This is a genomic window from Streptomyces shinuiensis (genome assembly GCF_043660855.1).
Taxonomy (GTDB): domain Bacteria; phylum Actinomycetota; class Actinomycetes; order Streptomycetales; family Streptomycetaceae; genus Streptomyces.
Window position 1 is genome coordinate 3,229,998 of sequence record NZ_JBIHML010000001.1, and the last position, 111,880, is coordinate 3,341,877.

Below are 111,880 nucleotides of genomic sequence, written 5' to 3' on the forward strand. Positions count from 1 at the left end.
GATCGGAACGTCCCTGTTCGCTCTTCGTTGACCTCGCGGTTCGTCCTTCTTCACACCCTGGCGCACGTGCTGATCAATGAGTGGAGTCTGGACTGCGGCTATCCCGCCTCCGCGATCCGAGAGCGTCTCTACGTCAACGAGGAGATGGCCGGGGTGCTCCTCTACACTGCCACCAGCGATTCGGCGGGAAGCCTCGGAGGTATCGTCTCTCAAGGAGAACCGGAGAAGCTGGCGAACTCGCTGAAGTCGGCGCTCGAGCGGATTTCATGGTGCTCGTCGGACCCCCTTTGCATGGAGTCCGACGCGAGTGGCGTGAACAGTCTCAATCTCGCCGCCTGCCATGCCTGCGTTCTGTTGCCGGAGACGAGTTGCGAGATGAACAACATCTTTCTCGACCGTGCTCTCCTGGTCGGCACACCTGACGAGAAAACGCCCGGCTTCTTTTCCTGAGTAGGCGTGCAGCCGCGCTCAGTACCGACCTCGGTCTCCCGGCTCCTGGGACCGGGGGAGCGAGGTCGGGGCGGCGGACTCCGGTGGCGGGGAAGCGGCCGGGCCCGCCGGCCGGTCAGGGGAGGCGGCGGAAGAGGAGGTCGCGGACGACGTGGCCCTTGTCCAGGCCCTGCCGCTCGAAGCGGGTGAGCGGCCGGAAGTCCGGGCGCGGCGCGAAGCCGCCGCCCGGCTGCGTGTTCTCCAGGGCCGGGCAGCCGGTGAGGACCTGGAGCATCTGCTCGGCGTACGGCTCCCAGTCGGTGGCGCAGTGCAGCAGCCCTCCCGGCCGCAGCCGGGAGGCGGCCAGCTCCACGAACTCCGGCTGGACGATGCGGCGCTTGTGGTGGCGCTTCTTGGGCCACGGGTCCGGGAAGAAGACGCGGATCCCGGCGAGGGTGCCGGGGTCGAGCATCTCGCGCAGCAGGATGATCGCGTCGCCGTTGGCGACCCGGACGTTGGACAGCCCCTGCCGTTCGGCCTGCCCCAGCAGGTTGCCCTGGCCGGGGGTGTGGACGTCGGCGGCGAGGACGCCGGTGTCCGGGTCGTCGGCGGCCATGCGCACGGTGGCCTCGCCCATGCCGAAACCGATCTCCAGCACCACGGGCGAGCCGGGCGGGAGGGTGTCGAAGAGTTCGTCGAGGTCGAGGCGGCGGTCGCCGTCGATCTCCACGCCCCACTTCGGCCACAGCCGCAGCAGCGCGTCCCGCTGGGCGGCGGTCACGCGGCTGCGGCGCGGCTGGAAGCTGCGGATGCGGCGCTCGTGGCGGTCCCCGACGGGGTTGGCGGATGGGCCGGCGCCGTCGGGGAACATGACGCCCTGCGTGCCCTGCGTGCTCCGGCCGGGGGCCGCGAGCGCTCCGCGCGCTCCGGGGTGCGTTTCGGGTGCTTCCGCCGCTTCGGCGGGCTGGGGAATCTTCTCGGACACAGTGCGTACGAGTCTACGGCCGCCCGGCACGGACCCGGTCGGCCGGGGAGAGCGGGAGAGCGGGAGGGCGGCGGCCCGGGCGCCGGGCCGGACGTCGTGTTCGGTCATGAGGGCGGTCGTTCCGCGGAGGCCGGGAATCCGGACTGCGGGCATCCCCCGGACCGGGGGAGGACCCCGCCGCGACCAGGCCCGGGGGTGGGTGGGGGCTGACGCCGTGTGGGATCGTGTGCCTCTCACGGTCGGCACAAGGAGGCGGACAGGATGGCGGACGGAACGGCTGACGGGACCGCGGGCGGTGCCGTGCGGCCGGGCGGCGGGAGCGGGATCGACAGCTCCCGGCCCCACTCGGCCCGGATATGGAACTACCTGGCGGGCGGCAAGGACTACTACGAGGTCGACGCGGAGGCCGCCGAGAAGATCCTGGCGGCCTTCCCCGGCATGCGCGACATCACCCGCACCTCGCGCGCCTTCATCGGACGCGTGGTGGCGCACCTGGCCGGGAAGGAGGGGGTCCGGCAGTTCCTGGACATCGGCACCGGCCTGCCCACCAGGGACAACACCCACGAGGTCGCCCAGCGGACCGCCCCCGGGTCGCGGATCGTCTACGTCGACAACGACCCCCTGGTACTGGTGCACGCCCGCGCCCTGCTCACCAGCTCCACCGAGGGCGCGTGCGACTACATCGACGCCGACGTCCGCGACTCCGAGAAGATCCTGGCCGAGGCCGCGCGGACGCTGGACTTCTCGCGCCCGGTCGGGCTGATGCTCATGGGCATCCTGGGCCTGGTCCCCGACTACGACGAGGCCCGCGCGGTGGTGCGGCGGCTGGTCGATGCCCTGCCGCCGGGCAGCTTCCTCGGCCTGAACGACGGCTCCACCGCCGACCCGGTCTACGTCCGGGCCATCGAGAACCACAACGCCCGGGGCACCGCCACCCCGTACACCCCGCGCGGCCCGGAGGAGATCGCGGGCTTCTTCGAGGGGCTGGAACTGCAGGAGCCCGGTGTCGTCTCGTGCTCGTGGTGGCGGCCGGAGGGCGAGCTGGGCCCGGAGACGGCCGTGTACGGCGGGCTCGCGCGCAAGCCGTAGGGCCGCCGGCGGCCCCGGCCCGGCCCCGCGGCCGCGGCACGGCGGGCGGGCCTCAGCGGGTGGCGTCCAGCGCCGCCAGCGCCCGCCGCGCCACCTCGCGGCCGATCGGCAGGGACGCCGTCGCAGCCGGGGAGGGCGCGTTGAGGACGTGGACGGTGTGCGGGGCCTCGGTGATCAGGAAGTCGTCGACCAGCGCGCCGTCCCGCCCGACCGCCTGGGCCCGCACCCCGGCCGGGGCGGGGCGCAGATCGGCGGCCTCCACCTCCGGCAGCAGCCGGCGCACCGCCTCGGTGAAGGCCGCCTTCGACAGCGAGCGTCGCATCTCCCCGGCCCCGTAGCGCCAGTGGCGGCGGGCGAGGTGCCAGAAGCCGGGCCAGCCCAGCGTCCCGGCCAGATCGCGGGCGCGGGCGGTGTGCCACCGGTAGCCCTCGCGGGCCAGGGCGGGTACGGCGTTGGGGCCGACGTGGACCGAGCCGTCGATGCCGCGCGTGAGGTGGACGCCCAGGAAGGGGAACGCCGGATCCGGCACCGGGTAGACCAGGCCCCGCACCAGGGCGCCGCGCTCCGGGGCCAGTTCGTGGTACTCCCCGCGGAACGGCACGATCCGCACCGGCGGTGCGTCGCCCGCCAGCCGGGCCACCCGGTCGCAGTGCAGCCCCGCGCAGTTGACCATGGCGCGGGCCCGCACCACCGGACCCGCCGCCGTACGGACGGCCACGCCCACACCCGGGCGGCGGTCCACGGCGACGACCTCCGAGCCGTGGCGCACCTCGGCGCCGGCCGCCTCCACCAGGCGGGCCAGTTCGGCGGCGACCGCGCCGTAGTCGCAGACGCCGGTGGTGGCGACGTGGATGGCCGCCAGGCCGTTCACATGCGGTTCGTACTCGGCGATCTGGGCCGGTCCCAGCTCGCGCACCGGGATGCCGTTCTCCCGGCCGCGCTGCACCAGCGCGTGCAGCCGGGGCAGCTCCGCGCGCTCGGTGGCGACGATCAGCTTCCCCGTCACCCGGTGCGCGATGCCGTACTCCGCGCAGAACTTGACCATCTCCGTCGCACCCCGCGCCGCGAAGCGGGCCTTGAGCGAACCGGGACGGTAGTAGACGCCGCTGTGGATCACCCCGCTGTTGCGGCCGGTCTGGTGCCGGGCCGGGCCGGACTCCTTCTCCAGCACCACCACCCGCGTACCGGGCCGGGCGCGCGTGAGCGCGTACGCCGTCGACAGGCCGACGATTCCGCCGCCGACCACCAGCACGTCGCAGTCGTACGCAGCGCGCCGCACGGTGGGCGCGCAGTCGGAAGGGGGCGGGGAGGAGGCGGCCGAGGAGACAGAGGACACGTCCTCCATCATGGCCCGGACCACTGACGGACAACCGTCCGGTCGCGCACGGATACGTGAACGGCTCCCGGAGGCGGCCCGTACGGCCCGCGCCCGGGCACACCGGGCACACGGCGTCCGCCGGGCCCCCCTGGCGCCGCGGGCGGGTGCGGCGGGGCGGGCGGCCGTGTCACGCCGGGGCGGCGAGCAGTGGGCGCGCCCGCTCCCGCAGCTCCGCCACACGCGGCTCGTCGCCGTACGGCTCAAGCCGGTGCAGCAGGTCCCGCACGTACTCCGTCGTCCGCGCCGAGGAGATCCGCCCGGCGACCTCCACGGCCCGCGTGCCCGCCGCGCAGGCCGCATCCAGATTGCCCGACTCCAGCTCGGCGACCGCCGAGACCACCAGCCGCAGACCGTGCGAGCGGACGAACTCCTCCGTCGGCCGTGACAGCGCCTGCTCGGTGAAGCGGCGCACCTGGCGCGGGGCCTTCAGATCGCGGTAGCACTCGGCGGCGTCGGCGGCGAGGCGGTCGTAGGAGTGGAAATCGAGCCAGGACGGGTCCGGGTCGCCGTCGCGGGAGCGCTCCAGCCAGCCCTCGGCCGCCGCGAGCGAGGTACCGCAGGCCGCCGACTCGCCGGCCTTGGCCAGGGCGCGGGCCTCGACCAGATGGAAGAAGCTCATCGTGCGGGCCGTGGCCAGGCCGCGGTTGCGCTCCAGCGCCGCCTGCGCCAGGTCCACGCCCTCGTCGGCGAAGCCGCGGTACGTGGCCTGCAGCGACATCGACGCCAGCACGTACCCGCCCAGCGGCACGTCCGCCGCCGCCCGGGCCAGCCGCAGTGCCTGGATGTAGTAGCGCTGCGCGGCCTCCTGCTGACCGGTGTCGAAGGCCATCCACCCGGCCAGGCGCGTCAGTTCGGCGGTGGCGCCGAACAGTGAGCGCCCCACCTCGTCGCTGTAGGAGCCCAGCAGCAGCGGGGTGGCGTCCACCCGCAGGCACTCGGGCACCATCGACGAACGCCAGTCGCCGCCGCCGTACTTGGAGTCCCAGCGCCGGGCCTCCTGCGCGGCCTCCCGCAGCTTGGCCACATCGCTGTGGCCCACGCGCGGGGACGTGGGGGCGGGCAGGGGCGGGCGCTGCTCGTCGGCGGGACCGGGCGCCATGCCCGCCGCGGCGGCCCCGGCCCCGAACCCGGCAGTCCCGGTCAGGGCAGTCCCGGCCAGGGCCGGCGCGTCCCGCGCCACCGAACTGTCGGCGGGCTTGATGAGCCAGCGCGAGGTGGGCACGGCGTAGGCGCTCACCGAGAACGATCCCGCCAGCGACTGCCACACGCCCCCGCCGCGCCGCCCGGCCGGATCCAGCCGGTACAGCTCGGTGGCCGACCGCACGGCCGCCCCGACGTCGCGGGGGAAGGACAGGCCGACCTCCGGGGCCGGATCGGCGTCCGCCAGGCCGATCTCGTGCAGCGGGACGGGACGCCCCAGCTTGCTGCCGATCGCGGCGGCGATCAGATGGGGGGCCACACCCTGCGGCACCATGCCCTTGGACACCCACCGGGCGACCGATGTCTTGTCGTAGCGGAGGGTCAGACCTCTCTGTGCACCGAGGTCGTTGACCCGGCGGGCGAGCCCGGCGTTGCTGATCCCGGCGAGGGCGAGGACGGCACCGAGTTTCTCGTTCGGCCCGCGTGGCTCCCTGGACATGCGCACCCCTGACACACACCGACGGCCACCCCGTGCCGCGCACACGGGGCATTCGTCAACCCAGCGTAGTTCGCCGCATCCCTACCGTTAAGGGCCGTCTTCCGGGATGGCGGGATTCGTGCAGGCTCCGCCGAGCGCGGGCCGGCGACGCGCGAACGGCGCGCAGGATGCCGGCGGGCGCTCCGGGCCGCACCGCGCATGCTCCCCTGGCGCGTGCTCCGGGTGTGTGCCGGTGCGCCCGTCCGTGCGCTCTGTGCGGCCCGCGAGGGAGGCGTTTCCATGGGTGCTGCGTGGGTCGGCCCACTGCACTGGAACCAGTGGGCTGGGGGAATGCCGTCGTCCCATTCCCCGCGGACGGCGGTCCGGTCCGGGAGGTGACGAAGCCTCCCGGGCTGCCGACGGAGTGCCGACGAGACGCCGGCGATGATTCGTTAGGCATATCTCACGGCAAATATTTGGCCGAATGACGCCGCTCCCGGCGGAGTCGTCCGGCGGGCCGTCACGGCGCCGGGGCCCGGCGCCGGCTTCCGCGCGTCCGCGTCCCCGGACACCTCCCGCACGCACATCCCGTGGCAGCATGGTCCGCAGCGACGGCGGTTGACGACTGCCGACGGTGATCTGCCACCGATCGGAAGCCGCCGACGGCGAGTTACCGATCCACGGGGCCATGCGGAGGCGGCGATGCGGTGGTTGGTGGGATGGGCCGCAGACCACGCCTCCGGCGTGGGCGGCGCGGCCAGACCCGGGCATACGATCCAGCCGGTGGGGGCACGGCAGTTGTGGGACGGCCCCGACCCGCTGTGGGCGGTCGGTGACTGGCGGCCCGACGAGGTGCGCCTGGTCGAGGCCGACGGCGGCAGCAGACTCGCGGTGCTGGGCTCCTGCGGCGCCTCCGACGAGCAGCTGCGCACCGGACTGTTCGCCGCCCGCGGCGGCGCCCTGCGCCATCTGACCGCCTGGCCCGGCAGCTACACCGCCGTCGTACGCGTCGGCCGCCGCGTCACCATCACCACCGACCTCGCCGGAGCCCGGCCCGTCTTCCACACCCCGTGGGCGGGCGGCACCGCCTACGCCACCGCCGCGCTGCCGCTGGCCGACCTGATCGAGGCGCAGCTCGACGTCGGGCACCTCGCCGCCCTGCTCGCCTGCCCCGACGCGACCGAGGCCCTGGGCGACGGCACGCCCTACGCGGGGGTGCGCCGCGTGGCGCCCGGGCACGCGCTGATCATGCGCGACGGCCGCAGCCGCGAGACCGTCGGCTACGAACCCGCCGTGCCCACCGTCGTCGCCGCGCCCCCCGTGGGCGCGGAGGCGGCGGTCGCCGGGGTGCGCGAGGCCCTGGTGGAGGCCGTACGGGTGCGGCTGGCCGCCCCGCGCCACGCGCCCGTGCCCGACCTCGGCGGCCTCGACCCCGGACCGGTCCCCGGCATGGGACCGGCCCAGCGGCTCGCGGACCGTCCGGGCGGGCGGGCCAGGGGCCCCGCGCCCGGCATCGGCGCCGACCTGTCGGGCGGCAGCGCGTCGGCGACACTCGCGCTGCTGGCCGCCGGACTGCCCGGCGTCCCGGGCACGGTGTACGGCACGCCGGGGACGTCGGCGGGCGAGCGGCTGCTCGCCGTCACCTTCAACGACCTGACGCTGGACCCGCTCTCGGGACGCGAGGCCGAACTGGAACGCGCCCGCAGCATCGCGGAGAGCCCCCGGCTGCACCACGTCGTCGTCGCCGCGGGCGAGGAGGCCCTGCCGTACACCGGGCCCGGCGGCGGCCCGCTCGCCGACGGGCCGCTGACCGACGAGCCGGGTCCCTCCCTTGTCGTCGCCGAGCGGCACCGGCTGCGTCTGGCGGCGGGCAGCGCGGACCACCTGTCCGGATACGGCGCCCGCGAGGTGCTCGACGCGCACCCGGCCCGGCTGGCGGACCTGCTGCTGGACCGGCGCCGCCGCCATCTGCTGCGGCCGGTCACGGCGCTGGCTAGGGCGGAGGGCGCGACCGGGCGCTCGGTGCTCGTGCCGCTCACCGTCTACCGCGCGGCACGGAGGCTGGCCCGTACTCCGTACCGGGACGGGGTGCTGGAGACGGCGCGGCGGCTGCGGGAGCGGGACGTCACCGGGGGCGGGACGGGATCCGGGGCCTGGAGCGCGGGCGGGGCCGTCCACGAGGCCGGGCCCGGAGTGCTCGACGCCTCGCTGTCCGCCCTCGCCTGGTGCCGCCCGGGGCCGGCCGCGCGCTGGCTGACGGGGGAGGTGCTGGCCGAAGTATCGATTCGGCTGGAGCAGACGGCCCTCCGCCCGGTGCCCGGGGGGACCGGAACGCGCCCGGGGGAGCGGCGGGCGCGGGCGGCGCTCGCCCGGCTGGCGGCCGACCACCGGATACTCGAACAGGCCGCGGAGGTCCGCAGCCAGCGGCTGCACGCGCCCTTCCTGGACAACCAGGTCGTCCGCGCCTGCCGAGCCCTGCCCGAGGCGCTGCGCGTACAGCCGGGGGCGCGGGCGGCGGTGCTGCGCGCCGTCCTGGTGGGGGCGGGCGTCCACGAACTGCCGCCCGGCTGGGGCGCCCCCTCCCGTGCCACCCACACGGCGGCGGCACGGACCGGACTGCGGTCCCGAGTCGGCGACCTCATCGACCTCTTCGACGCGCCCCTGCTGGCCGACGCGGGACTGGTGGAGGCCCGGGTCGTCCGCAAGGCGCTGCGGGCCGCGGCCGGGGGCGAGGCGCTGCCGCTGGACGGGCTGGCGGAGCTGGTCTCCACCGAGATCTGGCTGCGCAGGCTGCTGGCCCGCCGGGGCAGCTGCTGGACGGGTACGGGCGCGGCCACCGCGCGCCGGCGCGCGGTGGCCGGAGGAGTGCCGCAGCGCCCCAGCCTGTGAAGCGGGCTCGAACCGGGTTCGGACCCGGCACGGATTCCGTCCGCGAGCCCGCCCCCGTATGCCGGTCCGCCTCGCCGACCGGCCGCCTCGCGGGTCGGTCCGCCGCGCGGGCACCGGCCGCGGGACGGGTCAGCGGCAGCCGATCCGCGCCTGGGCCCAGTCCGCCATGACCACCGAGTCCAGTACGCCGTTCGGCTCGGCCACCAGCCGGAGCGTCCGCACCCCGGCCAGGGAGAGACGGACCGGCACCGGCTCCTCGCCCCGCCGGACGACACCTGACTCCCACAGCCGCACCCCGTCGCCGTACACGGAGAACCGGACCGCACCCCGTAGCGGCGTCAGGTCGTCCACTCCGGCGAGCGCCTCGAACGAGGTGCAGGCGCCGTCCAGACCGACCGCCACGGAGGAGCGGGCGGACACCGTCACCCCGTAGCCCCGGTCCCGGCCGCCGATGCGCAGCTTTGAGCGCTGCCACAGCCGGCTGCTCCCCTCCCGCACGGAGGGGCCGTCCGAACCGCCTCCACGGGGCAGCCGGTCGAGCCGGTGGACGGTGGCCGCGGCCTGCGGGGAGGCCTGCGGGGAGGTCGGTCCGGACGTGGGGCCGGCCGTCCCACCGGGCACCGGTACGGAACCGGGCGTGGGCGTCCCGGATCCCGGCCCTGCCCCCGGTCCGGCCCCGGGCACCGGCCCGGACGGGGAACCGGACCCCGGTTCCGGTTCCGGGAGGCTCCCCGGCGGGGCCGCCTTACGGCCCGGGGCGCCCTCACCTCCGTCCGCCGCCTCCCGCGGCGAAAGGGTCTGCGCCCTCGAACCCCCCGACTCCGCTCCCGCTCCCGGCCCCGTCTCCGCCCCGCCGGACGCACCGGCCGCCGACGGCCTTGCTCCCGGCCCCTGGTACGGGTCCCGCGAACGCTGGCCGTCGGTCACCAGCGCCAGCGTCAGCGCGGTGGCCACGGCGGCGGCCATCACCCCCGCCGTGACACCCGCCTTCGCGGTCGATCCCAGCCCGTCGAACACCGTGGCCCCGCTGCCGGCCGTGCCGTCCACACCTCCGGCCGCGGTGGCCGGGCCCATCGCCCCGGCCACCGGACAAGACGCCCACGCGGAACGCGCTCCCGCCGGGTACGCCTCCGCGTCGCCTCCTTCCTCCGCGCAGGCCTGCGCCGCGTACGCCTGCGCCGAACCCACCGCCGGGTACGGCGAGTACACGTCCGCACCCCAGCCCACGACCGCCAGTGGCAGCATCACCCGGAGCCGTTCGCAGGCGTCCCCGGCGCCCAGCGCCGCCGACCGGCAGTCGGCGCACCGCTCCAGATGACGGCGCAGCCCCCGGTCAGCCCGTGCCCGCAACCCTCCGCGCACATACGTCCCCAGCCGGTCGGCACGGCGTGCGCAGTCGCCGCCCACCGCCCGCGTCCCGGCGGTGTGCACCGTGAGGTAGGACTGCTGTAACCCTTCCCTCGCCCGCTGTGCCAGCGCCGCCACCGCTTCCTCCGCCATGCCCAGCAGCGGTGCGACCTCCCGCGGCGACTCCTCCTCGATCACGGTGTGCCACAGCACCACCTGCCACCGCTCGGGCAGATCGCGGAAGGCGCGCACAGTGGTGGACCGCTCGGCCCTCCGCATGGCCCGCACGTTCGTGTCCGTCCCGAAGGCCTCCGAGCCGCCCGGCGACTCGGCCGCCGCCGCGAAGACCGCGAAGTCCTCGACGAGCAGATCCCAGCCACTCGTCCCCGTCCAGGCCGCCGCCACGTCCCGGACCGCCGCCAGCAGATGGGTGCGCACCGCCGTGTCCGGCCCCGCACCACCACGCACGGCCAGCAGTGTTCGCGCGAAGACCTCATCCGTCAGGTCGTTCGCGGTCGCCGCGCCCCGGCAGCAGTGGCGTACGTAGCGGCGCACCGCGTCGGCGTGCCGCCGGTACAGCTCCTCGTACGCCCTGGTGTCCCCGGCGCGCATCCGCGACACCAGTTCCGCGTCGCCGGGCACGGCGTCCACCGGACCGTCCGCTCCGTATCCGTCCCGTGAACCGCGCGGCTCTCCCCGCCCGTCAGCACCCAAAGCGAGAACCCCCGTACACACAGTTGCCACCGAACACCGGCAAAGCGTGTCACGGCGAGGGCCGCGCACTCCCGGCCGTGCGCCTCAATCACCCGTCCGGGGCGGGAAACCGCAAAACGCTGCGCACGCCGCGCTCGTACGAGGTATGGGAGCCGAACGGCGGCGACACGAACTTGGCCGAAAAGCGCCACTCCGTCACCGCTCCAACGGTGCCCGGATCCCGCCTCAGGCCCCCACGGGCTTCGCGTACCGCGGCCTGAGCCCTTCCAACAGGATGTCGAGCAGCCGCGCCGAGGCCGCGGCCTGCTGCACAGCGTTCGGCAGGGACGGCGCCGCCGTGGCTATCACCAGCAGCACATCCGCGACCGTCACATCGGACCGCAGCTCACCGGCCGCCTGAGCCCGCTCCACCAATCGCCCGACGACATCGAGCAGTTCGGAGACGCCCGCGTCCTCCCCGGCGTTCCCGGCGTTCTCCCGCTCCCGGTCGGCCCCCTCCGGCCCGTCCTCCCGGCCCGCCCGGCCGTCCACCAGCCGCAGCCCGGGCTGTCCGTGCCCACCGCCCTGCGGCGTACGCGCTCCCCCCGGGCCGGCGCCCATGTCCTCGGCCGCCCCGTCCGGCCCGCCGGCGAACGACCCGACCCGCAGTATTCGAGGCGGCAGCAGCCGCCCGGCACCCGAATCCACCGATGTGCGCAGGAACCGGGAGAGCGCCGACCACGGCTCCTCCTCCTGCCCCAGCGCCGTCCGGGCCTGCTCGGCCAGCCGCGCCGTCTCCTCCTGCGCTATACGCCGCACCAGTACGTCCTTGCTGGGAAACCGCCGGTAGACCGTGCCGACCCCGACCCGCGCCCGGCGTGCGACATCCTCCATCGGAGCGCCGTAGCCCAGCTCGCCGAAGACCTCGCGGGCGGCGCGCAGCACATGCTCCAGATTGCGCTGGGCGTCGACCCGCAACGGAGGCGTACGGCTGCTCTCCCCGACACTCCCCCCGTCGGTCGCACGCGCGGCACTGTGGCCTCCGCCCGCCCCTTTCACCGGGCCCGCCCCGCCGCCCGCGGAAGAGTCGGCGATGACGGTGGTCGACCAGCGAGAGCCCTGAATGTCCTGAATATGCATATTTTATTCCCCCGGTTGTATGGCAGCCTCCCCCCGGAGGCCCCCCACCCTTTGCCGCCGGGACACGGTCATGGCTCCGCCCGGCGTGCTACGAACATAGTTGAGCCCCGGTCACGAGAGAAGAGGGATGTTCCGCCACCTCCGCCCCTGATCGGAGTATGCCCTCCATTCCCCCTTCCGACCTCCTCCCGGACACCCTCCACACCCTTGCTGAGCTGCTCTTTCTCCCGCCCACAGTGAACCCGCGAGCCTCGGTCCGGGACCCTCCGCCAGTCATACGTTTCCCAGGACCTGTGGACAAACGTCTGCCCGCGGGTGCGTCATGGACAGGTGACGAAGGAACCCGCGCGCATTCTCGTGGTCGGCGGCGGCTACGTCGGCATGTACACCGCCCTGCGCCTCCAGCGACGCCTGAAGCACGAACTGAGACGCGCGCGGGAGGGCGGCGGGGGCGTACAGGTCACCGTGCTCGCCCCCGATCCCTACATGACCTACCAGCCCTTCCTGCCCGAGGCGGCCGCCGGCTCCATCTCCCCGCGCCATGTCGTCGTCCCCCTGCGCCGGGTGCTGCCCCACTGCCGGATCGTCATCGGCGAGGCGAAGTCCATCGACCACGCCCGGCGCACCGCCACCGTCGCGACCCTCGCCACCGAGCACGCCGGCACCGCCCCCGTCGAGGTGTCCTACGACGAACTCGTCCTCGCCCCCGGCTCGGTCTCCCGCGCCCTCCCGGTCCCCGGCCTCGCCGAGAACGGCATCGGCTTCAAGACCGTCGAGGAGGCCATCGGCCTGCGCAACCACGTCCTCGAACAGCTCGACATCGCCTCCTCCACCCGCGACCCCGCAGTCCGCGACGCCGCCCTCACCTTCGTCTTCGTCGGCGGCGGCTACGCGGGCGTCGAGGCGCTGGCCGAACTGGAGGACATGGCCCGCTACGCCTGCCGCTACTACCACAACATCCGCCCCCGGGACATGAAGTGGATCCTCGTCGAGGCCACCGACCGCATCCTCCCCGAGGTCGGAGAGGCCATGGGCCGCTACGCCGTGCGCGAACTGCGCGGCCGCAACGTCGACGTACGCCTGGAGACCCGACTCGACTCCTGCGAGAACCGCGTCGCCCAGCTCAGCGACGGATCCCGCCACCCCTGCCGCACCCTCGTGTGGACCGCGGGCGTCAAGCCCCACCCCCTGCTGAAGAGGACAGACCTTCCCCGCGACGGGCGCGGCCGGCTGCGCTGCACCGCGACCCTGCGCGTCGAGGGCACCGAGCACGCCTGGTCAGCGGGCGACGCCGCCGCCGTCCCGGACCTGGCGGCAGGAGCGTCACGGGCCCGGGGCCCCGGGGAAGGACCGGCCCCGGAGTGCGCGCCCAACGCCCAGCACGCCGTACGCCAGGCACGCCTCCTGGCCGACAACCTGGTGGCGTCGCTGCGCGGCCGGGAGCCGGCGGAGTACGAGCACTCCTACGCGGGCTCCGTCGCCTCGCTCGGCCTGCACAAGGGAGTCGCCCATGTGTACGGCCGCAGGCTCAAGGGCTACCCTGCCTGGTTCCTGCACCGCGTCTACCACCTGAGCCGGGTGCCGACGGTCAACCGCAAGGCGCGCATTCTCGCGGAGTGGACGCTCGCCGGCCTGTTCAAGCGTGAGATCGTCTCGCTCGGCTCGCTGGAGCACCCGCGCGCGGAGTTCGAACTCGCCGCGGGCACCGGCCGCCACCCCGAGGGGCCCTGACACCTGTCGGTACCGTCGGTCACACTGGACGTGTGACCATGGGTGGGCCCGCGTCAGCGAAGAGTCACCGGCGGGCGCGGCCGGCCCGACGGGCCCGCGGGCACGGGCGTCCGCACGCACCCGCACACACCAGACACGAGAACATCGGAATCGGATCGGACCGCACGCAGTGAACTTCACGCGCTGGAGCGCCCGGCTGCCCGGCACGCAGCGGCAACGACGCCTCGCCGCCAGGGCCGTACGGCGCCCGCCCGAGGCACCGGCCCCCGCCGGGGCCGTCCCGGCCGCCCGGGACGAGCACGGCGAGCCGTCCGCTCCGGACACCGGGGGAGCTGGGCAGGGAGCGAGACACGGCCTCGACGACCTGCCCGCGCAGGACCTGCTCGGGCAGGTTCCCGCCCTGGTCGCCCTCGTCCACGGCCCCGACCACCGCATCGCGTTCGTCAACGACGCCTATGCCGCGGCCTTCGGCCCCCGCGAGCCCGGCGCCCCCGCCCGCGAGGCCCTGCCGGAGCTGGCGGAACTGGGTCTCCTCCCGCTGATGGACCAGGTCCTGCGCAGCGGCAGGCCCCGCACGGTCAAGTCCCGCCGGGTGGAAGGCCGGGCGGAAGGGCGGGAAGAGGGGAGCCCCGGAGCCGCCGCCGACGGCGGCACGCGCCCGGGCTACTACACCTTCACCTGCACCCCCGTCGAGCTGAAGGGCCCGGGAGCGCGGCGCGGCGTCCTCGTCTTCGCCGCCGAGGTGACCGACCAGGTCGAGGTGGCCGAACGGCTGCGCGTCAGCGAGCGCCGGCAGCGCGAGGCGGCCGTGACCCTCCAGCGCAGCCTGCTCCCCCAGCAACTGGAGCAGCCCGACGACCTGCGGGTGGCCGCCACGTACCGCCCGGGCGGCACCGACGCGGCGGTCGGCGGCGACTGGTACGACGTCATCACCCTGGGCGCGGGCCGAACCGCCCTGGTCATCGGCGACGTGATGGGCCGCGGGGTACGGGCGGCCGCCGTGATGGGGCAGCTCCGCACGGCCGTGCGCGCGTACGCCCGGCTGGACCTGCCACCCCACGAGGTGCTCCAGCTCCTCGACGGGCTCGCGGCCGAGATCGACCCGAACCAGATCGCCACCTGCCTCTACGCCATCCACGATCCCAACGAGGGCCGCCTGGTGTACGCCTCCGCCGGCCACCTGCCGATCCTCGTCCGGGATCCGGACGGCACGGTCCACCGCACCGACGAGTCCACCGGCCCGCCCCTGGGCACCGGCGGCTGGCTGCACACCTCCGCCTCCGTCCCCTTCGGCGAGGGCTCGGCCGCCGTGCTCTACACCGACGGCCTGGTCGAGCGGCGCGACGCCGACATCGACCAGGGCATCGAGGTGCTGGAGGAGGCCTTCGCCGGAGCGACCGGCAGCCCCCAGGTCGTCTGCGACCGGCTCCTGCGGGCCATGGGCATCACCGCCGAGCACGACGACGACGTCGCGCTCCTGGCCCTCCAGCACCCGGTCCGCACCGGCCTCGACGCGGAGCTGTTCCACAACGCCGCGCTCGACCTCCTGGGAGGGGTCGAGGCCGCCCCGCGCGCCCGCGCCTTCGCCTCCGGAGTCCTGACGAGCTGGCGGTTCCCCCGGGAGCTGCACGATCTGGGGGTGCTGGCCGCCAGCGAACTGGTCGCCAACTCCCTCCAGCACGGCACCCCGCCGATGTGCCTGCGCCTGCGACGCACCGACCGCCGCCTGATCGTCGAGGTGACCGACGGCGACGACCACCTCCCGCGCCGCCGCCGCGCCGAACCGGTGGACGAGAGCGGCCGGGGCATCTCCATCGTCGCCACCGTCGCCTCCGCCTGGGGATCGCGCCGCACCCCGGGCGGAGGAAAGGCGGTGTGGTGCGAGTTCGCGCTTCCGGGGACCGTCTCGCGCTAACCGGCCCGCACGGGTTCGGCGGACCGGGCCGGCATCGAGGCGGCGACCACCAGGGACGCCCTCAGCGGATTGTCCTGCTCGGCGGTCAGCCTGCGGCCCAGCAGCAGGGCCAGCACGGTGACACCGAGCGAGCACAGCACCAGCATCACGATGTACGGCCCGTGCAGCGTGGCGCCCATCGGCCCGCCCACCGCCGGCCCGATCGCCAGCGCCAGCTGCTTCACCAGGGCGAAGGCGGAGTTGTACCGCCCGACCATCCGGGCCGGAGCCAGGTCCGCCACCAGCGGTGCCACGGTCGGCGACAGCATCGCCTCGCCCAGCCCGAACAGCGCGTACGTGGAGATGATCGCCGCGACGGCCAGCGCGTGGCGGTCGGCCACCAGCCCGGATGCCCCGGCCGCCAGCCACGCCACCGTCCAGATCAGTCCGACCAGCGCGATCACCCGGCTGCGCCGCCGCCGTTCCACCACCCTGAGCACGACGAACTGCGCAAGCACGATCACGGCGGTGTTCGCGGCGAGCGCGATCCCCAGCGTCGCCGGGGAGATCCGCGAGGCCTCGACCGCGTACGCCGACAGCCCGGATTCGAACTGCCCGTAGCAGGCGAAGAACATCACGAAGCCGAGCGCGGACAGCGTCACCATCGCCCGGTCGGACAGCAGCGCCCGCCAGCCGCCCCGGGCCGCGGTGCCGTGGGGGGAGCACTCGACGCGCGGCCCGTCCGGCAGCCGTACGGTCGCCACGGTCACGCCCAGGACCAGGTACATCGCCGACTCGATCCCGAACAGCAGCAGGAACGACGACGGCCGTTCGGTGTCCACGACCAGGCCGCCCAGCAGTCCGCCGACGCCGAGTCCGAGGTTGTTGAGGAAGAACTGCGTGGCGAAGGCGCGCGAGCGCGTCGCGGTGGTGGAGGAACACACGATCATCGTGGCGAGCGCGGGCTGGATCACGGACAGGCCCGCACCGAAGACGGCGGCGGACACGTACATCGCCGCCACGCCCTCCGAGAGGGCGATGCCGAGTGAGCCGGCGGATGCCAGGGCCGTTCCCGCGACGGCGACGGGCAGTGGACCGCGACGGTCGATCACCCGCCCGGTGAAGGGCAGCACCACCAGCGCGGCCACGGCGAAGAGCGCGAGCACCGTCCCGGCGGTGCCCGCGCCCAGATTCCGCACCTGGGCCACGTAGATGAACATGAACGGGACGGTGAAGCCGTTGCCGAACGCGCTCAGCGCGTTCCCCGTCTGGATCCGGCGCAGCGCCGCGCCCGTCGCGGTGGTCACACTCACCTGCCTCTGAGTCCGGTGCCGTTCGGGCACGCATGGGATGGGGGGAGAAGTCCGAGGAGAGACTTCGAAGCTAAAGTTCAATGCTAAAGAGTACACAGGCGAAGGCTTCAAGGCGAACGAGCTCATGCCATACTCCGGTCCCATGCCCGACCAGCCCTCCCCGGACCAGGACCGCGGCCTCACGCTCGACGAGCAGATCGCCATCTACCAGCGCGAGTACGGTGAGCTGGACCCCCAGGTGGAGAAGATCGTCAATGCGCTCAGCCGCCTCGACCGGCGGATGAGTGTCGCCTACGGGCGCCAGCTCGCCACCCTCGGCCTCAACCACGCCGAGTGGGAGGTACTGAAGGAACTGGTGATGGCCGGCAGGCCCTACCGCCTGGGCCCGGGAGCCCTCGCCAAGCGGCTGGGACTCACACCCGCCGCCATGACCCACCGCATCGACCGCATGGCGGCCGCCTGTCTGGTCACCCGGGAGCGGGACGAGAACAACCGCGTACGTGTGATCGTCGAGCTGACCGACGACGGTCGCGAGAAGTGGCTCCAGGTGATGCGAATGGCCTCGGTCTTCGAGGAGGACCTGCTCCAGGACCTGTCCGGCGAGGAGCGTGTCACCCTGGGAGAGCTGCTGACACGCCTGCTGCGCCGGGTGGAGGACACCCAGCCGGACGCCGGCGGCCGTCTCAGCGACCTGGACTGACCGGCTGGACGGAGCCCCGCGCCGACCGGCTGAAGGAGGCCATGGGCGCGACTTGACAGCTGGTGGAGCGATCCGTAAGGTTCTCCGGGTTGCCAGGGAGCCGGAACGGTTCTCCGGGCAGCTCTTCTGTCGCCTTCGGCGGCGACCACTCACTCGGTGTGAATCCCTTCCGGGGGTGAATTGCGGCGTGCCGTAATTCCGCTCCGGGCGGCTCGATTAGGAGCCGGACGGGGAATCCGCTACGGTGGTGGAGGCGCCGGAAACGGCGCAGAGGGAAAGCAGGACCCCGCCGGCCGGGGATTCGGAGACCGAAAAGGGATCTGATAGAGTCGGAGACACCGAAGGGAAGCGCCCGGAGGGGCCCCGGAAGGGGTGCCGAAGGAAGCGTCCGTTCCTTGAGAACTCAACAGCGTGCCAAAAGTCAACGCCAGATATGTTGATGCCCCGTTCCCGGGACCGCAGGGTCGTCCGGGGGCGAGGTTCCTTTGAAACACACAGCGAGGACGCTGCGCACCCACCGGAATCATTCCTTCCGGTGGTGCCGCTCTGCGCGGATGTGTGACCGGGAGTACCCGGAAGCATTCACGGAGAGTTTGATCCTGGCTCAGGACGAACGCTGGCGGCGTGCTTAACACATGCAAGTCGAACGATGAACCTCCTCCGGGAGGGGAAGAGTGGCGAACGGGTGAGTAACACGTGGGCAATCTGCCCTGCACTCTGGGACAACTCCGGGAAACCGGAGCTAATACCGGATACGACTCTCCAGGGCATCCTGGGGGGTGGAAAGCTCCGGCGGTGCAGGATGAGCCCGCGGCCTATCAGCTGGTTGGTGGGGTGATGGCCTACCAAGGCGACGACGGGTAGCCGGCCTGAGAGGGCGACCGGCCACACTGGGACTGAGACACGGCCCAGACTCCTACGGGAGGCAGCAGTGGGGAATATTGCACAATGGGCGCAAGCCTGATGCAGCGACGCCGCGTGAGGGATGACGGCCTTCGGGTTGTAAACCTCTTTCAGCAGGGAAGAAGCGGAAGTGACGGTACCTGCAGAAGAAGCACCGGCTAACTACGTGCCAGCAGCCGCGGTAATACGTAGGGTGCGAGCGTTGTCCGGAATTATTGGGCGTAAAGAGCTCGTAGGCGGCCTGTCGCGTCGGATGTGAAAGCCCGGGGCTTAACCCCGGGTCGGCATTCGATACGGGCAGGCTAGAGTTCGGTAGGGGAGATCGGAATTCCTGGTGTAGCGGTGAAATGCGCAGATATCAGGAGGAACACCGGTGGCGAAGGCGGATCTCTGGGCCGATACTGACGCTGAGGAGCGAAAGCGTGGGGAGCGAACAGGATTAGATACCCTGGTAGTCCACGCCGTAAACGTTGGGCACTAGGTGTGGGCGGCATTCCACGTCGTCCGTGCCGCAGCTAACGCATTAAGTGCCCCGCCTGGGGAGTACGGCCGCAAGGCTAAAACTCAAAGGAATTGACGGGGGCCCGCACAAGCGGCGGAGCATGTGGCTTAATTCGACGCAACGCGAAGAACCTTACCAAGGCTTGACATACACCGGAAACGGCCAGAGATGGTCGCCCCCTTGTGGTCGGTGTACAGGTGGTGCATGGCTGTCGTCAGCTCGTGTCGTGAGATGTTGGGTTAAGTCCCGCAACGAGCGCAACCCTTGTTCTGTGTTGCCAGCGTGCCCTTCGGGGTGACGGGGACTCACAGGAGACTGCCGGGGTCAACTCGGAGGAAGGTGGGGACGACGTCAAGTCATCATGCCCCTTATGTCTTGGGCTGCACACGTGCTACAATGGCCGGTACAATGAGCTGCGATGCCGTGAGGTGGAGCGAATCTCAAAAAGCCGGTCTCAGTTCGGATTGGGGTCTGCAACTCGACCCCATGAAGTCGGAGTCGCTAGTAATCGCAGATCAGCATTGCTGCGGTGAATACGTTCCCGGGCCTTGTACACACCGCCCGTCACGTCACGAAAGTCGGTAACACCCGAAGCCGGTGGCCCAACCCCTTGTGGGAGGGAATCGTCGAAGGTGGGACTGGCGATTGGGACGAAGTCGTAACAAGGTAGCCGTACCGGAAGGTGCGGCTGGATCACCTCCTTTCTAAGGAGCACTTCTTGCCGGTGTCCCCGCTTGGGGGGCCGGCCAGGGGCCAGAACACCGGCGCACGTCCGGTGCTGGTTGCTCATGGGTGGAACGTTGACTAGTCGGCCGGGATGGTCCGGCGGAGGACACCAGTACTGCCTCCCCTCTCTGAGGGTGGGGCGTGGACCGTGGTGCTCCGTGGATGGTCCGGGCCGGGCGCGCTGTTGGGTGTCTGAGGGCACGGCCGCATCGCGGTCGAGGTCTTCGGTGCCGGCCCCGGTGTACTCCACCGTGATGGTGGGGGTGGCGGGTGGCTGGTCGTTGTTTGAGAACTGCACAGTGGACGCGAGCATCTATAGGCCAAGTTTTTAAGGGCGCACGGTGGATGCCTTGGCACCAGGAACCGATGAAGGACGTGGGAGGCCGCGATAGGCCCCGGGGAGCTGTCAACCGAGCTGTGATCCGGGGGTGTCCGAATGGGGAAACCCGGCAGTCGTCATGGGCTGTCACCCGCTGCTGAACACATAGGCAGTGTGGAGGGAACGCGGGGAAGTGAAACATCTCAGTACCCGCAGGAAGAGAAAACAACCGTGATTCCGGGAGTAGTGGCGAGCGAAACCGGATGAGGCCAAACCGTACACGTGTGAGACCCGGCAGGGGTTGCGTGGGCGGGGTTGTGGGAGTTCTCTGCAGTCGTCTGCCGGCGGCTGGGCGAGTCAGAAACCGTAGGGATAGGCGAAGGGCATGCGAAAGGCCCGGCGTAGAGGGTAAGACCCCCGTAGCCGAAATCTCTGCGGCTCGTTTGAGGACCACCCAAGTAGCACGGGGCCCGAGAAATCCCGTGTGAATCTGGCGGGACCACCCGTTAAGCCTAAATATTCCCTGGTGACCGATAGCGGAGAGTACCGTGAGGGAATGGTGAAAAGTACCGCGGGAGCGGAGTGAAATAGTACCTGAAACCGTGTGCCTACAAGCCGTGGGAGCGTCGCACGCCGGTTTGCCGGCGTGTCGTGACTGCGTGCCTTTTGAAGAATGAGCCTGCGAGTTTGCGGTGCGTTGCGAGGTTAACCCGTGTGGGGAAGCCGTAGCGAAAGCGAGTCCGAACAGGGCGACCGTAGTAGCGTGCCCAAGACCCGAAGCGGAGTGATCTAGCCATGGGCAGGGTGAAGCGGCTGTAAGAGGTCGTGGAGGCCCGAACCCACCAGGGTTGAAAACCTGGGGGATGACCTGTGGTTAGGGGTGAAAGGCCAATCAAACTCCGTGATAGCTGGTTCTCCCCGAAATGCATTTAGGTGCAGCGTCGCGTGTTGCTTGCCGGAGGTAGAGCACTGGATAGGCGATGGGCCCTACCGGGTTACTGACCTTAGCCAAACTCCGAATGCCGGCAAGTCAGAGCGCGGCAGTGAGACTGTGGGGGATAAGCTCCATGGTCGAGAGGGAAACAGCCCAGAGCATCGACTAAGGCCCCCAAGCGTGTGCTAAGTGGGAAAGGATGTGGAGTCGCAGAGACAACCAGGAGGTTGGCTTAGAAGCAGCCATCCTTGAAAGAGTGCGTAATAGCTCACTGGTCAAGTGATTCTGCGCCGACAATGTAGCGGGGCTCAAGCACACCGCCGACGTCGTGTCATCGGCACATCAACCTCCAACGGGGGTGTCGATGGGTAGGGGAGCGTCGTGTGCCGGGTGAAGCCGCGCCGGAAGGCAGTGGTGGACGGTTCACGAGTGAGAATGCAGGCATGAGTAGCGATACAGGAGTGGGAAACTCCTGCGCCGATTGACCAAGGGTTCCTGGGTCAAGCTGATCTGCCCAGGGTAAGTCGGGGCCTAAGGCGAGGCCGACAGGCGTAGTCGATGGATAACCGGTTGATATTCCGGTACCCGCTGTGGAGCGCAAGGGCCGAGCCCGGTGATGCTAAGTCCGTGAAGCCGCCCGTGCCCTTCGGGGTGCGGTGCCGGTGGAGCCGACGGCCCGATCCGGTAGTAGGTGAGTGATGGGGTGACGCAGGAAGGTAGTCCAGCCCGGGCGGTGGTTGTCCCGGGGTAAGGGTGTAGGGCGCCAGGCAGGTAAATCCGTCTGGCACGAGGCCTGAGACCTGATGCCGAGCCGATGGTGGCGAAGTGGATGATCCTATGCTGTCGAGAAAAGCCTCTAGCGAGTTGCACGGCGGCCCGTACCCCAAACCGACTCAGGTGGTCTGGTAGAGAATACCGAGGCGTTCGGGTGAACTATGGTTAAGGAACTCGGCAAAATGCCCCCGTAACTTCGGGAGAAGGGGGGCCACATCCGGTGATCGCCCGTGCGGTGTGAGCCGGGGGTGGCCGCAGAGACCAGCGAGAAGCGACTGTTTACTAAAAACACAGGTCCGTGCGAAGCCGTAAGGCGAGGTATACGGACTGACGCCTGCCCGGTGCTGGAACGTTAAGGGGACCGGTCAGTCATCCTTCGGGGTGGCGAAGCTGAGAACTTAAGCGCCAGTAAACGGCGGTGGTAACTATAACCATCCTAAGGTAGCGAAATTCCTTGTCGGGTAAGTTCCGACCTGCACGAATGGCGTAACGACTTCTCGACTGTCTCAACCATAGGCCCGGTGAAATTGCACTACGAGTAAAGATGCTCGTTTCGCGCAGCAGGACGGAAAGACCCCGGGACCTTTACTACAGCTTGATATTGGTGTTCGGTTCGGCTTGTGTAGGATAGGTGGGAGCCGGTGAAGCATGCACGCCAGTGTGTGTGGAGGCGTTGTTGAAATACCACTCTGGTCGTGCTGGATGTCTAACCCGGGTCCGTGATCCGGATCGGGGACAGTGTCTGGTGGGTAGTTTAACTGGGGCGGTTGCCTCCCAAAGGGTAACGGAGGCGCCCAAAGGTTCCCTCAGCCTGGTTGGTCATCAGGTGGTGAGTGTAAGTGCACAAGGGAGCTTGACTGTGAGACTGACGGGTCGAGCAGGGACGAAAGTCGGGACTAGTGATCCGGCGGTGGCTGGTGGAAGCGCCGTCGCTCAACGGATAAAAGGTACCCCGGGGATAACAGGCTGATCTTCCCCAAGAGTCCATATCGACGGGATGGTTTGGCACCTCGATGTCGGCTCGTCGCATCCTGGGGCTGGAGTCGGTCCCAAGGGTTGGGCTGTTCGCCCATTAAAGCGGTACGCGAGCTGGGTTTAGAACGTCGTGAGACAGTTCGGTCCCTATCCGCTGCGCGCGCAGGAGTCTTGAGAAGGGCTGTCCCTAGTACGAGAGGACCGGGACGGACGAACCTCTGGTGTGCCAGTTGTTCTGCCAAGGGCATGGCTGGTTGGCTACGTTCGGGAGGGATAACCGCTGAAAGCATCTAAGCGGGAAGCCTGCTTCGAGATGAGGGCTCCCACCCCCTGGAGGGGGTAAGGCTCCCGGGAGACGACCGGGTTGATAGGCCGGAGATGGAAGCTCCGCAAGGGGTGGAGTTGACCGGTACTAATAGGCCGAGGGCTTGTCCGTAGATGTTCGCGTCCACTGTGTGGGTTCTGAGACCACGACCCGTCTGGCCGGCGGTTGCGTGTGTGTCATGGTGTTTCGGTGGTCAGAGCGAGAGGGAAACGCCCGGTTACATTCCGAACCCGGAAGCTAAGCCTTTCAGCGCCGATGGTACTGCACGGGGGACCGTGTGGGAGAGTAGGACGCCGCCGAACAAGTGTTGTGAGAATGCCCTGCCGGGTTCCCGGCAGGGCATTCTCGCGTTTACGGGATCTCTCGTGCCGGAGTCGGCTGATCTCGGTGAGCACTTTCTCCGTGTGCGGGCGTACCTGCGCGCGTAGTTCGTCGCTCCAGATCTCCTCGGAGTAGCGGCGGTTGAGGTAAAGGTTCCCGCGAGAAGTCGCCGGTCGGCGGGAATCGCCATGGGCGGATCTCGGACTGGACGACGACGGTGGGTTCGACCGGGCGGAGGGAGTCGTCCGCTGGATCCTCTGAAGCGGAGATCCCGAGCAGCCGATGGAAGTAGGCGCTGATGGCAGTGGGGCCGGATACGCCGTCGACCACTCCACGGCCTCCTGGAGCTGACTCGTCCCCGTGGTGTCCTCACTCGGGCGGGCAGTCAGGGAACGGACCGTCAGGGCATGGGGCGCGCCGGCGGTTCGGCTTCGCCGAGCCGAGGCCACCAGGAGTGTGCCTGGGCCTCCGAGCGCAGCAGCGCCAGGGTCGGCATCCCCACCGACTCGCCGTTCGCCAGGAGGTCGGGGAGCTGGGGGACGGGAGCGACCGCCGCGACATTGTGGAGGATCAGGGAGAGTGGTGGGTCGAGCCGACCGGCGGATGACCCTGCGGCCATGCGGCGGCCGTGCTCGACCACGCTCGCGGTGAGAGCCGTGAGGAGTGGCATCGTGCCGGGGGCGCGGCGCGGGTCCTCGACGGTTTCGCCCACGACATAGAGCGTTCCCCATTCGGCCGCAAAGGATTCCAGGGCGGCCGAATCCGCGCGCGGTGCCGTACACGTGTTGCGGACGTGGAGTTGGGAGAGGCAGGAGAGGGCGCTTCGGACGGTGCGGACGGCGGCCTCCCGGCGCTCGGGGTGGGCGATCAGGGTCGCCTCCAGCTCGCCCGCCGCGCCGGACGCCGCCTTGGGGTGTGTGCGCAGGATCCGGACGGCCTCCGAGGAGGAGCCCGCCGAGGCGTTGGCCCAGCGGTGGACCTGGCGGAACGGCTCGCCGGCAACGGCGGCCGCGTGGAGCCAGCAGCCCAGGAGCGTCTCGGCGGCATCGTGGGCGGCCGCGTCCACCCTTGCCGGGCTGCGCACGGGGGCGAGCAGGGCCGAGGCCCGTGCGGCGGCGCTGCGGCGGTCGTCGCAGCCGTGGTGGGGCGACCAGCGCAGCCGTACGGGCGCGTCGGTGAGCTGTCCCGGGTCGTAGACGTGTACGGGGCCGAGCTTGGCGCGGGCTCCTGCGGTCTCCGCCCACAGGGCGGGGTCTGCGGTCACGACGAGTGCGGCTCCGGGGGCGGCGCGCAGGGCGTCGGCGGCCCGGACGGTGTGGACAGCGCCGTACTCGACGCCCACGGGCGGGCCGGAGAACGCCTCGGGGACGGGACGGGCCCGTACGGCGGCGGGGTCCTGTACGGGCTCCCGCGGGGATGCGGGGGCCGCCGCCTCGGAGAGGCCGGTTTCATGGGCCCCGGGCCCCGCGGGGGCGGGGAGGGGCGCCGCGGCCGTCTCGTGGGGCGCGGGCGGGGCGCCCTTGTGCGGAGCCGCCTCCCGGGCGGCCCGTCGGGCCGCGCGCAGGGCGCGACGGCGGGCCACGGCGCCGATGGCGAAGAACCCCAGGACCGTCAGGACCATCGCCTGGCCGATGAGGATCCCCCAGAACAGACCCGGCCCCGGCAGGGCATCGGCCTGTGCGCCGGGCCAGGCGGCGGCCAGATCACCCGGTTCGGAGACGAGCGCGCGCATGGCCGCCGGGGTGTGGACGAAGGCGACGCCCTGCGGCCAGGCCCCGTGGGCGAGGAGGCCGGCCAGCCCGGCGGCCGTCCAGCACAGGAGGGTGACGCCCAGCAGGAAGCCCATGAGGCCGAGCAGGAGGCCGTCGGGGACGCCTCTCTCCGGTGGGGTGCCCGTACCGCCGCCCTGCCTTCCCGGTGCTCCGGCGTGGCCCCGCGCCACCGTCAGGCCACCGTCTCGTCGGCGCGTGCGAGCCGCTCCATCGCGGCGGCCCGGGACTCGGTCTCGGCGTCGAGTTCGTCGGCCAGGGTGTCCTTCACCGGTGAGCGCGGGGAGGAGTCGGTGGGAGAGCCGGACGGGGAGTCCGGCGCGGAGGATTCGGTCATGGCGCGGTCGGTGAAGACCAGCGGGCGCTCGGTCTCCGTGACCAGGTGTTTGACGACCTGGACGTTGCCGTTGACGTCCCAGACGGCGATGCCGGGGGTGAGTGTGGGGATGATCTCCACGGCCCAGCGCGGCAGGCCCAGCACCTTTCCGGTGGCCCGCGCCTCGTCGGCCTTCTGGGCATAGATAGTGCGGGTGGACGCCATCTTGAGGATGGCGGCCGCCTCCCGGGCCGCCGCTCCGTCGACGACGTCCGACAGGTGGTGGACGACCGCGACGAACGACAGGCCCAGGCGCCGGCCGAACTTCAGCAGGCGCTGGAAGAGCTGGGCGACGAACGGGCTGTTGATGATGTGCCACGCCTCCTCGACCAGGAAGATGCGCTTCTTGCGGTCGGGGCGGATCCAGGTGTGCTCCAGCCAGACGCCGACGATGGCCATCAGGATCGGCATGGCGATGGAGTTGCGGTCGATGTGGGAGAGGTCGAAGACGATCAGGGGCGCGTCGAGATCGATGCCCACCGTCGTCGGGCCGTCGAACATGCCGCGCAGGTCGCCGTCGACCAGGCGGTCCAGGACGAGGGCCACGTCCAGGCCCCAGGCACGGACGTCCTCGAGGGCGACGTTCATCGCCTCGGCCGACTCCGGCTCCGGGTGGCGCAGTTGCTCGACTATGTCGGTGAGGACGGGCTGGCGTCCGGTGACGGTCTCGTTGACGTAGGAGTGCGCGACCTTCAGCGCGAAGCCGGCGCGCTCGTCGAGACCGTGGCCCATGGCGACCTCGATGATGGTGCGCAGCAGGGCGAGCTGGCCGGTGGTGGTGATGGACGGGTCCAGCGGGTTGAGGCGGATGCCCTGGTCGAGGGCGGCCATCGGGTCCAGGCGGATGGGGGTGACGCCCATCTGCTCGGCGATCAGGTTCCACTCGCCGACGCCGTCCTCCCCCTGGGCGTCCAGGACGACGACCTGGCGGTCGCGGAAGCGCAACTGGCGCAGGATGTAGGTCTTCTCCAGTGCCGACTTGCCGTTGCCGGACTCGCCGAGCACCAGCCAGTGGGGGGCCGGGAGCTGCTGGCCGTAGAGCTGGAAGGGGTCGTAGATGTAGCCCTTGCCGCTGTAGACCTCGCGGCCGATGATCACCCCGGAGTCGCCCAGTCCGGGTGCGGCGGTGGGCAGGTAGACGGCCTGGGCCTGGCCCGTGGAGGTGCGCACGGGCAGGCGGGTGGTCTCGGTCTTGCCGAGGACGAAGCTGGTGAAGGCGTCGGTGACGGCGGTCAGCGGATCGAACGCGGCCATGGTGTTGCGCCTCCTCAGCGGCGGATGCCGGTCGCGAACGGCAGGGTGTTCACGAACGCACGGTGATGCTCCCGGTCGCACCACTCCAGCTTCAAGTAGCTCTTTCCGGCCGATGCCCGGATCGTGCGCTTGTCACGTGCCAGGGCGTCGGGGTTGCGGGAGGAGACGGTGATGTAGCCGACGAGGTTGACGCCCGCGGCGCCGGAGGCGAGGTCCTCGCCGCGCTGGTCGACGCGGCTGTGGGCGGCCACGTCGCGCGGGTCGACGGTTCGGTTCATCTTGGCGGCGCGGCTGGCGTCGGCGGCGTCGTTGGTCTTCTCGGTGAGCATGCGCTCGATGGCGATCTCGGTCGGCTCCAGGTCCATGCAGACGGCGACGGTGCGGATCACGTCGGGGGTGTGGACCAGAAGCGGGGCGAGGAAGTTGACGCCCACGGGGGTCATCGGCCATTCCTTGACCCAGGCGGTGGCGTGACACCAGGGGGCGCGGGTGGCGGACTCGCGGGTCTTGGCCTGGAGGTGGGTGGGCTCGGCCGCGTCCAGCTCGGCGGGCCATGCGTTGCGGCGGCTCATGGCCTGGATGTGGTCGATGGGATGGTCCGGGTCGTACATGGAGTGGATCAGGGACGCCATGCGGGACTGGCCCAGCGGCTGCCGTACCCGGATGTCGGCCTCGGCGAGGCGGGCGCAGATGTCGGTGAGCTCGCGGGCCATGACGACGGCCAGGCCCTCGTCGCGGGTGAGGCGGCGGCCGGTGGAGGCGCGGGTGGCCTTGGCGATCGCGGCGGCCTCGGCGGCCAGGTCGCGGGTGTAGTGCATACAGGCGACCAGGTAGGCGCGGTGCTGCTCGCTGGAGGTGGAGACCATCGACAGCAACTGCTCGTAGGAGTCGCGCAGCCAGGGTGCGGACCGCTCGTCGCCGCGCTGCGCGACGTCCTTGGCGTGGGCGTCGGGGTCGGCGGGGAGGGTGCGGGCGAGCATCTGGAGCCGGGTGACGAAGCCGTCGCCGTTGGCCACGTGCTTGAGGAGGGTCCCGAAGCGGTCGACGAGGGCCTCCTGGTCCTCGCTGTCGCGCAGGCCCACGCCCGGTCCCTCGATCTCGATGGCGGCGGTGACGGTGCGGCGGTCGGCGTGGAGCAGTACGGCGATCTCGTCGGGCCCGAAGGGCGCGGACAGCCAGTTGACCCGGCCGACGCCGGGGGGCGCGGGGATGTCCACCTCGGTGCCGTCCAGCCGGGTGCCGGCCTCGGCGGCGGTGGAGCGGTAGGTGGTGCCGCGGCGCAGCAGACGACGGTAACTGCGTTTGATCTCGAACCACTTGTAGTACGTCCGGCCGTTGTAGGGGACGTACACCGCGGCCAGGGCGATCAGCGGGAAGCCGGCCAGCAGGGCGATGCGCAGCGACAGGACGGGGACGAGGAGCCCGCTCATCATGCCGAGGAAGGCGCCCGCGACGATCAGCGCGATCTCGCCCGTCTCCCGGTTCCTGCCGACGACGGCGTTGGGGCGGGCGCGCCCGATCATGTACGTGCGGCGCGGAGCGACGGTGTGGGACGGGGTCGTCATCCGCGATCACCTCCGGTGCGATTGCTGGTGGTGCCGCCGCCGCTGCCCGTGCGGGGCGGGGGCGGCGCGGTGGGCCGGGGGGGCTGGGCGCCGCGCGAGGCATGGGCGGCCACACCGCCGGAGACCGGGTTGGCGGGGCGGGGGGAGGCGCCGGACTGCCCGCCGCCGCTGCCGCCCTCGGCGCCGCCGCGTGCGCTGTGGGTGGTGATGCCCTGGCGGAGCATCGCGGCGGGGGAGGAGACGACGGCGGCGGCCGTACGGGAGGCGGGGTCGGCGCTCGCGTTGCGCTGGCGGACGATCTCGTCGCCGAAGCCGGGGACGAAGCGGTAGATCATGGCGCTGGCGAAGATGGCGAGCAGGATGATCGCCAGGCCGGAGACGATCGCGGAGAAGGCGTTCGGGCCCTCGTCGGAGGCGAGCGCCCCGGCGAGGCCGAGGACGATGACGATGACCGGCTTGACGAGGATCACCGCGATCATGATGCCCGCCCAGCGGCGTACGTGGCCCCACAGGTTCTTGTCGACGAGCCCGGCGTAGACGACCGTGCCCAGCAGGGCGCCGACGTACAGCAGGGCGGCGCGGACGACGAGTTCGAGCCAGAGGACGCCGGCGGCGAGGACGGAGACGAGGGAGACGACGATCAGCATGATCGGGCCGCCGCCGATGTCGTCGCCCTTCTTCAGGGCCTCGGAGAAGGAGCCGAAGAACTTGTCCGTGTCGGATCCGGTGCCCGCGGCGATCACGTCGGTGACGGCGTCGGTCGCGGTGACCAGGGTGTAGAGGATCAGGGGGGTGAAGGCGGAGGCGAGGACCGTCAGCCACAGGAAGCCGATGGCCTCGGTGAGGGCCTCGGTGAGGGGGATGCCGCGGACGGCGCGCTTGGCGACGGCCAGCAGCCACAGGACGAGGGTGAGGATCGTCGATGCGGCGAAGACGACGGCGTACTGGCGAAGGAAGGCGGGATTGGTGAAGTCGACGGTGGCGGTGGAGGAGACGGCCTCGGAGAGCTTGTCGACGATCCAGGCGGCGGCCTCGGCGCAGCCCTGTGCGAGGGAGGCGAGGGGGTCGAGGGTGGAAAGGGGGTCGGAGTCGGCGCCGCCGCTGTCGGGATCGCCGGTGTCGCACAGGTCCCTGGCGGGGCTGTTGAGTTCCTCGCAGGCGTCCGGCTCCTCGTCGGCCGGTGGGGACGTCGGCTCGTCGGCTGCCGCGCGGGCGGCCAGCCAGATCCCGGCGGCCTGCAGGCCCGCCAGGAGTCCGGCGAGCGACAGGGCGCGGCGGCCGGCTCGGTCAACGGGCATAGGTGAACCCTCCGTACTCCTCGACGGCCCTGCTGATGTCCTCGGCTGTGGAGGCCCGGATGTCGCCCGGTACGGGGGCGGGGCCGTCCTGCTGGGAGTCCTCGGCGATCCTCCAGTCGGATCCGGCCCACCGGAGCTGGAAGTTCCAGGTCTTCCAGGTGGTGGTCACGGGGATGGTCGACTCCTCGCCGGCCATGCCGATCAGACCCGTGTACCAGACCTCGACGGTGGCGCTGTCGTTCCCGTACTCCGTCACCCTGGTGCCGACGGGGACGGTGCGTGAGACGAAGGTCATGCCCTCGGGGGCCTCGCCCTCCGGGGTGAGCCCCAGGCGCTCGAAGAGGGCCTTCGAATAGGCCTTGTCCTGCCGGTCCTTGATGCCTGCGGCGGCTTCGGGGGTGTAGAGGGTGTCGACGAGCATGTGCCGGTGCTCGGTCTCGAACATGCCCGTGCCGCCCAGCGCCACCGCGTAGTTGGCCGCGGCGCTCTGTGCGCCCTGTTCGGTGCGGGGGAAGCCCGAGGGCACGCCGTTCGACCGCCCGGTGACGGGGCGTTCGCCGGTGGGGGCGGTGGGCCGGGAGTCCTCGCGGGCCTCCCGGTCGCCGCCGTCCGGCGGGGCGTCGCCGCCACCCCTGTTGGCGAAGGCGATGGCCGCGATCAGCAGGACGACGACGCCCACCACCGTCACCATGCTGCGGCCCATCCGGGCGGGTTGCCGTCTGGGCTCGTCGTACGCGTCGACGACGTCGTCCTCGTAGCCGCCATCGCCGCCGATGCTCATCGTGCGCGTGCCCTCTCGGTCGCCCGGGCGCCGCCCGGTTGGCGTAGTGCCCTGTCCATGACGTTAACTCCGCCGCGGCGGTTGTGGGACCGGTGTGTGCAGGATCGCTTCCGCACCGTGAGCGGTGGATCACCGGACTCGGCCCGGGGGCGCCGCCTCGCGCCCTCCGGGCGTGCTCCGGTGGGGAGGGAGGGGAGCCGGCCGGGGTGGGTGCGGATCCTGGGCTGGTGCATTGCTGCGGTGCTCTTTTTCCTGGTGGGGGGGGGGGGAGCGGTTCGGCGGCCGCGGCCCCTCGGGTGGGGCAGGGGCGGCGCCGGCGGTGTGCGCCGCCCGCCGACGGTGCGGCGCCCATGGGCGGGGGCGCCCGGTTCCGCGGGCCGTTCCGCCCGCCGCCGCGGGCGTGACGGTTGTCACGGCGCGTCAGGCGCCCGCCGGCCGGGGCGTTTACCGCCGGCCGGTGGTGTACGGGACGGTCCTGTCCGGTTCACCCGCCGGGCACGCGGGCGCGCCCGGGAGCCGGGCACCGGTGGGTGGGGGCCGGGAAGGGGGCGGGGGCGGTGCGCGGTTACACGGCCATGCCGTAGACGATCGTGAAGAGCGTGCCGAGGGATCCGATGATGAAGACCCCGGTCAGGCCCGCCACGATCAGGCCCTTGCCCTGCTCCGCACTGAAGGTGTCGCGCAGCGCCGTGGCTCCGATGCGCTGTTTGGCCGCGCCCCAGATGGCGATGCCGAGGCAGAGGAGGATGGCGACGGCCATGACGACCTCGATCATCACGCGGGCCTCGCTGCCCAGCGATCCGAACGGGCCCCAGTCGGGGGCGATTCCGCCGATGATGGTGGTGATGTCGCCCTTTTCGGCTGCCAGAAACATGCTGTGTTCACCGCCCCGGTGAGGGTTGTCGAAAGTTGCGCTTCACTTGGATTCTGACACGGTTGCGGCCGAATCGGCAGTGAACTCCTTTCAGATGGGGGAGGGTTGAGGGGTGCGGAAGGCGTGGGTGGCGATCGGAGCCGGCTTCGGGCTCGTCATGTGCTTGCTGGCGCTGCTCGTGGTGGGCACGTACAGCGCCGCGTCGAACCTGTTCGGCGGACGGGGCGGTGCGGTCGCGCTGGCGGAGAACGCGGTGCCGGCGGCGTACCGGCCGCTGGTGCAGAAGTGGGGCAACTACTGCCCGGCGCTCAACCCGGCGCTGCTGGCCGCCCAGCTCTTCCAGGAGAGCGGCTGGAACCCGAGGGCGCGCAGCCCCGCCGCGGCGCAGGGGATCGCCCAGTTCATCCCGGGCACCTGGGCGGTCCACGGTGTCGACGGCGACGGTGACGGCGATCGCGACGTGTGGGATCCGGCCGACGCCATCCCGTCGGCGGCGAAGTACGACTGCACGCTGGCGAGGAACGTCCGGGGGGTGCCCGGCGATCCGACGGACAACATGCTGGCCGCCTACAACGCGGGCCCGTACGCGGTGACGAAGTACGGCGGGGTGCCGCCGTACCGCGAGACCCAGAACTACGTGAAGGTCATCCGGAAGCTGGAGAGGAGCTTCGCGGCGCCCGCCGGGCGCCTGTCGCCGACGAAGCAGGCGGCCGGGGCGATCGACTTCGCGCAGAAGAGGCTGGGGACGCCGTATCTGTGGGGCGGGGACGGCACGCCGGAGGACGGCGGGCGGTTCGACTGCTCGGGTCTGACGAAGGCGGCGTACGCGAGCGTGGGCATCGAGCTGCCGCGTGTCGCCAACGATCAGTGGAACGCCGGTCCGCACCCGAGGCGGGATGAGTTGCTCCCGGGTGATCTGGTCTTCTTCGCGTACGACTTGGAGGATTCGCGGTCGATCCACCACGTGGGGATCTACGTGGGCGGTGGCTATATGATCGACGCGCCGTACACGGGCGCGGAGATCCGCTTCGACCCGATCGACTCCCCCGACTACTTCGGGGCGACGAGGCCCACGGCGTCGTGAACTCCGGGGCGGCCGCCGCCCCGGAGGTGCGGTGTGCGGCCGCGGTCCCCGGATCTCGGGCCCCAGGTGCGGGTCACCCTCCGATAACGTCCGGGTGATCGTTCGGTGGAGGTCGGAACGTGCGGCCGGGGCAGGGCGTTTCCTTGTCCGGAACGAGCATTCCGCTACCACGGGGGTCGGCAGCGAAGAGTGAAGGGCAGCATTGCGATGGCCGAATGGGACAACCCCGACGTCGAGCTGCTCTACGACATCAACGGATTGGCCAGGGACGCCCCCGACTGGGCCGACCACCTCATGGAGTACGTCGGCGAGTACGGCACGATCGTGGCGCTGGCGATGCTGGGTCTGTGGGCCTGGTGGACGGCGCGGCGCCGCCCGGACGCGGTCCCGGCGGTGGCCGGACTGCTCTGGGCGCCGCTGGCGGCCGGGGTGGCGGTGCTGGTCAACGTTCCGATCCGGGGGTTCGTGGAGCGGCCCAGACCCTTTCTGACCCATGACGGGCTGGAGGTGCTGGTGGACGGGAAGAGGGACTTCTCGTTCGTCAGCGATCACGCGACGCTGGCGATGGCGCTGGCCGTGGGGATCTTCATGGTCAACCGGCGGCTGGGTCTGGCCGGCATCCTGGTGGCGGTGTTCGCCGGGGTCTGCCGCATCTACATGGGGGTGCACTACCCCACCGACGTGATCGGCGGCCTGGCGCTGGGCACGGCCGTGGTGCTGCTGCTGGCTCCGGTGGCGCTGGCGCTGCTGACGCCGCTGCTGCGCGCGGTGGCCGCCTCGCCGCGGGCCGGCCGGCTGGTGAGCGTCTCGCCGGAGCCGGTGGCGCGGACCGGAGGGCCGGACGCGGAGCGGCAGCCGCAGGACCGGGACCTGGTCGCCTGAGGGCGTCCGGGAGACGGGCGCCCGAGGAAGGTTCGCGGCCGCCGGGGCATGTGCCCCGGCGGCCGTTCGCCGTCTCCGGGGCCGTCTCTCCGACGGGGCCTCACATCTCCCGGCGGGCTTCACGCCTCCTGATGGGCAGCGGCGTCCGCACGGGCGCGTCCGCGGGCCCGCCGGGCCGGACCGCGCCATCCGCAACTGCAGGCGGCGCTGCAGAACGGGCCCTTCTCGACGGTCGAGATCAGGTGCTCCTGCGGTGGCGCCGGCCGCTGGGGCGGAGCCCCCTGGCTGTCGTCCTGCTGCACACGGTCACGGTACCGGCCGTGACGGGGGTGCGGGGGCGTCGTTATTCGGAACGGGTTCCGATACGCGTGCTTGGGGGTCGTCAGACGATGGTGGTGCAGCGGGGGCGGAAGGGCAGGGCCGCGGCGGTCGGCGAGGTCTGCGCCGGGACGGTACTGGTGGTCCTTGCAGCCGCGGGCTGCTCCGGGCGGGGGGCCGCCGCCGCTGCCGACGTGAGTGCCGCCGAGGCGCGGGCCGCCGTCCGGGAGGCGGCCGAGGCGCTGGCCGGATCGGGCACCTCCCGGACGCGTACGGCGGTGGAGATGACCAACGGCGGCACCCGGGTCACCATCCGGGGCACGGGCGTCTTCGACTACGGAAGGCGGACGGGACGGCTGAGGGTGGTGCTGCCGGGTGAGGCCACCGGCGAGAGCGAGCGCCGCCGGGTCGTGGAACTGGTCACGCCGGGCGCGCTGTACATGAGGAACCGGGGCGCGGGTGTGCCCGACGGCAAGTGGGTGCGCGTGGACACGGCGACCCTCCCCGACGGGAACCTGGTCACGGGGGGCGCCACCGACCCGATCAGCGCCGCCGAACTGCTGCGCGGTGTGCGGTCGGCGTCGTTCCACGGCGAGGAGCGGCTGCACGGGGAGACGGTGCGGCACTACCGGGGCACCGTGGACCTCGCGGCGGCGGCGGAGGCGGCGGAGCCGAGCTCGCGCGGGCAGCTCGCCGCGGCGGCGAAGGGGCTCTCGAACAGGACGGTGGCCTTCGACGCGTACGTGGACGAGCGCGGGCGGCTGCGGAAGGTCCGGCACCGCTTCGCCTTCCCGCGGGCGTCGGGCGCCCCGGGCCGGGAGGGGGAGGCCGCGGTGGTGTCCACCACGTCGCTGTACGGCTTCGGCGTGCCGGTGGAGGTCGAGCTGCCGGAGCCGGAGGACATCTACACAGGGAGGATCGCCGCGCCGTAGGGAGTGCGCCGGAGCGCAGCCGGGAACAGCGGCGCGAAATGGTCCGGACGTGCCATGCGCGCAGGGCGCGCTTCTTCCTACTCTGGGGTTCGGGTGCGTCGGAGGGGAGGCGGAGGTGGTGGTGCGTGTGTCCGGCGAGAACAGCGGTCCGCTGACCGAGGACCACGTGGCCCTCGACGAGATCGAGCTCTACGGGGAGCTGATGATCGCGGCGTCGGCCGCGGTCGAGGACCGGCTCAGTCCCGCCCGCATCGACGAGGTGCTGCGGGTCGGGCGCGACCACGAGCGGAAGGGCCGCGGTCGGCCGCGGCCCTGACCGTGAACCGGCGGTCGCCCACCGCCCACCGGCCGCCGGCGTCCCGGACCCGGGCAGGACAGGGTGGAACGGGACGGGGTGGAACGGGACGGGGCGGGCGTCAGGTGCGCAGCAGCCGGGCGATGGCGGCCGTGGCCTCCTCCACCTTGGCGTCGATCTCCTCGCCGCCCTCGGTGGCCGCCTGGGCCACGCAGTGGCGCAGGTGCTCCTCCAGCAGTTGGAGGGCGAAGGACTGCAGGGCCTTGGTGGACGCCGAGACCTGGGTGAGTATGTCGATGCAGTAGACGTCCTCCTCGACCATGCGCTGCAGCCCGCGGACCTGACCCTCGATGCGCCGCAGCCGTTTGAGGTGGGCGTCCTTCTCCTTGGCGTAGCCGTGCGGACCATGGGCGGTCTCTGGACGGGCGTCGGTGGTCGTCATACGGTCCTCCCGTGGTCGCCGTGAGGATCAATACCCCCACTGGGTATATGGTACCGAATGTTCCGTTCTGCGGTGATGAGAGCGTGGATCCCCGGGTACGGAGCGTGTGGTCCGATGGGTGACACTGAAGGACGCCGGTTCGATGTGGCCGGATGATGCGCCTAGCATCATCGAGACCGACAACGATGCACCTCGAGGAATCCCAGTGCGCTTTCGTCTGACCCCCAGGGAGACGAGCTTCTACGACATGTTCGCGGCCTCCGCGGACAACATCGTCACGGGCTCGAAGCTCCTGATGGAACTGCTCGGGGCGGAGACCTCGGCCCGGGCCGAGATCTCGGAGCGCATGCGTGCCGCCGAGCACGCCGGTGACGACGCCACCCACGCGATCTTCCACCAGCTGAACTCCTCGTTCATCACGCCGTTCGACCGTGAGGACATCTACCGGCTCGCGTCGTCGCTCGACGACATCATGGACTTCATGGAGGAGGCCGTCGACCTCGTCGTCCTCTACCAGATCGAGGAACTGCCCAAGGGCGTCGAGCAGCAGATCGAGGTCCTGGCCCGGGCGGCCGAGCTGACCGCCGAGGCGATGCCGAACCTGCGGACGATGGCCAACCTCACCGAGTACTGGATCGAGGTCAACCGGCTGGAGAACCAGGCCGACCAGATCCACCGCAAGCTGCTGGCCCATCTGTTCAACGGCAAGTACGACGCGATCGAGGTGCTCAAGCTCAAGCAGATCGTGGATGTCCTGGAGGAGGCGGCCGACGCCTTCGAGCACGTGGCGAACACGGTGGAGACCATCGCCGTCAAGGAGTCCTGAACCACGTGGACACCTTCGCGCTCGTACTGACCGTCGGGGTCGCGCTCTTCTTCACCTACACCAACGGCTTCCACGACTCGGCGAACGCCATCGCCACCTCCGTCTCCACCCGCGCGCTCACCCCCCGGGCCGCGCTGCTGATGGCGGCGGTGATGAACCTGGCGGGTGCCTTCCTGGGCAGCGGTGTCGCCAAGACCGTCAGCGAGGGGCTGATCGAGACCCCGAACGGACAGAGCGGGATGGCGATCCTGTTCGCTGCGCTGGTCGGGGCGATCACCTGGAACATGATCACCTGGTACTTCGGTCTGCCGTCCTCCTCCTCGCACGCGCTGTTCGGCGGCATGGTGGGTGCGGCGCTGGCGGGTGGCATCGCGGTGTACTGGTCCGGGGTGTTCTCGAAGATCGTCATACCGATGTTCGTCTCGCCGCTGGTCGGCCTGCTGCTCGGCTACCTGGTGATGGTGGCCATCATGTGGCTGTTCCGCAGTGCCAATCCGCAGCGGGCCAAACGCGGCTTCCGCATGGCCCAGACGGTCTCGGCCGCGGGCATGGCGCTCGGCCACGGCCTGCAGGACGCGCAGAAGACGATGGGCATCGTGGTCATGGCCCTGGTGATCGCGGACGTCCAGGACCACGGCGAGATCCCGATCTGGGTCAAGGTCGCCTGCGCGCTGATGCTGTCGCTGGGCACGTACGCCGGAGGCTGGCGGATCATGCGGACGCTGGGGCGCCGGATCATCGAACTGGACCCGCCGCAGGGCTTCGCCGCCGAGACGACGGCGGCGTCGGTGATGTACACCGCCTCGTTCATGTTCAACGCCCCGATCTCCACCACCCATGTGATCACCTCCGCGATCATGGGTGTGGGCGCCACCAAGCGGGTCAGCGCGGTGCGCTGGGGGGTGGCCAAGAACATCGTGCTCGGCTGGTTCATCACGATGCCGGCCGCCGCGCTGGTGGCCGCGGTGAGCTACTGGGCGGTGAGGATGGTCGCGGGCTGAGCCCGTGTTGCGGTGGTGCGGGGGGTGTTCGGCCGGGGGTCCGGGGGTGCCTCCGGGGGGGCCTGGGCGGTGAGAATGGTCGCGGGCCGAGTGCCGCGTTCGGCGGCCGCTGACTCGGGACATGGGACGCCCGCCCCCCGGGAGCCGGGGGGCGGGCGTTTCGTCTTGCGGTGGCACCGCCATGCAGCACCGCAGACGGCCGGGACGGGCCGGAGCCGGCCGGATCAGCCGAAGCGGCCCGAGATGTAGTCCTCGGTGGCCTGGACCGAGGGGTTGGAGAAGATGCGCTCGGTGTCGTCGATCTCGATCAGCTTGCCGGGCTGGCCGACCGCCGCCAGGTTGAAGAACGCGGTGCGGTCCGAGACGCGCGCGGCCTGCTGCATGTTGTGCGTCACGATGACGATCGTGAAGCGCTCCTTCAGCTCGCAGATCAGGTCCTCGATGGCGAGGGTGGAGATCGGGTCGAGCGCGGAGCAAGGCTCGTCCATCAACAGAACCTGGGGCTCGACCGCGATGGCGCGGGCGATGCACAGCCGCTGCTGCTGGCCGCCGGAGAGGCCGGAACCGGGCTTGTTCAGGCGGTCCTTGACCTCGCTCCAGAGGTTGGCGCCCTTGAGGGACTTCTCGACGACGTCGTCGAGCTGCGACTTCTTGTAGGAGCCGTTGAGCCGCAGGCCCGCCGCCACGTTGTCGTAGATCGACATGGTGGGGAACGGGTTCGGCCGCTGGAAGACCATGCCGATGGTGCGGCGGACGGAGACCGGGTCGACGCCCCCGGCGTACAGGTCCTCGTTGTCGAGCATCACCTTGCCCTCGACGCGCCCGCCGGGGGTGACCTCGTGCATGCGGTTGAGGGTGCGCAGGAAGGTGGACTTGCCGCAGCCGGACGGGCCGATGAAGGCGGTCACGGAGCGGGGCTCGACGGACATCGAGATGTCCTCGATCGCCTTGTGGGAGCCGTAGTACGCGGTGAGGCCGCTGACGTCGATGCGCTTGGCCATGGGAATCACTTCTCTTCTGCTCGTGCGGCCGGTCAGCGGCCGGTCTTCGGGGCCTTCCAGCGGGCTATGCCGCGGGCCACCAGGTTCAGGATCATCACGAAGGCGATCAGCACGAGGGCCGCCGCCCAGGCGCGGTCGTAGGAGGCCTCGTTGCCGTTGGCCCACTGCTCGTAGACGTAGTACGGCAGGGAGGACTGGGCGCCCTCGAAGGGGTTGTTGTTGATCGACTGGGCGCCGAACACCAGCAGCAGGATCGGCGCGGTCTCACCGGCGATACGGGCGACGGCGAGCATGACGCCCGTGGTGATGCCGCCGATCGCGGTGGGCAGCACGACCTTGAGGATGGTGCGCCACTTGGGCACGCCCAGTGCCAGGGACGCCTCGCGCAGCTCGTTCGGGACGAGCTTGAGCATCTCCTCGGTGGAGCGCACGACGATCGGCATCATCAGGATCGCCAGCGCCATGGCGCCGGCGAAACCGGAGTAGCCGAAGTCCAGGATGATGATCCAGAAGGACAGGACGAACAGGCCGGCGACGATCGAGGGGATACCGGTCATGACGTCGACGAAGAAGGTGACGGCCGTGGCGAGTTTGCCGCGCCCGTACTCGACCAGGTAGATCGCGGTCAGCAGGCCGATCGGCGCCGCGAGCAGGGTGGCGATGCCGACCTGCTCGATGGTGCCGATGATCGCGTGGTAGATGCCGCCGCCGGGCTGGAGGGTGATCACGCCGCTCATCGAGTGGGTGAGGAAGTACCCGTCCAGCACCTTGGTGCCGCGTGCGATCGTCTCCCAGATCAGGGAGGCCAGCGGGAGGACGGCGACCAGGAAGCTGACCCAGATCAGGCTGGTGGCCAGCCTGTCCTTCGCCTGGCGGCGGCCCTCGACGGCCGTGGTGAGGGCGTAGGTGGCCGTGACGTAGACGATCGCGGCGATCAGGCCCCACTGGATGCGGCTGGCCAGGCCGAACGCCAGGCCGGCCCCGGCACCGACGCCTGCGGAGAGCAGTGCGAGGCCGACGGGGGCCCAGCGCGGCAGGCGGGGCTGCTTGAGGGTGCCGCCGGAGGGCGGCACGGTGACCGGGGGCTTCTCCATGACTGCGTTGCTCATCAGGCGTTCGCCCCCGAGTACTCCTTGCGGCGGGCGATGATCAGCCGGGCCGCGCCGTTCACCAGAAGGGTGATGACGAACAGGACGAGGCCGGACGCGATCAGGGCGTCACGGCCGGTGTCGCCGGCCTCCTTGAAACCCGCGGCGATGTTCTGGGCGAAGGTGCCGCCGCCGGGGTTGAGGAGGCTGACGTTGATCAGGAAGTTGGGGGACAGGACGGTGGCGACCGCCATCGTCTCGCCCAGCGCGCGGCCCAGGCCGAGCATCGAGGCGCTGATCACGCCGGAGCGGCCGAAGGGCAGGACGGCCATCCTGACGACCTCCCACCGGGTGGCGCCGAGCGCGAGCGCGGCCTCCTCCTGCATCTTCGGGGACTGCTTGAAGACCTCGCGGCTGACGTTGGTGACGATCGGCAGGATCATGATCGCCAGCAGGATGCCGACGGTGAACAGCGAACGCGGGGCGCCGCCGCCGTAGGAGAGGATGCCCGTCCAGCCGAAGAACTGGTCGAACCACTCGTACAGGCCGGTCAGGTGCGGTACCAGGAACAGGGCGCCCCACAGGCCGTAGATGATGCTGGGGACGGCGGCGAGCAGGTCCACCACGTACGCCAGCGGGGTGGCGATCCGGCGCGGCGCGTAGTGCGAGATGAACAGGGCGATGCCGACGGCCACGGGGACCGCCAGGGCCATCGCGATGATCGAGCTGACGATCGTGCCGTAGGCCAGGACCGCGATGCCGAAGACCGGCGGGTCGGCGTTGGCGCTCCACTCGAAGGTGGTGAGGAAGTTGCCCTCGTTCTCGGCGAGGGCGACCAGGGTGCGCCAGGTGAGGAAGACCGCGATGGCGGCCATGATCACCAGCAGCGTGATGCCGGAGCCCTTGGAGAGGCCGAGGAAGATCCGGTCGCCCGGACGGGTGGCGGAGTCCTTGGCGGAGGGGCCTTTCGGTGGTGGATTCTGCGGGGCGGTGGAGGCTGTGGGTGCTATGTCCATGGTTTCTCCGGTCTGGTTAGGGGTGTCATCCCCTGGCGGCGGTGCACCGGATGGGTTGGTCGCGTGCGGAGCGGTTTCGTGTGCGGACGCGGCCGTGCGGCCGGCCCCGCTGGGGTGCGGGACCGGCCGCCTGCTGCGTCAGGAGAGGGAGGAGACGGTCTCGCGGACCTTGGTGATGATCTCGTCGGGGATCGGGGCGTAGCCGGCCTCGGCCAGCGCGCTCTGGCCGTCCTCGCCGGCCGCGTAGGTCAGGAAGGACTTGGTCAGGTCCAGGGACTCCTTGCTGTTGCCCTTGTCGCAGACGATCTCATAGGTCACCAGGACGATCGGGTAGGCGCCCTCGGCCTTGGTGGCGTAGTCCAGCTCCATGGCCAGGTCGCTGCCCTCGCCGACGACCTTGCCGGCGGCGATGGCCGCGGAGGCGTTGTCGACGGTGGCCTCGACGGGCTCGGCGGCGCCCGTGTCGAGCTTCACGGTCGGGATGTTGTTGCCCGTGGCGTAGGACAGCTCGAAGTAGCCGATCGCACCGTCGTTGTTCTTGACGTTGGTGGCCACACCGGAGGAGCCGTCGGCCGACTGGCCGCCCTTGCCGGCCCACGCCTTGGCGGGCTCGTACTTCCAGGCGTCGGGCGCGGCGGCGTGCAGGTACTCGGTGAAGTTGTCGGTGGTGCCGGACTCGTCGGAGCGGTGGAAGGCCTGGATCTTGGTGGACGGCAGCTTGGCGTCCGGGTTCAGCTTCTTGATCGCCTCGTCGTCCCACTGGGTGATCTTCGAGTCGAAGATCTTGGCGATGGTCTCGGCGTCCAGGACCAGGCCGTCCACGCCGGCCAGGTTGTAGCCGACGGCCACCGGGCCGCCGACCATCGGCAGGTTGATGCCCTGGCCGCCCTCGCAGACCTCCTTGGACTGCTCGATCTCCTCCTCCTTCAGGGCCGAGTCGGAGCCGGCGAAGCCGGTCTTGCCCTGGAGGAACTCCTGGATGCCCGCGCCGGAGCCGGTGGGCTTGTAGTTGACCGCGGCGCCCTCGCAGGCCGCCTGGTAGTTCTTGACCCAGATGTCCATCGCGTTCTTCTGGGCGCTGGAGCCGGACGCGAGGAGGTTGCCCTCGCCGTCGCACTTGATGTTGCTGGCGGCCTTGGTGCTGCCGCCCTCGTTGCCGCCCCCGGTGTTGTCGTCCGAGCCACAGGCGCTCAGGACCAGTGCGCTGGAAACCACGGCGGCGCCGACGGCGAGAGTGCGGAGCCGGTTGGTGGGCTGAAGCTTCACTTCGTTCAGTTCCTTCCTGGGGCCCGCCGGTGGGGACGGCAAGCGGTGAGGTGTGTCCGGGTCTCGTTGTTCAGCATGCGGGGCGGTCCGCGTCCGCCGGCGACCGGGCGCGCTCCCCATGAGGCCGAAATTAGGCAGGACAGGTGAAGCGCCCGACGGCCGAGAGTGAACGAGAGGTGAACCTCGGTGGACGGTGCAGTTGACGTGGCCGCCGGTGCGTCGCGGACGTGGGCCGGTCCGCGCCCTCTGTCGCGTAAGTGGCCGACGTGGCACCATCCCCGGCTGTGACTCGTTGCGCGCGGGTAGGGACCGTGTGACGTGTGTGGAAGGGGGACGCGTGGAGCGGCAGGGGGGCGGCGCCGGTACGGCACGCCGTGGGAGGCCGTCGGCGGGCGCCGTGTCCGTGGGGGCGGCCGTCTGCGCACTGGTGTGCGCGCAGTTCGCGCTGCTGGTGGCGCCGGCGGGGGTGGCCCGCGCGGAACCGGGCGGCCCGGGTGCGGAGGGGAAAGGCGGCGTCCAGACCTCGCCCGCGGCCCCGGAGCCCGGAAAGGCGGGGGAGCCCGGGGCGGCCGGAGGGCCGGACGAGGACGCCGGCGATGGTTCCGCCGCGCGTCTGGAGAAGCTCCGCAAGAAGATCGAGAAGCTCCACGACCGGGCCGAATCGGCCACCGAGGAGTACAACGCGGCCGACGAGCGGGCCGGGAAGCAGCGGCGCGAGATCGTGCGGCTGGCCCAGGCGATCGTGCGGACCCGGGGGCAGCTGGACGATCTGAGGGACAGGGCCGGGGCAATGGCCCGCGCGCAGTACCGCGGCGGCGGTCTGCCGCCCTCCGCACGGCTGGTCCTCGGTGACGATCCGGAGGACTTCCTGCGCGACCTCGGTCTGCTCCACAAGGGTGACCAGGCGGCCAGGGGGCTGATCGCGAAGCTGCGGACGGCCAACGAGGATCTCGACGAGTACGCGGACGAGGCCACCGGCCGGTGGGCGAAGCTGGAGGCGGACCGCAAGCGCAAGGCCGGGGCCAAGAAGGACATCGAGGCCGAGCTGGCGAAGGCCGAGAAGCTGGAGTCGCGGCTGGAGGCCGACGAGCTGGAGCGGCTGCGGGAGCTGGAGGACGAGGCTGCCTGGGCCCGGCAGGCGCGCTGGCTGGAGTCCGGCGTGCTGGAGGAGATCGACCAGCGGGCGTCGGCGCGCGGCAGGAAGGCCATCGGGTACGCCATGGCCCAGATCGGCAAGGACTACGAGTGGGGCGCCGAGGGCCCGGGCACCTTCGACTGCTCGGGGCTGACACTGCGTGCCTGGGAGGCGGCGGGCCTGCGGATCCTGCGCACCTCGCAGGAGCAGTGGAGACTGCTGCCGCGGGTGGAGATCACCGACATGCGACCGGGCGACCTGATCGTCTACAAGCGTGACGCCAGCCATGTCGGCATGTACGTCGGCGACGGGGTGATGGTCCACGCGCCGCGGACCGGCCGGCAGATCACCACCGCGGGCGCGGGGTCGCTGCCGATCCTCGGCGTGGTGCGGCCCGACGCGTAGACTGCCTCGGTTGGTTACCCGTCGGCCATTTGGCATATGCCACAAGGCATTCCGTGCAGGGCCCCGGGGCGGCTATGGTCGCCCGGGGCGTCTCCACCCTGACGCCTGTGTGCCCTCGGGGGAGGGAAGAGGAATTCTGGCATGCCCGTATCGATGGGCGACGAGGTGATGACCGTGGCGCTGCCGCGGCAGTCCGCCGGCCCGAAGGCCGGTTCTCCCGGGCCCTCCGGGCCGCCCGGCGGGCTGAACCTGCTCGTCGTCGAGGACGACCCGGCGGGCTCCCTGGCCATCCCCGAGCTGCTCGACGCCTCCGGGGGCCGGGTGAGGGTCCGTACCGCCCGCAACCTCACCGAGGCCGAGCGGCTGCTCACCGACGACGTCCACTGCATCCTGCTCGACCTGGCCCTGTCCGACGGCGCCGCCGCCGGGGGCGCCCAGGAGGAGAGCGGCGACGAGCTGGACATACTGCGCCGGGTGCTGCGGCTCGCGCCCCGGCACGCGGTACTGGCGCTCACCGCCGAGGACGACGCCGAGCGCGCGGCCGAGGCCGTGCGCGTCGGGGCGCAGGACTTCCTCTTCCGCGACGAGCTGGACGGCCGGGTGCTGAGCCGGGCCGTCCGCTACGCGGTCGAGCGCAAGCGGGCGGACCTGGCCCAGCGCCAGCTCACCGAGTCCCGGCTGCGGGCCCAGGAGAACGCCCGGCTGGAGCGCGGACTGCTGCCGACCCCGCTGCTGGACGGCTCGGAGCTGCGGTTCGCCGCCCGCTACCGGCCCGGACGCTCCCGGGCGCTGCTCGGCGGCGACTTCTACGACACCGTGCGCACCGCGGACGGGACCGTCCACGCCATGATCGGCGACGTGTGCGGGCACGGCCCGGACGAGGCGGCGCTGGGGGTGGAGCTGCGGATCGCCTGGCGGGCGCTGACCTTCGCCGGGCTCTGCGGCGACCAGCTCCTGAGCACGCTCCAGCGGGTGCTGGAGCACGAGCGCTCCAGCGACGAGATCTTCGCCACACTGTGTACCGTCGACATCGCGCCGGACGGCCGGCGGGCCGGGCTCTGCCTGGCCGGGCACCCCGCGCCGCTGGTGGCGGGCGGCGGGCGCGGGCCGCGGCTGCTGCCGCACCACGAGGAGGGCGGCGGCCCGGCGCTGGGCGTCCTGCCGAAGGCGCGCTGGCCCCGCACCCAGGTGGAGCTGGGCGGCTCGTGGAGCCTGATGATGTACACCGACGGGCTGATCGAGGGCCGGATCGGCCAGGGCGAGCAGCGTCTGGGCCAGGAGGGCATGCTCGGGATCGTCGGCCACCGGATGGCCGCCGGGCTGCGCGGCGAGGAGCTGCTGGACGCCGTACTGGCCGAGGTGCGGGAGCTCAACGGCGACGAGCTGACGGACGACGTGGCGGTGATGCTGCTCGACCGGGGCTGACCCCGGACGAGCGGCGGGCCGGGCCACGCGGCCCGGCCCGGTCGGCACCCCGTTCGCCCGGCGGCTCAGCGCCCGCCGTTGTACGGGCCGTAGGGGCCGTCGCTGCTGCTGCCGCGGCGGAAGCCGCCCCGGCCGCCTCCGCCGCCCCCGCCGATCTGGACGAGCGCGGGCCGCACGTCGACCATGTAGACGATATTGGCGATCAGCCCGGCGATGGTCAGGAAGAGCATCCCGAGGAAGAGGTTCACGGCCACCGTGATCCCCAGGATGATCAGCCAGAAGCCCTTGGTCTTCTTGTCCGCGGCGCGGTAGGCGTCCTCACGGCGCAGCGCGGCGTCCACGAAACAGAAGACGCTGAAGATGAGCAGGCCCAGGAACACCCAGGACATCAGCCCGTAGAAACCGTCCAACAGCACGCTGGCCACCATCCCGTCCATGAGCCGGTCGTCGGCCCTCCACGCTACCGGTCGGGGGACCGGACACGAAGTGCGTGCCCGGTCCCGGCGGCGCTCACTCCTGCGGCTTGTCCGTGGGCAGCTTGTCCGACGGCGACGAGGCCTTCTGGGAGGAGGACCGCTTCGCGGCGGACTGCTTCGCGGCGGTCTTCCTGGCGGCGGTCTTCTTCGCGACCGTCCTGGGGGTCTCCCCGGCGGCGGACTTCCTCGCGGCACCGGTCCTGGAGGCCGCGGTCTTCGAGGCCGGGGTCTTGCCGGGGGTGGCCCGGCGGGTGTCGCCCATCTTGGGGCGCGGCTTCTCCTCCTTGCCGCCCGCCTCGACGGTCACGGCCTCGCCGACCTTGCGCGTGCCCTTCACCGGGAGCCCGCGACCGGCGCCGGCGCCGTTCTTCTCTCCGTTCCCGCCGCCGTCCTTCTCGCCGCGCCACGTCCCCACCGCGCCGCGGCCGCGCTCGGCCAGCCCGCCGTATCCCTCACGCGCCTTGACGGCGTACTCGGCGGCGAGCCCGACGCTCTGGAGCGCCAGGTGCTGGGCCTGCTCGCGCAGCTTCCTCAGATCGGAGTCGAAGCCGGACAGTACGGTGGTCAGCCGCGACTGGGTCTGCTTGGCCTGTTGGGCGAGGCGCTCCTGCACGGCCTTGGGGTCGGCGGCCTTGTCCTTGACCGCGGCCAGGCGCTCGGGTGCCGTCTCGCGGATCTTGTCGATCACGCCCGCCGCGAAGTACAGCGGGGTGGGGTCGGTCAGCGCCTTGCGGAGGTCCGCGGTCTTGTTGGCGGCCTCGTCGGCGGTCTTCTCGGGCATGAGGGTCTCTCCTGGGTTACGGGGTCTGGGGCTTCGCGCCGGCGGAGGGGGCGTCCTCGGCCTCCGGGCCGGAGGCGTCCTCGGTGTGTCCGTTCTCCTTGCGGAACGACCCGTAGATCTGGAGCAGCACCTGCTTCTGCTGCTCGCTGATCGACGTGTCGGCCAGGATCGCGCTGCGCACCTCCAGCCCCGCCTGCTCCTTCTCGTCGAGGATCCCGGCGCGGACGTAGAGGGTCTCGGCGGAGATCCGCAGTGCTCTGGCGAGCTGCTGGAGGATCTCCGCGCTGGGCTTGCGCAGCCCCCGTTCGATCTGGCTGAGGTACGGATTCGACACCCCGGCGGCATCCGCGAGCTGCCGCAGGGACAGCTGCGCGCTGCGCCGCTGCTCCCGCAGGAACTCGCCGAGATTGCCGACATGCAGTGAAGCCATGTCCTCACCGTGCCTCTTTCCGCTAACTTTTGCAAGCAACTGCTTGCAGGAGTGTCATCCGGCGCGTCCCGCACCCGGGCAGACCGACGGTCTCGCGGTCCATCCGGCCACCCTCGGCCACCCCCTTCCGCACGTCGGCCCGGACCGCGGCGCCACCGGTGTCCGGCCGCTGAAACGCCGGGGGCGGGGAGGACACCGGCGGTGTCCTCCCCGCCCCCGGCGGCGTCTCTGGCCCGTCTCAGCCCTCGGCGTCGTGCCGCGGCGGCACCGCGCCCGCGTACGGCTGCGCCCCGGCGCGGTGCCGGCCGCCCGCGCCGTCGGGCGCGGCGCCGGCCTCGGCCGCGCGAGCCGCCGCCTCGCGCCGGTTCTTGGTGATGTGCTCGGCCACGGCGAACCCCGCGACCACGACGAAGCCCAGCGCCGCGAAGCCGATCGCCGCGCCGAGCTGGTCGTCCGGGGCGAGAAGGGCCCGGTCCTCGTCCTGCCAGGGCCACAGCGCCCGCAGGCAGCCCGCCACCACACCGGTCAGGATCACCAGGGTGATGCGCTGCCGGTTCTCCAGCAGCCACTGCATCAGCTTGACGAACGAGGCCAGGCCCAGGAGGGCGCCGAGCGCGAACAGGCCCAGGTAGCCGAAGTCCCGTTCGTTGACGGCGGAGAGGGTGCGCTCGTACAGCCCGAAGGTCAGCAGCAGGAACGAGCCGGACAGGCCGGGCAGCACCAGGGCGGAGATCGCGATCGCCGCCGCGGCCACGATGACCAGCGGGGTGGCCTCCACCTCGCCGGGCGGCAGGCTGACGATCACGAAGGCGGCCGCCGCGCTCACCAGGGCGACGACTGCCTCGCCCGGCCGCCAGGAGGAGGAGGCGCCGTTGGGCAGCGGAGCCCGGGATGCGAGGGAGAACGGTACCCACAGCGAGGCCAGCACCAGGCCGAAGAACAGGGCCCGGCTGTGCACCGGCTGCTCCTCGACCCAGCCCTCGACCAGCCCGGCCATCAGCACCAGCGCGGCGAACATGCCGACCACCAGCGGGACGATGACACGCCACTGGACCTGGCGCACCTCGTGGACCGCCCGGGACGGTCCCCGCCCCCGGGGGAGGTCGGCCAGCGCCAGCCGGACGCCGGTGACCAGGCGGCTCGCCGAGCCGATGGCCGTGTCGTACACGCCGACCACGAGGGCCACGGTGCCGCCGCTGACGCCCGGGACGGTCTCCGCGGTGCCTATCAGGGCGCCGCGCACCAGGTTGAGGCCGTGTGCCGGCCAGGACGACGATGACGGCGGCTTCGCTGCCCTGTGTCGCTGGGTTTCCCCCACCAGAGCTCCTTCGGTGCTGGTCGAGTGCTGTGGGACTGTCCGCACGCCGGTTCCCGGGATTGCCGGGGCGGGCGTCGCAGACACATTGTTCCCGATGCCGTATCCCGCCGGTCGCCGGAGTCGGCCGTGCGGCGGCCCCGGTCCGGCGCCGGCCTTCCTGCGGGGGCGCAGGGGGTCTGACCGGCTTGCGGTGTGGAATCCGTCGCCGGCCGCGGACCGCGTGACGTCTCCCGCGCCACCGTGCCGCCATGGCACCGCAAAGCGGGCGAAAGGCGTGAAAAGGTGCATAGGGTGGCGATCGGCAGACGGTGAACGGAACGCGCCGGCGTCCGAGCGGCCGCCGGCGCGGGCAAGGAGTCGGAATCAGATGAGCGATGTCAAGCTGTCCGTGATCTACTACTCGGCGACCGGCACCATCCACAAGATGGCCGAGCGTCTGACCGAGGCCGGGAAACAGGCGGGCGCGGAGGTGCGGCTGCGGCAGGTCGACGAGCTCGCCCCGGAGGAGGCCATCGCCTCCAACGCCGCGTGGAGCCAGCACTTCGACGACACCAAGGACGAGCCGAAGGCCACCGCCGACGACGTCGTGTGGGCCGACGCCGTGCTGTTCGGCACGCCCACCCGGTACGGCAACGTCGCCAGCCAGCTCAAGCAGTTCCTCGACACCCTCGGCCCGCAGTGGCAGCAGGGGCTGCTCGCAGACAAGGTGTACGCCGGCTTCACCGCCTCCCAGACCGCCCACGGCGGCCAGGAGTCGACGCTGCTGACCCTCTACAACGTCATCATCCACTTCGGCGGCCTCGTCGTACCGCCCGGCTACACCGACCCGCTGAAGTTCACCGACGGCAACCCCTACGGCGTCTCCCACGTCACCGGACCGGACAACGACGCCCCGCTCACCGACGCGGAGTACGCGGCCCTCGACCACATGGCGCGGCGCGTGGTGCGCATCGCGGGCCGTCTCAGGGGCGAGGGCTGACGGCCCGCCGTGCGGGCGGCCGGGTGAGGGCGGGTGACGGGCCGCCCCCACCCGGCCGCGCCGGGCAGGTCAGGCCCGGTGGACCTCCAGCGCCGTCCGCACCGCCGACTCCAGGGCGCCCTCGATCCACGCCGTCCTGATCGAGGTGTGGTCGCCCGCGAAGAACAGCGGCCCCTCGCGGCGGCCCAGCAGCGGGAACAGCTCGGTGTGCTGGCCCGGCAGCAGCACGGCCGCCTCGCCGTACGCGTACGGATCGCGCTGCCAGCTCTGGGTGCGCCCGGCCCCGGTGTAGAGGACCTCCACCCGCTGCCCGTAGACCTGCTGCACACCGCGCAGGGCGTACGGGTAGCGGGCTTCGTCGTCCAGGCAGTCCCAGCGCCTGGCGTCGTCCGCCCAGCTGTAGGAGGCCAGCAGGACGCCGCCCTCGCTGCCCGCGACCCGGTGCGAGGGATTGAACATGAACCGGTTGGGGTTGTCGCACACCGACCCGCCGCCGGACACGCCCGCCGCCTCCGGCTGGTCCCGGGAGATCCAGCGGCAGGCGGTGTAGTGCACGCGCTGGGCAGCCGAGATGCGGCCGCGCGGCACGGACGGGTGCGCGCCCAGCAGGCTGCCGTCGTCCGGCGCCCTCCCCAGGCGGTAGGCGTCGTACAGCCCCGGCCGCACCCGCTCCAGCTCCCGCCGCCAGTCGGCCTCGTCGAACTCCCACCAGCGGCGGCTGAACTCCAGCAGCACCTTGGTGGCGCTGTCGTAGTGCAGCTCGGTGACCGCCCGCCGTTTGCCGTACGACAGCGGAGGGGCGATCTGGACGTGCCGCAGCCCGGAGAAGGGCACGGTGAGGACCGCGCAGTCGCCGGTGAACTGTTCGCGCACCACGGCGCCGTCGCGGCCCTCGGAGACGGTGTCGATCCACACCGCCGGGCCGTCGGCGCCGATGTGCGGGGTGCCGTCGCTTCCGCCGCGTCCGTCCCCGCGGTACTCGACGCGGGTGGCGCGGCGGTCGAAGCGCACCGGGATCTTCAGGTTTCCGAGCTCCTTCAGCAGCGCGTCCACCAGGGTGGCGGTGCCGCCCTCCAGTTCCCAGAAGACGGTGCCGGGGTTGATCAGGGACCAGCCGATGAAGCTGTGCAGGAAGGACAGGGGCAGGCGGGAGGTGAGGTTCTCCAGGGTGCCGATCAGGTCGATCGTGCGCTCGTCGAATCCGGCGTGCTCGGTCAGGAAGCGGTGCATCGACCAGCCGCCGAACCTCCGGACCACCCGGGCCCAGCCCTCCAGGCACTCCGGCAGCGGTTTGTTCACGCGCTTCCCGTCCGGCCCGGCGGTGCTGTACTCGTCGCGCACCGGATCCAGGGCCCGGCCCAGGATCTTTGCGGCGGGGACGTCCAGGTACTTCCCGGGTACGCCGAAGGATCGGTTGACCGCCCGCGGGTCCTTCACGTAGTCGGCGCGGCGCATCCGTACGCCGTTGACGGCGATCCAGGTGCGGTACGCGGGCCTGCCGCCGGCGTCCACGTCCACCAGGTGGAAGCGGCGGCGCTTCAGCCCCAGCTCGTCGATCAGCCCCATGACCAGCGGGTGGCTGCCGGGGATGCGCATGGCCCCGGCCTCCGCGTACTGCTTCGGGTCGGCGAAGGGCTGTTCCGCGCCCTCGTGGCCGCCGGTGCGGAAGGTCTTGATCCGGCCGCCGGCCCGGTTGCCGTTGGCCTCGACGACGGTGACGCGGTGCCCGGCCCGGCCCAGCAGCAGGGCGGCGACCAGCCCGGCCGGACCCGCGCCGACGACCAGCACCTCCTTGCCGGGAGTGCCGGGCGTGCCGGGCGCGCCGGTCTTCGCGGCGCCGGAGCGGGGCAGGCCGCCGCCGCGCAGGACCCCCTCGTACCGGGGGGCGAGCTCGGCGCCGTCCTCGTCCAGCAGGAGGATGGCGCGGGCCACCGCCAGGCAGGCCTGCCGGTCGGCGTCGCCCGAGGGTCCGGGGGAGCCCTCGGGGAGGGGCCTGTCGGTCGGGGCGGCGGCGGGTGCGGCAGGGGCGGCCGCGCCGAGCCCGGCGACGGCGGCGGCCGTCGTGGCTCCGGCGGCGAACCGCCGCCGCGACAGCGACGGGGCGGTTTCGGTGGTGTGATGGTCTTCGTGAGGGGCCATGGCTTCTGATTAAGGCCGCGCCGCCCCGGCGGGCCGTCGGCGCACGGCACGACCAGCCGGATTCCCCCGTACGGGAGCGGCTTTCGGGTGTGAAAAGCCGTTGGGCAGCGGCGCACGTCTTGGGCAGTGTGCCCCCATGGATCTCATGAGCTCCGCCCACGTCGCCCTGCGCCGCCTGGACGAGGCGCTGCTGGACGCCCTGGCGGCCACGGCCGCCGCCGACGCCGACCCCGGCGAGGTGATGCCGCCGGCCGGTGAGGGCGGTCCCGGCTGGACGGCCGCCCGGCGCGAGGCGTTCGTCCGCTTCCACCGCTCGCGCTCCCTGGGCGCCGACCCGGCGGAGACCGTGTACGCCGTCCTCGTCACGGAACCGGGTCGGGACGGCCGGCCGCGGGAGGCGGTCGCCGGGGCCGCCCGGCTGGCTCCCGCCCCGGAGCCGGGCGAGGTCGAGGCAGGGCTGTGGCTCGGCCGCTCCCACCGCGGACGGGGCGTCGGCACGGCGGTGTTCGCCCTTCTCCTCGACGAGGCCCGCGCCGCCGGCGCCACCCGGCTTCTCGCCCGTACGGACGCGGCCAACGCCGCCTCCCGCCGCCTGCTCGCGGCCGCCGGGGCCGGCCTGGAGCTCCGCGGGGACGGGACGGCCACGGCGCGGCTGCCGCTGACCGGCCGGCGCCGGCCGGCCTGATGTTGCGGTTGAAGCGGAAGAGGTTGTGAGGGTCGTGGGCGGCCTTGAGGGCGGCCGGCCGCTCGTGGGAGCCCGGGGCCCTCGTCGCCGGGTACGGCGCGGCCGGCCGCCGGCGGTGCCGGCATCCAGGGCGCGCACGTGGTCGGCCGCGCAGCCGAACCGCCGGGCCAGGCCGTGGGCGGCGGCCGCCACCACCGAGCCCCACCGCGCGCCGGCGGGCCCGGCTGCGCGGGGCGACGCCGGTGCCGGCGGCCGCTTCGGAACGGTCCCGAGCCGGGCCGGCCGGCCCGGCTCAGGACCGTCGGCCGTGTGTCCGCGCCGCGACGATCACGTTCCCGTACAGGTCGGCGAAGTGCAGCGATCCGCCGTCGGCGTCCTCCCGCAGGTCCCACATCCGTACGCCGTGCCCGCGCAGTCGCGCGGTGACCGCGTCCAGGTCGTCGGTGTAGAGGACGAGCAGCGGCTGCCCGCCGGTCTGCCGCCCGACCAGCCGGCGCTCCTCCTCGCCGGTGGCGGGCATCAGCCACAGACCGGACTCCTCCCGCCCGGGGACGCCCAGGTGCAGGTACCGGTAGTCGCCCACCGTCCGGTCGTACAGCACGCGCAGTCCGAGGACATCGCGGTAGAAACTCAGCGCGTCGTCCGGATCCTCGACGAGGACGGTCAGACGGCCGAGTGCGGAGAACGGGCTCTGATTGTGCTGGGAGGTCATGGGCGGACCGTAGCCGTCCCCACTGACATCGGGTCCGGGTCCGGGTCCGGGCCCGATGCCGGCTGCCGGCTCGGACGGCCGAAGATCAACGTAACGCCGCCGTACGACATGCCGGTGGTGGGACCACCGACCGCCGCCGTTCCCCGGACGAGCCCCGCGGCGCCCCTGTGTCACACCGCGGCGAGCGCCCGCTCCCCAGGCTCGCAGGCCCTCCGCAGCGCCTCCAGCTCGTCCGGCGGCAGCCGCAGCGAGGCCCCGCGCCTGCCCGCGTCGAGCGCCGCCCGGCCCGCCGCCAGCCACTCCCCGTCGGGTACCACGCCGGCGAACCCGGCCAGCCGCGACAGCTCCCGCTCCGGTGCGTCCAGCAGGTCTTCGTACGACAGGCTCATCCGGGCCGCCTGCGGCACCCGGGCCAGATGCTCCAGGCACTCGGTCACCAGCCGCGACCACAGCTCCCCGAACCGGGCCACCGGCATCACCCGGTCGGACACCAGCCGGGGGTCGAGCGGGTCCCGCAGGAGCCCCGCCAGGTCCGGCGGGAGCTCGCGGGCGTGATCGGGCGTCAGCTCGTCGCCGAACTCCAGACCCAGCAGCGCGTACATCTCCTCCAGCATCGAGATCATCCGGAAGCCGGTGTGCCGGCTCATCGACAGCGCGCAGTCGGGGCCGCCGCGGTGGAGGTGGACGAACCCCGCCTCCGGGAAGCCCGCCCGCAGCCGGGGCACCCACCGCACCGAGAAACCCGAGCGCTCCACCACCGCCCGCCGCCCGAACCGGGCGCACAGCAGCCCGAACAGCTCCCGGTACTGCTCCTCGACCGGGCGGCGCGGCCAGGCGGAGACCTGCGGGGCGAGCTCGTCCAGCAGGCCGTCGGGGTCGTCGGTGAGGTGCGGCAGCACCATCAGGGACAGCCTGGGGATGCCGGTGGTGTCGGCCGAGAAGCGCCCGGGGCGGCGCGGGTAGAGGAACTCCGGAATGGGCGCGCCGCTGCGGATCATCCTGTCGAACGTGGGGTTGGGCTCGGCCAGGAGACGCCAGAACCCGTCTCCCTCCAAGGCCTCCTCGGGCATCCCCTCGGACCCGACCGAGGCCAGCAGCTCGTTGAGGCTGAGGACGTCCCGGTGCAGGTTCAGCACGCGCGACAGCGCGGTCGAACCGCTCCGCCCCGTGCCCACCACGAACGTCAGCGGCCGCGCGCCCATGTCCCCCACCCCACTGCCTCCTCGGTCCCGTGCCCGGCCCGGCCACGGCTCCGGTGCCGGCCGGTGGTCTCCACCCCGCAGCGTACGGACCCCGCCGCTGCGCGCGGCAGGGCGACTTCCGGCCACCCGCACAGCCGGAGAGGGCGGGCGGAGGGGAGGAGGGTGTGGCCATGACGGAGGGAAACGGGAGCAACGGCGGGAGCGGGCCGGGGAACGGCGGCGTCGCCATCGGCATCTCCGCCGGGACCCCGGCGGCTCCGGCGACGATCGCTGAGCCGCCTCCGCGCGGTGATGACGGGCCGGTCACGACAGGGCGCGGCGGACGCGGGCGGCCGCCAAGGCGCGCGGCGCAGGGCGCGACACCCCCCCCGCGGCCAGGGGGTTGACTTCAAGTCAGCTTGAGATCCTAGGTTCTCGGTCGTGGCCTCGCGGTGAGGCCGCGACCGAGTGGACGGGAGAACGGGATGACCGCAGCGGCACGGCAGGACCAGTACCGGCTCGCCATGATCCTCGGAAGCGTGCGCGAGGGGCGCTTCGTGACCACGGTGGGGGAGTGGTTCGCCCGGCAGGCCGGGCGGCGCGACGACGTGAAGCTCGACGTGATCGACCTGGCGCGGCCCGAAGAGGACGTGAGGACGCTCGGCGAGCGGGTCGGTGCCGCCGACGCCGTCGTGGTCGTGGTGCCCGAGTACAACCACAGCTTCCCCGGCGAACTGAAGGTGGCGATCGACTCCCTGAAGCCCCAGTGGCGTGCCAAACCGGTCGGGTTCGTCTCCTACGGCGGGCGGGGCGGGGGGCTGCGGGCGGTGGAGCAGCTGCGACCGGTCTTCGCCGAGCTGCACGCGACCACGATCCGGGAGACCGTCAGTTTCCACGACGTCTGGCGGGAGTTCGGGCCGGACGGCGAGCCGCGCCGGGCGGGCGAGGCGGCCGGGGCCGCCGGCGCCCTGCTGGACCAGCTCGCCTGGTGGGCGCTGGTCCTGAGGCGGGGGCGGGAGGAACTGCCGTACCCGGTGTGAGGGGGCGGGACGTGCGGTACGGCCGGCCGGGGCGTGCGCCCCCGGCCGGCCGTACCGCGCCGCGGCTCACTCCGCGCCGAGCAGCTTCAGCAGCTCGTGGCGGCCGAACATCCGCGCCGTGTCGATGGCCGACGGATCGCCCGCGGCCGGATCGGCGCCGGCCTCCAGCAGCAGCCGCACCATCTCCTCCTGGTCCTTGAAGACCGCGCCCCCGATGGGCGTCTGGCCGCGGTCGTTGACCCGGTTGGGGTCGGCGCCGCGCTCCAGCAGGGCCCGCACGGCGGGTGTGCGGCCGTAGTAGGCGGCGAGCATCAGGATCGAGTCGCCCTTGTCGTTGGTCAGGTTGGCCGGTACGCCCGCGTCCACGTACGCCGCGAGGGTGTCCGTGTCACCCTCCCGGGCGAGGTCGAAGACCTTGGCCGCGAGCTGGAGCACCTCCGGGTCGTGTGCGGGCTCGGAGGTCTCGGGGGTCGGGGCGTCGGACATCGGATGCCTCCTCGTCGTACCGTCTCGCCGCCTCGGCGGCTGATCGCCTTCAGCCTACGTATGCCCGCTTTCCGGCAGGTGCCGCCGCGCTCCCGCCGCCCGGGCGTCGGCCTCCTCCCGCGCCCCCCCGCATACGCTTCGTCCCATGCCGCCGATCGTGACGTCCGCGTCCCGCCGCCCCGTCCTCGTACTGGCGGTGTTGGTCGTGCTCGTCCTGGCGGGGCTCAACGCGTACCGGATGACGGCCGCCCCCCAGCCGTGGCCGGGGATGGCCCTGGACTGGGCGCTGATCGCGGCCGCCTGCGGCGCCCTGTACTGGCGGCGGCGCCGGCCGGTGCCGGTGGCGCTGGCCGTCCTGCTGTGCGCGGCGGTGTACTACCCGGCCAACCCGTACGACAGCCCGCTGCCGGTGATCGCCTTCGCCGTCGCGCTCCACACGGTCGCGGCCGAGGGACGCATGACGGCGGCCGTGGCGCTGGCGGTACCGGCCATGCTGGCCGTCGGCTACGGCGAACTGGCGGCCGGGCCGGGCGGCGGGCGCCATGTGGACGACGCCGCGATGGTGCTCCTCACCGGCTGGCTGTTCGGGGTGATCGCGGCCGGACACGCCCAGCGCAACCGGCAGGCGTATCTGCGGGAGGCGGAGCAGCGGGCGGTCGCGGCGGAGCGGGAGAAGGAGGTACGGGCGCGGCAGTCCGCGGTGGAGGAGCGGCTGCGCATCGCCCGCGAGCTGCACGACGTGATCGGCCACAGCCTGTCGCTGATCAATGTGCAGTCCGGGGCCGCGCTGCACCGGCACGCCAGGCGGTCCGGCGAGCCGCAGGAGCTGGTGGCCGCGCTGGAGGCGGTGCGGGCCGGCAGCCGCGACGCCCTGCGCGAGCTGCGCGCCACGCTGGGGGTGCTGCGGCAGGCGGACGAGGAGGCGGCGCCGACCGCGCCCGCGGCCGGGCTGGAGGACATGGGCGCCCTGGTGGAGCGGGCACGCGCGGCCGGGCTGGACGCACGCCTGGTGGCCGAGGGGCGGCCGGAGCGGCCGGTGCCGCCGCAGGTGGGGCTGGCCGCGTACCGGATCGTGCAGGAGTCCCTGACGAACACGGTCCGCCACTCGGGCGCGCGGCGCGCGGTCGTCACCGTCCGCCATGAGGAGGACGCCGTGCGGGTGCGGATCGAGGACGACGGGCACGGGGCGCCGGAGGAGGCGGGACGGGGCAGCGGTGGCGGGCCGGGCGGGAGCGCCCCGGGGAGCGGTGTCGAGGGGATGGCGGAACGGGCGCGGGCGCTGGGCGGCGCGCTGACCGCCGGGAACGTGCGCGGGGAGGGTGGCACGGGAGGCATCCGGGGCTACCGGGTGGAGGCCCGCCTGCCGTTGGGGGGGTCCGCCCGGTGACGGCCGCCGTCACCGGGCCCGGCCCGGCCACCGGCACCGGCCGCGCCGCCGCGGCTCCGGCCGTTCACAGCCTGATGACGACCAGGGCCGCGTCGTCGGCGGTGCCCCGGTTCATGCCGAGGTCCTCCAGGAGGTTGTCGGCGATCTCCTCCGGCCCCAGGGCGTGGTGCCGGACCAGGCTCTCCGACAGCCGCTTCAGCCCGACGTCGATGGACTCCTCGCGGCGCTCGACCAGCCCGTCGGTGTAGAGGACGAGAGTCGAGCCCGGCACATAGGCGGTGATCGCCTGCGGCCGGTGCGAGGGCCTGCTCCGGGCGGCCAGGGGCACGTCGGTGGCCTGGTCCAGTATCTCGGTGTACCCGTCGGGGTGGCACAGCATGGGGGGCAGGTGGCCGGCGCTGCTGTAGGTGAGCGTGTGCGTGTGGGTGTCGATGTCGAGCTTGACGGCGGTGGTGGCCAGTGCGCCGTCGAGGGAGCGCGCGTACAGGTCCAGGCCGTACAGCGCCTGCGCGGGGCCGTCGGCGACCAGCATGGCGGCGCTGAGGGCGCTGCGCAGCTGCCCCATCACGCTGGCGGCCTCCAGGCCCCGGCCGACGACGTCGCCCACGGCCACCGCGAAGCGGTCCTCGTTGAGGTTGATGATGTCGTACCAGTCGCCGCACACGTTCAGCGACCCCTGGGCGGGCCGGTAGCGCACGGCCGCGTTGCGAAGCTCCAGCGGCATGTGCGTGGGGAGCATGGCCTTCTGCAGAGTGAGGGCCACCTCGTGCTCGCGGGCGTGCGCCTGCCGCAGCCGCTCGTTGTGCTCGTACAGCTCCCGCGCGCGGGCGTACAGCTCGGATTCGGCGATCTTCCCGCCGACCGCCCGCAGGCTTTTGCCGGTACCGGTCAGGCTGGTGGGGTGGGCGAGGCTGTCGCGCACGTACGCCGTGGCGTCCTCGACGCGGTTGATGATCATCCGTACCGAGCCGTCCTCGCCGAAGACGGGAGTGTTGACCGGGCTCCAGTACCGCTCCTCGTACCCCGCCCCGGCGCCGGGGCGGGGGATGTCGTAACGCTGGAGGACCATGGTGTCCGGTCTGCCCGTCTCCAGTACGCGCCGGAAAGAGGCCAGCAGGTTTTCGGGGCCGTCGGCGTTCGGGTCGTCCGGGTTGGCGGGGAAGACGTCGAACAGATGGCGGCCGATCAACTCGCCGCGGGTGCGTCCGGTGATCTCCAGATATGCCTGGTTGGCCTCCATGAAGACGAAGCCCCGGTCCAGTACCGACAGGGGGGTGGGGACGGCGTCGAACAGGGCGGCGTAGCCGATGCCGTCGCTCACCTCGCTCATGGCCCCTCCCCTCTGCGCGGTGCCGGCCTGGGCCGGGGGTCTCCCGGTCATGGTCGCACGTACTCTCTGTCCGTCTCGAACACTACCGTGCGGCTCGCGGGGTCAGCGGGCCGCGGACGGAGCGGCGGCGACGCCTCCCGCCCGCGGCACACCGCGGGCGGGAGGGCGGCCCGCTCCGTGCGGAGAGGGTGGATTCGGCCGCTGAGCATATCTTCTGCGTGGTTGTGCGCCGTATGGGTGAGTGTGTTCCGCACCGGATCGGCGAGCCGTGACCGCACCCGGCCCCGGGGGAAGTGTGGCGGGTTCCACAGTGTCTCCGCACTCCGCGCGGGGGCGGCCGGGCGGCATAGGCTCCTGCCATGGCCGCAGAGCACGACGGGCGACGGGTGCGTGTCATCCTCGCCGACGACCAGACCCTGGTGCGGGCGGGCTTCCGCTCCATCCTCGGCGACGAGGACGACATCGAGGTCGTCGGCGAGGCCGGGGACGGAGCGCGGGCCGTCGAGCTGACGCGCGCGCTGCGGCCCGACGTGGTGCTGATGGACATCCGGATGCCCGGGGTGGACGGGCTGGAGGCCGCCCGGCGCATCACCGCCGACGAACGGCTCCCGGACACCCGGGTGGTCATCCTGACCACCTTCGACGTGGACGACTACGTGTACGGGGCGCTGCGCGCGGGCGCCTCCGGCTTCCTGCTCAAGGACACCGAGCCGATGGAGCTGCTGCACGCGGTGCGGGTCGTGGCGCGCGGTGACGCGCTGATCGCCCCGGCGGTGACCCGCCGGCTGATCGCGGAGTTCGCCGGACGGGCGCGGCAGCCCGACCCCTCGCCCCGTCTCAGGACGCTCACCGGACGGGAGCGCGAGGTCATGACCCTGGTGGGCGAGGGCCTGTCCAACGACGAGATCGCCCGCCGCCTGGTGCTCAGCCCGGCCACCGCCAAGACGCACGTCAGCCGGATCATGACCAAGCTCGGCGTACGCGACCGGGCGCAACTGGTGATCCTGGCGTACGAGTCGGGGATGGTCAGGCCGGGCTGGCTGGAGTAGGGGCCGGCCGGCGCGGGGGAGGCGGAGGGCCCGGGTCCCCTAGGGGACCCGGGCCCGCGGACGCAACCCCGGGGGTACGTCCGCGCGCCCGGCCGCGACCCGCGCCGTACCCCCGGTGTCCGCCACGGGCCGATGCGCCGGGGCACACCGCCCGCCGACGGTGGTGGTGTGGACGGAACCGGAGCACTCGACCTCGCGCGGTGGCAGTTCGCCCTCACCGCCGCCGCGCACTTCCTGTTCGTCTCGCTGACGCTGGGCCTGGCCACCGTGGTGACCGCCGTCCAGACGTGGGCGGTGCTGCGGCGCGGGAGCGGCGGTGACGGCGGGCGGGGCGCGGCCGTGCGTGAGCGCATGGTGCGCTTCTGGGGGCAGCTCTACGTCGTCAACTACGCGGTCGGGATCGCCACCGGCATCGTCATGGAGTTCCAGTTCGGCCTGGCCTGGAGCGGGCTCGGGCACTACGCGGGCGATGTCCTCGGCGCCTCGCTGGCGATGGAGACGATCGTCGCGTTCTTCGTCGAGTCCACCTTCCTGGGGCTGTGGATCTTCGGCTGGAACCGCTTCGGCCCCCGGCTGCACTGCGCCCTGCTGTGGGTGGTCACCGGCACCGCGTACCTGTCGGCCTACTGGATCCTGGTCGCCAACGGCTTCCTCAACAACCCCGTGGGGTACGCCAGGACGGCGCACGGCATCGAACTGGCCGACGCCCCCGCCGTACTGGCCAACCCCAGCACACTGCTCGCCTTCGGGCACGTCGCGGGCGGCGCACTGCTGACGGCGGCGTTCTTCGTCGCCGGGATCAGCGCCTACCACCTCCGCCGGCGGGGTGGCTCCCGACTGTCCGGGGCCGACACGGAGCTGTTCCGCGGGTCGCTGCGGATCGGGGTCTTCCTCGCACCGCCCGCGCTGCTGTGGACGGCGGCCTCCGGCGGGCTCCAGCTCTCCGCGATCGCCGGCCACCAGCCGATGAAGAGCGCGGTGTGGCGGGCGGAGACGGCCGAGATCGCGCGGCTCCAGGCGGAGCTGGCGGAGCGCTTCGGCCCGGGCGACTACGTCCCCTCCCAGGGGCTGGTGCGCGGCGCCGCGCTGCTGATGCTCGGGGCGTTCGCGCTGATGCTGTACGCCTCGGCCGGCTCGGCGCTGCTGGCCTGCTTCCGCCGGGCCGTGCTCCGCTTCCGGGCCTGGCACCTGCTGCTGATGGCGCTGGTGCCGCTGCCGTACGTGGCGATGACGGCGGGCTGGGTCTTCCGGGAGGCCGGACGCCAGCCGTGGGTGGTCCACGGGCTGCTGCGGACCGAGGACGCGCTCTCGGACGTGTCGGCCGGCGGGATGCGGGTCTCGCTGACCGTCTTCACCACGCTCTTCGCGCTGCTGCTGGCCGTCAACTGGTGGCTGCTGCTGCGCACCGCCCGCCGGGGCCCCGGCGCCGTCGCGCTCGGGGACTTCGGGAACCCCGGAGGACCCGGGGAGCCCGGGCGGGACGAGGGGGCACCGCGGGGCGGGCCGCCCGCCGAACGCGACCCCGGCCCCATGCCCACCTACTGAGAGCCGTACCCAAAGCCGTACGGAGAGCGGAGACCGCCGTGGAGACCCTCGCCGCCGCCCTGCTGGGGCTGTTCACCGCCGGCTACCTCGTGCTCGGCGGCGCCGACCTCGGCGTCGGCATGCTCCTGCACCACCTGGGGCGCGACGCGGACGAGCGGCGGACCGTCCTGGCCGCCATCGCTCCCTTCTTCCTGGGCAACGAGGTGTGGCTGATCGCCGCCGCCGGGGTGTTCATCGGCTGCTTCCCGGCACTGGAGGGCGAGGTGTTCAGCGGTCAGTCCGCCGTCCTCGTCCCCCTGCTGGCCGGATGGGTCGTGCGCGACGCGGGCCTGTGGTGGCGCGGGCGCGCACCGTGGCGCGCCTGGCGGGCGCTCTGCGACGGCATGATCGCGGCCGGGAGCTGGACGGCGGCCCTCGCCTGGGGGTGGCTGCTGGCCGGGCTGCTCACCGGCGACCCCGCCGCACCGGCCGCGGGCGCGGCCGCCGTCCTCACCTCGCTGGGCGTGGCCGCGCTGTTCGCCGTCCACGGGGCGGCCTTCGCCGCGCTGCGGCTGACCGGCGGCCTCCGCCGCCGCGCCCGGCTGCCCGCGGGCGGCGCCGGCGAGCGGTCCACCTTCGCACTGACCGCACTGGCCATGGCCGTACCGCCGCTCGCCGCGGGAGCACGGCTGCCCCTGGCCGGCTCGGCGGCCGGTGACGCGGCGCTCGGGCTGCTGGTGCCGGCGGTGCTGGCGGTGACACCGCTGCTGACGGCCGCCCAGGTGTGGCTGTGGCTGACCTTCCGGGGCCGGGTCACCGGCCCCTCGTACCTGTAGACACCCCGATCCGAGAGAGCGAGAAGACCGTGAAACACCTACTCGCCGCACTCGCCGGCATCGTCGCCGGCTTCCTCCTGGGCGAACTGGCCGCCGTGGCGACCGGCCTCGCCACCGAGGTCGTCCTGGGCGCCTCGATGCCCTTCGCGCTCAAGCTCATGCCCCTCTACCTGGCGGTGGCCGGGGCCGTCGCGGGCCCGTACCTCCTGGGCCGGGGGGCCGGGCAGCGGGAGGGACACGGGCGGGGAGAGAGCCGGTGACACCGGCCGGCGTCACCGGCTCTCTCCCCGCGGCCGCGCCCCGGCGGGCGTCAGAAGACGTCCGGTGCCCAGGGCCGGCGGCCCGTGCGCAGCAGGGCGTCCGCCAGTGCCGCCGCGCCGGGGCGCTCCTCGTCGAGCCGTCCCAGCTCCCGCAGCCGCGAGGCGGACTCGTCCCCCAGGTACATCGAACTCAGCGCGCCCACCCCCGTCGAGAGGTCGGCCGAGCGCGTGGTGGTGGTGCAGGTGGCGCCCTCGGGGGAGGCGTCCAGCAGGAAGCGCCCTCCGGCGAGGCCCATCGGGTCCTCCAGCTCCAGCACCAGCGTGCCGGAGACCGGGTACGTACGGGTTCGGAGCAGCGCCGGGACGTCCAGCGGGCGCAGCCACAGGAAGTCCGCGTGGGAGGTGATCCGGGCGGCGCGCGGGTTCGGCAGCAGCCTGGGGAGGAGGGAGTCGGGGGCGAGCCGGCGGCAGTGGACGGTGGCGACCCAGTCCATGGAGAGCAGGAAGTGCCACAGGGCCCGCTCGGCGGCGGCGTCGGCGGCGATCAGGTCGCGGACGCGGGCGTTCAGGCGTGGCGCCTCGTTCTCCCAGCGGTCGTCGGCGGTGTACGCCAGCAGCCCCCGCACCTGGCCCGCGGCGTCGCGGTACACGGCGTGGAAGGCCGGGGTGAAACCGCTGCCGGGCCAGTCGATCGCACCGGTGTTCAGCTTCCACCAGCGCTCGGTGCGGTCGGTCATGCCCTGCCGGTCGGGCAGCGCGCGCACCCGCTCGTGCAGCGCGGCGCCCAGGACGCGCGCCTCGGCGGGCTCCACCAGATCGATCCGGGCGCCCTCCTCCTCCGGGCGCGACCAGTGCGGGTCCAGCCCGGCGCGGGCGGCGTCCACGGTCCAGTCGGTCGACCAGGTGGCCGGACCGTAGCCGTAGCGGCCGTAGATCGGGTACTCGGCGGAGTCCAGCGTGGAGCAGACGTCCCCGCGCTCGAGCCCGTCGGCCAGCGCGTCGCGCATCATCCGCGTCAGCAGCCCGCGGCGGCGGTGGGTGGGCAGCACGGAGACGTTGGTGACGGCCAGGGAGTCCACTGCCGCGCCGCCGGGTACGGTCAGCCGCTGCGGCAGCGTGCGGAAGGTGGCGACACAGCGGCCGTTCTCGAACGCCCCCTGGGTGCGGTCCGGTTCGATCGCGCCGCGCCGGGCGGCGAGCTCCTCGGCGGTGAGTTCCGCGGAGTGCAGGAAACCCGCTCGCAGAGCGCGCACCCAGCCCGGGTACTCGTCCTCGGTGATGGTGCGGATGTCAGGGGCGTTCGAGTCCATGGGGATTACGTTAGGGCCGCCCGTCTCAGAACGTCGCGCGGATTTCCCCCACCCGCCGCCCCCCGCCCAGCAGCGGAGCGTCGCCGATCTCCGCCAGTACCGGGGACTCCACGCCCATCCGCGCGAGCGTCCGGGCCAGGACCGGGCCGAGCGCCCGCGGCCCGCCGTCCTCGACCTTGACCGCCAGCGCGCGGCCGTCGGGCAGTGCCACCGCCTGGACCGCCTCGGCGCCCACCTTCGCCAGCGCGCCCGGCACCCCGCGCATCAGCCGGGTGTCCTCGCGCCGGGTGCCCGCCACGTACTCGGGGTGGGCCCGCATGGCGTCGGCGACCCGGCGCTCCGGGGTGCCCGGCGCGGCCAGCACGAAGGAGTGGAAGGCACGGGCCAGGCCGGTGAGGGAGATCGCCATCAGCGGGGCGCCGCAGCCGTCGGTGCCGGTGTGCGCGACCGGCTCGCCCGCGGCCGCCTCGATCCGCTCGCGCACCAGCACCTGGAGGGGGTGGCCGGGGTCGAGGTAGTCGGCGCCGGACCAGCCGTTCACCCGGCAGGCGGCGAGCATGGCGGTGTGCTTGCCCGAGCAGTTCATGGCGGTGCGGGAGGGACGCGAGCCCGCCGCCAGGAACCGGTCGGCCTCCTCGCGGTCCAGCGGCAGGTCGGGCGGGCAGCCCAGGTCGTCCTCGGTCATCCCGTGCTCCGCGAGCATGGTGCGCACCAGCTCCAGGTGGAAGGGCTCGCCGGAGTGGCTGGCGGCGGCCAGCGCCAGCCGCTCGCCCGACAGTTCCAGGCCGGCGTGGAGTACGGCCGCCGCCTGCATCGGCTTGTTGGAGGAGCGGGGGTAGACCGGTGCGGTCACCTCGCCCAGCGACCACTCCACGCCGCCGTCCGGGCCGAGCGCCACCACGGAACCGCGGTGGCTCCCCTCGGTGAACCCCGAGCGCACGACCTCGGCGAGGACCGGGAGCTCGGTGGAGGGCCGTGTTCCGGTCCGCGCCCCGGTCCGCGTGCCGCTCTGTTTGCCGCTCCGTGCGCCGGAGGACACGGCGGGCCGCTCACCGGAAGCGGGGGCGTTCGCGGGCGGGGTGGTGCTGGCGGACATGGGCGGCCTTCCCTGGGTGTAGGGGGGGGACGACCGCCCCCGGGGTCAGGGCAGCAGGTCGTCCACGCGTGCTTCGCCCTCACGGTACCTGCGCGCGATCTCGGCGCTGCACCCGTTCGCCGTCCGCTGGAGCGCCCGGCGGCGCCGGGAGATCCGGTGCTCGTGCCCGCCCAGCCGTGCCATGGCGGCGTGCAGTTCGGCGTCGGTGCGGGCGGTGAGGTCGGACAGTTCGACCTCGGCGAGCACCTCCTCGGCCAGCCGCCGGTACTCCTCGCTGCGCGGGGTGCGCAGCGTCACGTGGCGGGCCGAGCGCGCGGGGCCCCGGCCGGGCGGGGGAGCGTCGGCGAGGATCTCCGCCAGACGGTCGATCAGGGGGACGTCCGCGGCGCTGCGGCGGGCCAGTTCGGCGCGGAGGATGTCGACGCGGCCCTGGATCAGCCGCCGCACGTAGCTGAGGTCGGCCTCCTCCTGCTGCGCCTGGCGGCGCAGCTCGCGCAACTGGGGCAGTCGCAGACCGGTCAGCTCGGGAGGCCCGGTGTCGTGCGTGGCCGCCGCAAACGCGCCGTCCCGGCCGGCGGGCGGTCCGGCCGAAGCGGCCCCGGCGGCCCCCGCGGCGCAGGCCGGGGCGGCGGAGGTGGTGGTGGACTCGGCCTCGCGGGCCGCCCGTACGGCTCCGGGTGTCCGCCCGGTTCCGGCAGTGCTCATCTTCTGTGTGCCCCTCATCCCCTTCGCCGTGGACCACAACGCGGTGCCACGGCCCGTCACGGATACGCCGCAGGCCACCGTGCGCACCGTGCTGCACGCATCGTGCCACCGCGGGCACCCTGCGTGCAGTCCGGGCCACCCATCCGGCGGCGGTCGGCGGGCGAACGACCGGGGCGGCATGATGGTCGGTATGCGAGCTGTGGTGCAGAGGGTCGGCGGCGCGAAGGTCGTCGTCGCGGGAGAGACCGTCGGTGAGATCACCGGGGAGGGGTTGTGCGTGCTGGTCGGGGTGACCCACGACGACACCCCCGAGAAGGCCGACCGGCTCGCGCGCAAACTGTGGGGACTGCGGATCCTGGGGGAGGAGAGGTCCTGCTCGGACACCGGCGTCCCCCTGCTGGTCGTCAGCCAGTTCACCCTCTACGGCGACGCGCGCAAGGGGCGCCGCCCCACCTGGCAGGCCGCCGCTCCCGGCCCGGTGGCCGAGCCCCTGGTCGAGGAGGTGTGCGCCAGGCTGCGGGCGCTGGGCGCGCGGGTGGAGACGGGACGCTTCGGGGCGAAGATGGAGGTCTCGCTCACCAACGACGGCCCGTTCACGGTGCTGCTGGAGGTCTGAGCGCCTGTCCCGCGGGTCCGCACGGACCCGCGGGACAGGCGCTCCGGTCACTGCCGCCCCCCGTGATGGCGGCAGGGGCCGCTCACAGCCCCCCGTTCACGATCCCCCGTCTCCCGCGGTCACTTCACCGATCCCGCCATGACGCCCTGCACGAAGTGCTTCTGGAAGGCGAAGAACACCACGAGCGGAACGGCCAGCGACAGGAAGGCGCCGGGCGCGAGGATCTCGATGTTGCTGCCGAACTGCCGCATCTCCGACTGCAGCGCGACGGTCAGCGGCTGCGAGTCGCTGTCGGCGAAGATCAGCGCCACCAGCATGTCGTTCCACACCCACAGGAACTGGAAGATGGCCAGGCTCGCGATCGCGGGTCTGCCCACCGGCAGGACGAGCCGTGTGAAGATCCGCCACTCCCCGCCGCCGTCCATCCGCGCGGCCTCCAGCATCTCCCGCGGGATCTCCGCGAAGTAGTTGCGCAGCAGGAAGACCGCGAACGGCAGCCCGTAGGCGACGTGGAAGAGGACCACGCCGGGGATCGTGCCGAACAGCCCGACCGTGCCCAGCATCTTCGCCACGGGCAGCAGACCGACCTGGACCGGCACCACCAGCAGCCCGACGACCACCAGGAAGATCCAGTCGCGGCCGGGGAACTCCAGCCAGGCGAAGGCGTATCCGGCCAGCGCGGCGACCACCACCACGGCGACGGTGGTGGGCACCGAGATCAGCACGGTGTTCCAGAACGCCTGGGTGATGCCGGAATCCGCCAGCAGGGCGGTGTAGTTGTCGGCCGACAACTGCCCCGGCCCGGTCAGCGCCGTCCACCAGCCGCTGGCGGAGTTGGCCTCCTCCGACCGCAGCGAGGACAGGAACAGCCCCAGCGCGGGGGTGATCCACACCAGCGCGACGACGGCCAGGAACACCTGGACCGCGCCCCTGCCCAGCCAGGCGCCGATCCGCGCGCCGGCGGGCCGCCGCGCCCGCCCCGCGGGCGAGGGGTGGTGCCCGGCCCCCGCGGCTGCCGCCGCAGCCGCGGGGGCCGGAGCCTGTGCCGCCGCTCCCTTCTCGACAGGGCCGTCGACGGTGCCGTGAGTGCTCATCGGCTGCTCCTGCGGAAGCGTCGGATGTTGAAGACCATGGCCGGGACCACCAGGAGCAGCAGCAGGACGCCGATGGCGCTGCCCAGCCCCTGGTTGTTGCCGCCGCCGAAGGACACCAGCCACATCTGCATGGCCAGCACGTTGGCGTCCTGGAGCACCGGGCCCGGGGCGATGATGTAGACGAGGTCGAAGACCTTCATCACGTTGATCACCAGCGTCACGAAGACCACGGTCAGCACGGGCGCGAGCAGCGGCACGGTGATCCTGCGGAAGATCTGCCACTCGTTCGCGCCGTCCATCCGCGCGGCCTCCAGCACGTCCCGGGGCATCGCGGCCAGTCCGGCGCCGATCAGCACCATCGAGAAGCCGGTCCAGATCCACAGGTAGGCGCCGATGATCGCCGGGGTGACCAGGGCGGGGCCGAGCCAGGAGATCCCGCCGTAGGGCTCGGCGAAGTTGGACGCCGGCAGCCGCAGGGCGTACGAGCCGCCGTCCAGGCCGGTGATGCGGAAGGAGCCGTCGGCGTCGGTGGTGGCCTCGCCCACCGCCCTGCCGTCGCGCACCGCCTGGACGGTCATGCCGGGCAGCCCGCGCTCGCCGGAGTCGATCCGGCCCGGCTCGCCGCCTCCGCCGGGGGTGAAGTCCAGGTAGACGGTCCCGGCGAGCGCGCCGTCCCCGGACCCGGAGGAACCCTCGGGTACGGCGGCGGGCCTGGCGTCGGAGGGCACCTCCTTGGGAGGCACGCCGACGACGCCGAGCGAGACGGTGCGGCCCGGCGCCAGGTCCGCGGCGGTTCCGTAGGAGCCGTCACCGCCCTTGGCCAGGGGGGTTTCGCCGGAGTCCTCCCGGGCGCGGGCGCCGGGGTAGGCGGGGCGGTCGGCGAAGACGTCGTGGACGCCGACGGCGACGGCGTTGAGGACACCGCGGTCGGGGTCCTGCTCGTAGGTGATGCGGAAGATGATCCCGGCGGCGAGGAAGGAGATCGCCATCGGCATGAACATCAGCAGCTTGAACGCTGTCGCCCAGCGCACCTTCTCGGTGAGCACGGCCAGGATCAGGCCCAGGCCGGTCAGCAGGGCCGGGGCGACCACGACCCAGATCGCGGTGTTGCGGACCGCCTTGAGCGTGGTCGGGTCGCGGAACATCTCGACGTAGTTGTCCGCGCCGACGAACCGGGTGCCGGAGGCGTCGAAGAGGCTGCGGCCGATGGAGAACAGGATCGGGTACGCGACCAGCGCGCCGAGCAGCAGCAGCGCGGGCAGCAGGAAGGCGGCGGCGACGAGTCTGCGGCGGCGCGCCGCGCGCCTGCGGGGGTCGTGGCCCCCGGCGGGCGCCCCCCGCGAGGGGGAGGCGCCGGCCGGGGTGCCGCCCGCATCCGCGGGCGGCACGGCGGGTGCTTCGGCGGACATCGGTGCTTTCCGCCTCAGCTCTTCTTCCAGGCCTTGGCCGCGGCGGCCTCCAGCTTCTTGGCGGTGCCCTCCGGGTCGGAGGGGTCGCGCAGGAAGTCCTGGAGGAGCTTCCACTCGCCGGCGCCCTGGGTGCCGCCGAAGGCGGCCGGGGCCTGGTCGGACATGTCGAACCGCACGCCGTCGCCGGCCTCCACCAGGGACTGGGCGATCTGCCGGGTGGTCTCGTCCTGGTAGGCGCCCAGGTCCAGGGCCTCGTTGGGGGAGATGAAGCCGCCGGCCCCGGCCCACACCTCGGCGGCCTCCGGGGTGGCCAGGAACTCCAGGAACTTCATCCCGGCGTCGGTGTTCTTCCCGTCCTTGAGGACGACCGCCGCGTCTCCGCCGCCGACCACCGGCGGCTGGCCGCCGTCCACGGCCGGGAAGGGGAAGAACTTGGCCTCCTCGCCGACCTTCTTGCCGAACTGCCCGCTGATCAGGCCCGCCACGAAGTCGCCCTCGTAGACCATGCCCGCCTTGGGGTCGTCGCCGAAGACCTTCTCGACGGACTCGGGGAAGTCCGTGCGCAGCGCGCCCGCGCCGCCGCCCTCCACCAGCTCCTTGTCGCCGAAGAGTTCGCCGAGGGTGGTCAGGGACTTGATGACGGACGGGTCGGTCCAGGGGATCTCGTGGGCGGCGAGCTTGTCGTACATCTCCGGGCCCGCCTGGGAGAGGTAGACGTTCTCGAACCAGTCGGTGAGCGGCCAGCCCGCCTCACCCGCCACGGAGAAGGCGGCGACACCGGAGTCGGAGAGGGTCCGGCCGGCCTCCAGCATCCCCTCGTAGTCCTTCGGCGGGGTGACGCCGGCCTGCTCGAAGGCCTCGGGGCCGTACCAGACGGTCGACTTGTTGGACGCCTTGAAGTACAGGCCGTAGAAGACGTCGTCGACCGTTCCGTACTCCTTCCACACCGGGGCGAAGTAGTCGCGCGCGCGGTCGTCGGTGGTCTTCGACAGCGGCTTGAGCCAGCCCTTCTCGACGAACTGCTCGAGCACGCCGACCTGCGGGACCATCACCACGTCCGGCGCGTTGCCGCCCTGGATCTTGGAGCCGACGACGGTGGAGACGTTGTCGCCGGTGGAGACGAACTTCATCTCGGCGCCGGTCTTCTCGGTGAAGGCGTCCATCACCTTCTGGAAGTTCTTCTGCTCCACGCCGGTCCACACCCCGGCGACCGTGACCGTCTCGCCCTTCAGCTCCTGGCCGCCCGCGTCGTCGCCCGCGGTGTCGTCACCGCCGCCGCAGGCGGACGCGGTCAGGGCGAGGACGAGCGCCGCCGCGCCGGCGGTCGCGGTGCGCCTGGTGGTACGGCCTGTGCTGTCTGCTGTGTTCAAGGGTGTCCCTCTCGGGGTCGGCCGGCCCGGGGGCCGGAGGGCGGATGGTGCGGATGGTGCGGGGAGTCAGCGGGGGGCGCCCGGCGCGGGGTCGGTGACCCACCAGGCGGCGGTGGAGCCGGGGAGCGTTCCGTCCGGGCACTCGCCGCTGGCCAGCAGCGGAGTGCCGGGCACCGGGGCGGGCACGGGGGAGGTGCCGAAGTTGACCGCGCAGACCAGCCCGTCGCCGCGTTCGAAGGCCAGGACCTCCGGCGGCGCGTCCAGCCAGCGCAGCGTCCCCTCGCCGAGCTGGGGCAGGTCGCGCCGCAACTGGAGGCCGTTGCGGTACAGGTGCCAGAACGAGCGGGTGTCGGCCAGCGCCCGGTCGGTGGCGTGCTCGGCGAACCACTCGGGCTGCGGCAGCCACGGGCGGGCCTTCTCCGCGCCCGAGGTGAAGCCGAAGGGTGAGGCGTGGCCCGACCACGGCAGCGGTACGCGGCAGCCGTCGCGGATGCGGCTGCGGCTGCCGGTGCGGCGGAAGATGGGGTCGGTGAGCACCTCGTCGGGCAGGTCCACCACCTCGGGCAGGCCCAGCTCCTCACCCTGGTAGACGTAGGCGGCGCCGGGCAGCGCGAGCATCAGCAGCGCGGCGGCGCGGGCGCGCGCGGCGCCCAGGCCGGCACCGTCCGGGCCCGCGCCGGGGGACCCGGGGGCCCCGGAAGTACCGCTCTCGCCCGCGTAGCGGGTGACGGTCCTGACCTGGTCGTGGTTGTTGAGCACCCAGGTGACGGTGGAGCCGGTGCCGGCGATGTCCCTCAGCGCCTCCTCGATGACCAGGCGGAAGGCGTCCGCGTCCCAGGGCGCGCTCAGCAGGTGGAAGAAGAACGCCTGGTGCAGCTCGTCGGGCCGTACGTACTCGGCGTGTTCGCGGGCGGTGGGCACCGACACCTCGCCCACCAGCAGCCGGTCACGGCCGTCGTGGTCGGCGTACTCGTCGCACAGCGCGCGCCAGCGGCGCCACACGCCGTGCACCTCGGGCTGGTTCCAGGCCAGCGGGTTGACCGAGTCGCGGGTGCGCTCGTCGGCCTCCGGGTCGGGGGAGTCGGGCAGTTCGGGGTGCTTGAACAGCCCGGCGGCGACATCGACGCGGAAGCCGTCCGCACCCCGGTCCAGCCAGAACCGCAGCACGTGGTCGAAGTACTCGGCGACGGCGGGATCGCGCCAGTTGAGGTCGGGCTGCTCGGGCGTGAACAGGTGCAGGTACCACTGGCCGGGCTCGCCGCCGGGCTCGGTGACGCGGGACCAGGCCGGGCCGCCGAACATCGCCCGCCAGTTGTTGGGCGGCAGTTCGCCCCCCTCGCCGCGGCCGTCGGCGAAGTGGAAGAGGGCGCGGTGCGGGCCTCCCGGCCCCTCGGCCAGCGCGGCGCGGAACCAGGGGTGCTCGCTGGAACAGTGGTTGGGGACGATGTCGAGGACGACCTTCAGGCCCAGGCGGTGGGCGGCGGCCACGAGGCGGTCGAACTCCTCCAGGTCGCCGTAGACCGGGTCCACGTCGAGGTAGTCGGCGACGTCGTAGCCGTGGTCGTGCTGCGGGGAGGGGTAGACGGGGCTGAGCCAGATGCCGTCCACGCCCAGTTTCCGCAGGTACGTGAGTCCGGCGCGGACGCCGGCCAGATCACCGATGCCGTCACCGGTGCTGTCCAGGAAGCTGCGGACGTAGACCTGGTAGACCACCGCGTCCCGCCACCAGCTCCGGGACGTGCCCGGGGCGGAAGCGGGCCGCGCGGGGCGGGGCGAGACGCCGTGGTCGGTCGTGGCTGTGAGCATCCCTCGTGATCCCGTTCCTGCTCGCAGAGCACATGGTTCGTGAGCCGCTGTTATGCATGCATGTTATGTACGGGTGTCATCGAGGTGTCAACGCGTAGTTGAAAAGCCGCCCTTCTATGCCCCGATATGTCTGGGTGGGGAACCTCGGGGAGGGCCGATCAATGCCTATCGATACTTAACGTGTAAGTAAGCGAGAGGGTGTGGAGCCCGCGAACGGGTCAGTTTCCGAGGGCGGGGCCGGCGCCCTCGCGCGCGAGGGACCGCAACTCGCGCGTCAGCCGCGCGACCGCCTGCCGCGGGGTCTGCCGCCCCGCCATCGCGTCGTGCACCACCGCCTGCACCACCAGGCTCACCTGGTCGTAGCGCGGACTCTTGGGACGCGGCTCGGCCGCCAGCACGCTCTCGCGCAGGGCCGGCAGATGGGGGAAGGCGCGCACCAGCTCCGGGTCGGAGTACAGCGACGCCCGCACCGGGGGCAGCGCCCCCTCGGTGAGCACCCGGCGCTGCACCTGCTCACCGGTCAGGTAAGCGATCAGGTCGGCCGCCGTCTCCGGGTGCCGGGAGAGGGAGTTGACCGCCAGGTTGGAGCCGCCCAGCACGCTGACGCCCGGACCGTCCGGGCCGGGCAGCGGCACCGCCCCGAACCTCCCGGCCACCTTCGACCCCTCGCCGCCGGCCAGCGCGTACACATAGGGCCAGTTGCGAAGGAAGAGCAGCCGCCCGTCCTGGAAGGCCTGCCGCGACTCCTCCTCCTTCCAGGTCAGCGACTCCTCCGGGATCCAGCCCTCGCGCACCCCGTCGGCCAGGAAGCTCAGCCCCTCCACGGTCGCCCCGGAGTCGGCGGTCACCGTCGCGCCCTCGTCGCCCAGGAGCGAGCCGCCCGCCGAGCGCACCGCCTCGGTGGCGTTGGCCGTCAGCCCCTCGTACGGCAGGAACTGGCCCGCGTAGCCGTCCAGCCCGTGCCGGGGGGCGACCTCCTTCGCCAGCCGCTCCAGCTCGGCCCAGGTGCGCGGCGGCCGCTCGCCCTCCTTCGCCAGCACGTCCGCGCGGTAGTACAGCAGTCCGGCGTTGGTCACGTACGGCACCGCGTACAGCCGCCCGCCGAAGGTGGCGGTGTCCACCACCGGCGGCAGGAAGGCGTTCAGCGGAAAGCGGCCGGGGTCCACCGGGGCGATCCAGCCCGCCGCCGCGAACTCCGACGTCCAGGCAACGTCGATGTTGAGCACGTCGAAGCGGGAGCTGCCCGAGCGCAGGCCGGTCACCATCTGGGCGCGGGTCTCGTCGGCGGAGTCCGGCAGCTCCACCAGCGTGGCCTCCTCGCCCGGGTGCGCGCGGTTCCAGTCGTCGAGCACCGGGTCGAGGTAGTCGGTCAGATCGCCGGCGGTGACCAGGGTGACGGGGCCGCGCCCCCCGGCATGCGCGACCGGCCCGGCGAACCGCCCGCCGGCCGGCGAGCCCAGTCCGGCGTAACCCGCCAGCACGACCGCGGCGGCCAGGAGCCCCCTCCCCGCGGCCCGCGTCCACCGCATAGGTCCCTCCCCAGCGCACCGGTCGTGCGCGGCCTCGCCGTCGAGCACCGGACGCCCATATATACCCGTTGGACATGGGCGATACTAGGGGCCGACCGACAGACAGCCGGCGTACCGCCGACCGGGCCGCCGCCGCCCGGAGGGGCCGCCGGCCAGGCACCGGCCCGGCACGGGACGGGGAGGAGGGGTGCGCGCGTGCGTCTGCCGCTCCTGGCCCTCCTCGCGGCCGGTCCCGCCCACGGATACGAGCTCAAACAGGCCCTTGAGAAGCTGCTGGGCGCCGCGTACCCTCAGCCGAACGTCGGGCAGGTCTACGTCACGCTGGGCAGGCTGGAGAAGTCGGGTCTGATCGAGGGCGAGGACGTCGCCCAGTCCACCCGGCCCAACAAGCGGATCTACCGGCTCACCGACGCGGGACGCGAGGCGGTGCGGGCGTGGTTCGAGGAGCCGACCGACGAACCACGGGTGCGCGACGAGTTCTTCATGAAGCTCGCGATCGCCCCGCAGACCGGTCTGGCCGACCAGATCGCGCTGATCAACAAGCAGCGCCGTCAGTACCTCAACACCATGCGCGAGCTGTCCCGGCTCGCGGCGGCCGAGGACCGGGACAACCGGGTGGCGCAACTGCTGATCGAGGGCGCGATGCTGCACCTCCAGGCCGACCTCGACTGGCTGGAACGCTGTCAGGAGGAGTTGGAATGAGCCGTTCCCAGACGCCGGCCGGCACCGGCCCCGCCGCCCCGGCGGAAGCGCCCCCTCTCGTACGGGCCGAGGGCCTGGCCAAGACCCACCACGGCGAGGGCGCCCCCGCCAGGGCGGTACGGGGAGTGGACCTGACCGTCTCGCGCGGCGAGTTCGTCGCCGTCACCGGCCCCTCCGGCGCGGGCAAGTCCACCCTGCTCCACCTGCTCGGCGGACTCCAGAAGCCGGACGCCGGCAGCATCTGGTTCGACGGCACCTGCCTGGACTCCTACGGCGAGTCCCGGTGGGCGGTGCTGCGCCGCCGCCGCATCGGCATCGTCTTCCAGTTCTTCAACCTCGTCTCCAACCTCACCGTCGCCGACAACGTCGAACTGCCCGCCCTGCTGGCCGGGAGCAGCCCGAAGGGGGCCCGCGCCGACCGCGCCGAACTCCTGGCCGAACTGGGCCTGGAGGGCAAGGAGCGCAGCATGCCCGGCGAGCTTTCCGGCGGCGAGCAGCAGCGCGTCGCCCTGGCCCGCGCCCTGGTCAACCACCCCGATCTGCTGCTGGCCGACGAGCCCGCCGGCAGCCTCGACAGCCGGGGTACCCGCGAGGTGCTGCGCCTGCTCTCCCGCTTCCACGGGCGCGGCCAGACCATCGTGCTGGTCACCCACGACGCCCGCATGGCCAGCGCCGCCGACCGCGTGATCAGCTTCTTCGACGGCCGAATAGCCGACGACGCCGCCCTGGACGCGGACGGCCCGGGCCCGCGGCGGCGCGGCAAGGGCGTGGCCGGCGTACTGGAACTGAAGGACTGAGACGACGTGCGCGCCACCCTGCGCTGGGCCCACGCCGACCTGCGGGCGCACCGCGGCGAGGCGCTGTTCACCGTCCTGGCCACGGCCGGGATCGTCGCCTCCCTGCTGCTCGCCGGCGCGCTGTTCTCCTACACGGCCGATCCCTGGCAGCGGGTCTTCACCCAGTCCGAGGGCGCGCACGTGTGGATCCACACCCGCGACGGCGCCGAGCCGGAGCAACTGCGCGACCTGGAGGGCGTCGCGGGCCTGTCCGGCCCCTTCCGCACCGCCCGCACCACCGTGGAGCTGGGCGGCGCGCGGGCGAGCGCGGAACTGCGCGCCACCGGACCCGAGCCGCCCGAGGTGGGACACCCGCTGGTCACCGCCGGCCGCTGGCCGGCGGCCGGCGCCGTCGACGAGATCGTCCTGGAGGGCTCCCTCGCCCGCGCCCTGTGGGCCGAACCCGGCGACACCCTCACCGCACGAGGGGCGCGCGGCACCGAGCACACGCTGCGCGTCACGGGCGTCGCCGACACCGCCGAGCCCCGCTACGCCCCCGGCGACACCCCCGGCGTCGGCTGGCTGCCCAGGAAGGCGCTGGAGGCGATCCAGCCCGATCCCGAACGCACCGGGCAGACCGTCGGACTGCGCCTGGAGGACCCCGGCGACACCGACTTCATGGTCCAGCGCGCCGTCACCGCCCTCGGCGCCGACCAGGTCTCGCAGGTCACCCGCTGGCAGCAGGCCCGCGCCGACGCCGAGGGCGAGGGACGGCTGCTCGGCCTGCTCCTGGCCCTCTTCGGACTCGGCGCGCTGCTCGCCGCCGCGCTGGCGGTCGCCGGGGCGATCAGCACCCGCGTCCACGGCCATCTGCGCGACATCTCCGTGCTGAAGGCCATCGGCTTCACCCCCGCCCAGGTCGTCCGCGTCTTCCTCGTCCAGCACCTGGGCTTCGCCCTCCTCGGCGTCACCTGCGGGGCGGCCGTCACCGAACTGCTGGGCGCGCGCATCCCCGGCCGCATCGGCGAGGCGGTGGACGTGTGGCGGCAACTGCCCGGCCACACCTGGACGGTGCTGGCCACCACCGCCGCCTCCGTCCTCTTCATCGCCACCGCCACCTCGCTGGCCGCCTGGCGCGCCGGCCGGGTGCCGCCCGTGCCGGTGGCGCGTACGGCGGTGCCACGCGGACTGGGCCCGCTGACCCTGCCGGAGCGGCGCGCCCTGGGCCGGGACGCGCCGCCCGCCCTCGTCCTCGGCTGGCGCGGCGCGTTCCCCGGCCGGGCCCGCTCCCTGGCCGCCGTCGGGCGCCTGGCCGTGCCGCTGGCGATGATCACCGCCGCGCTGGGCGCCTGGGCCACCGTGGACCGCTTCCACGAACACCCGGAGGAGATAGGCCTGCCCGCCGCCCTCACCGTGCGCGACGGCTCCCCGGACGGCTCCGGCCCCTCCGAGGCGGACCGCCGCGCCCGCACCGAGCGGCTGCTGGCCGCGCACCCCGACGTCACCGCCGTCCACCCCGGCACGGAGGTCGAGGCCCTCGTCCCCGGCCAGACGGCGACCATCACCCTGCGCGGCCTGGGCACCGACGCCGACCCCTACCCGTTCGCCCTCGCCGAGGGCCGCCTCCCCGGCGGCCCGGACGAGGCCGTCGCCGGGCAGGGGCTGCTCGACCTGCTGGACGTGCGCGTCGGCGACTGGGTGCGGATGACCGTCCAGGGCCGCCCGCAGATCCTCCACATCACCGGCCGCTCCATCGAACCCGAGGACGGTGGCCGGGTGATCTCCACCTCCCTGGACAACCTCGACCTGGGCGACGGCCCGGGCACGACCGCGCCCGACGTCCACCACCTCGTCCTGCGCGACGGCGCCGACGCAGGGGAGGTCGGCGCCGGCCTGGCCGCCTCCTCCGGCGGGCGGCTGGAGGTCCGCGAGCCGGCCAACCCGGCCGACGAGCTGGCCGGAGTGCGCGGCGTCATCGCCGGACTGATCGCCGTCCTCGCGCTGATAGGCCTCACCGAACTGTCCACCGTCCTCGGCGCCCGCGTCCGTGAGCGGGGGCGTGATCTGCTCGCACTGAAGGCGATCGGCCTGACCCCGCGCCAGATAGCGGGCGTGATCACCGTCTCCACCGCCTTCACCGCCCTGGCCGCCGCCCTGGCCGGCACCGCGCTGGGGACCGCCGCCGGAAGGTGGCTGATCGACGCGCAGGGCCGCTCCAGCGGCATCGGCGCGGGCATAGCCCAGTCCCCGCCCCCCGGTGTCCTGCTGCTGGTGGCCGCCGCGGCCGTGGTGGGCGCGGTCGCGGTCTCGGCCGTCCCCGCCGCCCGCGCCTCCCGCCGCCGTATCGCCGACACGCTCAGCGAGACCCTCTGACCGCAGGGACAGGACCGCCCGGAACCGGAAACGGGCCCTCCCCGCTCCGCCGAGGCGGAACGGGGAGGACCCGGAGGAAGAGACCGCTGTCAGAACGGACCGCGCGGGATCAGACGCCCGCGATCGACTGGATCCAGGAGCGGTAGGCCGTCACGTTGGTGTAAGCCGTGGTGGTCTGCCGGTCGCTGGTGGACGCGACGCCGACCTGGACGCCGTTGGCCATCATCGGGCCGCCGGAGTCGCCGCCCGCGGTGATGCCGTCGCCGCGGCGGGCGCAGATCGCCGAACCGTAGTAGGCGTCATAGCAGCCGCCGGTCACGATCACGTTCGCGACCTTCAGGTACCGCGACTGACAGGTGGCCTCGGAGCCGCACCGGGAGGTGGCGCCCCAGCCGTAGACCTGCACGGTCTGGTTGACCCACACCGAACCCGGCTGCCCCAGGCGGGCATAGGTCGCCGAGACCGAGCGGTCCAGGCGGACCAGCGACAGGTCCGAGGAGGAGTGGTTGTAGATCTGGGTGCCGTTGGCGACGGTGCCGCCGCTGTGCTGGTCGAGGCTGCCGATGCGGAACGACAGCCCGCCGCCGCCGACGCAGTGCCTGGCGGTGAGGATCCAGGTCGGCGCGATGATCGTCGCGGAGCACGTCTCACGGCCGTTGGAGAACAGCCGGGCGGCCCAGGGCGCGTTCTGCGCGTACCCGCCGCCGATGATCGGCTGCGGGCCGCCGCTGCCGGGCGCGTCCTTGGCGGACGCGGCCGGGGCCAGCACGAAGAGGGAGAGAACGGCGGCCATGGCCGCGATCAGAGCGGGAACGAGCCTGGTTATTCGCAAGGGGTGCCTCGCTTCCGGATACACGCGGTGGTTCGCGTGTCGCCTGTGGGGGAGGCACCAGGATTCCCGGAAGCGGTGCGGGCTGGGTACTACCACTTGGCCATAGCACGGTGTTATGGCCCCCTGAAGCCGGTCAGAGGTAGATCTGCCGCCCGCAGTCGCGGTAGCGGACCTTGCCGCCGAGCCTCCCGATCCGCCGGTGCCCGCACGCAACGGTCCCCGTCGCGCCGTCCGTTCTGTCCGGCGGCTCGTCCCGGCCGTGGGACCGGAGGCGCACCATGTGGTCCAGTTCCGCGATGCAAGGGCCGCACGCGTACACGTCGCCGACCGCGCCGGGGGCGCGCACCGAACCGATCCACAGCACCCGTACGCCCTCGCGGCGGCGGTACAGCCAACACCCGACCTTGATCCAGCCGTTGGCGTCGTCGGTGTGCGCCGGCAGCGGCCACCCGTCACGCCACGGGCACTCGACGGCCGGAGAGAACGGGAGTGCCGTCACACCGCACCCCGTTCGGTGTTCTGCCCGGCGCCCCTCTCGGCGCCCCGCTCGACGACGGTCGCCAACTCCCGTGCCACCGGCGCGGAGCACTCGCCGAGGACCACCATCGCGTAACCGGCCGCCCCGTCCGCGCGCACGGGGGTGCGGACGTCCACGGCCGGGAACCGGATCCCCGCCCGCCGCAGCGCCTCGGCGAGCGCGTCACGGGCCGCCTCTGCCTCCCCGATCCGTTGCTCTCCAACCTGACCTGAGTCCTTCATCACCATATGGTGTGATCCATCCGCCATATCCCTGTGCGAGAAGCGACAGCGCGACTACCTTCGGTCGCGTTCGCTTTACGAGCATGAACCGGAGTGGAGCGCGAACACCTGTGGCCGGGAAGCCTTTCCCGGCCGTCCGGCGCCGCTTCCACACATTCCACGGAGGGGGACGGAATGCCGCCGAGAAGAGTGGTCACGGGCCGCGGTCAGGAGCCGCGCCGGCGGTTCGCCGAGGAGTTGCGCACCCTGCGCACCGAACGCGGCGACAGCCTGCGGAAGCTGGGCGACGCGCTGGGCCGGGACTGGTCGCTGTTCGGCAAGGTGGAGAGCGGCCACACCATCGGCGGCCCGGACATCGCCCAGGCCCTCGACCAGCACTACGGCACCCCGGGCCTGCTGCTGGCCCTGTGGGAGCTGGCGGCCGGGGACACCACCCAGTTCCGCGAGAGGTACCGCCGTTTCATGGCACTCGAGGGCGAGGCGGTGAGCATCCAGAAGTACTCACCCGGTGTCGTGCCGGGGCTGCTCCAGACCGAGGCGTACGCCCGTGAGCTGTTGACGCTGGGTGGCCTGCGTCCAGGTGACGAACTGGAGCAACAGGTGAAGGCGCGCATGAGCCGCAGAGATGTCCTGACGGGCGATGCCGCGCCTCAGCTCAGGGCGATTCTCGACGAGGCCGTTCTACGCCGCCCGTTGCCGGACGCCACGGTACGGCGCGAGCAGTTGAAGTATCTGGTCGATACGGCAGAACTGTGGAACGTGACACTGCAAGTGCTTCCATTTCGCGCCGGATTGCGCGAACTGAGCCACACGGACACGACGTTCCTGCGACTTCTGGACGGCAGGACCGTCGCCTGGGTGGAAACCGCCTACAGCGGGGAGTTGATCGAGGAAGCGGCCCGGGTCGAAGAACTCCAGGTCGGCCACGATCGGCTGCGCGACCACGCCCTGTCCCCGCGTGACTCGGCGGAGTTCCTACTCCGACTTCTGGAGGAGCTTTCATGACCGCCCCCCCCGCACGAGATAACCGTCGCACGGTGGCGCAAGTCCAGCCACAGCAACCAGGACGGAGGCGCCTGCGTCGAGGTGGCCGACAACCTCCCCGGCACCGTCCCCGTGCGCGACAGCAAGACTCCGCACGGCCCGGCCCTCGCCTTCGGCCCGGACGCCTGGGCGTCGTTCCTCACCGCGGTCAAGGGCGACCGGCTCACCGGCTGAGCCGGATCGGCAGGCACTGCCGGCGGGGGCGACCATCGATGCCCCACACGCTGAACCGCCCGGCCTTCACGCCCGAACTCAATAGTGGTAGCGGGCCTGGACCACGATCAGTTCACCGTCTCTGACCCGGTAGACGAGCCGGTGTTCCTCATCGATCCTCCGCGACCAGTAACCGCTGAGGTCCCCCTTGAGCGGTTCCGGTTTACCGATGCCTCCGAAGGGGTCTCGCTTGCTCTCCTCGATGAGCCGGTTGACGCGTCTGGTCATACGGCGATCCGTCTCGGACCAGTGGATGTAGTCGGCCCATCCGTGCTCGGTGAATACGATCTTCACTCGGCGTCTTCGACCTCGATCAGCTCACGGTGCGAGACCTGGCCTTCCTCGGCCTCCGCGATCGACTCGGCCAGACGGCGGGCGTTCGCGGGTGAGCGCAGGAGGTAGATCGTCTCCTGCCAGGAGGTGAAGTCCTCCTCCGACAGCAGTACGGCGTTCCCGTTGCGGGATGTGATGTGCACGGGAGCGCGATCGTTGTTGACCTGCTCGATCAGCGGAAACAAGTTCCTGCGAGCCTCGCTGGCGGTGATGGACACGGTCACCCCTCCCTTCGAGTGGTACAAAAAACGGTACCACTCGCTGTCGTGTGGGGCCAGCCACGCCTCCCATGAGTCGCCGGAGGCGCTCCTTTCACGTTACGGCGGTGGTGGCCGCGGTGGGCGCGGGAATGCCGGCGGGCGGGGGAGCGGTCGGCCTGGTGGCCCGGCCGCCGTGCGTCCGGCCAGGAGCGGTGCGCGCCGTGGCCGCCTGCGGGTTCGGCTGGATCGTGCTCAGCCCGGCCGCCCTGGTGTTCGGCCTGTTGGACCTCACCGCGGAGGGGAGGGCGTGGACCGTAGTGCAGACGGTCCCGGTGGGCGTCTTCGCCGTGCTCCAGGCGTGCACCAGGCCAGGGCAACGGCCGCCGTCAGCGGCGGGGGGATCCCCGCCTGACCTGACGGGAGCGGTCGCGCCGGCGGCGAGAGGAGTTCGACTGCCGCTTCCTGCCGCCGCCGTCCCGGGCCGGCCCCTCGTCCTTGGCGGTGTCGGCGGCGTCGAACGGCGGCTCCCCGGTCTCCCCGGTCTCCCCGGCGTCGTCGTAGCCCGGAATGTCTCCGAAGTCCGGTGCCTGGAAGGGGTTCCGGGCCGGAGGCCGGGTCGCCGCCCTGGGGGTCCGGGGCGCCTGGTCGGGTGCGGAGAACAGTTCGGTGGTGTCGATGGGGAGATCTGCCTCTCGGGGCGGGAACGTGGTGTGGGGGGAGACGGCCGGCCGCCGCACGGCGGCCGTGCGCGGCGGCCTCAGAGAGCGTTCAGCTTGTGGTAGGGGCTGAGGATCCGCACCTGCTTGGATCCGAAGTCGACGAGTACCGCGACGCCCTCCTCGACGGAGACGATCCGGCCGAGGCCGTAGGTGTCGTGGGTGACCCGCTCCCCCTCGGCGAAGTGCTTGTCGGGCGGTGCGACAGGGGCTTTGAAGGGGCTGGTGGGCAGGTGACGCCGGGCTACGGCCGATTTTGTCATTAACGCCAGTATGCACCCGGCGGTCCGGCTCGCGCCCCTGCGTGCCGCTTCCACTTCCCGGGCCGCGCCGCCCGCCGGGGCAGGTTTACGGCTCGACGACGGTCTCCTGGGCCGCCGCGGTGTCGCCCGCGAGCAGCTCCGCGTCCACCGGGACGTTCCGTTTCACCAGGGCCAGGGCGATCGGGCCCAGTTCGTGATGGCGGGCCGAGGTGGTGACGAAGCCGAGCTGACGGCCCTCTTCGCCGTCCTTCGCCAGTCGCACGGGTGTGCCGTGGCCGGGCAGGTGCACCTCGCTGCCGTCCAGGTGGAGGAAGACCAGCCGGCGCGGCGGCTTCCCCAGGTTGTGGACGCGCGCCACGGTCTCCTGGCCCCGGTAGCAGCCCTTCTGCAGGTGGACGGCCGTGCCGATCCAGCCCAGCTCGTGCGGGATGGTGCGGTGGTCGGTCTCCATCCCCAGCCGGGGCCGGTGCGCCTCGACGCGCAGCGCCTCCAGCGCCAGCACGCCGGCCACCGGGCCGTGGGAGGCGGCGTAGGACTCCAGCTCGCCGCGCGGCAGGAACAGGTCCCGCCCGTACGCCGTCTCGCGGACGGCCACGCCCTCGGGCACCTCGGCGATGGAGCCCGCCGGGAGGTGCACGACGGCGTACTCCGCCGTGGCGTCGGAGACCTCGGCCCGGTAGAAGAACTTCATGCTCTCCAGGTAGGCGATCAGCGCCTCCCGGGTGCCCGGCTCCACGTGCATCCAGACCGTGGCGCCGTCGTCCACCAGATAGAGCGCGTGCTCGATGTGGCCGTTGGCGGAGAGGATCAGCGCCTCGGTGGCGCGGTCGGGCTCCAGGTCGCTGACGTGCTGGGTGATCAGCAGGTGGAGCCAGCTCAGCCGGTCCTCGCCGGTGACGGTGACCACGCCGCGGTGCGAGAGGTCCACCACTCCGCCGCCGTCGGCGAGCGTGCGCTGCTCGCGGAAGAGGTCGCCGTAGTGCGCGGCGACGCCTTCGTCCGGCGCCTCGGCGGGGACGGCGCCGGGCAGCGACAGCAGGGGGCTCTTGTACGACATGCGGCCAGCCTACGACCCGGAGCCGTCCGCGCTCTCGTCCGCGCCCCCTTCGGCGTCCCCCTTCGCGTCACCTTCAGCGGCCCGCTCGGCGCAGTCGCGGCAGCGGCCGAAGATCGCGAAGTGCTTCATGTCGGTGTCGAAACCGAACTTCTCCCGCAGCCTGTCGGTGAAGTCGGCGGCGAGCGCGATGTCGGCCTCGATCACCGTGGTGCAGTCCCGGCACACCAGGTGCATGTGGTCGTGCCGGTCCGCCAGGTGGTACGTGGGAGCGCCGTGGCCCAGATGGGCGTGGCTGACCAGCCCCAGCTCCTCCAGCAGCTCCAGCGTGCGGTAGACGGTGGAGATGTTCACGCCCCCCGCCGTGCGCCGCACCTCGGCGAGGATGTCGTCCGGAGTCGAGTGCTCCAGCCTGTCCACGGCTTCCAGCACGAGCTGGCGCTGCGGCGTCAGCCGGTATCCGCGTCTGCGTAGGTCGCTCTGCCAGTCGGTGCTCACCACAGTGGCCAGTGTAGGAGGGATCCCGGGCATAGCGGCCGGATCGCGCTATCGAGCGCCGAGGAGCCCGCTGAACAGCCAGCCTGCCTGCTGCTCGGATACCAGGGCGATACGCCCTACGGCACCCGAACGGGCGAGGAGAACGTCTCCGGGCCTGAGACGGTGGTGGGAGGACCGGATGGGAACGGCTTTCTCCGGGATCCTGCCGACACTGTCCGGAGTGATCCGCCGGCCGCTGATATCCCGGGGCCTGACAAGGGGAACGCCCTCACCGTCGTGCCGACCGGTGCGCAGGGTGGCCCAGGACGGCCCGCCCTGGAGTTCGCATACCTCCGCGAGACGCACCTCGCGCCATCCTGGCGGCGGTGGACCGGCCGGTCGGCTCATGCGTTGTGCCTCCGCAGTATCGATTCGACAGCCGCGTCGATCCTCGCCGCTTCCTCGTGCAGCCTGGCGAGTTCGTCGCGCAGACCGCCGATACGGGCGCGGTGGTCGGGCGCGCTCCCCTCCACAGGAGCGGGGGACACGTACAGGGAGGGAGCGAGGGCGTAGCCGTTACCGCGTATCTCGCCGATGCTCGCCGACCTGCTGAACTCGGCCCTTCCCCGGTACGCCGTACCCGTCGCCCGGGCGTCCCGCCAGGCGTGGTGCTCCCGGGCGACGGCGGCGACCTCGTGGTCCGGCAGGTGCCGGACGCTGCGCGAGAGCATCTCCCCCAGAGCGTGGGCGTCGATCAGGCGGACCGCATCCGCCAGGGCCTGTTCCCTGCCCTGCCGGGACTGCACGGTGGAAGGAGAGAGCCCGGTCGGAAGACCGCCCGCGATCACCTGCCGGAGGTCGGCGGTTTCCGGACCGCGCGCCGTGCGGTCGGCGAGCTTCCTCAGTGAGCTCCACACCTGGGGTCGGAAACCGCACAGGCAGATCAGAGCCAGCAGCATCTCGGCGCGATCGGGCAGGGGCACACTCCCGCGTGGCAGGAGGGCGTCGTCGCTCGCGAGCCGCTCGACGGCGCGCAGCAGTGGTGCGGCGTCCACAGCATTCGAGGGCGCGACGGTGGTCGCCCTCTAGCCGGAACGGAAACGATCTCCGTGTGTCGTACCGGCAGGCTCGTCATCCCCGCGTGCGTTCACCGGGATGACGCGGCGGTCCAGCCAGTCCGCGACCTCCGCCGCGCGGAAGAGTTCCGTTCCGCCCTCCCCGGCCGGAACGGGTCCGGGAAACGTGTCGGGGTGACGCCGCTCCCAGTTGCTGACAGCGGGGCGGCGCACTCCGGCGAGCCGGGCGATCTCGGCCCGTGGGACGAGCCTGCCGTTGAGGTCTTCCACGGGCGCCTCCTTCCGGTCAGAAGCGTGAATCCGGCCCGTTGCGGCGGGCGAGTACGGAGGGGAATCGGTCGAGTGCCTGGATCTCCTTCACGAGCTCAGGACTCATGTACCCCAGCAGACGGTAGATCTTGGCGCGATCGGCGGCCGGGTCGCGGTGGTGGACGGGCTCGTGGTGCATGACCCGGTTCCGGAGCAGCACCAGCGACCAGAGACTGTCGCAGAGGACCCCACGCCTGCCGGAATGGTGCGGGAAGGCACGGGGCAGGATGGGCACCCACAGGCAGCGGTCGTGGCCACGGCTGAGAAGAGAGGCCCAGAAGCCGAAGGACAGTTCGGCGACCACGCTGTCCGCGGGCACGGACCGCAGGCCGCGCTCCTCGCACTTGTGCCGTGCTCGGGCGACCAGACGCCGGCCGTTTCCGTTGAGGGGGAAGGCGTCCCACCGGTCCTCCCCGTACCGCTGCCCGATCCGGTCGTGCAGGGCGTTGCGCAGAGTCACCTCAAGGCAGTGCAGAGGGCCGTAGAGAGCGGCGGATGCCTCCGCGTTCCACCAGTAGAGCCGTGTTGCCGCGGTGGCGTCTCCTCCGGTCGCCCGCGGGTAGCGGTTCAGACGGGGCTCGGAGAAGGCGCGCGGCATCCAGTCGGGCAGTTCCTCGGCCATGGTGCTCCCCCCGGAGGCGAGGGCCGCATCTCGCAGCCCGGTGCGTTATCGGATGGTCGTGGTAGTGAAATCCCTTGGTCAGCATCTGCAAGCAAGCCGCCAGGGGCACGGCTTTCGGAACCCCCGGTCACTGCTGATGACCGGGGGTTCCGCTGTTTTCCGGGCTCTCTCCGGACATGTACGCGGAACCGCTCCGCCGCGAGGCGGCGAATCGAGGCGTTGGAGAAGAAGTCAGCGACAGAGCGGGGGGATGTCGAAGAGCACTTCCATGCTCTTTATTTTGTTAAGCCTCTGTGGGTTGCATGGAGGGCGTGGCTCTTCGCTCATTCCGCGACTCAGCGGACCCGTTGTTGCTGGAAAAGGGCGAAAGTGTCGCATTCGAGAATGAGAAACCCTCGTGGTGGTCGGTGACGGACCACCACGAGGGTGTGAAGCCATAAAAACCGTTAACCCCTGTGGGGTCGGGCTCGCGCTCCGGAGCGGCGGCCCCGGCGCGTTCCGGGCCTGCCGGAGAAGCGGCCGGCCTACTTGAAGAAGGCGATCCCGTCGTCCGGGAGGTCCTTGAGGTCCTTGGCCCACTCGCTGGGGTCGACGACCTTCCTCAGGTGCGCCGACATGTACGGGCGCAGCGGGCGCTCGGGGTCCGGGGTGGCCAGCTCGCCGACCCACATCAGGTCGCCCTTGACGTAGCCGTACAGCCGCTTGCCGCCGGAGTACTCGCCGGCCGAGGACAGCCGGGCGAAGGCGTCCGTGACCAGGTCGATCTGCGGCTTCTGCTCGGCCATCTCGCCGTGCCAGACCTCGACGATGCCCCGGTCGCGGGCCATGACGGCCTCGACCCGGCGCTCCGCGTCGATCTTCCAGTAGCCGCTCTCGCTCTCCAGTGGGCGGACCTTCTCGCCCTTGTCGCCCAGCTCCCAGGTATGCGAGACGTACTCCAGGAAGTCCCGGCCGTCGTGGGAGAAGGTGACCTCCTGGCCGAAGTTGCACTGCTCGCGGTCCGGGAGGTCCGCGACGCCCGCGCCCGCCCAGTCGCCCAGGAGGAACGCGAGGGGGACGAGGTCCGGGTGGAGGTCGGACGGAATCTCGATCATGGGGTGCTCAGACGATCTGTCGAGGGCGTGTGGTCGGTGGTCCGCGGCCCGGAATGTCCGCGGCCCGGGTTACGGGACGGGGCACGGGCCGGGCTTCGGGTCAGCGCTGGCCCTGGTAGAGCTTCTTCACGGTCAGGCCCATGAACGCCAGGACGCCGACACAGACCAGGACCAGCAGGGCGGTGAAGAATGCCTCAAGCACGGGAGCGCTCCTCGGGGGCTCGGCACGGACGTACGGGCCGGCGGGCGGCCCGCCGACGAGTCTAGTCGGCCCGTGGCGGGGCGGTGCTGTGAGGTGCGCCGCCCCGCCACGGGCCGGTCACGGCGGGCTCCGGGAACCCATCCCAGGGGCCGGGCCCGGCAGGCTCAGCCCAGGAGCTGGGCCTGGAGGATCACCGTCTGCCGGAACGGCACCGCGGGAGCCGTACCCTTCCGGGTCTGGACGATCAGGGCCACGGTGTCGCCGGCGAGCAGGTACGCCTGGCGGGTGTGGGTCTCGCCGCGGGGCTTCGGCTCGTCGTACACCTCGATCTCGACGTTCTCCGGGGCGGCCTTCGACGGCCAGCTCTCGTCCAGCTCCGAACCCGGCGCCGTCTCCAGCGTCAGCCCCGGGGCCAGGCCCCCGTACACCGCATCGGTGTGGAAGTCGTCCGCGACGGCGCCGCTGTTGAACCGCAGCAGGTGGACGCTGGTGCGGGTGCCGTCCGGCATGACCCAGCCGCGGGCGGCGATGTGCCGCACGGCGTCGTCCGCCAGCCGCTGCCGCAGCTCCTCGTGCTCGCCCTTCGCGTAGAGGCCGGTGTAGTCCTCGACCGTGACCCAGTCGCCCTTCGCCGGGGGGAGTCCGCCGTCCTTCCCGGCCCTCTCGTCCTCCTCGGCCCCCTCGGGCAGGGGGATCAGCAGTTCGCGCGGGTCGGCGTGGTGGATCTCTCCCTCGTTGCCCTGCGCGAACGGGCGCGGGGAGCCGGAGGGGAGGGCGGGCAGGGTGAGCCGCGGGTACTTCCAGCGCCCGTCGCTCTCGGTGGCCAGGCCCGGCACCTCGTGGCGTTCCAGCCGCGTGATGCCGTAGGCGGTGCCCGCGCAGAACACGCCGAAGACCGTCACGGCGGCCGTCCAGCGGCCGACGGCGGCCGTCCAGCGGCCGACGGCCCGCAGGACGCGGGCCGACGGGCGGCGGCGCCTCGGCGGAGCGGGGGGAACGGGCACGGCCGGAACGGGGGCGGGGGGAGCGGACGGCTGGGGAGGTACGGCGGCCGCCTGCGGGGCTCCCACCAAGGTCTCCGCCGGGCCTGCAACGGGTTCCGCTGCCGACTCGGCCGTCGCTTCCGCGGCCTGCTCCGTCTGCTCCGTCTGCGACGGGACGGCGGGCGCGGCCGGTTCCGGCCGGTCTGTCACGGGCTCGGTCATACGTACTCTCCCGGGGACACCAGGTGGTCGAGCTGGTCCTTCAGCAGCCCGGCGGCGTCCTTCCCGCGGAAGGGCTTGACGCCGTCGGCCTGGAACGAGATCAGGTACTCGTCCTGATAGGCGGTGCAGAACATCGTCTCCAGTTCGGAGTCGCCGTCCTTGGGCGGCAGGAAGCACCGCGCGTTCTTGTGGCCCTTGATCTTCGGGCCTTCGCGGAAGACCGACAGGGCGTCGACCAGCCCGGACTGGAAGCCGCTCAGGTCCTTGACGACCTTCTCGTTCTTCATGCGCGAGAGCTGGATCTCGGCCGTGAACTCGTCGTCGTACGAGGCGTACGTACGCATCACGGTGCCCTGGACGCGCAGCTTCTCCACGAACTCGCGGTGCCGGCGGCGCTCCCTGCCCGGCAGGTCCTTGCCGCTCTGGCGCAGCAGGGCCTGGGCCTGCCTGCCGCTCAGTTCGGTGTCGTTGCCGAACTCGGAGATGTCCGGGCCGAGCTGGAAGTCCTCGGGGACCGGCAGCAGCTTCTCGCGCAGCTCGCCGTCGGTGCGGCCCTCCCTGGGGTCCGGTGCCGGATCGTCCTCGGAGGGATTCTTCGCCGGCTTCTTCCAGACCTTCGTGGGGGCCGAGACGTCGGCGCCGTCCACGGTGGCCTTGGTGTAGGCCAGTCCGCCGCCGGCCGCGCCGAGCACCATGGCGGCGGACAGCAGGGGGGCGAGGACGCGGCGGAGCCGGCCCGTTCCACCTGTTCCGTCCGTCCCTGCGTCCTGCGGGCCGCCCGGAGCCGGGGCGGGGGTGTGTGCGGACGGCGGTCCGGCCGGGGGCCGGCCAGGGACGCAGCCGGCGCCGTTCCGGTTCTCCTGGTCGCTCACAGCTGCCCCAGCTGCCGCTCGGCCAGGGACCTGATGTCACGCTTGGCGATCGGCTTGGTGTCGTAGATCCAGATGTCCATCATGATGTCGCCGCGCTGGGCGATGGCCCGGGCCCGGTACATCGGGAGGTAGCCGGCCTTGCGACGGGGCTCGTCGAAGACGTAGTAGCGGCCGTTGCCCGACCCCTTCAGCGCGGTGCCGTCGTTGCCCGCGTGGTCTTCGTCGGACATGTAATCCTGCTGGCCCTGGGCGTGTTCGAGGGCGGACCGGCTCTTCTCCTCGCGGAACTGCACGAGGTTGACGTTCACCATCCGGTATCTGTCCCGCTGCCAGCCGGTGCTCGCGACGCGGCGCAGGTCTCCGCCGGTCAGGCGGGTGAACATGTACCCGGGGTTTTCGAACTCCCGGGCGTAGGCGGACGGCGAGAGCCAGCCGTCGATGTCCGGGCTCAGCTCGGGCTCGCGGGTGCCCTTGGGCCGGTCCAGGAGCAGCTTGCGCAGATCGCCGTCCGTGCGCACCCGCCGGTCCTCCCCGGCGGTGAGCGGCTCGGGCGCCTCGTCCTCGGACAGCGGCTTCTGCGGGTACGACAGCTTCGCCTGGGACAGAGGGGGCAGCGGGGTGGGCGCGCGGTCGGCCTGGACGGTGTAGCCGCCCGCGAGGCCGCCGACGGCGCCGAGCAGGGCGGCGCAGGCCAGCAGCAGGGCCGTACGGCCGCGGCGGCGCGGCCGCTCCTGGGCCGGTGGCGCGGGCGGCGTCGCGGGCGGTGCCTCCGGCGGGAGCGGGGGCGGGAGGACGGCCGGGAGGGTCTGCGCGGGCACGGGAGGTTCCGCCGGTGTCGGCGGGGGCGTGGACATGAAATCTCCTCACACGTTTGTCAGTTCGCTGACAAGAGCGCGGGGGAGAAGGTTGTGCCCGTGCCGGTCACGATCGGATTGCGGTACGTGACAGGGGCTACCGTGGTCCGCATGGCAGCTGTGTCGAAGAAGCTCGTGATCAAGGTGACGGCCGGGGCGGACGCGCCCGAGCGGTGCTCGCAGGCCTTCACGGTGGCGGCGGTGGCCGTGGCCAGCGGGGTGGAGGTGTCGCTCTGGCTGACCGGGGAGTCGGCGTGGTTCGCGCTGCCGGGCCGGGCGGCGGAGTTCGAACTGCCGCACTCCGCGCCGCTGCCCGATCTGCTCGACGGCGTCCTGGCGGGCGGGCGGATCACCCTGTGCACCCAGTGCGCGGCGCGGCGCGGGATCGAGGAGAAGGACGTGACCGAGGGCGTCCGCATCGCCGGGGCCCAGGTGTTCGTCAGCGAGATCACGGGTGAGGGCGTGCAGGCCCTCGTCTACTGAGGGCGTCCGCCGCGCCCGTTCCCGCCGGACGCCCGCGTCCGGACAGGACGGAGGCCGTGCCCCGCACAAGGTGTCCAACCCCCGGGGCACGGCCTCCGTACGTCATACGGCCCGTCCTGCGGCCGTCACGCGGTCACACCGCGATGGGAACCTCCACCAGGCCGCCCTGCTGGGCGACGACGGTGCGGTCCGCGCTGCCGCCCGGGACCAGGGCGCGCACGGTCCAGGTGCCCTCGGCGGCGTAGAAGCGGAACTGGCCGGTGGCGGAGGTGGGGACCTCGGCCGTGAACTCGCCGGTGCTGTCCAGCAGCCGGACGTACCCGGTGACGGGCTCGCCGCCGCGGGTCACCTGACCCTGGATCGTCGTCTCACCGGGCTTGATGGAGGAGGCGTCGGGGCCGCCTGCCTGTGCTCCGCACATGTCGGGTGCTCTTTCTTCCGGAACGGGGAGTCGAGTGTGGAGAAGGAGGCGGCTCAGGCGCTCTTGCCGTCGCCGAGCTCGATCGGCACGCCGACCAGCGAGCCGTACTCGGTCCACGAGCCGTCGTAGTTCTTGACGTTCTCCTGGCCCAGCAGCTCGTGCAGGACGAACCAGGTGTGGGCGGAGCGCTCGCCGATGCGGCAGTAGGCGATGGTGTCCTTGGACAGGTCCACACCCGCCTCCTGGTACAGCTCCTTCAGCTCCTCGTCGGACTTGAAGGTGCCGTCGTCGTTGGCCGACTTCGACCACGGGATGTTGCTGGCGGTCGGGACGTGGCCCGGACGCTGCGACTGCTCCTGCGGCAGGTGGGCGGGGGCGAGCAGCTTGCCGCTGAACTCGTCGGGGGAGCGGACGTCCACCAGGTTCAGCTTGCCGATGGCCTCGACGACGTCGTCGCGGAAGGCGCGGATCGACTCGTCCTGCTCCTTGGCCTTGTACTCGGTCTTCGCGCGGGTGGGCACCTCGGAGACCAGCTCGCGGGCGTCCAGCTCCCACTTCTTGCGGCCGCCGTCGAGGAGCTTGACGTCCTGGTGGCCGTAGAGCTTGAAGTACCAGTAGGCGTAGGACGCGAACCAGTTGTTGTTGCCGCCGTAGAGGACGACGGTGTCGTCGCCCGCGATGCCCTTCTCGGACAGCAGCTTCTCGAAGCCGGCCTGGTCGACGAAGTCGCGGCGGACCGGGTCCTGGAGGTCGGTCCTCCAGTCGATCCGGACGGCGTTCCTGATGTGGTTCTTGTCGTAGGCCGAGGTGTCCTCGTCCACCTCGACGATGACCACCTTGGGGTCGTCGATGTGGGCCTCGACCCAGTCGGCGTCGACCAGGACGTCACTGCGGCTCATGTCTCTCCTCCGGAGGGCAGGTACTGCGGGGTGTGCGGTGCGGTGGACGTGCGTGCGGCGGCGCTGGGCGCCGGCGGGCGCGCACGGGGCTGTACGCCGCGGTGGCGGGGACAGCGGGGCGGTGTGCGGCTGCGGTCCGGGCTGCGAAGGGCACCGAGAGCCGGCCGTCAGACGACGGCGCGACAGAGCATGGCGGCGACACGGCAAAGATCGACTGCCCGTCGCTTCGTGAGGTCCGCCTGTCGCTTCATGAGGGCGATCGTAGGGACGGAGGGGCGGGCGTGTCACCGTAGTTCCAGATGATGAGAAGCAAATGCCCGCAATGTGAGACGAGGGGGAGGGTGGAGGGTTCCCCCGAACCGATGCGCGGATGCCCGGGAGGGGGTTTCTGAGAGGCGGACGCGGGTGTCTCGGAGAATGGACGGACCGGGCGGCGCGGCGCCGTCCCGCGCGTCAGCCGGCCAGATCCACGTTCGAGCCGCTCAGGTGCAGCACGACGCCCTTCTCGTCCACCTCCGCCTTCTCCAGCTTCAGCCCCCCGGGAAGACCGGTGATCTCGAGCTTCCGGTCTATCTGGGCCCGCACCACGTCCTCGGCCACGGGCAGGTCGGGGAGGTCCTCGGCGCGCAGCGCGACGGTGTCGCCGTCCTCCACCTTCAGCGAGCCGTGCAGGGTGAGTTCCACGAGGGTGAGGTTCACGTCCAGCCTCACCTGGTTCTTCGCGGCCCGCTCCGCGCCGGCGTAGGCCAGGGAGGCGCCCTTCGTGCCCGCCTCGGTCAGGTCCTGGTAGCTGATCCGCGCGCTGCCGGTGGCCCGGTCGGCGACGGCGGAGGAGAAGTTGTTCTCCAGTCGCACGTCGCCGAGGTGCACGTCCACCTCGGTCACGTCCACGTCGCGCCCGCCGACCTGGACCGTCAGCCCGTTCATCGTGGCGTCCACCGACTCCAGTTCCCTGCCAACGACCTGGGTCAGGAAGGGGAAGCCGTTGATCTCCACGGCGGGCCGCTCGTCCAGCCCCCTGGAACTGCGGACCTTCTCGGCGACCTTGTCCTCGGCGAGGTTCACCGCCAGCCGGTCGGCGCCGACGAACAGGCCGCCGAAGAGGACGAGAAGTCCCAGCAGGGCTTTGAGCGCGCGCATCGTGGTGGTCCCCCCAGAGTGGCCGGGTGCGGTCGGGTCGGTCGGACTGGTCGCGCTGATCGGGTTGATCCGACCGGACTGATCGGTTTGAACGACGCAGGCGGAAGCCGATCGGGTTCCGGCGAGCCTAACCCGTGGCGTCCCACGGCAGGTCTGTACCACGGTCCGCACCGCGGCCGGGCCCGTGAGCCCGGTCCCCGCCCCGCCCGCCGCCCGCCGCTCGCCCCGCGCCTCTACGCGAGCGCCCTGCCGAGCAGGTAGACCGCCGGCGCGGCGGCGGTCAGCGGCAGTGCCACACCGGCCGTCATGTGGACGAAGCGGGAGGGGAAGTCGTAGCTCGCCACCCGCAGCCCGATCAGCGCGCACACCCCGGCCGCCAGCCCCAGCACCGCGCCGGAACCGCCCAGGGAGGTGAGCTGCCCGGCCGCGACACCCGCGCCCGCGGCGGCCGACAGCGAGACGACCACGGAGACCGCCTGCGGCAGCGGCAGCGCCCGGGCGAGCGCGGCGGCCGCCACGGCGAGCGCGCCGACCGCCACCGCGTCGGGCTCGGCGGCCAGATGGCCGGTGGCGAGCACGGTGAGGGCGGTGGAGGTGACCCCGGCGGTCAGGGCGTACAGGCGCTCGTCGGGCGATGAGTGGTTGCGCAGCTGGAGGACGAGGACGAACAGGACCCATGCCCCGAGCGTGCCGATGACGACGGCCGAGGCGTGCTCGGCGCCGAGTGCCAGCAGGGCGATGTCCGCGGTGACGCCCGCCAGGAACGCCAAGGCGATGCCCTGCCGCGCCGGCCACATGCCGTTGAGCCGGAACCAGCCCGCGGCCGTGACCGCCTGGAGCAGTACCACGGCGACGGCCGACACCGGGCGGGAGACCTGGGCGGTGGCCGCGAGCAGTACGGCCAGGAGGGCGGTGAGGGCGGCGGGCGCCAGGCCCGGCGCGATGATCGGGCTGCCGGTGCGCCGCGGGGCGGCGGAGGGGGCCTCGGCGGTGGGGCCGGCCGTGGCGGCGGAAGCGGTGGCGGGGGCCGCGGCGGTGGCCGTGGGAGCGGCGGACGCCGCGCCGCCCTGCTCCGGCGGCAGGGGCCCGGGGCCGGGGTGGTGGGGCGGCGCGGGGACGCCGTACGGGTCCTGGCCCGGGGCGGCGTACCGGCCGTGCTGCTCGTACTGCTCGTACCGGCCGTACCGGTCCTGCCCGCCGTACGCGTCGTACCCGCCGTGCGCGGGACCCGAGGGTTCGTGACCGTGGCTGTAGTCGTGGTCATGGCCGTAGGGGCCGGGCTGCGAGCCGTACGGCTGCCCGGGCGGGTGCTGCTGGTCGGTCATCGGGGCTCTCCTTCGTGGATGCTCCCGGCTTCAGCCGGGGGTGGGGGTGCCCCACCGGTCGCGGGAGGGAAACGAAGCTCCTGCGGAGCAGGACAGGAACAGCCGGTCCGCCGCCGGGGCGGGCGGGCGTCCACCGTCCACCGGCCAACATCCTCCACTCACATGGAAGCCGGCCGAACGTGAGGCATGGCGCGGCACGCGACATCCCGGCCGCCGGGCCGGCGGCAGCAGCCTGTGGAGGCGGTGTGAGACCTCAACGGGAGTCCTCCCGGACGGGGCGGTCGTCGGTGAAGCGGGAAACCCAGCGGGCGACCGCTGGACTCCCCCGCCTTCAGGCGGGGGAGGAAGTCAACGGGAGCCCCCCGCGAAGGGGGGAAGCACCTCGACGGTGCCGCCCTCGGTCAGTCGGACGAGTCGGTGGTCGCGCCTGCCGACCGGCTCGCTGTCCACCAGGAAGGAGCACAGGCCCAGTACCCGGTCGAAGTCCGGCCGGCCGGCGTGCCGCCGGCGCGCCTCGGCCAGCGCCTCGGCCAGCGTGTGGGCCTCGTACCTCTCCTCGGTGATCCCGGCGGCGGCCTTGGCCGCGGCCCAGTAGCGGATCATGCCGCTCGGCATGGTGTGTCCCTCTCAGCCGTCCGTCGTGCCGCACCCATGATGGCGCGGCGCCCGCCCGGTCCGCGCCGTCGCCCACGAGGCGATTCGCTCCAGCAGCTCCGGGGGCGCGGCGTTCTCGGCGTGTCCGAAGCCGCGCTCGATCCACAGCTCCGTGGACGCCGGGTCGGCCGCCTCCGCCAGCGAGTACGGGTGGTCCAGCGGGAAGTAGGCGTCCCGGTCGCCGTGCACCACCAGCAGCGGGGTCGGGGCGATCAGCGGCACGGCCTCCACCGGTGACAGCGGCACCGGGTCCCAGTCCCGGTGGTGGATGCGGGTGCGCAGCCCGTAACGGGAGACCAGGCGCCCGGCGGGGTGCTGGATCGCCCAGTGGACCCGCCGCATGGCCGGGGTGCCCCGGTAGTACCAGCGGGCAGGGGCGCTCACGGCGACGACCGCATCGGCGTGTGCACCTGTGCGCCCCCGGCGCATCCTGTGCGCTGCGTCACCGGCGCCGGTCCCGTCGGCCGGTCCGGTCCCGCACGCCGTGCAGGCCGGCTCCGCCCGGTGGAGCGCCGCGTGCCGCAGCACCACCGAGCCGCCCATCGAGAAGCCCGCCGTCGCCACCGCGGAGTGCCCCAGCGAACGCGCCCAGCGCACCGCCGCGGCGAGGTCGAGCACCTCCCGGTCGCCGACCGTGGAGCGCCCGCCGGAGCGGCCGTGCCCGCGGAAGGAGAACGTGATCACGCCCGCATGCCGGGCGAACGCCTGTGACACTCGTCGCACCGCGGGCCGCTCCAGCGAGCCGGTGAAGCCGTGTGCGACGACGATCGCCGAATCCCGCCCGGCGGCCCGCTGCGCGCCCTCGTCCCGGCCGCCGCAATTCCTCTCCCGGGGCTGGTAGAGGGCCTCCACGCCCACCCCGTCGTCGGTCCGCAGCCATGCCCGCAGGGGCGCGCGCGAAGGCGCCCGCCAACCCGTGCTCCCGCCACTCCGGGTGACCGGACCGCCACGGGAAAGCCCTTCCGTCCCCTCCGCGTCCTCGCTCATGTGGGATATTGTCGATGACGAGAAGGATCCGGGCAGCGCCGCCCCCGGGTCCTTTCGTGCTTTCGGAGCGCAGTACGAAGCAGTGCCGCCACACGCCCCCGACGGGGCCGGGGAAGGACTCGACGTCATGAGCTCACTACTCCTGCTGACCAACGCCCTCCAGCCCTCGACGGAAGTCCTGCCCGCGCTCGGCCTGCTGCTGCACAACGTCCGTGTGGCCCCGGCCGAGGGCCCGGCGCTGGTGGACACCCCCGGCGCCGACGCCGTCCTGATCGACGGCCGCCGCGACCTGCCGCAGGTGCGCTCCCTGTGCCAGCTGCTGCGCTCCACGGGGCCGGGCTGCCCGCTGATCCTGGTGGTCACCGAGGGCGGCCTCGCGGCCGTCACCGCCGAGTGGGGCGTCGACGACGTCCTGCTGGACACCGCCGGCCCGGCCGAGGTCGAGGCCCGGCTGCGGCTGGCCACCGGGCGGCGGCAGATCTCCGGCGACGACGGCCCGGCGGAGATCCGCACCGGCGACCTGTCGGTGGACGAGGCCACCTACAGCGCCAAGCTCAAGGGACGCGTGCTGGACCTGACCTTCAAGGAGTTCGAGCTGCTGAAGTACCTGGCGCAGCACCCCGGCCGGGTGTTCACCAGGGCGCAGCTCCTCCAGGAGGTGTGGGGCTACGACTACTTCGGCGGCACCCGGACCGTCGACGTCCACGTACGGCGGCTGCGGGCCAAGCTCGGCCCGGAGCACGAGTCGCTGATCGGGACCGTGCGCAACGTCGGCTACCGCTTCGTGCTGCCGGAGAAGAAGGAGAAGAAGGAGCCGACCCCCGAGGAGCGCCGGGCCAGGAAGGATGCGAGGGCGACCGTGGACGCCGCCGAGAAGATGGCGCAGGACGCGGCGAACGGCGTGGCCGGGGACTCGGCCGGGGGCGGGCGGAGGACCGCCGCTCGCCGGGGAGGGAACTGAGTCGGCGCGCGTAGACTCCCGGCTGTGGCGAAGGTGACGCGGGACGATGTGGCGAGACTGGCGGGTACGTCGACCGCGGTCGTCAGTTATGTGATAAACAACGGGCCCCGGCCGGTCGCACCGGCGACCCGCGAGCGGGTGCTCGCCGCGATCAAGGAGCTGGGTTACCGGCCGGACCGGGTCGCGCAGGCGATGGCGTCCCGGCGCACCGACCTGATAGGGCTGATCGTCCCCGACGCCCGGCAGCCGTTCTTCGCGGAGATGGCGCACGCGGTCGAGCAGGCCGCCGCCGGCCGCGGGAAGATGGTGCTCGTCGGCAACTCCGACTACCTGGACGAGCGCGAGGTGCACTATCTGCGGGCCTTCCTCGGCATGCGCGTCTCGGGCCTGATCCTGATCAGCCAGGGCCCCAGCGAGCGTGCCGCCGTCGAGATAGAGGCTTGGGACGCGCGCGTGGTGCTGCTGCACCGCAGGCCCGAGGCGATCGACGACGTGGCCGTCGTCCTCGACGACGTCGGCGGCGCCCAGATGGTCACCCGGCACCTGCTGGAGCACGGCCACGGTTACGTGGCCTGCCTGGGCGGAGTGGAGTCCACCCCCGCCTACGGAGACCCGGTGACCGACCACGTGGAGGGCTGGCGCCGGGCGATGAAGGAGGCCGGCCGCTCCACCGACGGCCGCCTCTTCCAGGCCCCCTACAACCGCTACGACACCTACCGCGTCGCCCTCGGCCTGCTGGCCGGCCCCGACCGACCGCCCGCGCTGGTGTGCGCCACCGACGACCAGGCCATCGGCGTGCTGCGCGCCGCCCGCGAGCTGGGCCTCGACGTGCCCGGCGAGCTGGCGGTGGCCGGGTTCGACGACGTCAAGGAGGCCGCGCTGACCGACCCGCCGCTGACCACGGTGGGCTCGGACCGCGAGGCGATGGCCCGCGCGGCGGTGGACCTGGTGCTGGACGACGGGGTGCGCGCGACGGGCTCGCGGCGCGAGCGCGTGCGCCAGTTCCCGACGGGGCTGGTGGTGCGCCGCTCCTGCGGCTGCGGCGGCTGACGGGACCGGGCGGGCTCCCGGGCTCCTGCCCGGGCTCCCTGGGAGGCATCCCCCTGGGGCGGTTCTTCCCCGGGTTTCAGCCCGCCCTCATGAAGTTCTCATTCCGGGCGCGCACAGTCGTGTGCATGAGCGACCACGAGACGAACCGCGCGTATCCGCCCCGCCCGCCGTACGAGCCCCCCGTCGCGAACCCCACCCCTGAACCCGCCTCCGGCACCACTCCCGGAGCGCACGCCCGGCGGGCGCGCCGCCCCGTCGGGCTGCTGGCGGCCGTGGCGATCGTGGCCGCCGCGGTCGGCGGCGGTACGGCGACCCTGGCCGCCGGGACGTTCGGGAACGGCGCCGCGCCCGCTGCCACCTCCTCCGTCCTCGGGACCAACGCCTCCGCCTCCGACTCCGGCACCGGCGTCGCCGATGTCGTCAGGGCCGTCACCCCGAGCGTCGTGGAGATCGGCGCGTCCTCCCGCTCCGGCTCCGCGACCGGATCCGGCGTGGTGATCTCCGAGAAGGGCGAGATCCTCACCAACAACCACGTCGTCTCCGGCGCCACCGGGATCGAGGTCACCTTCTCCGACGGCGACACCGCCCGCGCCGAGATCGTCGGCACCGAACCCGACCTCGACATGGCGCTGATCCGGGTCGAAGGCGCGGGCGACCTCGCACCCGTCGGGCTCGGCGACTCCGACGCCGTCCGCGTCGGCGACCGGGTCGTCGCCTTCGGCTCGCCCCAGGGCCTGTCGGGCACGGTCACCAGCGGCATCGTCTCCGCCAAGGACCGCGAGGTCACGGTGGACAGGACGGGCGAGGACGACCGGCCGAGGAACGACCGGTCCTGGCCCTTCGAGTTCGACGGCGACCGGTACAACGGCGACCTCGGCTCCGAGACCACCACCTACCGGGCCCTCCAGACCGACGCCTCCCTCAACCCCGGCAACTCCGGCGGGCCGCTGGTCGACATGAACGGCCGCGTCATCGGTGTCAACTCCGCCATCCACAGCAACGCCTCCACCGCCGCCGAGGCGGGCAGCGTCGGCCTGGGCTTCGCCGTGCCCGTGAACGACGTCAAGGAGATCCTCGACGACCTGCGCGCCGGCGGATGAGGCGAGTGCGAAACTCGCCACCATGACCACCGCCTCCTCCGCCGCGTCACATCCCGCCCCGCCCGCGCGCGTGCTGGTCGTCGACGACGAGCCGGCCGTACGGGAGGCCCTGCGTCGCAGCCTGGCCTTCGAGGGCTACGAGACCGAGCTCGCCGCCGACGGCCTGGAGGCGCTGCGCCAGGTGGACGCGTACCACCCCGACCTGGTGATCCTGGACGTGCTGATGCCGCGCATGGACGGGCTGACCGCCGCCCGGCGGCTGCGCGCGAACGGGGTGACCGTCCCCGTGCTGATGCTCACCGCCCGCGACACCGTCGGCGACCGCGTCACCGGCCTGGACGCGGGCGCGGACGACTACCTGGTCAAACCGTTCGAACTGGACGAGCTGCTGGCCCGCATCCGCGCCCTGCTGCGCCGCAGCTCCTATGCCCGCGAGCAGGCCGGCGCCGAGCGGACCGAGGTGCTCTCCTTCGCCGGTCTGCGCATGGACCTCACCACGCGCGAGGTCACCCGCGGCGGCCGGCCGGTTGAGCTGACGCGGACGGAGTTCACGCTGCTGGAGATGTTCATGGCCCACCCGCGCCAGGTCCTCACCCGCGAGCAGATCCTCAAGGCCGTCTGGGGCTTCGACTTCGAGCCCTCCTCCAACTCCCTGGACGTGTACGTGATGTACCTGCGCCGCAAGACCGAGTCGGGCGGCGAGCCGCGCCTGGTGCACACCGTGCGCGGCGTCGGCTACGTCCTGCGGGACACCCCGGGCCCCGCACCGGGCGCCGCTCCCGGCCCCACCCCGGGCCCCGCACCGGGAGAAGCGCTCCGGTGACGTCCCGGCTCAACTCCCTGCCGCTGCGCTCGCGACTGGCCCTGCTGGCCGCGGTGGCCGTGGCGGTCGCGGTGGCGGCGTGCTCGCTGGCCGCCTGGCTCCTGGTGCGGGCGCAGCTCGTCGACTCCCTCGACGACGCCCTGCACGCCAACCGGGTCCCCGACCGCCAGCTCATCGGCCTCGTCCGCGCCGGGCAGTGCCGGGCGGTGCCGGAGGAGGAGCGGCTGGACACCCCCAACCCGTTCGACTCCACCGTGCAGCTCGTGGACCGCAACGGCACCAGCTGCATGGCCTTCGGCGAGCGGCCCCTGCCGGTCGCCGCCGCCGACGTGGCCGTCGCCCGCGGCGAGCGCGTGGAGGCCCTGCACACCGTCACCGCGGGGGGCGAGGAGTACCGCGTGCTCACCACCCCCCTGCGCGGCACGGACGCCGCCGTGACCGTGGCCCGTCCGATGGCCGAGATCGACCAGAGCCTGGACACCCTCGCCCTCGTCCTCGGCCTGGTCGCCGCCACCGGCGTACTCGGCGCGGCGGGCGCCGGTGTCCTGCTCGCGCGCGCTGGCCTGCGCCCGGTGGACCGGCTGACGGACGCGGTCGAGCACGTCGCCCGCACCGAGGACCTGGCCGTCCGCATCCCCGTCGAGGGCGACGACGAGATCGCCCGTCTGTCGCGCTCCTTCAACGCCATGGCCGCCGCCCTGGCCACCTCCCGCGACCTCCAGCAGCAGCTGATCGCCGACGCCGGGCACGAGCTGCGCACCCCGCTGACCTCGCTGCGCACCAACATCGACCTGCTGGTGCGCAGCGAGCAGGCCGGCCGCCCGCTGCCGCCGGAGGACCGCCGGGAACTGCTGGAGTCGGTGCGCGCCCAGATCGGCGAACTCGCCTCCCTCATCGGCGACCTCCAGGAGCTGTCCCGGCCCGACGCGGCGCCCGCCGGCGGGCCGGTGGAGATCGTCGGCCTGCACGAGACCGCCGAACGTGCCGTGGAGCGCGCCCGGCTGCGCGCCTCGGACATCACCATCACCCGCGAACTGGCCCCCTGGTACGTGCGCGCCGAACCGGACGCGCTGGAGAGGGCGGTGGTCAACCTGCTGGACAACGCCGTGAAGTTCTCCCCGCCCGGCGGGACGATCGACGTCCGTCTCGACGGCTCCACCGGCGCCCTGCGCGTGCGCGACCGCGGCCCCGGCATCCCCGAGGACGAACTCCCCCACGTCTTCGACCGCTTCTGGCGCTCCCCGTCCGCCCGCGGCCTCCCCGGCTCGGGCCTGGGCCTGTCCATCGTGGCCCGCACGGTCCGCCGCAGCGGCGGCGACATCGACCTTCACCCGGTCCCCGGCGGCGGCACGGAAGCCGTCCTGCGCCTCCCGGGCGCCCCGAAGCCCCCGCCGGGTCAGCGCCCCTGATCGCCCGAACCTTCGATCGCCGGATGAGCGCTGGGTTCCCGGGCCGCGGCCGCCGGCTCGGGGATCTCCACGACCTCGACCCCGGCCCGGGCGAGTGGTTCGTTCGGAGGGGCGTCGTATGTCCGGAGGTCGTCCTCTTCGACCGGGGGACGCCGCAGGGACCGTCGGTCGCCGACGTCGCGGAGTCCTATGGGACGACCGCAGGGCACGGGCCGGCGCGCCGCGGCGGAACGGCTACGGGGTGAGGCGCTCGGCGAGTTCCGTCTCGTCGGCGACGAACCACGTCTGCCGTCCGCGGTCGCACTCGCGGACGAAGTCCCGCAGCGACGCGCTGGCCGCCGTACGGGCGGAGACGTCGCCGACGACGGCGAGCCCCAGGCGGTAGTTGGCGAACTTCTGGACGATCTCCCCGGCGAGGCCGGTGCTCAGCCGGAAGAAGTCCTCGTGCAGCCGCCCGGCGGGCACGGCGACCCACCGGGCGCCCTGGTATCCGGCGTCACCGATCAGGTCCAGCGCCTCGCGCTCGCCGATGGCCGCGCCCTCGTCGGAGCACATCAGGACGGGGGTGCCGTGCAACGTCCGAAGGGTGGTCATGGCGGCCCAGCCTAGGCGGGACGGCGTACGGCGTCGAAGCGTTTTCCGCCGCCGGGCCCGGTGGGATCCGGGCACCGCTCAGTCCAGCTCCACGTCCTCGGCGATGCGCCGGGCCCTGATGTAGGGGCCGCCCTCGTACTCCTCGTACAGCGTCTCCGCGAGGTCCACGCCGAGTTCCCGTTCGACCTCGGCGATCTCGAACTCGCCCACGACGCCGGTGACGCGGACCGGATCGTCCTGGTCCACGGCCGGCATGTTCCCCTCGACGACCAGCAGCGGTTCGATGTCGCCGGGTTCGTCCCCGCCGACGGTGAAGACCCAGGGCGAGATGACGTCGTGGACCCGGCCCTCGACCGTCCTCTCCTGCCCGATCACGGACTCGGCGTCGCCGCTCTCGAACGCCTCGTTCACCTCGGTGATGCCCTCGGCGCCGTTCCCGCCGCATCCCGCCGACGCGGAAAGCGCGAGCAGCAGCGCGAGCAGCGCCGCCGACCGACGGCGGTTGGGAACGCCCCGGGCATGTCGCGTGGGCATCTCATGTCGTCCTCTCACTCTCGGAAATCCTCCGGGCGGGCCGTCGGCGGGTGTCCGACCGGACAAGCCGGGCGCGGCTGTGAACAGGGGGTCCGCCGTCCTCCGCGCCGTCACCGGAACGGAGCCGGGCCGCCGCACGGGACGGTGCTTGCTCACTCCAGACGGGCCGAGGTGTCGATGGAGGAGGCCACGACGTAGTGCTCCTGCTCCCAGTCGGTGAAGGCGTCCTCGTTCCAGTCCACATCGAGCCCGTTCGCCACTTCCTCGGGGACGAAGCCCTCCCGCACGGTGCCGGTGACCCGCACGGTGTCGCCCTCCGCCACCCGGGTGGTGTCCGCGGAGACGACCAGGAGGCTCCTGACACCGCCCGTGGCGTCCCCCCTGTCCTCCGGGTCGGCGCGGGCGACGGTGAAGGCGTGCGCGTCGACGACCTCGCCGACCCCGGCCGTCAGGACGATCCGCCTGCCCGTCCAGGTGGTGACGTCGTTCCAGAACTCGGCCTCCGCCAGATCCCCGTAGACGAACTCGTACCCGTCCTCCGCGCCCTGCGTGGCCCCGACGCTCACTGACGCCTCGGGAGCGGGCGACTCGTCCCCGCCGCAGCCGGCCAGGGCGGCGGCGCCGACCACGACCGCGGACACCACCGACAGTGGCAGGGCGGCGCTGCTCCGCGTCCGGCGGCACTTCGCGCTGGGGCGCATGTCCTCGGGTCCTCTCGACGCACGGGCGGTCCCGCGCGCCCCGGGTGGCCGGACGCCGGGGCCGTCAAACCGACGAACCGACGCGCAAGAGCATTCCTGCCGTGGCGTCGGGCCATGCCCCGCACGCCGCTTCCGCCCCTGCGGGAGCCGGATCTCCACCCGGGTGGCGGTACGCGGTCCGCCACCGTGGAGAACCCGTGCCGACCGGCGCGGGACGGGGTACGGAGCCGAAGCGTCATCTGGTGCCGTACGGGATGACACGGCCGGTAAAATCCCTTTCCCACAACGCAGTTGGGGGAGACCGCGATGACAGGGACCGAGCATGCCGCACTTCGTCCGCTCCAGCCGGACGATCCCCGGGAGATCGCCGGCTACCGGCTGACCGCCCGGATCGGCGAGGGCGGCATGGGCGCGGTCTACCTCTCCAGCACCCGCGGCAACCAGCCGGTCGCGCTGAAGGTGATCCGACGCGAGTTCGCCCGGGAGGCGGAGTTCCGGCGCCGCTTCGAGCAGGAGGTGCGGGCCGCCCGGCGGGTCCAGGGCTACCACATCGTGCCGGTGCTGGACCACGACACCGGGGGCGGGCGGCCCTGGCTGGCCACCGCCTACGTGCCCGGCATCCCGCTCGACGACGCGCTCGCCCTGCACGGGCCCCTGCCGCTGCCCGCCGCGCTCCAGCTCGCAGCCTGCACGGCGCGGGCACTCCAGGCCGTGCACACCGCCGGGGTGGTCCACCGGGACCTCAAACCCAGCAACATCCTGCTGGGCACCGACGGCCCCTGGGTCATCGACTTCGGCATCGCGCGGGCCGCGGACTCCACCCAGCTCACGCGCAGCGGCGGGTTCATCGGCACCCCGCAGTACATGTCGCCCGAGCATGCCTCCGGAGACACCGTCACGGCGGCCTCCGACGTCTTCTCGCTCGGCCTGGTCGCGGCCGTCGCCGCCACCGGGCGCCACCCGTACGGCGACGGCGCCGCCATCACCCTCGCCGCCCAGATCGCCAACACCGCCCAGCGCCCGCCGGACCTGTCCGGCTACCCCGAGCCGCTGCGGGCCGTGCTGGGGCGCTGCCTGGCGGCGGACCCGGCCGCAAGGCCCGTGCCCGGGGAACTGGCCGAAGTGTGCGAGGACGCCTCCGGCAGGCCGGCCCGGGACTTCGGCGACTGGCTGCCCGCCCCGCTCTCCGCCGAGATCGGCGAACGGGCGCGGGCCGCCCAGAGCCCGCCTCCGCCGGCGCCGTACGCCTACACGCCCACCCAGGACCCCGGCGCCCCCGCGGGGCCTTACGCGGCCCCGACCGCCACCGCGTACGGAACCCCGCCCGCCGCGCCCCCGTACGGACCGGGGCAGGGGCCGGTGACCGGGCCGGGTGCGAGGGGCGGGGAGAGGCCGCGCCGCCGCACGGCGCTGCTGGCCGCGGGAGCCGCCCTGGTGCTGGCCGCCGCGATCGGCGGGACGTGGGCGGTCGCCACCGCGGGGAACGAGGGCGGCGGGCAGGCGGACACCGGCGGCGCGACGCGGGAGCCCGACGACCGCCGGAAAACGGAGGACGGGAAGGGACGGGGGGAGGGGAGTGGTACGCCCTCCCCGGACGAAGGCGGGCAGGCGTCCGGGGAGCCGGGCACGGACACGACGGCCGCCGCCTTCGAGCCGGTCTTCGAGAAGCGGCCGATCACCATCGCCACGCCCCCCACCTTCGACACCACCTATGTGGACCTGGACGAGGCGAGGGTGGACCCGACCGGCGGCATCGAGTACAGCGACACGGAGCTGAAGTTCCGCGACACCTCCATCGAGTTCAGGACGGCCCTGGGCAAGAGTGCGGGCACCACCCCCCAGGAGTGTCAGGACGCCGCCACGTCCAATCCGCTCCCGAGGAAGCTGCGCGCCGGGGAGGTCAACGACGAGGGTGCGCCGGACAAGGGCGACGTGCTGTGCACGGTGACCACGGAGGGCAACCTGGCGATGCTGGAGGTCACCGACATGGTGCCCGCGGACCAGGCCCACAACGTCCCCACCGTCAGGGCCGATCTGACCCTGTGGAGGATCGCCTGAGCGCCACGGCCCGCCACTGGCCCCGGTGCCACGGGCGGACCGCGGACGTCGGCAACGCGGGGTATCGGGAAAGCCGGACATCGAGAACGCCGCCGACCGGCGCGGGGCCGGTCGGCGGCGTTGTGTGTGGGGGAGCCCCGCGGGCCGGGGGAAGGCGGCCCGCGGAGGGACGGCCGTCCGCGTCGGGGGTCAGTAACTGTTCGTTGCGTAGGTCGATCAAGTGAGTGTAAGCATGGTTGGGTGAGTGTCACGATCATGTCGTGAATCTGACTGAGTGGGCACGTGCGCAAGGCGTCCATCCGCAAACCGCGTACAGGTGGTTTCGGGACGGGACGCTTCCCGTGCCTGCTCGGCGGGTCGGGCCGCGCACGATCCTCGTGAACGTCGAAGCTGCTGCCGCGCCCGAAGCGGTCGGAGGTGCGGGCCTGTACGCCCGCGTTTCCTCCCATGATCAGAAGGCCGACCTGGAACGCCAGTTGGCGAGGCTGACCCAGTGGGCTGTGACCACGGGGCGGCCGGTCGTTCGCGTGGAGTCCGAGATCGGGTCGGGCATGAACGGCGCCCGCCCGAAGGCGAAGCGGCTCCTGGCGGATGCGAAGGTGACCACGGTAGTGGTCGAGCACAAAGACCGCCTCGGGCGCATGAACGTGGAACTGATCGAAGCTGCGCTGTCTGCGTCCGGCCGCCGCCTGGTGGTGCTGGACGAGGGCGAAGCCGAAGACGACCTCGTGCGCGACATGGTGGAGGTGCTGACGTCGTTCTGCGCCCGCCTGTACGGACGCCGGTCCGCGAAGAACCGGGCGAAGAAGGCCCTGGAAGCGGCGGCAGCCGGTGAGTGAGCCCAAGAAGCCGCGACCGATCGGGGCGCCGTTCGTCGCGCTCGGGCCGTCCGGGGTGGCGATACGCGACCGCCTCAAGCACCTCACCACCGAAGACGACAAGGTGTTGCGACTCGCCGGCGAACACCTGGGGCGCCTCGCTTCCCTCGACCTCAAGACCCGGTGTGCCGATGGCCTGGAGCACTCCACGGACACGTGGGCGGCCCGCAAGCAAGGGCTGACGGCCTCCTCGTCGTCGCGGTGGGCCGGGGCGATCACGAAGGCCACCCATGACCAGTGGGCGTTGTCCCGGCGCTGCCAGCTCGCCCACATCCAAGGTCTCGAAGCCGGTGTGCGCACCCTGGTGCACCGCCTGTCGCAGCCAGTCGGGGAGAAGGGCACCAGGCGTGCTCCGGGCGGATACCGATCCAAGGGCGAGTGGTTCCAGAAGTCCCGGCGCCTGGCTACCTTGGAACACCGCCTCGACATGGCTCGCGCGGAGCGTGAGGCCGGTGTCGTGCACGTCGTGCACGGCGGCCGGAAGCTCCTCAAGAACCGTCACAACCTCGAAGCCGCCCAGCTCACCGCCGAGCAGTGGCGAGACCGGTGGGAGGCCGAGCGCTGGTTCCTCTCCGCCGACGGCGAGTCCGGCAAGCGGTACGGGAACGAAACCATCCGTGTCAGCCCCGAGGGCGGGGTCAGTATCAAGCTACCCGCACCGCTCGCCCACCTGGCGAACGCCCGGCACGGCCGGTACGCCCTCGCCTCGAAGGCCGTCTTCGCCCACCGGGGGCGGAGTGGCGCGACCGCATCAGTGAGAACAAGGCGGTCGCCTACCGCATCCACCTGGACGTGGAGCGCGGACGCTGGTACTTGACGGCCTCGTGGACCAGGCCCGCGGTCAAGATGGTTCCGCTGGAGACCGCCCGCGCTCAGGGCATGGTCGGCGTGGACACCAACACCGACCACTTCGCCGCCTACCGCCTCGACCAGCACGGCAACCCGATCGGCAACCCGCGCCGGTTCTTCTACGACCTGTCCGGCACCGCCGGCCACCGAGACGCCCGGATACGGCACGCCATCAGCCGGCTTCTGCACTGGACAGGCCGATGCGGCGTGAAGGCCATCGGCCTGGAAAACCTGGACTTCACCGCCGAAAAGACCCGCGAGAAGTACGGCCGCCGCAAGCGGTTCCGGCAACTCATCTCCAACATCCCCACCGGCAAGCTCAGGGCCCGGCTCATCTCGATGGCCGCCGAGCACGGCCTGTCGATCGTGGCCGTTGATCCGGCATACACGTCGATGTGGGGAGCTCAGCACTGGGCCCAGCCCCTCACCTCGAAGAACAGGAAGATGTCCCGACACGATGCCGCTGGCATCGCGATCGGGCGACGCGCCCTCGGGCACCCGATCCGGCGACGGACGGCACCGCCCCAGCATCACCAGAGTGATGGTGCTGGGCATCGGACCGTCCAGGCCGACCGTGGTGGCCGAGGGCGTGAAGGAACCCGCCCCCGCATCCCCGGACCACGGACACGATCCGTGTCGCTGGATGCGGAGCGAACGCGGGAACCCAGGACACCCAAAACCGTTCGGGATGTCCCAGATGAGCAGGTATGGGTCCAAGACTCGCTCCTGCTCACTGATCAGGAACGGTTACCGGATGACCGTGATCCGGTCCGCCGCCGGAGCGCCCAGCGGGTCGGTGGCGGAGGAGTTGGCGGTCAGGTGGTCCTGGAGGGCCGCCAGGTCGTCACCGCCCACCAGCGGGTCGGTGCCCCGCGCCAGCGTCGGGAAGCCGTCACCGCCGCCCGCCAGGAAGGAGTTGACCGCGACGCGGTAGGAGGCCGACGGGTCGATCGGCCCGCCGTTCAGCCGCACCGATTCCGCGACGATCCGGTCCGCGCCGGACCGGGTGAGGTCGAGGGTGTAGGTCAGGCCGGAGGAGACCTGGAGGATCTTCGGGGACGCCTCGTTGGCGCCGCTGACCTGCTCGCCCAGCACCGTCAGAAGCTGCTCGCCGGTGAGGGTGGTCAGGTTGACGGTGTTGGAGAAGGGCTGGACGGTGAAGCCCTCGGCGTACGTCACCACGCCGTCGCCCTCGGCGCCGGAGGCCGCGTACACCAGGTCGGAGCGGATGCCGCCGGGGTTCATCAGGGCCAGGTCCGCCTCGGGGTCCAGCCCGCGGGCGTGGGCGAGCTGGGCGTCGGCGATCAGGTCGCCCAGCGGGGATTCGGGCACGGTGCGGTCGGCGGTGATGTCCTCGGAGATCCAGCCGATGGGGCGGCCCGCGACGGGCGCGGCCAGCCCCTTCCAGTAGTCGATCAGGGAGGTGAGGTCGGCGGCCTTCTCCTGGTTGCGGTGGACGACGCGGTTGGTGCCCTCCACCGAGGCGCGCACGATGTCGCGGGTGCGGCGGTCGTACTCCATGTTCAGTTCGGTGAACAGCCGGCCGTAGGAGGCGGCGGAGGTGACCAGGCGGTCCTCGCCCCGCGGGTCGGGGATGGAGCAGACGTACGGCTGGTGGGTGTGGCCGGTGATCAGCGCGTCCACGCCCGCGTTCGTCCGCTTCGCGATGTCGACGATCGGACCGGACAGCCTGCCGCCGCCCTCGCCGCAGTCGGCGTTGTAGGCGCTGGAGGCCGGGGTGCCGCCCTCGTGGATCAGCGCGATGACGGCGTTGACGCCCTTGCGGCGCAGCTCCTTGGTGTACTTGTCGATGGTCTCGGCCTCGTCGAGGAACCTCAGTCCCCTGACACCCTCGGCCGAGACGATGTTCGGCGTGCCCTCCAGCGTGACGCCGACGAAGCCGACGTGGACGCCCTTCACCCTCTTGACGGTGTAGGGGGCCGTCAGCGGCTTGCCGGTCTTCTCGTCGACGACGTTGGCCGCGAGGATCGGGAAGTCGGCGCCGCCGAAGGTGCGGCCCTCGTCGTAGCAGCCGTCCTCGGGGTGGCAGCCGCCGCTCTGCAGGCGCTTGAGTTCGGCCGCTCCCTCGTCGAACTCGTGGTTGCCGACGCCCACGACGTCCATGCCGAGCGCGTTCATCGCCTCGATGGTGGGCTCGTCGTGGAAGAGGCCCGACAGCAGCGGGCTGGCGCCGACGATGTCGCCGGGGGCGACGGTGACCGAGTACGGGTTGCCCTCGCGGGCCTCGCGCAGGGCGGTGGCGAGGTACTCGGCGCCGCCCGCCTCGATCTGCTCGGTGGTGCCGTCGGGGTGCTGGTGGGTCACACGGCCGGAGGAACCGGTCGGGGGCTCCAGGTTGCCGTGGAAGTCGTTGATGGCGAGCACCTGGAGGTCGACGGTGCGGCCGTGGTGCCTGCCGCGGTCGCCGTGCGCGCCGGGGGCCCCCGACGGGGCGTCCTGCGCGGCGGCGGGCACGGCGGCGCCGAGGGCGCCGATCGTCAGCAGACCGGCCGCGGCTGCGGTGAGTCTGCGGGAGAGGGGAGACCGCCTGGGCGGAGTGGACATGTTCTGTCCCCTTCTGTTCCCTTTTCGGGGCCGGGAAGTTGGCCCGGAAGTGGCCGGTGGTGGCGGGGGAAGCCTAGGTCAACGCGCGTAGCGTGTCATTGTCGCGCTGGTAACCGCATGGTTTCGATGCTGCGTAGGCTTCTCCTTATGAGCGACGTGGTGGTTGTGGACGAGCTGACGCCCGAGGCCGTGCGGCAGGCCCAGGCGCTGATCGACGAGGCCGCCCGGGCGGACGGCCAGCCGGCCGTCTCCGAGCAGGGCCGCCTCCAGTTGCGCGGCGGTCGCCGCGCGGGCGTACGGCACCTGCTGCTCCGGCAACAGGGGGAGCTGGCCGGTTACGGGCAGCTGGAGGACACCGATCCGGTCGAGGCCCCGACCGGCGAGTTCGTCGTCCACCCCGACCACCGCAACCAGGGCCACGGACTGGCCCTGGGCCGCGCGCTGCTGGAGGCGTCGGGCCGGCGGCTGCGGGTGTGGGCGCACGGCGGCCACCCGGCCGCACGGCACCTGGCCCGGCTGCTCGGCCTCACCCTCTTCCGCGAACTGCGGCAGATGCGGCGCCCGCTGACGGGCCTGGACCTGCCCGAGCCGTCGCTGCCGCCGGGGGTGCGGCTGCGCACCTTCGTGCCCGGCCGCGACGACACCGCCTGGCTGGCCGCCAACGCCGCCGCCTTCGCCCACCACCCCGAACAGGGCGGCATGACCCGGCGCGACCTGGACGACCGCAGGGCCGAGCCGTGGTTCGACCCCAAGGGCTTCTTCCTCGCCGTGCGCGACGGCGGAAACGTCGCGGGTGAGGGCGGGGGCGGCGAGGAGCTGCTCGGCTTCCACTGGACGAAGGTCCACAGCGCCGAGCAGCTCGGCGAGGTGTACGTCGTCGGCGTCACCCCCGGCGCCCAGGGCGGCGGCCTGGGCAAGGCGCTGACGCTGGTGGGCCTGCGCTACCTCGCCCGCGATCGCGGCCTGCCGACCGCGATGCTGTACGTGGACGCCGACAACACCGCGGCCGTGAAGGTCTACGAGGGCCTGGGCTTCCAGACCCACGAGGTGGACCTGATGTACCGCACGGAGGGCTGAACCGGCCGCCCCGTTCCCGGCCGGGGCGGCCGGGAACGGGCTCAGGCCGCCGCGGGCGCCCCCAGTACGTCCCGCAGTCGGCGGGCCTCCTTCACCAGGCGGCCGCTCCCGCCCCGGGCAGCGGCCTCCGCCACCCCGTCGACCGGCCCGCGCGCCCCGCAGGCCCCGGCGCACTCGGTGGCCAGCGCCAGCAGGTCCGGCAGCCCCCGCACCGGCTCCGGTGCCGCCAGCACCTCCGGCAGCGCGGCGGCCAGCACCGCGAACACCGTGGCCGGGGCTCCGGCACGCACCGCCTCACGCAGCGACTCCAGCAGCCGGTTCGACTCACCACCCGCCACGGCGAGCAGCACCGCGTACGCGTCCCCGTCCAGCTCCCGTTCGGCCGCCGCCAGAACCTCGCGCTCCCCGTCGGTCAGGTGGTCCGTGCGCGCCCGTCCGCGCGCCGGCCGGGCCGGGGCGTCTCCCGCGCCGCTCACCGGGCACCCGCCCGGGCAGCCGTGGCGGCGGAGGCAGGGGCGTCCTGATCACCCCGGGCGCCTCGGGCGTCCAGGGTGATGCGCACGGCCAGGGCGTGGCGGCACGGGCCGCGCCCGCCCCGGTAGCGGGCCCACCAGAGGCAGGTGCAGCTCAGCGCCCCGCCTCCGGCCCGCACCCGGTGGTCGTGGTCGCCGGTGGCGACGGTGAAGGTGCCGTCCGCCCCCGCGCGTACCGCACCGGCGGCCACCAGCTCGCGGGCGGCACGCAGCCGGGGGTTGTGCCGTTCGGCCCGCCCGGCGTCGTAGGGCAGCTCGCGGTGGAAGTACGCCGCCTCGGCGGTGTCGTAGCCGATCCGCCCGGCGGTGCCCAGCACGGTCAGGGCGGCGCGCACCCGCTGCGGCGTCAGACCCGACTGCCGGGCCAGCTCCCCGATGTCCACGCGCGGCTCCCAGGCCAGCAGCGCCGAGACCAGATCGGCGTCCTCGGACGCCTCTTCACCGGACAGCGCCTCCAGCACCGCGCCCTCGCCCGAGAAGCCGCGCGCGGGATCGGGGGAGAGGGTGAGGGTGAGCCGCATCCCCGGCAGCAGCAGCTCCCAGGCGGAGGCCGCCGCGCCGCTCGCGGTCGTCGCGGGCGGTCCGTACAGGCGCAGCCCGGTGGCGTGGCGCAGCACCCGCAGCAGGGCCGAGAGCCGGTCCGGCCCGGGCAGGCAGACTGCACCGGGCACGGGCCGGGTGGTCGGCCGCAGGGAACGCCCGGCCTGCACCACCCAGAGGGCGGACCCCGAACCCGGGCGGGTGCGCGGCAGGGAGCGCAGGAGGCGGACCGCCTCGGCGGCGGTGACCTCCGCGCGCAGGTCGAAGGCGGAGGCGATCACCTGGGTCTCGGCGAAGCCGCGCAGCCAGCGGTCCGGCAGCGGCACCTTCTTCTCCACCACCGGCCCGTCGAAGGTGGCCACCTCCAGCTCCTCCGGACCGACCCGCATGTGGAGGGGATCGGAGGGGCCCACCCGGACCAGCGCCTCGCGCAGCGGGTTGTTGACGTCCACGTTGGTGGTGCCGTGGCCGATGTCGTCCCCGTCCAGTCCCTCGCCGAGAATGTCGAGGCGGGCGTAGACGCCGCAGCAGCCGGAGAACGACTCGAACCGCAGCCGGTCCCCGCTGCCCGTCACCACCGGGTCGAGGGACGCGGCCGCCAGGCGATGGTGGTAGCGGGCCGAAGCCACGTCGGCGACGGACAGCAGCGCCGCGGCGGCGGCCTCGGGCGCGGTCACGAAGCCGGAGAAGAACCGGGGATGCGCGCTCGCCCCCGCCGGCGTCGCCCCGCCGGAGGTCTCCAGACCCAGCTCGGGCCCGCCCGCGCCGCCGTGCACGGCCGAGGGCCGCAGATAGGTGTACGTGTGCACCGCTGATGCCGTGGTCGTCATGGCACAGGAACGTAGGAGCGACCACTGACATTCAGCTCGGGAGGCTGTGGACCACCCGGTCAGCGACCGGAGGCGTACGCCGTGAAGCCGGCCCACGCCTCCGGCGTGAACGTCAGCCGGGCTCCTCGTATGCGCTTGGAGTCGCGGACGTGGACGGTGCCCAGGGCTGTGGCGACCTCAACGCACGCGGGTCCGTCATTTGTGCTGTAGCTGCTCTTGGTCCACTCCAGCTCCGAGCCGTCTCCGGCGGAGGGCTTGAGAGTCATGTCATCTCTCCCAGCACTTTCCTGATGAAGGCCAGAGACTCACGCGGTGTGAGGGCCTGGGCACGAAGCATGCCATACCTCATCTCCAGAATCCGCACCTCTTTCGGGTCGGAGATCAGGCGGCTGGTGAGCTGAACTTCGTTCTGAGCGACTGCTGTTCTGTCCTTGAAGCTCAGAACCCTCAGCGATCCGCCGAGCGCTGCGTGCTCCTCGATCTCCGTGGGCATCACCTGGATTTTGACGTGCCGCAGTTCGCTCAGTTCCAGGAGATGCTCAAGCTGGCGTCGCAGGACAGTCCTGCCTCCGAGCGGGCGCCGAAGTGTGGCCTCTTCCTGAACAAAGGTCAGAAGAGGGGCGGGGTACCGCGTCAGAGTTTCCTGCCTAGCCATGCGCGCGGCCACCAGTCGTTCGAGTTCCTCCTCGCCGCATGCGGGGAGGCGCAGGCCGAACAGCGCTCTCGCGTACTCCTCTGTCTGGAGAAGGCCGTCGATGACGGTGTTGGTGTACGACCCCACCTCCACGGCTTCGGACTCCAGCTTGGCCAGATCCCGCACCTTCTTCGGGTAGCGGGCCTCCTCCACGTCCTTCTTCATCGCGGCGAGCTTGCCGTCCGCGCCCAGGATCCGGTCCGCCTTGGTCAGGAACTCCGGATGCGGCAGCCACCTGGCGCGCTCGACCGCCGAGACCATGCCCAGGCTGTAGCCGATGGCGTCGCCCAGCTCCTGCTGGGTCAGCCCGGCCGACTCCCGCCACAGCTTGATCTGGCGGCAGGTGGCCCGGATCGCCGGGCCGTAGTCGTCCTCCCAGTCCTCCTCCCAGGAGGCGCCGTCCGCGCCGTTCGTCGTGTGGTCTGTTCGGTGTCCGTGTCGCTTGCCGCCGTTGTCCGTGTTCATGTGCACCGTCCCCTCCGCCACGCCCGTGTCCAACGGGTCCGCCCCCGGCCCGTCACCCCGTACAGGCCGCACAGATCCGGCCCGTGATTCAACAGCGGCCGGTGTACAGCGCCCGGTGTCCGGAAAGCCGCCATCGGCCACAGTAGTGACGTATCGGTCGCTATGGGTGGCGAGAGTTCGAAAATCGCTCGAACGGGAAATTCCGCCTCGCTCGGTCCCCGCTCGGCCCCGCCCCGGCGGCACCCGCCGCACACCGCCGTACACCTCCGGAACGCCGCCGCGACGGTTCGCCGGAGCGAATCGTTCCGGTGTCCGGCACCCGCGCGAAGTGCGGGGATCGCCTGACAGCCATGTCGGCTTAACCGGCGATTCAGACTCGCTTGCGAGCATCGCGGAATGCAGCCCGTCGTGCCGAAGGCGTCGGCCCCGGGGCCAGGCCCCGGGCCGCAGCTTCCCGACGCGCCGTTGCCTCTGGCGGCGCGGAACAATGGAGGAATGAGCCAGTCTGCCCAGTCCTCCGTCGGTTCCATAGCCGCCTCGCGCCCGCACGCCATGATCGGGCCGGGGCACGCGCTCGAGCCCGACCTCGACACCGACCCCGATGCCTACCGGGAGGGCGAGGGCCCGGACGGGGCGGACGAGGAGCTGCCGCAGGGACGTTTCCTCGACCGGGAGCGAAGCTGGCTCGCCTTCAACGAGCGGGTGCTGGAGCTGGCCGAGGACCCCGCCACGCCGCTGCTGGAGCGGGCGAACTTCCTGGCCATCTTC

At 72.6% G+C, this 111,880-nt stretch carries 103 protein-coding genes, 3 rRNA genes and 2 pseudogenes (2 of these 108 only partly in view); 43 read left to right on the forward strand and 65 right to left on the reverse strand.

The annotated features are described in order from the left end of the window. On the forward strand, positions 1-450 hold the end of the coding sequence (gene drmB / locus ACGRHY_RS14700) for a DrmB family protein (protein WP_394635793.1). Its footprint begins 1,407 nt before the window's first position; 450 of the gene's 1,857 nt are visible here — the last part of the coding sequence; its start codon lies off the left edge, out of view; its stop codon occupies positions 448-450. A gap of 115 nt (positions 451-565) precedes the next feature. On the opposite strand, the gene trmB is transcribed toward drmB, so the two are convergent. Then, positions 566-1,522 (reverse strand): tRNA (guanosine(46)-N7)-methyltransferase TrmB, encoded by a 957-nt coding sequence (gene trmB / locus ACGRHY_RS14705; RefSeq protein ID WP_394635794.1) that lies wholly within the window; start codon positions 1,520-1,522, stop codon positions 566-568. Positions 1,523-1,675: 153 nt separating this feature from the next. Here trmB and ACGRHY_RS14710 point away from each other — a divergent pair, with 153 nt between their 5' ends. Then, positions 1,676-2,503, forward strand: coding sequence for an SAM-dependent methyltransferase (locus ACGRHY_RS14710; protein ID WP_394635795.1), 828 nt, complete (start codon positions 1,676-1,678; stop codon positions 2,501-2,503). Positions 2,504-2,555: 52 nt separating this feature from the next. Here ACGRHY_RS14710 and lhgO read toward each other — a convergent pair whose 3' ends face one another. Next, positions 2,556-3,848 carry an L-2-hydroxyglutarate oxidase gene (gene lhgO / locus ACGRHY_RS14715; protein ID WP_394638053.1) on the reverse strand — a complete coding sequence of 431 codons (1,293 nt, stop codon included), beginning with the start codon at positions 3,846-3,848 and terminating at the stop codon, positions 2,556-2,558. 160 nt (positions 3,849-4,008) lie between these two features. Next, complete coding sequence (locus ACGRHY_RS14720; RefSeq protein ID WP_394635796.1) at positions 4,009-5,520, reverse strand: NsdA family TPR-like regulatory protein; 1,512 nt, start codon at positions 5,518-5,520, stop codon at positions 4,009-4,011. A 681-nt stretch (positions 5,521-6,201) separates the two neighbouring features. Between ACGRHY_RS14720 and ACGRHY_RS14725 the strand changes: the two genes are divergently transcribed. Next, positions 6,202-8,388 (forward strand): asparagine synthase-related protein, encoded by a 2,187-nt coding sequence (locus ACGRHY_RS14725; protein ID WP_394635797.1) that lies wholly within the window; start codon positions 6,202-6,204, stop codon positions 8,386-8,388. A 129-nt stretch (positions 8,389-8,517) separates the two neighbouring features. On the opposite strand, the gene ACGRHY_RS14730 is transcribed toward ACGRHY_RS14725, so the two are convergent. Both ACGRHY_RS14730 and ACGRHY_RS14735 read right to left on the reverse strand, forming a co-directional pair. Then, the gene (locus ACGRHY_RS14730) at positions 8,518-10,386 is read right to left on the reverse strand and encodes an NPCBM/NEW2 domain-containing protein (RefSeq protein ID WP_394635798.1); all 1,869 of its coding nucleotides are present in this window, start codon (positions 10,384-10,386) and stop codon (positions 8,518-8,520) included. 288 nt (positions 10,387-10,674) lie between these two features. Then, on the reverse strand, positions 10,675-11,568 hold the full coding sequence (locus ACGRHY_RS14735) for a TetR/AcrR family transcriptional regulator (protein WP_394635799.1): 894 nt from the start codon (positions 11,566-11,568) through the stop codon (positions 10,675-10,677). Positions 11,569-11,949: 381 nt separating this feature from the next. Between ACGRHY_RS14735 and ACGRHY_RS14740 the strand changes: the two genes are divergently transcribed. Beyond that, entirely contained in the window at positions 11,950-13,299 is a 1,350-nt protein-coding gene (locus ACGRHY_RS14740; protein ID WP_394638054.1) for an NAD(P)/FAD-dependent oxidoreductase, read from the forward strand. 169 nt (positions 13,300-13,468) lie between these two features. Beyond that, positions 13,469-15,214 (forward strand): ATP-binding SpoIIE family protein phosphatase, encoded by a 1,746-nt coding sequence (locus tag ACGRHY_RS14745; protein WP_394635800.1) that lies wholly within the window; start codon positions 13,469-13,471, stop codon positions 15,212-15,214. On the opposite strand, the gene ACGRHY_RS14750 is transcribed toward ACGRHY_RS14745, so the two are convergent. Next, positions 15,211-16,500 carry an MFS transporter gene (locus tag ACGRHY_RS14750; RefSeq protein ID WP_394635801.1) on the reverse strand — a complete coding sequence of 430 codons (1,290 nt, stop codon included), beginning with the start codon at positions 16,498-16,500 and terminating at the stop codon, positions 15,211-15,213. The genes ACGRHY_RS14745 and ACGRHY_RS14750 overlap by 4 nt on opposite strands. Before the next feature lie 148 nt (positions 16,501-16,648). Between ACGRHY_RS14750 and ACGRHY_RS14755 the strand changes: the two genes are divergently transcribed. From ACGRHY_RS14755 to rrf, 4 genes are all read left to right on the forward strand, one after another. Further along, positions 16,649-17,206: a MarR family winged helix-turn-helix transcriptional regulator gene (locus ACGRHY_RS14755; protein ID WP_394635802.1), complete on the forward strand. Its 558-nt coding sequence runs from the start codon at positions 16,649-16,651 to the stop codon at positions 17,204-17,206. A gap of 581 nt (positions 17,207-17,787) precedes the next feature. Next, positions 17,788-19,315: ribosomal RNA gene (locus ACGRHY_RS14760) — 16S ribosomal RNA — on the forward strand. A gap of 340 nt (positions 19,316-19,655) precedes the next feature. Further along, positions 19,656-22,775: ribosomal RNA gene (locus ACGRHY_RS14765) — 23S ribosomal RNA — on the forward strand. 74 nt (positions 22,776-22,849) lie between these two features. Beyond that, positions 22,850-22,966 (forward strand): 5S ribosomal RNA (rrf, locus tag ACGRHY_RS14770). Together the 16S, 23S and 5S rRNA genes form the textbook arrangement of a ribosomal RNA operon. A gap of 419 nt (positions 22,967-23,385) precedes the next feature. Here rrf and ACGRHY_RS14775 read toward each other — a convergent pair. The 6 genes from ACGRHY_RS14775 to ACGRHY_RS14800 all read right to left on the reverse strand — a co-directional run bounded on the left by ACGRHY_RS14775 (position 23,386) and on the right by ACGRHY_RS14800 (position 30,902). Continuing rightward, complete coding sequence (locus tag ACGRHY_RS14775; protein ID WP_394635803.1) at positions 23,386-24,927, reverse strand: type VI secretion protein; 1,542 nt, start codon at positions 24,925-24,927, stop codon at positions 23,386-23,388. 2 nt (positions 24,928-24,929) lie between these two features. After that, positions 24,930-26,384, reverse strand: coding sequence for an ATP-binding protein (locus tag ACGRHY_RS14780; protein WP_394635804.1), 1,455 nt, complete (start codon positions 26,382-26,384; stop codon positions 24,930-24,932). Positions 26,385-26,398: 14 nt separating this feature from the next. Beyond that, positions 26,399-27,949 carry an SCO6880 family protein gene (locus tag ACGRHY_RS14785; RefSeq protein WP_394635805.1) on the reverse strand — a complete coding sequence of 517 codons (1,551 nt, stop codon included), beginning with the start codon at positions 27,947-27,949 and terminating at the stop codon, positions 26,399-26,401. Next, entirely contained in the window at positions 27,946-29,247 is a 1,302-nt protein-coding gene (locus tag ACGRHY_RS14790) for a hypothetical protein (RefSeq protein WP_394635806.1), read from the reverse strand. The genes ACGRHY_RS14785 and ACGRHY_RS14790 overlap by 4 nt, the downstream gene beginning before the upstream one ends. Then, positions 29,237-30,028: a DUF8175 domain-containg protein gene (locus tag ACGRHY_RS14795; protein ID WP_394635807.1), complete on the reverse strand. Its 792-nt coding sequence runs from the start codon at positions 30,026-30,028 to the stop codon at positions 29,237-29,239. The genes ACGRHY_RS14790 and ACGRHY_RS14795 overlap by 11 nt, the downstream gene beginning before the upstream one ends. 565 nt (positions 30,029-30,593) lie before the next feature. Then, the gene (locus tag ACGRHY_RS14800) at positions 30,594-30,902 is read right to left on the reverse strand and encodes a DUF8827 family protein (RefSeq protein WP_394635808.1); all 309 of its coding nucleotides are present in this window, start codon (positions 30,900-30,902) and stop codon (positions 30,594-30,596) included. Between the two features lie 157 nt (positions 30,903-31,059). Here ACGRHY_RS14800 and ACGRHY_RS14805 point away from each other — a divergent pair, with 157 nt between their 5' ends. The 4 genes from ACGRHY_RS14805 to ACGRHY_RS14820 all read left to right on the forward strand — a co-directional run bounded on the left by ACGRHY_RS14805 (position 31,060) and on the right by ACGRHY_RS14820 (position 34,434). Beyond that, a complete protein-coding gene (locus tag ACGRHY_RS14805) occupies positions 31,060-31,986 on the forward strand; it encodes a C40 family peptidase (RefSeq protein ID WP_394638055.1) in 927 nt (308 codons plus the stop codon). A gap of 207 nt (positions 31,987-32,193) precedes the next feature. Then, the gene (locus tag ACGRHY_RS14810) at positions 32,194-32,868 is read left to right on the forward strand and encodes a phosphatase PAP2 family protein (protein ID WP_394635809.1); all 675 of its coding nucleotides are present in this window, start codon (positions 32,194-32,196) and stop codon (positions 32,866-32,868) included. 389 nt (positions 32,869-33,257) lie between these two features. Then, entirely contained in the window at positions 33,258-34,118 is an 861-nt protein-coding gene (locus ACGRHY_RS14815; protein ID WP_394635810.1) for an SCO4651 family lipoprotein, read from the forward strand. A 115-nt stretch (positions 34,119-34,233) separates the two neighbouring features. Next, the gene (locus tag ACGRHY_RS14820; protein WP_394635811.1) at positions 34,234-34,434 is read left to right on the forward strand and encodes a hypothetical protein; all 201 of its coding nucleotides are present in this window, start codon (positions 34,234-34,236) and stop codon (positions 34,432-34,434) included. Positions 34,435-34,534: 100 nt separating this feature from the next. On the opposite strand, the gene ACGRHY_RS14825 is transcribed toward ACGRHY_RS14820, so the two are convergent. Continuing rightward, positions 34,535-34,855, reverse strand: coding sequence for a metal-sensitive transcriptional regulator (locus ACGRHY_RS14825; protein WP_394635812.1), 321 nt, complete (start codon positions 34,853-34,855; stop codon positions 34,535-34,537). Positions 34,856-35,060: 205 nt separating this feature from the next. Between ACGRHY_RS14825 and ACGRHY_RS14830 the strand changes: the two genes are divergently transcribed. Both ACGRHY_RS14830 and ACGRHY_RS14835 read left to right on the forward strand, forming a co-directional pair. Then, positions 35,061-35,681, forward strand: coding sequence for a DUF47 domain-containing protein (locus ACGRHY_RS14830; RefSeq protein ID WP_237877824.1), 621 nt, complete (start codon positions 35,061-35,063; stop codon positions 35,679-35,681). A 5-nt stretch (positions 35,682-35,686) separates the two neighbouring features. Continuing rightward, positions 35,687-36,682 carry an inorganic phosphate transporter gene (locus ACGRHY_RS14835; RefSeq protein ID WP_394635813.1) on the forward strand — a complete coding sequence of 332 codons (996 nt, stop codon included), beginning with the start codon at positions 35,687-35,689 and terminating at the stop codon, positions 36,680-36,682. A 224-nt stretch (positions 36,683-36,906) separates the two neighbouring features. Here the strand turns inward: ACGRHY_RS14835 and pstB are convergent, their stop codons facing one another. The 4 genes from pstB to pstS form a co-directional block, all read right to left on the reverse strand. Beyond that, on the reverse strand, positions 36,907-37,683 hold the full coding sequence (gene pstB / locus ACGRHY_RS14840) for a phosphate ABC transporter ATP-binding protein PstB (RefSeq protein ID WP_394635814.1): 777 nt from the start codon (positions 37,681-37,683) through the stop codon (positions 36,907-36,909). A 32-nt stretch (positions 37,684-37,715) separates the two neighbouring features. Beyond that, entirely contained in the window at positions 37,716-38,792 is a 1,077-nt protein-coding gene (pstA, locus tag ACGRHY_RS14845; RefSeq protein ID WP_394635815.1) for a phosphate ABC transporter permease PstA, read from the reverse strand. Continuing rightward, positions 38,792-39,787, reverse strand: coding sequence for a phosphate ABC transporter permease subunit PstC (gene pstC, locus ACGRHY_RS14850; protein ID WP_394635816.1), 996 nt, complete (start codon positions 39,785-39,787; stop codon positions 38,792-38,794). The genes pstA and pstC overlap by 1 nt, the downstream gene beginning before the upstream one ends. A gap of 138 nt (positions 39,788-39,925) precedes the next feature. Continuing rightward, entirely contained in the window at positions 39,926-41,053 is a 1,128-nt protein-coding gene (gene pstS / locus ACGRHY_RS14855) for a phosphate ABC transporter substrate-binding protein PstS (protein ID WP_394635817.1), read from the reverse strand. A 337-nt stretch (positions 41,054-41,390) separates the two neighbouring features. Between pstS and ACGRHY_RS14860 the strand changes: the two genes are divergently transcribed. Together ACGRHY_RS14860 and ACGRHY_RS14865 are read left to right on the forward strand one after the other, a co-directional pair. Further along, entirely contained in the window at positions 41,391-42,593 is a 1,203-nt protein-coding gene (locus ACGRHY_RS14860) for a C40 family peptidase (RefSeq protein ID WP_394635818.1), read from the forward strand. 168 nt (positions 42,594-42,761) lie between these two features. Further along, positions 42,762-44,018, forward strand: a complete 1,257-nt coding sequence (locus tag ACGRHY_RS14865; RefSeq protein WP_394638056.1) for a PP2C family protein-serine/threonine phosphatase — start codon at positions 42,762-42,764, stop codon at positions 44,016-44,018. Positions 44,019-44,083: 65 nt separating this feature from the next. Here the strand turns inward: ACGRHY_RS14865 and ACGRHY_RS14870 are convergent, their stop codons facing one another. From ACGRHY_RS14870 to ACGRHY_RS14885, 4 genes are all read right to left on the reverse strand, one after another. Next, complete coding sequence (locus ACGRHY_RS14870) at positions 44,084-44,434, reverse strand: DUF2516 family protein (RefSeq protein WP_394638057.1); 351 nt, start codon at positions 44,432-44,434, stop codon at positions 44,084-44,086. 94 nt (positions 44,435-44,528) lie between these two features. After that, positions 44,529-45,275 carry a hypothetical protein gene (locus ACGRHY_RS14875; protein ID WP_394635819.1) on the reverse strand — a complete coding sequence of 249 codons (747 nt, stop codon included), beginning with the start codon at positions 45,273-45,275 and terminating at the stop codon, positions 44,529-44,531. A 16-nt stretch (positions 45,276-45,291) separates the two neighbouring features. Next, a complete protein-coding gene (locus ACGRHY_RS14880) occupies positions 45,292-45,705 on the reverse strand; it encodes a helix-turn-helix domain-containing protein (RefSeq protein ID WP_394635820.1) in 414 nt (137 codons plus the stop codon). Positions 45,706-45,943: 238 nt separating this feature from the next. Next, positions 45,944-47,023, reverse strand: coding sequence for a DUF368 domain-containing protein (locus ACGRHY_RS14885; protein WP_394635821.1), 1,080 nt, complete (start codon positions 47,021-47,023; stop codon positions 45,944-45,946). 367 nt (positions 47,024-47,390) lie between these two features. Here ACGRHY_RS14885 and wrbA point away from each other — a divergent pair, with 367 nt between their 5' ends. Then, complete coding sequence (gene wrbA, locus ACGRHY_RS14890) at positions 47,391-48,002, forward strand: NAD(P)H:quinone oxidoreductase (protein ID WP_394635822.1); 612 nt, start codon at positions 47,391-47,393, stop codon at positions 48,000-48,002. Positions 48,003-48,071: 69 nt separating this feature from the next. On the opposite strand, the gene ACGRHY_RS14895 is transcribed toward wrbA, so the two are convergent. Beyond that, positions 48,072-50,141, reverse strand: a complete 2,070-nt coding sequence (locus ACGRHY_RS14895) for a flavin monoamine oxidase family protein (protein ID WP_394635823.1) — start codon at positions 50,139-50,141, stop codon at positions 48,072-48,074. 136 nt (positions 50,142-50,277) lie between these two features. Between ACGRHY_RS14895 and ACGRHY_RS14900 the strand changes: the two genes are divergently transcribed. Then, positions 50,278-50,826 (forward strand): GNAT family N-acetyltransferase, encoded by a 549-nt coding sequence (locus ACGRHY_RS14900; protein WP_394635824.1) that lies wholly within the window; start codon positions 50,278-50,280, stop codon positions 50,824-50,826. 292 nt (positions 50,827-51,118) lie between these two features. Here ACGRHY_RS14900 and ACGRHY_RS14905 read toward each other — a convergent pair whose 3' ends face one another. Together ACGRHY_RS14905 and ACGRHY_RS14910 are read right to left on the reverse strand one after the other, a co-directional pair. Next, complete coding sequence (locus ACGRHY_RS14905) at positions 51,119-51,538, reverse strand: VOC family protein (RefSeq protein ID WP_394635825.1); 420 nt, start codon at positions 51,536-51,538, stop codon at positions 51,119-51,121. A 170-nt stretch (positions 51,539-51,708) separates the two neighbouring features. Beyond that, complete coding sequence (locus ACGRHY_RS14910; RefSeq protein ID WP_394638058.1) at positions 51,709-52,740, reverse strand: sulfotransferase; 1,032 nt, start codon at positions 52,738-52,740, stop codon at positions 51,709-51,711. Positions 52,741-53,204: 464 nt separating this feature from the next. On the opposite strand from ACGRHY_RS14910, the gene ACGRHY_RS14915 reads away from it, so the two are divergent. Then, positions 53,205-53,759 carry an NADPH-dependent FMN reductase gene (locus ACGRHY_RS14915; protein WP_394635826.1) on the forward strand — a complete coding sequence of 185 codons (555 nt, stop codon included), beginning with the start codon at positions 53,205-53,207 and terminating at the stop codon, positions 53,757-53,759. Positions 53,760-53,825: 66 nt separating this feature from the next. Here ACGRHY_RS14915 and ACGRHY_RS14920 read toward each other — a convergent pair whose 3' ends face one another. Then, on the reverse strand, positions 53,826-54,245 hold the full coding sequence (locus ACGRHY_RS14920; RefSeq protein WP_394635827.1) for an ankyrin repeat domain-containing protein: 420 nt from the start codon (positions 54,243-54,245) through the stop codon (positions 53,826-53,828). 145 nt (positions 54,246-54,390) lie between these two features. On the opposite strand from ACGRHY_RS14920, the gene ACGRHY_RS14925 reads away from it, so the two are divergent. Beyond that, positions 54,391-55,632 carry a sensor histidine kinase gene (locus ACGRHY_RS14925; protein ID WP_394635828.1) on the forward strand — a complete coding sequence of 414 codons (1,242 nt, stop codon included), beginning with the start codon at positions 54,391-54,393 and terminating at the stop codon, positions 55,630-55,632. Between the two features lie 64 nt (positions 55,633-55,696). Here the strand turns inward: ACGRHY_RS14925 and ACGRHY_RS14930 are convergent, their stop codons facing one another. Further along, entirely contained in the window at positions 55,697-56,962 is a 1,266-nt protein-coding gene (locus ACGRHY_RS14930) for a PP2C family protein-serine/threonine phosphatase (protein WP_394635829.1), read from the reverse strand. 359 nt (positions 56,963-57,321) lie between these two features. Between ACGRHY_RS14930 and ACGRHY_RS14935 the strand changes: the two genes are divergently transcribed. The 4 genes from ACGRHY_RS14935 (at position 57,322) to ACGRHY_RS14950 (ending at position 60,631) form a co-directional block, all read left to right on the forward strand. Next, positions 57,322-58,011 (forward strand): response regulator, encoded by a 690-nt coding sequence (locus ACGRHY_RS14935; protein WP_394635830.1) that lies wholly within the window; start codon positions 57,322-57,324, stop codon positions 58,009-58,011. 168 nt (positions 58,012-58,179) lie between these two features. Beyond that, positions 58,180-59,556 carry a cytochrome ubiquinol oxidase subunit I gene (locus ACGRHY_RS14940; RefSeq protein ID WP_394635831.1) on the forward strand — a complete coding sequence of 459 codons (1,377 nt, stop codon included), beginning with the start codon at positions 58,180-58,182 and terminating at the stop codon, positions 59,554-59,556. A gap of 38 nt (positions 59,557-59,594) precedes the next feature. Continuing rightward, on the forward strand, positions 59,595-60,371 hold the full coding sequence (locus ACGRHY_RS14945; protein ID WP_394635832.1) for a cytochrome d ubiquinol oxidase subunit II: 777 nt from the start codon (positions 59,595-59,597) through the stop codon (positions 60,369-60,371). Positions 60,372-60,400: 29 nt separating this feature from the next. Beyond that, the gene (locus ACGRHY_RS14950; RefSeq protein ID WP_394635833.1) at positions 60,401-60,631 is read left to right on the forward strand and encodes a DUF5957 family protein; all 231 of its coding nucleotides are present in this window, start codon (positions 60,401-60,403) and stop codon (positions 60,629-60,631) included. Positions 60,632-60,681: 50 nt separating this feature from the next. Here the strand turns inward: ACGRHY_RS14950 and ACGRHY_RS14955 are convergent, their stop codons facing one another. The 3 genes from ACGRHY_RS14955 to ACGRHY_RS14965 are packed head-to-tail and all read right to left on the reverse strand — an operon-like array spanning position 60,682 to position 63,742. Next, positions 60,682-61,941 (reverse strand): GNAT family N-acetyltransferase, encoded by a 1,260-nt coding sequence (locus ACGRHY_RS14955; RefSeq protein ID WP_394635834.1) that lies wholly within the window; start codon positions 61,939-61,941, stop codon positions 60,682-60,684. Positions 61,942-61,966: 25 nt separating this feature from the next. After that, positions 61,967-63,037, reverse strand: coding sequence for an asparaginase (locus tag ACGRHY_RS14960; protein WP_394635835.1), 1,071 nt, complete (start codon positions 63,035-63,037; stop codon positions 61,967-61,969). A gap of 45 nt (positions 63,038-63,082) precedes the next feature. Then, positions 63,083-63,742 (reverse strand): RsiG family protein, encoded by a 660-nt coding sequence (locus tag ACGRHY_RS14965; RefSeq protein WP_394635836.1) that lies wholly within the window; start codon positions 63,740-63,742, stop codon positions 63,083-63,085. Between the two features lie 190 nt (positions 63,743-63,932). On the opposite strand from ACGRHY_RS14965, the gene dtd reads away from it, so the two are divergent. After that, complete coding sequence (gene dtd / locus ACGRHY_RS14970) at positions 63,933-64,358, forward strand: D-aminoacyl-tRNA deacylase (RefSeq protein WP_394635837.1); 426 nt, start codon at positions 63,933-63,935, stop codon at positions 64,356-64,358. 119 nt (positions 64,359-64,477) lie between these two features. Here dtd and ACGRHY_RS14975 read toward each other — a convergent pair whose 3' ends face one another. From ACGRHY_RS14975 to ACGRHY_RS14995, 5 genes are all read right to left on the reverse strand, one after another. Further along, positions 64,478-65,452 (reverse strand): carbohydrate ABC transporter permease, encoded by a 975-nt coding sequence (locus ACGRHY_RS14975; protein WP_394635838.1) that lies wholly within the window; start codon positions 65,450-65,452, stop codon positions 64,478-64,480. Further along, positions 65,449-66,861 (reverse strand): ABC transporter permease subunit, encoded by a 1,413-nt coding sequence (locus ACGRHY_RS14980; protein WP_394635839.1) that lies wholly within the window; start codon positions 66,859-66,861, stop codon positions 65,449-65,451. Before ACGRHY_RS14980 ends, ACGRHY_RS14975 begins: the two co-directional genes overlap by 4 nt. Before the next feature lie 14 nt (positions 66,862-66,875). Beyond that, positions 66,876-68,231, reverse strand: a complete 1,356-nt coding sequence (locus tag ACGRHY_RS14985) for an ABC transporter substrate-binding protein (RefSeq protein WP_394635840.1) — start codon at positions 68,229-68,231, stop codon at positions 66,876-66,878. A gap of 66 nt (positions 68,232-68,297) precedes the next feature. Beyond that, complete coding sequence (locus tag ACGRHY_RS14990; RefSeq protein ID WP_394635841.1) at positions 68,298-70,037, reverse strand: glycoside hydrolase family 13 protein; 1,740 nt, start codon at positions 70,035-70,037, stop codon at positions 68,298-68,300. Positions 70,038-70,255: 218 nt separating this feature from the next. Continuing rightward, a complete protein-coding gene (locus tag ACGRHY_RS14995; protein WP_394635842.1) occupies positions 70,256-71,566 on the reverse strand; it encodes an ABC transporter substrate-binding protein in 1,311 nt (436 codons plus the stop codon). A 195-nt stretch (positions 71,567-71,761) separates the two neighbouring features. Between ACGRHY_RS14995 and ACGRHY_RS15000 the strand changes: the two genes are divergently transcribed. Genes ACGRHY_RS15000 through ACGRHY_RS15010 form a run of 3 tightly spaced genes read left to right on the forward strand, consistent with a single transcriptional unit; the run spans position 71,762 to position 75,417 of the window. Next, positions 71,762-72,268, forward strand: a complete 507-nt coding sequence (locus ACGRHY_RS15000) for a PadR family transcriptional regulator (RefSeq protein WP_394635843.1) — start codon at positions 71,762-71,764, stop codon at positions 72,266-72,268. Beyond that, entirely contained in the window at positions 72,265-73,065 is an 801-nt protein-coding gene (locus ACGRHY_RS15005; RefSeq protein WP_394635844.1) for an ABC transporter ATP-binding protein, read from the forward strand. Before ACGRHY_RS15000 ends, ACGRHY_RS15005 begins: the two co-directional genes overlap by 4 nt. Before the next feature lie 6 nt (positions 73,066-73,071). Then, a complete protein-coding gene (locus tag ACGRHY_RS15010; protein WP_394635845.1) occupies positions 73,072-75,417 on the forward strand; it encodes an ABC transporter permease in 2,346 nt (781 codons plus the stop codon). A 109-nt stretch (positions 75,418-75,526) separates the two neighbouring features. On the opposite strand, the gene ACGRHY_RS15015 is transcribed toward ACGRHY_RS15010, so the two are convergent. The 3 genes from ACGRHY_RS15015 to ACGRHY_RS15025 all read right to left on the reverse strand — a co-directional run bounded on the left by ACGRHY_RS15015 (position 75,527) and on the right by ACGRHY_RS15025 (position 77,008). Further along, positions 75,527-76,210 carry a S1 family peptidase gene (locus ACGRHY_RS15015; RefSeq protein WP_394635846.1) on the reverse strand — a complete coding sequence of 228 codons (684 nt, stop codon included), beginning with the start codon at positions 76,208-76,210 and terminating at the stop codon, positions 75,527-75,529. A gap of 172 nt (positions 76,211-76,382) precedes the next feature. Then, positions 76,383-76,748, reverse strand: a complete 366-nt coding sequence (locus tag ACGRHY_RS15020) for a hypothetical protein (RefSeq protein WP_394635847.1) — start codon at positions 76,746-76,748, stop codon at positions 76,383-76,385. Next, on the reverse strand, positions 76,745-77,008 hold the full coding sequence (locus ACGRHY_RS15025) for a hypothetical protein (protein ID WP_394635848.1): 264 nt from the start codon (positions 77,006-77,008) through the stop codon (positions 76,745-76,747). The genes ACGRHY_RS15020 and ACGRHY_RS15025 overlap by 4 nt, the downstream gene beginning before the upstream one ends. A gap of 174 nt (positions 77,009-77,182) precedes the next feature. Between ACGRHY_RS15025 and ACGRHY_RS15030 the strand changes: the two genes are divergently transcribed. Next, the gene (locus ACGRHY_RS15030) at positions 77,183-78,013 is read left to right on the forward strand and encodes a DUF5753 domain-containing protein (protein ID WP_394635849.1); all 831 of its coding nucleotides are present in this window, start codon (positions 77,183-77,185) and stop codon (positions 78,011-78,013) included. Between the two features lie 18 nt (positions 78,014-78,031). After that, complete coding sequence (locus tag ACGRHY_RS15035; RefSeq protein WP_394638059.1) at positions 78,032-78,226, forward strand: DUF397 domain-containing protein; 195 nt, start codon at positions 78,032-78,034, stop codon at positions 78,224-78,226. Positions 78,227-78,304: 78 nt separating this feature from the next. Here the strand turns inward: ACGRHY_RS15035 and ACGRHY_RS15040 are convergent, their stop codons facing one another. The 13 genes from ACGRHY_RS15040 to ACGRHY_RS15100 form a co-directional block, all read right to left on the reverse strand. After that, positions 78,305-78,559 (reverse strand): Txe/YoeB family addiction module toxin, encoded by a 255-nt coding sequence (locus ACGRHY_RS15040; protein WP_394635850.1) that lies wholly within the window; start codon positions 78,557-78,559, stop codon positions 78,305-78,307. After that, positions 78,556-78,816 carry a type II toxin-antitoxin system Phd/YefM family antitoxin gene (locus ACGRHY_RS15045; protein ID WP_394635851.1) on the reverse strand — a complete coding sequence of 87 codons (261 nt, stop codon included), beginning with the start codon at positions 78,814-78,816 and terminating at the stop codon, positions 78,556-78,558. Before ACGRHY_RS15045 ends, ACGRHY_RS15040 begins: the two co-directional genes overlap by 4 nt. Positions 78,817-79,184: 368 nt before the next feature. Beyond that, a complete protein-coding gene (locus tag ACGRHY_RS15050; protein WP_394635852.1) occupies positions 79,185-79,535 on the reverse strand; it encodes a hypothetical protein in 351 nt (116 codons plus the stop codon). Between the two features lie 20 nt (positions 79,536-79,555). Continuing rightward, a complete protein-coding gene (locus tag ACGRHY_RS15055) occupies positions 79,556-79,777 on the reverse strand; it encodes a hypothetical protein (protein ID WP_394635853.1) in 222 nt (73 codons plus the stop codon). Between the two features lie 85 nt (positions 79,778-79,862). Continuing rightward, the gene (gene ygfZ, locus ACGRHY_RS15060) at positions 79,863-80,834 is read right to left on the reverse strand and encodes a CAF17-like 4Fe-4S cluster assembly/insertion protein YgfZ (RefSeq protein ID WP_394635854.1); all 972 of its coding nucleotides are present in this window, start codon (positions 80,832-80,834) and stop codon (positions 79,863-79,865) included. A 9-nt stretch (positions 80,835-80,843) separates the two neighbouring features. Further along, a complete protein-coding gene (locus ACGRHY_RS15065; protein WP_394635855.1) occupies positions 80,844-81,332 on the reverse strand; it encodes a Fur family transcriptional regulator in 489 nt (162 codons plus the stop codon). 380 nt (positions 81,333-81,712) lie between these two features. Further along, the gene (locus tag ACGRHY_RS15070) at positions 81,713-82,363 is read right to left on the reverse strand and encodes an N-6 DNA methylase (RefSeq protein WP_394635856.1); all 651 of its coding nucleotides are present in this window, start codon (positions 82,361-82,363) and stop codon (positions 81,713-81,715) included. Between the two features lie 30 nt (positions 82,364-82,393). After that, on the reverse strand, positions 82,394-82,654 hold the full coding sequence (locus tag ACGRHY_RS15075; RefSeq protein ID WP_394635857.1) for a helix-turn-helix transcriptional regulator: 261 nt from the start codon (positions 82,652-82,654) through the stop codon (positions 82,394-82,396). A 16-nt stretch (positions 82,655-82,670) separates the two neighbouring features. Beyond that, the gene (locus ACGRHY_RS15080; protein WP_394635858.1) at positions 82,671-83,315 is read right to left on the reverse strand and encodes a hypothetical protein; all 645 of its coding nucleotides are present in this window, start codon (positions 83,313-83,315) and stop codon (positions 82,671-82,673) included. A 524-nt stretch (positions 83,316-83,839) separates the two neighbouring features. Continuing rightward, entirely contained in the window at positions 83,840-84,409 is a 570-nt protein-coding gene (locus tag ACGRHY_RS15085; RefSeq protein WP_394635859.1) for a heme-binding beta-barrel domain-containing protein, read from the reverse strand. 366 nt (positions 84,410-84,775) lie between these two features. Then, the gene (locus ACGRHY_RS15090; RefSeq protein ID WP_394635860.1) at positions 84,776-85,615 is read right to left on the reverse strand and encodes a hypothetical protein; all 840 of its coding nucleotides are present in this window, start codon (positions 85,613-85,615) and stop codon (positions 84,776-84,778) included. Between the two features lie 197 nt (positions 85,616-85,812). Next, a complete protein-coding gene (locus ACGRHY_RS15095; RefSeq protein ID WP_394635861.1) occupies positions 85,813-86,688 on the reverse strand; it encodes a hypothetical protein in 876 nt (291 codons plus the stop codon). Beyond that, positions 86,685-87,542 carry a hypothetical protein gene (locus ACGRHY_RS15100; protein WP_394635862.1) on the reverse strand — a complete coding sequence of 286 codons (858 nt, stop codon included), beginning with the start codon at positions 87,540-87,542 and terminating at the stop codon, positions 86,685-86,687. Before ACGRHY_RS15100 ends, ACGRHY_RS15095 begins: the two co-directional genes overlap by 4 nt. 120 nt (positions 87,543-87,662) lie before the next feature. Here ACGRHY_RS15100 and ACGRHY_RS15105 point away from each other — a divergent pair, with 120 nt between their 5' ends. After that, positions 87,663-88,025, forward strand: a complete 363-nt coding sequence (locus ACGRHY_RS15105) for a DsrE family protein (protein ID WP_394638060.1) — start codon at positions 87,663-87,665, stop codon at positions 88,023-88,025. A gap of 133 nt (positions 88,026-88,158) precedes the next feature. On the opposite strand, the gene ACGRHY_RS15110 is transcribed toward ACGRHY_RS15105, so the two are convergent. From ACGRHY_RS15110 to ACGRHY_RS15130, 5 genes are all read right to left on the reverse strand, one after another. Next, positions 88,159-88,446 carry a DUF1416 domain-containing protein gene (locus ACGRHY_RS15110; protein WP_093658758.1) on the reverse strand — a complete coding sequence of 96 codons (288 nt, stop codon included), beginning with the start codon at positions 88,444-88,446 and terminating at the stop codon, positions 88,159-88,161. A gap of 53 nt (positions 88,447-88,499) precedes the next feature. After that, positions 88,500-89,345, reverse strand: coding sequence for a sulfurtransferase (locus ACGRHY_RS15115; protein WP_394635863.1), 846 nt, complete (start codon positions 89,343-89,345; stop codon positions 88,500-88,502). Positions 89,346-89,512: 167 nt separating this feature from the next. Continuing rightward, a complete protein-coding gene (locus tag ACGRHY_RS15120; protein ID WP_369126573.1) occupies positions 89,513-89,596 on the reverse strand; it encodes a putative leader peptide in 84 nt (27 codons plus the stop codon). Between the two features lie 202 nt (positions 89,597-89,798). After that, positions 89,799-90,485 (reverse strand): LmeA family phospholipid-binding protein, encoded by a 687-nt coding sequence (locus ACGRHY_RS15125; protein WP_394635864.1) that lies wholly within the window; start codon positions 90,483-90,485, stop codon positions 89,799-89,801. A gap of 233 nt (positions 90,486-90,718) precedes the next feature. Then, a complete protein-coding gene (locus tag ACGRHY_RS15130) occupies positions 90,719-91,810 on the reverse strand; it encodes a hypothetical protein (protein WP_394635865.1) in 1,092 nt (363 codons plus the stop codon). A 191-nt stretch (positions 91,811-92,001) separates the two neighbouring features. Between ACGRHY_RS15130 and ACGRHY_RS15135 the strand changes: the two are divergent. After that, a pseudogene (locus ACGRHY_RS15135) lies at positions 92,002-92,142 on the forward strand (RNA-guided endonuclease TnpB family protein); the annotation flags it as partial. Between the two features lie 16 nt (positions 92,143-92,158). Here the strand turns inward: ACGRHY_RS15135 and ACGRHY_RS15140 are convergent. Next, the gene (locus ACGRHY_RS15140) at positions 92,159-92,425 is read right to left on the reverse strand and encodes a MoaD/ThiS family protein (protein WP_394635866.1); all 267 of its coding nucleotides are present in this window, start codon (positions 92,423-92,425) and stop codon (positions 92,159-92,161) included. Between the two features lie 12 nt (positions 92,426-92,437). After that, a complete protein-coding gene (locus ACGRHY_RS15145) occupies positions 92,438-93,451 on the reverse strand; it encodes an alpha/beta hydrolase (protein WP_394635867.1) in 1,014 nt (337 codons plus the stop codon). A 127-nt stretch (positions 93,452-93,578) separates the two neighbouring features. Between ACGRHY_RS15145 and ACGRHY_RS15150 the strand changes: the two genes are divergently transcribed. From ACGRHY_RS15150 to ACGRHY_RS15170, 5 genes are all read left to right on the forward strand, one after another. Beyond that, on the forward strand, positions 93,579-94,412 hold the full coding sequence (locus ACGRHY_RS15150; protein WP_394635868.1) for a response regulator transcription factor: 834 nt from the start codon (positions 93,579-93,581) through the stop codon (positions 94,410-94,412). A gap of 24 nt (positions 94,413-94,436) precedes the next feature. Continuing rightward, the gene (locus tag ACGRHY_RS15155) at positions 94,437-95,462 is read left to right on the forward strand and encodes a LacI family DNA-binding transcriptional regulator (protein ID WP_394635869.1); all 1,026 of its coding nucleotides are present in this window, start codon (positions 94,437-94,439) and stop codon (positions 95,460-95,462) included. Positions 95,463-95,587: 125 nt separating this feature from the next. Continuing rightward, positions 95,588-96,562, forward strand: coding sequence for a S1C family serine protease (locus ACGRHY_RS15160; protein WP_394635870.1), 975 nt, complete (start codon positions 95,588-95,590; stop codon positions 96,560-96,562). Between the two features lie 22 nt (positions 96,563-96,584). After that, the gene (locus ACGRHY_RS15165; protein WP_394635871.1) at positions 96,585-97,385 is read left to right on the forward strand and encodes a response regulator transcription factor; all 801 of its coding nucleotides are present in this window, start codon (positions 96,585-96,587) and stop codon (positions 97,383-97,385) included. Next, positions 97,382-98,794, forward strand: coding sequence for a sensor histidine kinase (locus tag ACGRHY_RS15170; RefSeq protein WP_394635872.1), 1,413 nt, complete (start codon positions 97,382-97,384; stop codon positions 98,792-98,794). The genes ACGRHY_RS15165 and ACGRHY_RS15170 overlap by 4 nt, the downstream gene beginning before the upstream one ends. Positions 98,795-99,028: 234 nt before the next feature. On the opposite strand, the gene ACGRHY_RS15175 is transcribed toward ACGRHY_RS15170, so the two are convergent. The 3 genes from ACGRHY_RS15175 to ACGRHY_RS15185 all read right to left on the reverse strand — a co-directional run bounded on the left by ACGRHY_RS15175 (position 99,029) and on the right by ACGRHY_RS15185 (position 100,623). Further along, positions 99,029-99,388: a DUF4180 domain-containing protein gene (locus tag ACGRHY_RS15175; RefSeq protein ID WP_394635873.1), complete on the reverse strand. Its 360-nt coding sequence runs from the start codon at positions 99,386-99,388 to the stop codon at positions 99,029-99,031. Positions 99,389-99,466: 78 nt separating this feature from the next. Next, the gene (locus ACGRHY_RS15180; protein ID WP_394635874.1) at positions 99,467-99,922 is read right to left on the reverse strand and encodes a hypothetical protein; all 456 of its coding nucleotides are present in this window, start codon (positions 99,920-99,922) and stop codon (positions 99,467-99,469) included. A gap of 152 nt (positions 99,923-100,074) precedes the next feature. Then, the gene (locus ACGRHY_RS15185) at positions 100,075-100,623 is read right to left on the reverse strand and encodes a hypothetical protein (RefSeq protein WP_394635875.1); all 549 of its coding nucleotides are present in this window, start codon (positions 100,621-100,623) and stop codon (positions 100,075-100,077) included. 306 nt (positions 100,624-100,929) lie between these two features. Between ACGRHY_RS15185 and ACGRHY_RS15190 the strand changes: the two genes are divergently transcribed. From ACGRHY_RS15190 to ACGRHY_RS15200, 3 genes and pseudogenes are all read left to right on the forward strand, one after another. Continuing rightward, positions 100,930-102,681, forward strand: a complete 1,752-nt coding sequence (locus ACGRHY_RS15190) for a serine/threonine-protein kinase (RefSeq protein WP_394635876.1) — start codon at positions 100,930-100,932, stop codon at positions 102,679-102,681. A gap of 260 nt (positions 102,682-102,941) precedes the next feature. Further along, positions 102,942-103,520: an IS607 family transposase gene (locus tag ACGRHY_RS15195; RefSeq protein WP_394635877.1), complete on the forward strand. Its 579-nt coding sequence runs from the start codon at positions 102,942-102,944 to the stop codon at positions 103,518-103,520. Continuing rightward, positions 103,513-105,146: pseudogene (locus ACGRHY_RS15200) on the forward strand (nuclease/transposase family protein); the annotation flags it as partial. The gene ACGRHY_RS15195 and the pseudogene ACGRHY_RS15200, both read left to right, overlap by 8 nt. Positions 105,147-105,155: 9 nt before the next feature. Here ACGRHY_RS15200 and ACGRHY_RS15205 read toward each other — a convergent pair. Beyond that, a complete protein-coding gene (locus tag ACGRHY_RS15205; protein WP_394635878.1) occupies positions 105,156-106,973 on the reverse strand; it encodes a bifunctional metallophosphatase/5'-nucleotidase in 1,818 nt (605 codons plus the stop codon). A gap of 147 nt (positions 106,974-107,120) precedes the next feature. Here ACGRHY_RS15205 and mshD point away from each other — a divergent pair, with 147 nt between their 5' ends. Continuing rightward, positions 107,121-108,050, forward strand: coding sequence for a mycothiol synthase (gene mshD / locus ACGRHY_RS15210; RefSeq protein ID WP_394638061.1), 930 nt, complete (start codon positions 107,121-107,123; stop codon positions 108,048-108,050). Positions 108,051-108,091: 41 nt separating this feature from the next. On the opposite strand, the gene ACGRHY_RS15215 is transcribed toward mshD, so the two are convergent. The 4 genes from ACGRHY_RS15215 to ACGRHY_RS15230 are packed head-to-tail and all read right to left on the reverse strand — an operon-like array spanning position 108,092 to position 111,112. Further along, positions 108,092-108,526 carry a hypothetical protein gene (locus tag ACGRHY_RS15215; RefSeq protein ID WP_394635879.1) on the reverse strand — a complete coding sequence of 145 codons (435 nt, stop codon included), beginning with the start codon at positions 108,524-108,526 and terminating at the stop codon, positions 108,092-108,094. Next, positions 108,523-109,953 carry a DprA-like winged helix domain-containing protein gene (locus ACGRHY_RS15220; RefSeq protein WP_394635880.1) on the reverse strand — a complete coding sequence of 477 codons (1,431 nt, stop codon included), beginning with the start codon at positions 109,951-109,953 and terminating at the stop codon, positions 108,523-108,525. Before ACGRHY_RS15220 ends, ACGRHY_RS15215 begins: the two co-directional genes overlap by 4 nt. 59 nt (positions 109,954-110,012) lie before the next feature. Further along, positions 110,013-110,219 (reverse strand): DUF397 domain-containing protein, encoded by a 207-nt coding sequence (locus ACGRHY_RS15225; RefSeq protein ID WP_394635881.1) that lies wholly within the window; start codon positions 110,217-110,219, stop codon positions 110,013-110,015. After that, entirely contained in the window at positions 110,216-111,112 is an 897-nt protein-coding gene (locus ACGRHY_RS15230; protein WP_394635882.1) for a helix-turn-helix domain-containing protein, read from the reverse strand. Before ACGRHY_RS15230 ends, ACGRHY_RS15225 begins: the two co-directional genes overlap by 4 nt. A 495-nt stretch (positions 111,113-111,607) precedes the next feature. Here ACGRHY_RS15230 and ACGRHY_RS15235 point away from each other — a divergent pair, with 495 nt between their 5' ends. Next, positions 111,608-111,880 carry the 5' portion of an RNA degradosome polyphosphate kinase gene (locus ACGRHY_RS15235; protein WP_394635883.1) on the forward strand. It continues 1,941 nt past the right edge of the window, so the window shows 273 of its 2,214 coding nt (coding positions 1-273); its start codon is at positions 111,608-111,610; the stop codon falls past the right edge of the window.

Coding starts and splice junctions, on each gene's coding strand:
- ACGRHY_RS14825 (WP_394635812.1), bottom strand. CDS start 34,855: ATGACGACCACCGACGCCCGTCCAGAGACCGCCCATGGTCCGCACGGC.
- ACGRHY_RS14975 (WP_394635838.1), bottom strand. CDS start 65,452: ATGAGCACTCACGGCACCGTCGACGGCCCTGTCGAGAAGGGAGCGGCG.
- ACGRHY_RS15165 (WP_394635871.1), top strand. CDS start 96,585: ATGACCACCGCCTCCTCCGCCGCGTCACATCCCGCCCCGCCCGCGCGC.
- ACGRHY_RS15130 (WP_394635865.1), bottom strand. CDS start 91,810: ATGACCGACCAGCAGCACCCGCCCGGGCAGCCGTACGGCTCGCAGCCC.
- ACGRHY_RS15115 (WP_394635863.1), bottom strand. CDS start 89,345: ATGAGCCGCAGTGACGTCCTGGTCGACGCCGACTGGGTCGAGGCCCAC.
- ACGRHY_RS15225 (WP_394635881.1), bottom strand. CDS start 110,219: ATGACTCTCAAGCCCTCCGCCGGAGACGGCTCGGAGCTGGAGTGGACC.
- ACGRHY_RS15180 (WP_394635874.1), bottom strand. CDS start 99,922: ATGCCCACGCGACATGCCCGGGGCGTTCCCAACCGCCGTCGGTCGGCG.
- ACGRHY_RS15140 (WP_394635866.1), bottom strand. CDS start 92,425: ATGCCGAGCGGCATGATCCGCTACTGGGCCGCGGCCAAGGCCGCCGCC.
- ACGRHY_RS15085 (WP_394635859.1), bottom strand. CDS start 84,409: ATGATCGAGATTCCGTCCGACCTCCACCCGGACCTCGTCCCCCTCGCG.
- ACGRHY_RS15205 (WP_394635878.1), bottom strand. CDS start 106,973: ATGTCCACTCCGCCCAGGCGGTCTCCCCTCTCCCGCAGACTCACCGCA.
- ACGRHY_RS14720 (WP_394635796.1), bottom strand. CDS start 5,520: ATGTCCAGGGAGCCACGCGGGCCGAACGAGAAACTCGGTGCCGTCCTC.
- ACGRHY_RS15055 (WP_394635853.1), bottom strand. CDS start 79,777: ATGACAAAATCGGCCGTAGCCCGGCGTCACCTGCCCACCAGCCCCTTC.
- pstC (WP_394635816.1), bottom strand. CDS start 39,787: ATGGACATAGCACCCACAGCCTCCACCGCCCCGCAGAATCCACCACCG.
- ACGRHY_RS15110 (WP_093658758.1), bottom strand. CDS start 88,446: ATGTGCGGAGCACAGGCAGGCGGCCCCGACGCCTCCTCCATCAAGCCC.
- ACGRHY_RS14990 (WP_394635841.1), bottom strand. CDS start 70,037: ATGCTCACAGCCACGACCGACCACGGCGTCTCGCCCCGCCCCGCGCGG.
- ACGRHY_RS15190 (WP_394635876.1), top strand. CDS start 100,930: ATGACAGGGACCGAGCATGCCGCACTTCGTCCGCTCCAGCCGGACGAT.
- ACGRHY_RS14865 (WP_394638056.1), top strand. CDS start 42,762: ATGACCGTGGCGCTGCCGCGGCAGTCCGCCGGCCCGAAGGCCGGTTCT.
- ACGRHY_RS14965 (WP_394635836.1), bottom strand. CDS start 63,742: ATGAGCACTGCCGGAACCGGGCGGACACCCGGAGCCGTACGGGCGGCC.
- pstA (WP_394635815.1), bottom strand. CDS start 38,792: ATGAGCAACGCAGTCATGGAGAAGCCCCCGGTCACCGTGCCGCCCTCC.
- trmB (WP_394635794.1), bottom strand. CDS start 1,522: ATGACCGAACACGACGTCCGGCCCGGCGCCCGGGCCGCCGCCCTCCCG.
- ACGRHY_RS15100 (WP_394635862.1), bottom strand. CDS start 87,542: ATGTCCACGCCCCCGCCGACACCGGCGGAACCTCCCGTGCCCGCGCAG.
- ACGRHY_RS15160 (WP_394635870.1), top strand. CDS start 95,588: ATGAGCGACCACGAGACGAACCGCGCGTATCCGCCCCGCCCGCCGTAC.
- ACGRHY_RS14930 (WP_394635829.1), bottom strand. CDS start 56,962: ATGAGCGAGGTGAGCGACGGCATCGGCTACGCCGCCCTGTTCGACGCC.
- ACGRHY_RS15175 (WP_394635873.1), bottom strand. CDS start 99,388: ATGACCACCCTTCGGACGTTGCACGGCACCCCCGTCCTGATGTGCTCC.
- ACGRHY_RS14915 (WP_394635826.1), top strand. CDS start 53,205: ATGACCGCAGCGGCACGGCAGGACCAGTACCGGCTCGCCATGATCCTC.
- ACGRHY_RS14725 (WP_394635797.1), top strand. CDS start 6,202: ATGCGGTGGTTGGTGGGATGGGCCGCAGACCACGCCTCCGGCGTGGGC.
- ACGRHY_RS15120 (WP_369126573.1), bottom strand. CDS start 89,596: ATGAAGCGACAGGCGGACCTCACGAAGCGACGGGCAGTCGATCTTTGC.
- ACGRHY_RS15015 (WP_394635846.1), bottom strand. CDS start 76,210: ATGGCCGCCGTTCTCTCCCTCTTCGTGCTGGCCCCGGCCGCGTCCGCC.
- ACGRHY_RS14790 (WP_394635806.1), bottom strand. CDS start 29,247: ATGCCCGTTGACCGAGCCGGCCGCCGCGCCCTGTCGCTCGCCGGACTC.
- mshD (WP_394638061.1), top strand. CDS start 107,121: ATGAGCGACGTGGTGGTTGTGGACGAGCTGACGCCCGAGGCCGTGCGG.
- ACGRHY_RS14810 (WP_394635809.1), top strand. CDS start 32,194: ATGGCCGAATGGGACAACCCCGACGTCGAGCTGCTCTACGACATCAAC.
- ACGRHY_RS15005 (WP_394635844.1), top strand. CDS start 72,265: ATGAGCCGTTCCCAGACGCCGGCCGGCACCGGCCCCGCCGCCCCGGCG.
- ACGRHY_RS14895 (WP_394635823.1), bottom strand. CDS start 50,141: ATGGCCCCTCACGAAGACCATCACACCACCGAAACCGCCCCGTCGCTG.
- ACGRHY_RS15220 (WP_394635880.1), bottom strand. CDS start 109,953: ATGACGACCACGGCATCAGCGGTGCACACGTACACCTATCTGCGGCCC.
- ygfZ (WP_394635854.1), bottom strand. CDS start 80,834: ATGTCGTACAAGAGCCCCCTGCTGTCGCTGCCCGGCGCCGTCCCCGCC.
- ACGRHY_RS15230 (WP_394635882.1), bottom strand. CDS start 111,112: ATGAACACGGACAACGGCGGCAAGCGACACGGACACCGAACAGACCAC.
- ACGRHY_RS14960 (WP_394635835.1), bottom strand. CDS start 63,037: ATGTCCGCCAGCACCACCCCGCCCGCGAACGCCCCCGCTTCCGGTGAG.
- ACGRHY_RS15080 (WP_394635858.1), bottom strand. CDS start 83,315: ATGGCCGAGGAACTGCCCGACTGGATGCCGCGCGCCTTCTCCGAGCCC.
- ACGRHY_RS14920 (WP_394635827.1), bottom strand. CDS start 54,245: ATGTCCGACGCCCCGACCCCCGAGACCTCCGAGCCCGCACACGACCCG.
- ACGRHY_RS14795 (WP_394635807.1), bottom strand. CDS start 30,028: ATGAGCATCGGCGGCGATGGCGGCTACGAGGACGACGTCGTCGACGCG.
- ACGRHY_RS14925 (WP_394635828.1), top strand. CDS start 54,391: ATGCCGCCGATCGTGACGTCCGCGTCCCGCCGCCCCGTCCTCGTACTG.
- ACGRHY_RS14780 (WP_394635804.1), bottom strand. CDS start 26,384: ATGGCCGCGTTCGATCCGCTGACCGCCGTCACCGACGCCTTCACCAGC.
- ACGRHY_RS14880 (WP_394635820.1), bottom strand. CDS start 45,705: ATGGCTTCACTGCATGTCGGCAATCTCGGCGAGTTCCTGCGGGAGCAG.
- ACGRHY_RS15125 (WP_394635864.1), bottom strand. CDS start 90,485: ATGCGCGCGCTCAAAGCCCTGCTGGGACTTCTCGTCCTCTTCGGCGGC.
- pstB (WP_394635814.1), bottom strand. CDS start 37,683: ATGGCCAAGCGCATCGACGTCAGCGGCCTCACCGCGTACTACGGCTCC.
- ACGRHY_RS15030 (WP_394635849.1), top strand. CDS start 77,183: ATGCCGCCGAGAAGAGTGGTCACGGGCCGCGGTCAGGAGCCGCGCCGG.
- ACGRHY_RS14740 (WP_394638054.1), top strand. CDS start 11,950: ATGTACACCGCCCTGCGCCTCCAGCGACGCCTGAAGCACGAACTGAGA.
- ACGRHY_RS14910 (WP_394638058.1), bottom strand. CDS start 52,740: ATGGGCGCGCGGCCGCTGACGTTCGTGGTGGGCACGGGGCGGAGCGGT.
- wrbA (WP_394635822.1), top strand. CDS start 47,391: ATGAGCGATGTCAAGCTGTCCGTGATCTACTACTCGGCGACCGGCACC.
- ACGRHY_RS15025 (WP_394635848.1), bottom strand. CDS start 77,008: ATGAAGGACTCAGGTCAGGTTGGAGAGCAACGGATCGGGGAGGCAGAG.
- ACGRHY_RS14800 (WP_394635808.1), bottom strand. CDS start 30,902: ATGTTTCTGGCAGCCGAAAAGGGCGACATCACCACCATCATCGGCGGA.
- ACGRHY_RS14980 (WP_394635839.1), bottom strand. CDS start 66,861: ATGTCCGCCGAAGCACCCGCCGTGCCGCCCGCGGATGCGGGCGGCACC.
- ACGRHY_RS14900 (WP_394635824.1), top strand. CDS start 50,278: ATGGATCTCATGAGCTCCGCCCACGTCGCCCTGCGCCGCCTGGACGAG.
- ACGRHY_RS14785 (WP_394635805.1), bottom strand. CDS start 27,949: ATGACGACCCCGTCCCACACCGTCGCTCCGCGCCGCACGTACATGATC.
- ACGRHY_RS15145 (WP_394635867.1), bottom strand. CDS start 93,451: ATGAGCGAGGACGCGGAGGGGACGGAAGGGCTTTCCCGTGGCGGTCCG.
- ACGRHY_RS14905 (WP_394635825.1), bottom strand. CDS start 51,538: ATGACCTCCCAGCACAATCAGAGCCCGTTCTCCGCACTCGGCCGTCTG.
- ACGRHY_RS14755 (WP_394635802.1), top strand. CDS start 16,649: ATGCCCGACCAGCCCTCCCCGGACCAGGACCGCGGCCTCACGCTCGAC.
- ACGRHY_RS14710 (WP_394635795.1), top strand. CDS start 1,676: ATGGCGGACGGAACGGCTGACGGGACCGCGGGCGGTGCCGTGCGGCCG.
- ACGRHY_RS14735 (WP_394635799.1), bottom strand. CDS start 11,568: ATGCATATTCAGGACATTCAGGGCTCTCGCTGGTCGACCACCGTCATC.
- ACGRHY_RS14955 (WP_394635834.1), bottom strand. CDS start 61,941: ATGGACTCGAACGCCCCTGACATCCGCACCATCACCGAGGACGAGTAC.
- ACGRHY_RS14815 (WP_394635810.1), top strand. CDS start 33,258: ATGGTGGTGCAGCGGGGGCGGAAGGGCAGGGCCGCGGCGGTCGGCGAG.
- ACGRHY_RS14935 (WP_394635830.1), top strand. CDS start 57,322: ATGGCCGCAGAGCACGACGGGCGACGGGTGCGTGTCATCCTCGCCGAC.
- ACGRHY_RS15150 (WP_394635868.1), top strand. CDS start 93,579: ATGAGCTCACTACTCCTGCTGACCAACGCCCTCCAGCCCTCGACGGAA.
- lhgO (WP_394638053.1), bottom strand. CDS start 3,848: ATGGAGGACGTGTCCTCTGTCTCCTCGGCCGCCTCCTCCCCGCCCCCT.
- ACGRHY_RS14875 (WP_394635819.1), bottom strand. CDS start 45,275: ATGCCCGAGAAGACCGCCGACGAGGCCGCCAACAAGACCGCGGACCTC.
- ACGRHY_RS14995 (WP_394635842.1), bottom strand. CDS start 71,566: ATGCGGTGGACGCGGGCCGCGGGGAGGGGGCTCCTGGCCGCCGCGGTC.
- ACGRHY_RS15185 (WP_394635875.1), bottom strand. CDS start 100,623: ATGCGCCCCAGCGCGAAGTGCCGCCGGACGCGGAGCAGCGCCGCCCTG.
- ACGRHY_RS14805 (WP_394638055.1), top strand. CDS start 31,060: ATGTGCTTGCTGGCGCTGCTCGTGGTGGGCACGTACAGCGCCGCGTCG.
- dtd (WP_394635837.1), top strand. CDS start 63,933: ATGCGAGCTGTGGTGCAGAGGGTCGGCGGCGCGAAGGTCGTCGTCGCG.